This window comes from Streptomyces sp. Ag109_O5-10 (genome assembly GCF_900105755.1).
GTDB lineage: Bacteria > Actinomycetota > Actinomycetes > Streptomycetales > Streptomycetaceae > Streptomyces.
The window spans coordinates 1,297,812-1,413,154 of record NZ_FNTQ01000001.1 but is presented as its reverse complement, the minus strand read 5'-3'; the positions used below and the strand labels follow the sequence as shown (position 1 = coordinate 1,413,154).

Here is a 115,343-nt window from a genome sequence, read left to right as displayed (position 1 = left end):
CGGCACCGCCGGGATACGAGGTCCCGGTGTCGTACTGCCAGTTGGCGGTGTTGACGCCGGTACCGGCGGTGCCGTTGAAGTCGTCGAGGAAGACCTGGCTCCAGCCGGACGGGACGGAGGGGGCCGAGGCGCTGGCGGGCAGGGTGGCGGTCGTCGCGGCCGCTACCGCCAGGCCCATGGTGGCGAGCGCGGCGAGGAGGCCGCGCCGGAACGAGCGTCGCCGTCTGTGGTCCGCGGGGGGTATGCCGGAGGTTTCGCTCATGGGGGTGCCTCTCGGGTACGGAGGGGGTGCGCGGGTGTGGCTTCGAGAGCGCCGGAGTGGCTGAGACGTGGTTGAGAGCGCTCTCAAAGTGGGCCCAATGTGCTCTCCGCGCCTGCGGCCGTCAAGAGTTAAAACAAAGAATCTCCTTGTTTCACACGGGAGTTCACGCTGTGAAGTCAGCGACTCGCTAGTGCCGCGGCAGGCAACGTTTGCCCGTCAAGGAGCGGCGTCCGGTGCGTGCTCTCGGCGTGCCGGCCGGAAGTCCTCGTACTGGATGTACTTGGGCTTCCGTCCGGTGCGGCGAGAGTGCGTGCCGGGCGTCGTGACGGGGCGAACGTTGCCTGTTGCGGCACTAGACCGCGCTGCCGGCCTTCCAGTCCGCCCAGGACAGGTTCCAGCCGTTCAGGCCGTTGGAGGCCTCGACCGTCTTCTCGCCGGAGTTCTTGACGATCACCACGTCCCCGAGGATCGAGCTCTCGTAGAACTTGTAGCCGTCCACCGAGGAGTCGCTCGCCCCCTTGGCGTCGTGCAGGCCGACACAGCCGTGGCTGGTGTTCTCGTGGCCGAAGACCGAATTGGACGCCCAGTAGTTGCCGTGCACGAAGGTGCCGGAGGTGGTCAGGCGCTGGGCGTGCGGGACGTCTGAGATGTCGTACTCGTCGCCGAGGCCGACCGTGGAGGACTCCATTCGCGTCTGCTTGAACCGCTCACTGATCACCATGATCCCGGACCAGGTGGTGTGCTGGGAGTCGCCGCCGGAGACGGGGTAGGCGGCCAGGGTGGCGCCGTCCCGCTTCACGACCATCTGCTTGGCCGACAGGTCGACGGTGCTGATCTGCTCGCGGCCGATGTGGAAGGTGACGTCCTTCGACTGCACGCCGTAGACGCCGTCCGAGCCCGCCACGTCCTTCAGCCTCAGCCTCAGCGTGATCCTGGTGCCCTTCGCCCAGTACGTCTCCGGGCGGAAGTCGAGCCGTGTGTCGCTGAACCAGTGCCCGACGATCTCCACCTCCGGCTCGGCGGTCACGGTGATCGCCCTCTGCACCGCCGCCCGGTCCGCGACCGCGTGCGTGAAGCTGATCGACACCGGCATGCCGACCCCCGACGTGGAGCCGGCCTCCGGCGTGAAGTAGCCGACGAACGTCTCGCCGGGGGACCTGGTGGTGAAGGTGGCCACCGTCTCGTCGGACGCGCCCCGCGCCTTCGCCGTCACCGTGTACTTCGTGCCGGAGTACGGGTTCTTCGCCGACGTCCATTTCGTCCTCGCGTCGTCGAAGGTCCCCGGCAGCGTCGACCCGTCGTTGCCCGCGACGGTCACGGAGGCCAGCGTGCCGTCGGTCACCGTGACCTCGACCGGGGTCGTGAAGTCGGCCTTCCTGGTGCCGGAGACGGGCGTGACCGTGATCGTCGCCTTCTTGGCCGCGGACTTCCCGGAGGCCGTGGCGCCCTTGCCGTCGGTGGTGGCCGAGGCGTCCGCGGAGGAACTGCATCCGGCCAGCGCCGCCCCCGCGGGCACCGCGCCGAGAGCTGCGAGGATCCCGCGCCGGGACCATGTCCCCGGCTGCGGTCCGGACCCGTTCGATATGTGCTGGACGCCCACGACACGCCTTCCTGACCTGTCCACCTGTGTCAGGGCATCCTGCGTCGTCTGTATGGGTGGTTCCTTTGAATCACGGGGGTGCCCGCTGAGATTCCGATGAGGAGCGCAGAGGCCACCCCGCGCGGTCACGGTCAATCCGCGGCGGACCGGGGCGAGTCGGCCGGAACCCGGGTTGTCCCGGTCCGCCGGTCGTGAACAGAGTAGGAACGCCCGACCGGCGGCCTGAGTTTCCGGTGAGATCACCCTCCCGGCCTGGCTTCCCCACCTACCCGATCGGAAGAGTGAAGAAGCAGCAGGCCGACCCCGCCGGAGGTATTCCGTGACCGACGTCCGCAAGCGGCACACCGTGGCCGTCGTGGGAGCAGGCGCGGCGGGCACCCTCACCGCCGTCCAGCTCTGCGAGACGGCGCACCGCCGCCGGACTCCGCTCGACCTCGTCCTGATCGACCCGGCCCCGGAGGCGGGCCGCGGCACCGCCTACGCCACCCGCGACCCCCGGCACCGGCTCAACGTGCCCGCAGGCAACATGAGCGCCTACCCGGACGACCCCGGGCACTTCGTCCGCTGGCTCTGCCGGCACGGCGAACCCGCCGTCACCGGCGCCGACTTCGCCACCCGCTACCGCTTCGGCGCCTACCTCGCCGACACCCTCGGCCAAGCCGTCGTCCGCGCCCACGGCACGGTCGCCGTACGCCGGCTGCGCACCCTCGCGGAGAGCTGTACCGGCACCCCCGACGGCCGGGTGGAACTCCGCCTCGCCGACGGGGGACTCCTGGCAGCGGACAGCGTGGTCCTGGCCACCGGCCCCGCCGGAGCGGGCGCCGGCTGGGCCCCGCCCGCCCTGCGCACCTCGCCCCGCTTCGTCGGCACCCCGTGGGCACCGGAAGCCCTGGACCCGGTACGGGACAGCCCCGAGGACGTCCTCCTGGTGGGCACCGGCCTGACCGCCGTCGACCTCGCCCTCACCCTCGACCGCCCCGGCCGCACCGTGCACGCGCTCTCCCGCAACGGGCTGCTGCCCCAGCCGCACGCCCTCGGCCCGGCCGGCACCATGCCCGCCCCCGACGGCCTCGACGACACCTCGCTCGGCCGGCTCCGGCGCGCCGTCTACCGTCACGTGAGCCGCTCGGTGCGCACCCACGGCGACTGGCGCCCCGGCCTGGACAGCCTCCGCCCGCACACCGCCCGGCTGTGGCGCAGCCTCACCCCCGAGGAGCGCGAGGAGTTCCTGGCCCACGAGGGCGCCCTGTGGAACACCCACCGCCACCGCATGGCCCCCGCCACCGCCGAACACGTCTCCCGCGCCCGCACCGCGCGGCGCCTGCACGTCCACACCGGCACGGTGCTGCGCGCCACCGGGGCCGAAGACGGCTCCCTCACCGTCGAGTTGTCCAACGGGCAGATGCTGCGGGTCGGTTGGGTGGTCGACTGCACCGGGCCGGGCCGCCGCCTCGACACCCCTCTGTGGCAGGCCCTGTTCGCGGCCGGCCTGGCCGTCCCCGGCCCGCTGGGCATGGGCGCGGCCACCCAGGACGGACGGCTCGCCGCCGCCCGGGGCCGCGTCGCCGGGCCTCTGTTCACCCTCGGTGCCCCGCGCCGGGGCGAGATGTGGGAGACCACGGCGATCCCCGAGATCCGCGTCCAGGCGGCCGAGCTGGCCCAGCGGCTGCTGCCGCTCCCGGTCCGCCGGCCGGGCTCGCGGCGGCCGGTGGACGGTCAGGGGCTGCCGCTGTCCACGCACGCCGGGGCGGCCGCCGCCTACCGCAGCGGCCTGGACCGGGTCCTCAAGGTGCGCTCGGGCGCCGAGGACGCCTTCGCCCGCGCGGTCGCCCTCGACCCCGGATTCGCGCTCGGCCACGCGGCCCTCGCCCTGCTCGGCCACGAGTGCGCCGCCGCCGTCGACGTGCCGCGTGCCCTCGCCGACGCCCAGCGCAGCGCCCGCGAACGCGCGGACGAGCGCGAGCGGTCCTTCGTGGACGTGATCACTCGCCGGGTGACCGGTGACGACGGGGACGAGGCGCTCGTACGGCATCTGCGCGCGCACCGGGGCGACGCGCTGGCGCTCGCGGCGGCGGTGCCGACCATCGCGTTCTCCGGGGTCAGCGACCTCCAGGACGACGACGCCCTGCGGCTGCTCGACCTGACCTCGCCCGCGTACGACGGGCACTGGTTCCACACCTCGCTGCTGGCCTTCCTGCGTCAGGAGCAGGGGCGGCTGCACGAGGCGGGCGAGCTGGCCCACCGTGCGCTGGCCGCCGAGCCGGCCTCCGGGCACGCGGTGCACGCCCTGGCGCACGTCCACTACGAGTCCGGGGCGCACGAGGCGGGCCGGGACTGGCTGGACGGCTGGGTGACCGGGCGCGGCCGGGGGGCGGTGCACCGGGCGCACTTCTCCTGGCACATCGCCCTGCACGAACTCGCCCTCGACGACGCGGACGCCGTCCGCAGGCGGTGGTTCGCACAGCTCGCGCCGGGCCGGGTGGTGAGCGGGGTACGGGCCCTGGTCGACTCCGGATCGCTGCTGTGGCGGGCCCGGGTGAGCGACAGCTGGCAGGGCGACTTCCCGGTCGCGGGGGTGCTGGAGGCGGTGGAGCGCGACGTGCTGGAGCGCCCGCAGACCGCGTTCACCGCCCTGCACGCGGCCGTCGCCCTCACCGCCGCCGGGGACCTGGCCGCGCTGCGCCGGCTGCGCGATCACGCCGCCGGCGCCGACGCGGTGCAGCGCGAGGTGGTCGCCCCGCTGTGCGAGGCGTTCGCGGCGCTCGTCGAGGAACGTTTCCAGGAGGCGGCCCGGGGCCTCGACGCGCTGCTGCCGGTGCTGCGCCGGGTCGGCGGCAGCGCGGCCCAGCGTGAGGTGGTGGAGGAGACCCTGCTCTACGCCCTGGTGTCGGACGGGCGTTGCGAGGCGGCACGGCGGCTCCTGGACGCGCGCCTGGACCGCACCCACGCCCCGCGCGACCGGCGGCTGCGGGCGGGGCTGGCCTCCTGAGCGGCCGGGGCCCCCGGGGTGTCGGCCGCGCGGGGCGTGGGGCGTCGCCGCAGATCGGTGGCGACGCCCCGCGCCCCGCTCGGCGCCTCCTCAGCGCTCCGCGCCCTGTGTCTCCTGCAGCCGGGCCTCGACCGTGCGGGTGCCCTGGACGGCGTCGAGGGGCTCCGGGGTGCTCCGGGGCCGGTCGGCGAGCTTGAGCCACACCACCCCGACGATGACGACGCCCAGCCACAGGGCCTGGACCGCGGTGAGCGACTCGTCGAAGAAGACGGGGCTCAGCAGTGCCGCGCCGGCCGAGCCGATGCCGGCCCGGACGGCGTAGCCGATACCGACGTCGATGGTGCGCAGCGCGACGCTGAGGGCCCAGAGGGTCAGCAGGAGGAACACGACGGCGACCAGCGACCACGTCAGGCGGGTGAAACCGTGGCTGCCGTCGGCGGAGAGCGGGTAGCCGACCTCGAACCCTCCGGCGAGAAGGAGTACGAGCCAGGCACTGGCTGCGGAGCGGCCGGTGTTGCGCACGGGAGTGCGTCCTTTCACGGAAATGAGGGTCGGGCGACGGCGGGACTGCTCAGGCGCCACGGTGGGCGTCATCGACGCCCTCGAACAGGAACTCGGCTTCGCGGTCCTGACCGCCGACCAGGTCCTGTTCTGGCACGCCCTGCACCTGGCCGGAGCGGCCGGGGCGGCCCACGGGATCACCGGGTACGGCCGGCTGTCCGCCGCCGAGCCGCCGGGCGTGCCGCCCGACGGGCACGTGGCCCTGTTCGTCACCGACGAGGGGGACGCCCGCCGGGACCCGCTCGTCCGCCGGCGCGACGACGGCACCTCCGTGCACGGCATGGTCCTCTACCGGGGCGCCCCGCGCCGGGTGCCGAACGCGTCCCCTGCTTCCGGCGCTACGCCCACCCCCTGGAGGACGACATGCCCGCACCGCGTACGGGGGCACCCGAACCGGCACCCCATGTGACCGGGCTCCGCGCCCGTCAGTGATCATTTCGACGTCGTGGAGGGGGAACTCCGGGACCGGAATTCCCTCTCACGTACACGGCGACGGCGCCGGTCAGCCGACCAGGGTCGGCCGCTCACCGCGCAGTCGCGCCGGCACCGCCCACCACTGGTCCGGACGGTCCACGACCGGTGCGTCCGGGCCGGTGTCCAGGTAGCGGGCGAGGCGCAGCAGGTAGGCCGCGATGCCGGCCGCACCCTGCATCCACGACGTGCCCGGCGGCAGCAGCGGGGACTCGATGCGGTACTCCACGAAGCGCCAGCGGGCACCCGCCGCGTCCCTGACCGCCCGCTCCACGAGCGCGTCGCCCATCCGCACCGCGCCCTTCGCCAGAGCGTCCGCCCCCGGCGTCCCCGCACAGTCCTGCGCCGCGTCGAGGAGGACGTCCCCGACACCGGCCGTCCCGCAGCAGCGGCCGTCGTTGTCCCAGAACCCGGGGCGCAGCCGCTCCGGCAGCCCCGAGGCGAGGATCGAGGTCAGACAGCGCTGCCGCAGCTCCCCGACGGCATGCCCCGCCACCTCGTCGACGCCCGCGTGGGCGAGCGCGGTGAACAGGTGCGACGTGCCCGCCGGGCCGTGGCACCAGGTGTACGTGACCGGTTCCACCTCCCGCCTCGACGGCGGGATCGTGTGCGGCACGACGAAGCCGCCGTCCGCGAGCGAGCCCACCGACAGGACGTGGCGGGCCGCGTCCACGGCGGCCTCGACGAAGTCCTCGCGGTGCGCCGCCGCCCCCGCCACGGCCAGGGCGGCGCCCACCCCGGCGGCGCCGTGCGAGTAGTTCGGGGACCGGGACTCGCTGCCCGGCGAGATCCCCCAGTCCAGGCCCGCCGCCGTGCGGTCCGCCATCCGCAGCAGCGCCTCGCCACCGGTCGTCGCGATCCGCTCTGCGTACTCGCCGCCCGCCCAGACCGCCGTCATGACCACGCCCGCGACACCCATGATGACGTCGGTCAGGGGCGCGTCGGAGCCCGGTACGAACGCGGTGGTGGTCCGCCAGCCCCCCGGGGTGGCGAGCTCGTCGAGCCGCCGCAGCACGGTCGCCTCGCTGCCCGGCGCGAGGAGCCGCAGCGCCGTGGCGTGGCCCGCCAGGCCGAGGTAGAGCGAGGGTTCGGTCACCTCGGGCGCCCGCGCGGCCAGACGGTTCACGATCCCGGCGGCCAGGACCCGTTCCGGCCCGGTCAGCGGCCGGTACCGAGCGATCTCCGCCAGCACCGGGGCGAGTCCGGCGATCCCGGCGTACAGCGAGTCCCGGTCCTCGTCGGGCGCCGGGTCCGCGGTGTCCTCCTGTGACACCGTCTCCGGCAGCCACGGGCCCTCGTCCTCCCGCACCTGCCGCAGCACCCACGTCCAGGCGGCCTCGCCCAGCTCCCGGTACACCTCGCTCGTCGTCACCGGGACACGCTACACGGCCGGGCCCGCCGTCCGGTCCGGCTGCCAGCCCAGCGCCCGGGAGATCCCGCGGGCCGCCAGCCGCACCGCCGGGGCCAGCACCGGCACCTGGGCGGCCGCCTCGGGCACCACCACCGAGACGGCCGCGACCACCTGTCCCGTCGCCCCGCGCACCGGAGCCGCCACCGACAGCGCGTCGTCGGTGACCTGCCGGCTGCTCACCGCGGCACCCGTACGCCGGACCTCGGCCAGCGAGCGGCGCAACCGGTCCGGATCGGTGACCGTGTACGGCGTGAAGGACGTCAACGGGCCCGCGCAGTAGTCCTGCTGGAAGCCGGGCGTCTCGTGCGCGAGCAGGGCGAGCCCCACCCCGGTCGCGTGCAGCGGCCAGCGGGCGCCCACCCGGATGTGCACGCCGACCGCCGAACGCCCCGACAGCCACTCGATGTAGACGACGTCCGACCCGTCCCGCACCGCCAGCTGCACGTTCTCGTGCGTCGCCTCGTACAGGTCCTCCAGGTAGGGCAGCGCCACCTGCCGCAGCGCGAGGCCGCGCGGCGCCAGCGCGGCCAGTTCCCACAGCCGCAGCCCCACGTGGTAGAAGCCGTCCGTGTCCCGCTCCAGCGCGCCCCACGCGGTGAGCGCGCCGACCAGGCGGTGCGCGGTGGTGAGGGTGAGCCCGGCCCGGCGGCTGATGTCCGTCAGGCTGAGCGCCGGATGCCCGTGGTCGAAAGCGGCCAGCACCGCGAGCAGCCGGTCGGGCGCGGAGCGGGCGGCCGCGGTCACGGCCGGTCGGCGACGCGCAGCAGCAGCGCGTGCAGCGTGGCCCGCTCGGCGGGATCGAGCGGGCCCAGTAGCTCGTTCGTCACCCGCTGGCCGGCCTCGTCGGTGTCCCGCAGGAACGCCCGCCCGGCCCCGGTGAGCACCACGATCCGGCTGCGCCGGTCGTCGGGGGAGGGGCGCCGCTCGGCGAAGCCCAGCTTCTCCAGGTCGTCGACCAGGCCGACGATCGCGCTCGGGTCGTAGCCGAGCCGGGCGCTCAGCTCCCGCTGGAGGGAGCCCGCCGAGCCGGCGAGGAACCGCAGCACCGCGTAGTGGCGCAGCCTGAGACCCGACTCCTGGAGGAACGAGTTGAAGACCTGGCCCGAGCGCAGACCCAGGCGGTACAGCAGGTAGCCCGTGTCGGCGTGCAGCTCCCGCATCCACGGCTCGTCCGCGTCGATCGAGGTCGGGTTCTCGGCGTGCTGTCGGGTGATGGCGGTCTCCCTGGTCCGGGCCCCGGGCGGCGGGGCGGTCTGTCGCACAGATTCCAGCATGGGACACCCGTGGGTCGACAACAACTATTGACGACAACAATTATTGCTCTTAGCTTCGATCTCGGAAGCCGCAGGTGGCCGCGGGGCCGCCGTCGTCGTCTGTGAAGGGACCGACCGTGCCCACCATCGATCTCACCGGCAAGGCCGCCGTCGTCACCGGCAGCGGCCGGGGCCTCGGCCTCGCCTATGCCCACGCCCTCGCCGCCCACGGCGCCTCGGTGGTCGTCAACGACGTGGACGAGGCCGTCGCCGAGCAGGCCGTGAAGTCCATCGCCGAGGCCGGCGGCACCGCCGTCGCCGAGGTGGTCGCGGTCGGCACCGCCGAGGCCGCGGACCGCCTCGTCAACCGGGCGGTCCAGGAGTTCGGGCGCCTCGACGTCCTGGTCACCAACGCGGGCATCCTGCGCGACAAGGTGCTGTGGAAGATGACCGACGACGATTTCGACGCCGTCGTCACCACCCACCTCAGGGGCACCTTCACCTGCGCCCGCGCCGCCGCCGTCCGGATGCGCGAGCAGGGCGAGGGCGGCACCCTGGTCCTGGTCGGCTCCCCGGCGGGACAGCGCGGCAACTTCGGCCAGACCAACTACGCCGCCGCCAAGGCCGGCATCGCCGCCATGGCCCGCACCTGGTCGATGGAGCTGGGCCGGGCGGGCATCACCGTCAACGCGATCGTCCCGGTGGCCGCCACCGCCATGACCGAGACCATCCCCGCCTTCGCGCCGTACATCGAGGCCATGCGCAACGGCGAGCCGCTCCCGGGCTTCCTGCGCAAGGGCGAGGGCTTCGGCACCCCCGAGGACTGCGCGGCCCTCGTCCCCTTCCTGGCCTCGGACGCCGCCCGCCGGATCACCGGCCAGGCCATCGGCATCGGCGGCGACAAGGTGGCACTCTGGTCGCACCCGCAGGAGATCAGGGCGGCCTACGCCGACGGCGGCTGGACCCCGGACACCCTGGCCGACGCCTTCCCCACCTCGGTCGGCGCCGAACTCCAGACGGTCGGCATCCCGGCGCCCGAGCTCCCGGAGGCGTGATGGACATCGAGGCTCTCACCGCGATCGACGTGCACACGCACGCCGAGGTCTCCTCCCGGGGGCACTCCTCCCTCGACGACGACCTGCACGACGCCTCCGCCGCCTACTTCAAGGTCGAGGGCAAGCGGAAGCCGAGCATCGAGGAGACCGCCGCCTACTACCGGGAACGGAACATGGCCGCCGTGATCTTCACGGTGGACGCCGAGTCCGCCACCGGCACCCCTCCCGTCCCCAACGAGGAGGTCGCCGAGGCCGCGGCCGCCAACCCCGACGTTTTGATCCCCTTCGCCTCCGTCGACCCCTTCCGTGGCAGGGCGGGAGTGCGTCAGGCCCGCCGCCTGGTCGAGGAGTACGGGGTGAAGGGCTTCAAGTTCCACCCCAGCATCCAGGGCTTCTTCCCAAACGACCGCGCGGTGGCCTACGGCCTGTACGAGGTGATCGAGGAGACCGGCACCATCGCCCTCTTCCACACCGGCCAGACCGGGATCGGCGCCGGCGTCCCGGGCGGCGGCGGGATCCGGCTGAAGTACAGCAACCCGCTGCACGTGGACGACGTGGCCGCCGACTTCCCGCACCTGAAGATCATCCTGGCGCACCCGTCCTTCCCCTGGCAGGACGAGGCCCTCGCCGTCGCCACCCACAAGCCCGGCGTGCACATCGACCTCTCCGGCTGGTCGCCGAAGTACTTCCCGCCGCAGCTGGTGCAGTACGCCAACACGCTGCTCAAGGACAAGGTGCTGTTCGGCTCCGACTTCCCCGTCCTCACCCCCGACCGGTGGCTCGCCGACTTCGAGAAGCTGCCGATCAAGGACGAGGTCCGGCCGAAGATCCTCAAGGAGAACGCCGCCCGCCTGCTCGGGCTGACCACGTCGTAAGGGGCCGCAGATGCGCAACGAGGGACTGGGGTCGTGGCCCGCACGCCGGGCCCGCAAGACCCCGCACCGCACGGCACTGGTGTGCGGCGGGCGGCCGACCGACTACCGCACCCTGCACGCACGCACCACCCGCCTCGCCCACGCCCTGCGCGCCCGGGGCATCCGCCGCGGCGACCGCATCGCCTACCTCGGCCCCAACCACCCCGCCTACCTGGAGACCCTGTTCGCGGCCGGCGTGCTCGGCGCGGTGTTCGTCCCCCTCAACACCCGACTGGCCGCCCCCGAGATCGCTTACCAACTCGGCGACTCCGGCGCCAAGGCCCTCCTCCACGGCCCCTCGCACGCGGCTCTGGTCGCCGGCCTGCCCGGCACCACCGACGTCCGGACGTACGTGGAAGTGGGCCCGGAGTACGAGGAACTGCTGGCGGCGGCGGCCGACGACCCGATCGACGAACCGGTCGCCCCCGACGACACCTGCATCATCATGTACACCTCGGGGACGACCGGCCGCCCCAAGGGCGCGATGCTCACGCACGCCAACCTGACCTGGAACGCGTTCAACGTCCTGGTCGACATCGACCTGGTCGCCGATGAACGCGCCCTGGTGTCGGCCCCGCTGTTCCACACCGCGGGCCTCAACATGCTCGCCCTGCCGGTCCTCCTCAAGGGCGGCACCTGCGTCCTGGTGGAGTCCTTCGACCCGGATGCCACCTTCGACCTGATCGAACAGCACCGGATCACCTTCATGTTCGGGGTCCCGACCATGTTCGACCAGATGGCCCGCCATCCCCGCTGGCCGGACGCCGACCTGTCCTCCCTGCGCATCCTCATCTGCGGTGGCTCCCCGGTCCCGACCCCGCTGATCGCCGCCTACCAGGAACGGGGGCTGACCTTCCTGCAGGGCTACGGCATGACCGAGGCCGCACCCGGCGTCCTCTTCCTCGACGCCGAGCACGCGATCAGCAAGGCGGGCTCGGCCGGCGTGCCGCACTTCTTCAGCGACGTACGGGTCGTACGGCCCGACCTGACCCCGGTCGACGTCGGCGAGCCCGGCGAGGTCATGGTCCGCGGCCCCCATGTCATGCCCGGCTACTGGGGGCTGCCGGAGGAGACCGCGGCCTCCTTCGCCGACGGCTGGTTCCGCAGCGGGGACGCGGCCACGGTCGACGAGGACGGTTACGTCTTCGTCGTCGACCGGCTCAAGGACATGATCATCTCCGGGGGCGAGAACATCTACCCCGCCGAGATCGAGGACCTGCTCCTCGCCCACCCCGGCATCGCGGAGTGCGCGGTGATCGGCGTACCGGACGACACGTGGGGCGAGGTGCCGCGCGCGGTGGTCGTGCCCTGTGAGGGCACCGTCCTCGACCTCGACGAGGTGCTCGCCTCGCTGGCCGGGCGGCTCGCCAAGTACAAGCTCCCCAAATCGGTGGTGCTCGCCGACGAACTCCCGCGCACCGCCTCCGGAAAGCTCCTCAAGGCCCGCGTGCGCAAGCACTACGGCTCTCCCGACTCCCAGCCAAGGAACGCCACATGACCGTCACCGTCAACGGCCTCGCCGAACTGAAGAAGCTCGCGGGCAGCGACCTGGGCAGCAGCGACTGGATCGAGGTCACCCAGGACCGCATCGACACCTTCGCCGACGCCACCGGCGACCACCAGTGGATCCACGTCGACCCGGAGCGGGCGGCCGCCGGCCCCTTCGGCGCCCCGATCGCCCACGGCTACCTCACCCTGTCGCTGTTCATCCCCCTGTTCACCGAGCTGCTGGACGTCCGGGGCGTCACGACGAAGGTCAACTACGGCCTGAACAAGGTGCGTTTCCCGTCCCCGGTGAAGGCCGGCTCCCGCATCCGCCTGACCGCCCGCCTGACGGAGGTCGAGGACGTACCGGGCGGCGTGCAGATCGCCGTCGACGGGACGATCGAGATCGAGGGCGGCGCCAAGCCGGCCGCGGTGCTGCAGAGCCTGTCGCGGTTCTACGCCTGAAGGGGGTGCCCGCGCGGTTTCCCGGTGGGAGGGCCCCGGCGAACCCATCGGTCGGCAAAGGAGATTGGAGTGTGGCACGGTTTCCTCCTGACACCCCGTCCGACCCGGGCCTGTTCTCGTACTCGCCGCGGACCGAGCCGGCCCCGCGCCGGCCGGGGATCGCGGCACCCTGGGCGCGGGGCGCGCCCTCACGGGGTCAGTGGGTCATGAAGGAGGAGACGGGCAGGGCCCGGGAGACGATCCGGACGTCGCCGAGGCGGCCGTAGAGGATCTGGTCGATCCTGTCGGCGTACTCGTAGCCGCCGAGCAGCCAGGGCTTGCCGGACGAGGCGATGCCGACCGCGGCGGCGTGCGGGTTGCGGGCCACCGGGCAGCCCTGCACGTACATCGTGGTGTGTCTGCCGTCGTTGACGACGGCGACGTGCCACCAGATCTCCGGGTCGGTCTCGTCACCCCAGTTGGTGGCCAGCTGCTGCTGGTTGAGCGGGTGGACGGCCCACTGCGGGCCGGGGCCGTCGGAGAGGGAGAGCGTGGCGAGCGGCTCGTCCGGGTCGTCGGTGACGGTGCCGGCCGAGCCGTTGCGGCCGCTGCGGCCGACCAGCCCGGACCACGCGTTGTGCGAGGAGTTCCAGTCGGCGGGCAGCCGGTAGAACGCCTCGATGGTGTAACCGTCCCCGAAGGTCGCCGAGTTGATCGGTGCCCCGTCGACGGTGCGCAGGTAGGCGCCCTTCAGCGGCGACTTGAAGCCGGTGAACTCCAGGCTTCCGTGCCCTGGTTGGTCCGGGTGGTGGTCCGCCGACCAGCCGAGGGTGCCGCCGCCCACCGAGACCACGGTGAGGTCGTTGCCGTTGCCGGACAGGTCGCGGACCGTGCCGGAGACCGCCGAGTCGAACCGCCAGTAGGCGGCGGTGCCCCGGACCAGCAGTTGCGCGGCGGGCCGCGCCGGGCGGACCGGCACCGGGTCGAAGCCCTCGAAGCGGGCCGCGAAGTCGATGTCGACGGAGAAGCGGTCCTCGTCGCCGCTCAGCTCCATCTCCTGCCGCTCCAGCTCGTTCAGGCCCTTCTTGGCCCGGCCGAGGATCCACGGCGAAACCGTCTCCACGTCGATGACGTCGCGGTCCAGGTCGAAGTGGTAGAGGCGGATCATCGCCGCGCCGCCGAAGTAGCGATTCTGGTAGTTCGTCAGGTGCAGGTGCACGTCGTTGCCGGCCGCGTTCTTGCGTATCGCGCGGCGGGCCGGCCAGTAGTGGCCGTTGAGGGTGAGGAAGATCTGGTCGTGCTCGTCGATCAGCCGGTCCCACAGCTGCTGCCCGTACGACGACAGCTCGTCGTCGTCCACGACCAGTTCGTGGGTGGTGAGGATGACCGGCGCCTTCGGGTGCGCGGCGATGACGTCCTTCGCCCAGGCGTACCCCTTGGCCGACAGCCGCCAGTCCAGGGCCAGCACGAGCCACTCGCGTCCGGCCGCCCGGAACAGGTGGTAGGTGTGGTAGCCGTCCGCGGAGGACCCGCCGAAGGTCGGCTTGTCCTTGAAGCGCTGCGGGCCGAAGGCGTCCAGGTACGGCGTGGCGCCGCGCTGATCGTCCGTGGACGACCTGATGTCGTGGTTGCCGGCCAGCACGCTGTATCCGACCCCGTGCCGGTCGAGGATCTCGAACGCCTTGCCGATCGCGGCGAACTCCTCCGCCGCCCCGTTCTGGGTGAGGTCGCCGAGGTGGGACAGGAAGACGATGTTGTCGTCGGATTCGCCGCCGTGCTCGAGGAGGTAGCGCAGCGAGGCCTCGATGGGCGCCGGGTTGATGCTCGGCCCGTCGAACAGGTACTGGGTGTCGGGCATCACCGCGAGGGTGAAGCGCCGGCTCTCCGGGTCGGGCCGCCGGCCGGAACCGGAGGACGACGCCTCGGCGACGGCGGGCAGTGCGGCCCCGGCGGTGGCGGCGGCGCCGAGCAGCGCGGTGGCCCGCAGGAAGTTGCGGCGGCCGGCTCCGGCCTGCGCGGCCTCGCCCTGAGGGTGGTCATGCGAAGTACACACGTGTGCTCCGTGGGTAAGCGGAAGTGACGGCGAAGGGCGTGGGGGGCTCGGCAATTCGGGTCTCGGCAGTACGGGTCTCGGCAGTACGGGTCTCGGCCCCGTACGGATCTCAGAGGACGCGCAGGGTCCAGCTCCAGCGGTGGAGGCCCGGTGCGACGAGGTAGGAGGGGAAGGTGTCGGGGCCGCACGACGCCGTACCGAGGCCCCGGTGCGCGGCGTCGACGTGGACCACGCAGCCCGCCCGCGGCACGAGTTCGTCATGGTGCGCCACGGCGGTGAGGTCCTCGGCGCGGTAGCGGCTGACGGAGACCTGGCGGGGTTCGTCCAGCTCCACCGCGAGCCCGGTGGCGTCCGGCGCCGACAGCGTGAACCGCCGTACGCCGTGCCGGCCGCCGCTCTCCTGGGGCCGCAGATACGGGGTGAACAAGTCGTCCACGGGCAGCGAGTGGTGGCCGACCGGGGCTCCGGCGGCGCGGTCGGGGTACGACTCCCAGGGACCCTGACCGAACCACTCCAGCAGGTCGAGCCCGGCCACCGTCTCGAAGACCGAGCCGACCCGGGCCACGTCCGCGAACTCCTCGGGCAGCTCGGCCGACTCGTCCACCCGGATCCCGCCCGCGACCGGCGTGAACTCCTGCCGGTGCCGTACGACACCGACCGTGCCGGCGTACTCCGCGAGCACGGTCACCCGATCGCCGGCCCGGCGGACCGAGACCACCTTGCGCACCAGCCGGTCCAGGCCCCAGGCGCGCCAGCGCGGCGCCATCCCGCCCAGCTCGTCGTTGTCGGTGGGCGCCCGCCACAGCGACAGCGCCGGGGCGGCGGTCAGCAGCGGGTGCACCAGCAGCCCCTCGCCGTCCACCTCGACGGCGGGGCCCGCCGGCACCGGCGGCCCGAGCGGGTCCGCCGCCCGGAGCCGGATCTGCGGCGCGCAGACCTCCGTACCGGCCGGTGCCCACCCCTGGTCCTCGGCGACCGTCACCCGCAGCGTCAGCCAGGCCTCACCGCCGTCGGCCGGCACCTCGAACGGCAGCGGTACGGCCGCCGTCTCGCCGGGGCACAGCTCGGGCAGTTCGGCCGGGCCGGTCAGCGTACGGCCGTCGGCCAGCGCCAGTTCCCAGGTGCCGGTCAGCCAGTCGAGGCCACGGAAGTGCTGGTGGTTGGCGAGGACGATGCCCTCGTGCCGGAAGCACCGGATGCGCACCGGTGCCGCGATCTCCCGGTGCTCGTACATGGCGGGCTTGGGGGTGCGGTCGGGGAAGACGATCCCGTCCGCGACGAACGCCCCGTCGTGCACGGCCTCGCCGAAGTCGCCGCCGTACGCCCAGCGATGGCCGGGCGCGGCGACACCGCTGTCGTACAGTCCGGCGCCCGCGCGCCCGACCGGTCTTCCGTCGCTCACCCGCTGGAGAATTCCGTGGTCCCAGAACTCCCAGATGAACCCGCCCTGAAGCCCCGGAGTGGACTCGATGGCGGCCCAGTGGTCGGCCAGCGTGCCGTTGCTGTTGCCCATGGCGTGCGAGTACTCGCACTGGATCAGGGGCTTGGTCTGCTCCCCGGACAGGGCGTGGGCGACGCAGTCCTCCAGCGGCGCGTACATCGGGCAGGCGATGTCGGAGGCCACGTCCGGGTCGGCCCAGCCGCGCTTGGCGGCCCCCTCGTACTGGATCGGCCGGGTCGGGTCGTGCCGCCGCACCCAGCCGGCCGCGGCGTCGTGGTTGGCCCCGTAGTCGGACTCGTTGCCCAGCGACCAGATGATGACCGACGGGTGGTTCTTGTCGCGGAGCACCATCCGCGAGATCCGGTCCACGAAGGCGTTCAGGTAGCGCGGGTCGTCGGCGATCTCGTGGGCGTGGTCGTGGGACTCGACGTCCGCCTCGTCGACGACGTAGAAGCCGAGTTCGTCGGCGAGGTCGTAGAGGGCCGGGTCGTTCGGGTAGTGCGAGGTGCGGATCGCGTTGAACCCGAACCGCTTCAGCACCACCAGGTCGGCGCGCATGTCGTCGTACGACACCGTCCGCCCGGTGAGCGGGTGGAAGTCGTGCCGGTTGACACCCCTGATGAACACCCGCTCGCCGTTGACGAGCAGGTCCCGGCCGACGATCTCGACGTCCCGGAAGCCGACGCGGTGGTACGAGGTGTCGGCGACCGTGCCGTCGGCGCGGTGCAGCCGGACGGTCAGCCCGTACAGCTCGGGCTGCTCCGCGTTCCAGGTGCGCACGTCGGGCACGACGGCGTGGATGCGGGCCTCGCCGAGGAAGTCGGAGACCCGGTCGTCCTCGGTGTTGAGCCGGTCGAACTCGGCGTCCTGTGCGAGCGGTTCGCCGTCGAGGTCCCCGGTGACGTACCAGCCGGCGGGCAGTGCCCGGTCGCCGGCCGCGTTGCGCACCTGGCAGTCCACGCGCAGCTCGCCGCCCCGCCGCGCCCGCACGGTCACGTCCGCCAGATGGAAGGGGCCGGTCGTGTGGAGCAGCACCGAGCGGGTGATCCCGGCGTGCCACCAGTGGTCCTGGTCCTCGACGTGCGAGGCGTCGGACCATTTGACGACGGTGAGCCTGAGCACCGAACGCGTGCCGGGGCGGACGGCGTCGGTCAGGTCGAACTCGGCCGCCAGGTGCGAGTCCTTGGAGACGCCCACCGGCCGCCCGTCGACGTGCACGAGGAGCACGCTCTCGGCGGCGCCGACCTGGAGCACGATCCGGCGCCCGGCCCACTCGGCGGGCACGTCCAGCTCACGCTCGTAGACACCTGTCGGGTTGGCGGCGGGGGAGTCCGGCGGGAACGCGCGGAACGGCATGGTGACGTTCGTGTACTGCGGCAGGTCGCCGGTGTCCTGCACGGTCCAGGCGCCGGGGACGTGTGCCGTGGACCAGGAGCCGCCGACCGCCGCGTCCGGAGCCGGCAGCAACTGGAAGCGCCAGTCGCCGTCCAGGGGGAGCGCTCCGGTGCGCCGGTCGACGGCGTTCATGGGGAGCCGTCCCCAGGAGGTCACCTCGGGTGCCTCCCAGGGGCGGAGGGCGATCAGGGGATCGGCGGACCGGGGCCCGGGGATCGACGGACCGTTCATCGGCGGGTGGCTCACTTCTCTGGTGGCGTGGGTGAGGTGGCGGGCCGGGGCAGGACGCGTCCTGCCCAGCCCCAGGCGGGGTCGACGGGGATGCCGAGCCGGTCCAGGACGGTGGGGGCGATGTCGATGAGGCGGGGCGAGTCGAGCAGGGTGCCGCCGGGAGTGCCGGGCTCGGCGAGGATCACGAAGACCTCCCGTTCGGCACGGGTGTCGCCGCCGTGGCCGCCGGTGTCGAGGTGTCCGTGGTCGGTGGTGACCAGTACGGTCCACCGCTCGCCGGGGCGCCGGGCGTCGATCGCCGCCAGCAGCCGCCCGAGGTGGGTGTCCTGGGCGAGCAGGGCGTGGTCGTAGGCGGGGGAGAGCGGGCCGGTGGCGTGGCCGGCCTCGTCGGTGGCGCCGAAGTACACGAACAACAGGTCCGGGTCGTGCTCGGTGAGCCGGCGGACGGCGGTGCGGGCGACGAGCTCGTCCGCGGTCGCGTAGCCCTCGGTCTCGCCGTCGTGGAGCACCCGCCGGCCGATGGCGGGGCCCAGGGTGCCGCGGTGGACCAGCTCCGGCCAGGAGACCACGGCGGCGGTGCGCAGGCCGGGGCGGGCGGCGGCCGCGCGGGTGAGGAAGTCGGGGTGGCGGCCGTAGTCGGCGCCGCGGAAGTCGTTCCCGGTCACCCCGTGCCGGTCCGGCCACACCCCGGTCAGCACGCTCGACCAGCCGGGGCCGGAATCGGTGTAGGCCATGCTGGTCGTCGGCCCGTCCGCGGCCTGGCCGTCCGCCTCGCCGTACGGCAGCAGGCTGGTGCCGTGGGCGCCCGCGGCCATGAGGCCGTGCAGGACGGGCGCCTGGGCACCGGGCCGGGTCAGCCGGTCGTGGCGCAGCCCGTCCATGCCCACCACGAGCACCCTGCCGTCCCGGCCGATGTCCCTCACCGGATCCCTCCTCTGTCTCGCGGGCGCGCCTTGCGGGTGCCGCGCGGGCCGGGGCGGCCCGCGCGGGTCAGGTGCCCTGCACCGCGCCCTCGGTGGCGCCCGCGATGAAGCCGCGGGCGAAGACGGCGAAGACCAGCACCAGCGGCAGGGAGGCCATCAGCACCCCGGCCATGACCATGCTGTAGTCGGTGGTGTGGCCGACGTTGAGCTGGGCGAGCTCCACCTGGAGCGTCACGTGGTCGGGGTTGGTGAGCACGATGAGCGGCCAGACGTAGTCGTTCCAGGCGCCGACGAAGGCGTAGATGGCGAGGAAGGACAGCGCGGGCCTGATCATCGGCAGCGCGATGTTCCAGTACTGGCGGAAGAACCCGGCGCCGTCGATGCGGGCGGCGTCGAGGAGTTCGTCGGGCACGCCGTTCTCGATGTACTGGCGCAGCCAGAAGATGCCGAAGGCGTTGGCCAGGGCGGGCGGGATCAGCGCCTTGAGCATGCCGACCCAGCCGATGTTCGACATGAGGATGAACTGCGGCAGGATCGCCAGCTGCAGCGGCAGCATCATGAACAGCAGCAGCGTGCCGAAGAGCACCTTGCGGCCGGGGAAGTCGAACTTGGCGAAGGTGAAGGCCGCGAGCGAGTCGATGAACAGCACCAGGACGGTGGTGACGGTCGCGACGACGATCGTGTTGAGCATCGACCCGAAGAAGTCGATGGTGTTCAGCACGTGCCGGATGTTCTCCAGCAGGTGGGAGCCGAAGGTGAACTTCGGCGGGCTCTTGTAGATGTCCTGGGTGGTGTTGGTCGCCATGACGATCGTCCACAGGAACGGGAAGACCGAGATCAGGACGGCCGCCATGAGGACGATGTGCGCGGTCAGGCCCTTGGGGCGGCGCAGCCGCCGCGCGCGTGGGGCCGGCCGCGTCGGGTCGGCGGTCGGTTCGACGGTCGGGTCGGCGGTCGGGTCGGCTGTGGTCACGGCTTCCTCCCTCGTTGGGTGATGCGCCAGTTGACGGCGACGAGGACGATGATCAGCAGGAAGAAGGCCCACACGATGGCCGCGCCGTAGCCGTAGTCGTTGTTGAGGAAGGCCGACTGGTAGAAGTACAGCAGCGTGGTCAGACCGGCCTGTCCGGGGCCGCCGAGGTTCGCGTTCGCGGCGTTGCTGGCGAACAGGACCTGGGGTTCGCTGAAGCTCTGCAGGCCGTTGATGGTCGAGATGATGACGGTGAAGAGGATGATCGGCCGCATGATCGGAACGGTGATCTGGAAGAACGTGCGGACCGGGCCGGCCCCGTCGACCTTGGCCGCCTCGTAGATCGAGGCCGGGATCGCCTGGAGACCGGCCAGGTAGATGATCATGTTGTAGCCGGTCCACATCCAGGTCATCAGCAGCGAGATGACCACCTTGATCAGCCACGGGTTGCTCAGCCACGGGACCGGTGAGATGCCGACCGTGCCCAGGATCGCGTTGACCAGGCCGAAGTTGTTGCTGAACACCGCGCCGAAGAAGATCGCCACCGCGACGATCGAGGTGACGTTCGGCAGGTAGAGGGCGATCCGGTAGAAGCCCTTGAAGCGGCGCACCGAGTGCAGCAGCGTCGCCAGCACCAGGGCGCCCAGGAGGGTGGGCACGGTCGACAGCACCCAGATCACCAGGGTGTTGCGGATCGACAGCCAGAAGACCGGGTCCGACCACAGGAACCTGAACTGCTGCAGACCCACGAACTGCATGTCGCCGAGGCCGTCCCAGCGCTGGAAGGCCAGGTACAGCGAGTAGAAGACCGGGAAGAAGGAGAACGCGGCGAAGACCAGGTAGAAGGGCGAGATCGCGAGGTACTGACGCCAGTACGACAGCGGTCCGCGCCGCCGGGGCCGTGCGGTGGTGCCCGCGGGCGTGGCGCGCCGCGGGCGGAACCGGGCCGGGCCCGGCCCGCCGCGGTGCTCGGGCACCGCGGCGGGACCGGTGACCGGAGGTGACGTCACCTCAGTTCACCCCCTGCCGCCGGGCGATCTGCTTGGCCTGGCTGACCGCGTCGTTCCAGGCGTCGTCGGGCTTCTTGCCCTTGGCCTCGATGTTGGTCAGCTCCGTCAGGTACGGGGCCATGACGGCCGCGTCGGCCGGCGCCTCGTAGCTGTCCGGTATCGCCTTGGCGGCCGGCCCGAAGACCTCGATGATCTTCTGGCCGCCGAAGAAGGCGTCGGGGCCGGTCATGGCCGGCATGGCGTACGCGGCCGGGGCGGCCGGGAAGATCGCGGCGTCGGTGAAGCCGCGGCCGTCGTTCGTGGGGCTGAGGATCCAGCTGATGATCTTGAAGGCTTCCTCGGGGTTCCGGCACTGCCTGGGCAGCGCGAGGTAGGAGCCGCCCTGGTTGGCCGGTCCCACCGGGTTGGCGCAGACCCGCCACTTGCCCTTCGTCTGCGGTGCGGCCTGCTCGATGTCCAGCGCGTGCCATGCCGCGCCGAGTTCGGTGAGGAGGTTCTTGCCGACGGCGGCGTTCCAGCTGTTGTCGTTGATCTTGGCGTCGATGCCCAGGGTGTAGGGGCGGACGGCCGTGGTCCACGCGCTGCGGATGTGGTCCTGGTCGCCGATGAAGTGGTTGTTCTTGTCGATGAACCGCTGGGTGCCCTGGCCGACCGCGATGTTGAAGACGGAGCTGATGTTGTTGACCAGGAAGGTGCCCGGGTTCTTCTTCTGCAGTTCGGTGCCGAGCGCGAAGTAGTCGTCCCAGGTCTTGACCAGGTCGGCGACCTTGGCGGGGTCGGTGGCCACGCCGGCCTTGGCGAACAGGTCCTCGCGGTAGAAGAGCGCGGTGGGGCCGATGTCGATCGGGAAGCCGATCTGCTTGCCGTCGGTGGTCTGGGCGAGCTTAGTCTTCCAGCCCAGGTACTGCGAGGAGAGCTTCTTGAAGCCCAGGTCGTTCAGGTCGAGGAAGCGGGAGGCGTTGGGCAGGAAGGACGCCATGTCCTCGCCCTTGATGCCGGTGATGTCGGGCACGGAGGAGCCGCCCGCGGCGAGGGTGGTGGTGAGCTTCTGCTTGAAGTCGCCGCCGATGGAGGAGGCGGTCAGTCTGACCGTGCCGCTGAAGTGGGCCTTCGCCTCCGCGACCACCTTGTCGCTGAGCGCACCGCCCCAGTACCACAGGGTGAGGTTCTTGCCGTTCTTGGTACCGCCCGATCCGGAGCCGCCGCATGCGACGGTCAGGCCGGACGCGGCCGCGGTGAGTGCGGCGGCCTGGAGGAAGCCTCTACGTGAAAGGTCCACGGGTCACTCCTGTTGTTCCTGTTCGTGGTACTGAGGGGCGTTGGTGCTGTGGATCGGGGGGCTGTGGGGCGTCGAGCCGGGGCGTGGGCGGGTCAGAGGTGCCGGGCGGGCGGGGTGACCGGGGCGTGGTGCACCGGGGGGCCCGCGTCCGCCGGCAGCCGGTCGGCGAGGAAGCCGTAGGTCTTCTTCAGGTCGGGGTCGGTCAGCGAGCGCCACCAGCGGTCGACGCCGTACCAGCCGGGGGCCGCGAGGGCGCCGCCGTGGTGCTGTACGGAGAGGCCGGCCGCGAGGACGGCGAACCGCAGCCGCTCGGCCAGCGGCCAGCCGCCGAGGGAGGCCGCGACGAAGCTCGCCCCGAACACGTCCCCGGCGCCCGTGGCGTCCAGCACGTCGACGTCCAGGGCCGGGACCTCGGCGTACTCGCCGGTGGTCTGGTCGACGGCGACCGCGCCGTCCCCGCCCCGGGTGACGACCGCCACCGGCACCAGCTCCGCGAGCGTCCCGAGGGCCGCGACCGCGCTGTCGGTGCGGGTGTAGGCCATCGCCTCGGTCTCGTTCGGGAGGAAGGCGTGGCACAGGGTGAGCTGGTCGAGGAGGTCGCGGGACCACTCCTGGGTGGGGTCCCAGCCGACGTCGGCGTAGACGTGGGTGCCGTTCGCCGCCGCCTTGGCGATCCACGCGCTCGGCTCGGCCTCGATGTGCACGAGCGCGGTGCGCGCCTCGGGCGGGTCGCCCATCAGCGTGTCCTGCGAGTACGGGGGTTCCTGGCCGTGGGTGACGAGGGCCCGGTCGTGTCCGGCGGCGAGCGAGACGGTGACGGGGGTGGGCCAGCCGTCCGCGGTGCGGGAGAGCGAGAGGTCGATGTCCTCCTGGTCGCACAGGACGTCCCGGCAGTACTCGCCGTAGAAGTCGTCACCGAAGACCGTGGCCAGCGAGGTGCGCAGGCCGAAGCGGGACGCGGCCACCGCCAGGTTCGCGATGCCGCCGGGGCCGCAGCCCATGCCGGCCGTCCAGATCTCCTCGCCCGGTGTCGGCGGCTTGCCCAGCCCCGTGAGGACGAGGTCGTAGAAGAGCAGTCCGGTCAGCAGCACATCGGGCCTGTCGTCGTCCACGTGCGCAGCCTCTCGTCAAAACTCGTCATTTTCGATGACCGGAATCGTGCGCCGCTCGGAGAGATTGGTCAATACCCGAGCAGAACTGAGCATGGATTTGATTGAAGATGACGAGTAGTGTTCGCCGCGTGCTGGCAGAACGACGACACCAACTCATCCTGCGGGCCCTGCGCGCCGGGGGCCCCGCCTCTGTGACCGACCTCTCCGAGCAGCTGAGCGTGAGTCCGGCCACCATCCGGCGCGACCTGGTCAAGCTGGAGGAGGACGGGCTGCTCACCCGTGTCCACGGCGGCGCCGTCGTCGACGAGGGCGACCAGCCCTTCGCCGAGGTCGCCGAGGTGCGGGTGGCCGAGAAGGACGCGATAGCCACACGCGCGGCGGCGCTGGTCGAGGACGGCCAGTCGGTGCTGCTCGACATCGGCACCACCGCCTTCCGGCTCGCCCGCCACCTGCACGGCCGCCGCCTCACCGTCATCACCAGCAACCTGGTGGTCTACGAGGAGCTCGCCGACGACGAGGGCATCGAACTGGTGCTGCTCGGCGGCATGCTGCGCCGCGAGTACCGCTCCCTGGTCGGGTTCCTCACCGAGGACAACCTGCGCCAGCTGCACGCCGACTGGCTGTTCCTCGGCACCAGCGGGGTGCGGCCGGGCGGGCAGGTGATGGACACGACGGTCGTGGAGGTGCCGGTCAAGCGCGCCATGATCGCGGCGAGCGACAGAGTCGTGCTGCTCGCCGATGCCGCCAAGTTCCCGGGCACGGGCATGGCGAAGGTCTGCGGTCCCGGGGACCTGGACATGGTGGTGACCAACGCGCCGGTGGACCCGGCGACCCGAGCCGCCCTGGAGGAGGCCGGTGTCGAGGTGGTCCTGGCAGGAAAGGCTGAAGCGTGAAACTGACGATTCTGGGCGGCGGCGGGTTCCGCGTGCCGCTGGTGTACGGCGCACTGCTCACGGACCGGGCGGAGGGGCGGGTCACCGAGGTCGTGCTGCACGACCTCGACGCCGGCCGGCTCTCCGCGGTCGCCCGGGTCCTGGCCGAACAGGCGGCCGGCATCCCCGACGCCCCCGCCGTGACCGCCACGACCGATCTGGACGAGGCGCTCACCGGCGCCGACTTCGTCTTCTCGGCGATCCGGGTCGGCGGCCTGGAGGGCAGGGCGAACGACGAACGGGTGGCCCTCGCCGAGGGCGTCCTCGGCCAGGAGACGGTCGGTGCCGGCGGCATCGCCTACGGCCTGCGGACCGTGCCGGTCGCCGTCGACATCGCGCGCCGGGTCGCCCGGCTCGCCCCCGACGCCTGGGTCATCAACTTCACCAACCCCGCGGGCCTGGTCACCGAGGCCATGTCCCGGCACCTCGGCGACCGCGTCATCGGCATCTGCGACTCCCCGGTAGGGCTCGGCCGCCGGATCGCCCGGGTGCTCGGCGGGAACCCGAAGGAGGCCTGGATCGACTACGTCGGCCTCAACCACCTCGGCTGGGTCCGCGGCCTGCACATCGCGGGCCGCGACGAACTCCCGCGCCTGCTCGCCGACCCCGACCTGCTCGGCTCCTTCGAGGAGGGCAAGCTCTTCGGCGTCGACTGGCTCCAGTCCCTCGGCGCCATCCCCAACGAGTACCTGCACTACTACTACTTCAACCGCGAGGCCGTCCGCGCCTACCAGCAGGCCGAGCGGACCCGCGGCGCCTTCCTCCGCGACCAGCAGGCGCACTTCTACGAGGCGGTCGCCGAGCCGGGCGTGAAGGCCCTGGACGTCTGGGACCGTACCCGCGCCGAGCGCGAGGCCACCTACATGTCGGAGAACCGGGAGACGGCCGGCGCCGGCGAACGCGACGCCGACGACCTCTCCGGCGGCTACGAGAAGGTCGCCCTCGCCCTGATGCGGGCCATCGCCCGCGACGAGCGCACCACCCTGATCCTGAACGTCCGCAACCGCTCCACCCTCTCGGTCCTGGACGGCGAGGCCGTCATCGAGGTGCCCTGCCTGGTCGACGCCAACGGTGCCCACCCGGTCGCCGTCGCCCCGCTCCCCGACCACGCCACCGGTCTTGTCTGCGCGGTCAAGGCGGTCGAGCGCGAGGTGCTCGCCGCGGCCGGGTCCGGCTCCCGTACGACGGCCGTGAAGGCGTTCGCGCTGCACCCGCTGGTCGACTCCGTGAACGTCGCCCGCCGGCTGGTCGAGGGGTACACCGAGGTCCACCCGGGCCTCGCGTATCTTAGGTAGCCAGCCGCTCGGTAAGCGCTTTCCATCCTTCTTCTGGAGACTTCCATGCACGACGAACGCCGCCGGATCGAGGAGCGCGTAGAGCGCCTCCACAACCAGCGCATCAAGCCCGCGGTCTACGCGGCCACCGTCCCCTTCGAGGTGTCGGCCTGGCAGGCCCCCGGGGAGCCGGTGCCCTTCGAGGAGGCCGCGGCCGCCGTCTACGAGCCGTTCGCCATGGGCACCCCGTGGGGCCCGCCCTGGGGCACCACCTGGTTCCGGATGCGCGGCCGGGTGCCCGAGGAGTTCGCGGGCCGCCGTGTCGAGGCCGTCATCGACCTCGGTTTCGTGGGCGACTGGCCGGGCAACCAGGCCGAGGCCCTGGTCCACCTCGCCGACGGGACCCCGCTGAAGGCGGTCAACCCGCTCAACCAGTACGTGCGGATCGCCAACCCGGCGACCGGCGGCGAGGTGATCGACTACCTGGTCGAGGCGGCCTCCAACCCCGACATCCTCGCCAACGACTTCGCGGCCCCGACCCCGCTCGGCGACGTGCTGACCGCCGGCGACAAGCCGCTGTACACCTTCAAGCGCGCCGACATCGCCGTCCTCGACGAGGACGTCTGGCACCTCGACCTGGACGTCCAGGTGCTGAAGGAGCTGATGCTGGAGCTGGGCGAGCACGACCCGCGCCGGCACGAGATCGCGCACGCCCTCGACCACGCGATGGACCTGCTCGACCTGGACGACGTCTCCGGCTCGGCCGCCGCCGTCCGCGAGGCCCTCAAGCCCGCCCTCGCCAAGCCCGCGCACGCCAGCGCCCACCGCATCTCCGGCGTCGGCCACGCCCACATCGACTCGGCCTGGCTCTGGCCGATCCGCGAGACCAAGCGCAAGACCTCCCGCACCTTCTCCAACGTCACCTCCCTCGCCGAGGAGTACGAGGAGTTCGTCTTCGCCTGCTCGCAGGCCCAGCAGTACGAGTGGGTGCGCGACAACTACCCGCAGGTCTGGGCCCGGATCCAGGAGTCCGTGAAGAAGGGCCAGTGGGCGCCGGTCGGCGGCATGTGGGTGGAGTCCGACGGCAACCTGCCCGGCGGCGAGGCGGTCGCCCGCCAGTTCGTCCACGGCAAGCGGTTCTTCATGGAGCACTTCGGGGTCGAGACCAAGGGCGTGTGGCTGCCGGACTCCTTCGGCTACAACGCGGCCTACCCGCAGATCGCCAAGCTCGCCGGCAACGAGTGGTTCCTCACCCAGAAGATCTCCTGGAACCAGACCAACAAGTTCCCCCACCACACCTTCTGGTGGGAGGGCATCGACGGCACCCGGATCTTCACGCACTTCCCGCCCGTCGACACCTACAACGCCCGCTTCAGCGGCGAGGAGATGTCCCGCGCGGTCCGCAACTACGCCGAGAAGGGCGGCGCGACGCGCTCGCTGGCCCCGTTCGGCTGGGGTGACGGCGGCGGCGGCCCCACCCGCGAGATCATGGAGCGGGCCCGCCGACTGAAGGACCTGGAGGGCTCCCCGCGCGTCGAGGTCGAGCACCCGGACGCGTTCTTCGCCAAGGCCCGCGCCGAGTACGAGGACGCCCCGGTCTGGGTCGGCGAGCTCTACCTGGAGCTGCACCGCGCCACCTACACCTCCCAGGCCCGCACCAAGCAGGGCAACCGGCGCAGCGAGCACAAGCTCCGCGAGGCCGAGCTGTGGGCGACGACGGCCGCGCTGCACGCGCCCGGCTACGCCTACCCGCACGACAAGCTCGACCGGCTCTGGAAGACGGTCCTGCTCCACCAGTTCCACGACATCCTGCCCGGCTCCTCGATCGCCTGGGTGCACCGCGAGGCCGAGGCGGAGTACGCCCGGGTCGCCGCGGAGCTGGAGGCACTCACCACGGAGGCGGTCACCGCCCTGGGCGGCGGCACCGCTCGCGTCTTCAACACCAGCCCCTACGGCCGCGCAGAGGTCGTCCGGGACGCCGCGGGCACTCCGGTGTACGTCGAGGTCCCCGCGGGCGGCAGCGCGCCGCTCACGGCCGCCGCCGAGGCCCCGCGGCCGGTGACGGTCGACGGCCGGGTCCTCGACAACGGACTCGTCCGGGTGGAGATCGCCGAGGACGGCACCCTGTCGTCCGTCCTCGACCACCGCGCGCACCGCGAGGTCCTGGCCGGCCAGGGCAACCTGCTCCGCCTGCACACCGACCTCCCCAACTACTGGGACGCCTGGGACGTCGACAAGCACTACAAGAACCGCTACACGGACCTCCTGGAGCCGTCGGAGATCACCGTCGTCGACGCGGACCCGCTGCTCGGCTCGATCCGGATCACGCGCCCGTTCGGCAACGGCTCGACGATCACCCAGACGGTCACCGTCCGCGCCGGCAGCCCCCGGATCGACTTCGAGACGGACATCGACTGGCACGAGGCCGAGAAGTTCCTCAAGGCCGGCTTCCCGGTGGACATCCGTGCCGCGCACTCCTCCGCCGAGATCCAGTTCGGGCACGTCCAGCGGCCCACCCACACCAACACCAGCTGGGAGGCGGCCCGCTTCGAGGTCTCCGGCCACCGCTGGGTGCACATCGGGGAGCCCGGTTACGGCGTCGCCGTCATCAACGACTCGACGTACGGCCACGACGTCTCCCGCACAGTCCGCGAGGACGGCGGGACGACCACCACGGTCCGGCTCTCCCTGGTGCGCGCCCCGCGCGTCCCGGACCCGGGCGCCGACCAGGGCCGGCACCGCATCACCTACTCCCTGCTGCCCGGCGCCACCGTCGGGGACGCCGTCGCCGAGGGCTACGCCCTCAACCTCCCGCTGCGGGTGGCCGACGCGGCGGGCGAGCCGCGGCCGGTCGTCTCCGTGGACGGCGAGGGCGTCACCGTCGAGGCGGTCAAGCTCGCCGACGACGCCTCCGGCGATGTCGTGGTCCGCCTCTACGAGTCCCGCGGCGGCCGTGCCCAGGGCGTCCTGCGCACCGGCTTCCCGCTGGCCGGCGCCCAGGTGACCGACCTCCTCGAACGCCCCCTGGAGGACGCCGCCACCGACGGTGACAGTGTCTCCGTCGCGCTGCGCCCCTTCCAGATCCTCACCCTCCGGCTGCAGAGGAGCTGACCGGATGGCCATGCAACCCTGGTTCACCGACGCCAAACTGGGGATCTTCGTCCACTGGGGCATCTACGCCGTCGACGGGGTCCAGGAGTCCTGGTCCTTCTACGACGACATCGTGCCGCACGACCAGTACATGTCTCAGCTGCCCCGCTTCACCGGCGCCCGCTACGACCCGAAGGCGTGGGCGGACCTGTTCGCCCGCGCCGGCGCGAAGTACGCCGTGCTCACCAGCCGCCACCACGACGGCGTCGCCCTCTGGGACACGGCGTACGGCGACCTCAACCTCGGCAAGGACTACCTCGGCCCCTACGCGGAAGCCCTCCGCGAGAAGGGCCTCAAGGTCGGCCTCTACTACTCGCACTCCGACTGGAACCACCCCGACTACGCCTCCACGCGCAAGCCGGGCCGCCCGCCGGAACTGGAGGACAACCGGTATTCGGAGGTGGCGGCCGAGGACGAGGACCTGGCCGCCTGGGAACGCTTCATCGCCTACAGGGACGGCCAGATAACGGAGCTGGCCTCCCGGTTCCGGCCGGACCTGATGTGGTTCGACGGGGAGTGGGACCGCAGCGAGGAGCAGTGGCGGATCCCCGAACTCGCCGCGCTGATCCGGTCGTACGTCCCGCACGTCGTCTTCAACGCGCGGATGCTCGGCGAGGGCGACTACGCGACCCCCGAGCAGGGCGCCCCCGTCGTGCCGCCGGACGGGCCGTGGGAGCTGTGCCTGACGATCAACGATTCGTGGGGGTACCAGCACCACGACCACAACCACAAGTCGCTCGCCCAGCTGATCCGTTACTTCACCGAGACCATCGGGGGCGGCGGCAACCTGCTGCTCGACGTCGGCCCCATGGAGGACGGCACCATCCCCCAGCCGCAGGTCGAGCGCCTGGAGGGGCTGGGGGAGTGGATCCGCAGGCACGCGGAGGCGGTGTACGGGACCGGGCGCGGCCTGCCGGCCGGGCACCACTACGGCCCGAGCACCCTCTCCGCCGACCGGCGCACCCTCTACCTCACCCTGTTCGACGTCCCGCGCGCCGAGATCGGCGTCCGGGGCCTGGCGACGGCGGTCCGCAGGGTCACCGTCCTGGGCACCGGCACCGAGCTCGGCCACCGGGTGACCGGTGGGCTGCACGAGGCGGTCGGCGTGCTGTGGATCGACCCGCCGGCCGCGGCCGACCTCGACCCGTACGCCACCGTGCTCGCCGTCGAACTGGACGGGGAACTGGAGCTGTACCGCGGATCCGGACGGTTCTGACCCGACCGCAGGCCGGAAGCCGGCCTCACGGCGCAGGCGGTGAGCGTGCCGCGCAAGACCCCGGAAGCCATTCGGACGCAGCGCCGGAGGGGGTACCCGCGGCCCGTGCCGGTACCTCGGCGTTTCTCCGGTCCAGGCTCGCGGAGATGGCGAAGGCGTGGGGATGCCCGGTCCAGGGCAACCCCACGCCACCGCCTCCGGTGCTCAGCCGGTGAAGCCGGCCGTGATCGAGGTGAACTGCCAGTCGCTCTGGCTGATGCCGGAGCAGTTGCTCACCACGCCGCCGCCGGCACAGCCGCGGTCCCGGTTCGCCGCCCAGAAGGCGAGCCGGGCGATGTGGTGCGAGTTCCCCCAGTCGCGGATCTGCGTCCAGATCGCCGGGGTGGTGTTCTCCTGCTGGTCGGACAGCCCGTTCATGCCGGAGATCCCGATGTGCGCGTAGGCCGTCGCGTCGTCCCAGCCGAACGTGGACTTCAGCTTGGTCTTCAGCCCCTCGGCCGCGGCCACCGTGTTGCCGTACATGTCGGAGCCGCCGCCGAAGTCGAACGGCATGATCGTGAAGACGTCGATGTCGGCGCCGATCGACTGGGCCTGCTCGATGAGCCGGTTGCCGTAGTACGTCGGACCGGTGGTGGACGTCCCGAAGGTGACGATCGTCTTCAGGCCGGCGTTGTTGGCCTTGACCGTCTTGAGGGCGGTCAGGATCTTCGCCTGCACGGCCTCGTTCTCGAACTCGTCCGTGTTCTCGATGTCCATGTCGACGGACTTGAGACCGTAGGCGTTGATCACCTTCTGGATCGCCCCCGCCAGCGCACTCGCGGACGAGCAGTTGGCGCCGAGCTTGCTGCCCTGCCAGCCGCCGAACGACGGGGTGACGTCACCGCCGGCCGCGCGGATCTGGTTGATCGCGGTCTGGTCGGCGCCGCCGGTGAGCGCCCGGCTGCCGTCCCAGGCCGGGGTGCAGCCGCCCGAGTCGAGGACGAAGGCCATGGTGAAGTTCTTGATGCCGGTCGCGTTCATCACGGTCGTCGGGTTCGGCGGGTCGCCCCAGCCCTCGTACAGGTAGGGCGCGGCCTGCTTGAACCCGGTCCCGCCGCCGCTGCCCGCGCTCGTCGTCACGGAGACGGAGTTGGAGGCGGCCGACACGTTCCCGGCCGCGTCCCGCGCCTTGACCGTGAACGTGTACGCCGTACTGGCCGCAAGGCCGCTCACCGTGGCGGAGGTCCCGGAGACGCTCGTCGCCAGGGTCGACCCGCGGTAGACGTCGTACGCCGCCACCCCGACGTTGTCCGTCGCGGCCGACCACGACAGGGACACGCTCGACGAGGTCTTCCCGGTGGAGGTGAGGTTCGTGGGCGCGGTCGGCGCCTGGGTGTCGGAACTGCCGCCGGGCCCGTCGAGGCTGATGTCGTCGGCGTAGTACGTCCCCTGGGCGTACCACCCGTGGACGTAGATCTGGGCGCTGGTCTGCGAGGCCCCGGTGGTGAAGGACACCGTCAGCTGGCTGTACTGGGACGCCGAGGTCGTCCAGGTGGACGCCCCGCCGGTCACCCCGAGATAGACGTAAGAGCCGCGGACCCAGCCGCTGAGCGAGTACGTCGTGTTGGGCTGCACGGCGACGGTCTGCGTGCACTGGGCGTTGTCACTGGCGCTCGCGGCGCCCGCGAGCGCCTTCGAGCCGCCGTGCACGGGCGAGGACACGACGGAGCCGAGGTTCCCGGAGCAGGACCACGGCGACAGACTTCCCGACTCGAAGCCGGGGTTGGACAGCACGTTGGCCGCCTGCGCGGTACCGGGCAGCGCGATGGCCCCGGCGAGCGCGAGAGCGGTGGACCCGAGCAGGGCGAGTATCCGACGTCTGGAACGTCTGAGCGAGTTGCGCACGCGATCTCCCTGAGGGAATGGGGGTGTTCGGGAGTTGCACAAAGGTGCAAGGGGGTGCGCAACCAAGTTGGTATGGACCAATCCGCCTGTCAAGAAGACGGGCGTGAATTGGTCCATACCGGTGAGGTGACGTGCGTGGGGGTGGGGGGAACGGCGCGGGCAACCACGACGGCGCCGCACCCGCCCGACGATCTAGAGCGGCAAAGCCTCCGCCGCCTCCACCGACCCAACGGCGACAGGCGCGGGCACCGCCGCCTGCAGCACCACTTCCTCCGCCTCTTCCCGCTGCACGGGAACCGACGGGAGGACGGGCTTCGGTCCCGACACCACCGCGTAGTCCTGCCCCAGGAACGGCGGCTCGATCACCCCGGGGTCTTCGCCGAGCGCCAACTGCACAGCCGCCCAGGGCGCGTTGACCCCGCAGAGCGACAGCTGGTGCAGCCCGCCCGCCGGCCGCGTGTTGACGTCGAGCAGCACCGGCTGGTCGCCGTACATCCGGAACTGGATGTTGGACAGGTAGTGCAGCCCGAAGCCCTCGGCGATGATCCGCGCCGGCTTCAGCCACTGCTCGTCGAGGGTGAACCCGCGCCTGCGCCCCTTCTTGGTGCGGCCCACGGCCAGCCGGATCCGGTTGTCGGGCCCGGTGAGGCAGTCGACGGACACCTCCGGCTCCTCGAGGCGCGGCATCACCAGCCAGTCCACCGGCTGGTCCGCGTGGCGCAGCGCGTCCACGACCAGGTCGAGCTGGACGTACGGCCCGGGGAACCCGTTGAGGTGAACGAGCGAGAAGGGGGCGCGCGTGATCACCCGGAAACCCACGCCACCCGCACCGGCGGCCGGCTTGAAGCAAGCCTTGTGCCCGCCGGCCTCCAGCTCCTCCACCGCGGCGACCAGTTCGTCCGCCGTGCGGACCCGCGACCACGGCGGCACCGGGACGCCCACCGAGCTCACCGCCTCGTACGCGGTCGCCTTGTCCTCGAAGACGGCGGTCGCCTCCGGCGTCGGCGCCAGCAGGGCCGTACCGATCGCCTGGAAGTCGGCCCGGTGCGCCACGATCGCCGACTGGTGCAGCCGGGGCACGAAGACATCGATGCCACGGCGCTGGCACTGGTCCAGGGCGTACTCGACGTAGCCGGCCGGGGACAGGCCCTCCGGCTCCAGGTCGGCGGTGTCGGCGGCGGCCAGCACGGGGGAGTCGGCGTCACCGTGCGTCGCATGGATCTCGACCGCCCGGTCGCTGGGATTTCTCCGCAGCTGATCCATGAAGAACACGTTCTCCGCGTACGTGCGGTTGAGCCAGACGCGTACGCGAGAGCGCATTAAAGCCGCCTTTCGGGGTTTTCGGGCAGGGGTCAGCGGGCCCGCGCCCGGGCAGGGTGGTTGGAGGGTCACCAAACCGCCCTGGACGAAGGGAAGTTCGTGGCGGTGGTGTTGGGGGGATCATACGGCTTTCAAGGTGCCCCGCGTGCAACGCCAGTGTTACGGATTTCCCCGTACTGTCCACGCGCGTTTCCTGCACCGTCCACGCCGGTTTCCTCGACGGCCCCGACCGCCGCCCCGAGCCCGGCCCCGCGCCCGGCGGGGTGCCCTTGTTCCCGGCCCCCGAAGTGTGCTGTGGTGGGTGCCGACGACATGATCGGAAGGGGTACGGGGTGGAGTCCACGGCCGGTGCCGGGCAGCTCCTGGCCATCAGCGACCTGCACATCTCGTACCCGGAGAACCGCGAACTCGTCGAGAAGATGCGGCCGGAGTCGGACGAGGACTGGCTGATCGTGGCCGGTGACGTCGCGGAGACCGTCGCGGACATCCGCTGGGTGCTCGAGACCTTCGCCGGCCGCTTCCGCAAGGTGCTGTGGGCGCCCGGCAACCACGACCTGTGGACCCACCCCAAGGATCCGGTCACGCTGCGCGGGGTGGCCCGCTACGAGCACCTCGTCGGCCTCTGCCGGGAGCTGGGCGTGCTCACCCCCGAGGACCCGTACCCCGTCTGGGAGGGCCCCGGCGGCCCGGCCGTCGTGGCACCGCTCTTCCTGCTGTACGACTACTCCTTCCTGCCGGCCGGCTGTGCCACCAAGGAGGAGGGCCTCGCCTACGCGCACGGCACCGGCATCGTCTGCAACGACGAGTACCTGCTGCACCCCGACCCCTACCCGACCCGCGAGGACTGGTGCCGGGCCCGGGTCGAGGAGACCGAACGCCGGCTCGCCGAGCTGCCGGAGGACCTGCCGACCGTGCTGGCCGGCCACTATCCGCTCGACCGGCACCCCACCGACGTGCTCTGGTACCCGGAGTTCGCCATGTGGTGCGGCACCACCCGCACCGCCGACTGGCACCGCCGGTTCCGCGTCGCCACCATGGTCTACGGTCATCTGCACATCCCCCGGACCACCTGGCTCGACGGCGTCCGCTTCGAAGAGGTCTCCGTGGGTTACCCCCGCGAGTGGCGCAAGCGTTCCGGAGACCCGGGCCGGCTGCGCCGCATTCTGCCGATGGAGGTCGGAACCGGTGATCGAGGAGCTGCTCCCGGAGTCGGCGGTGGCCGTGGAGATGCTCGGTGACGAGGCGATCCGCGAGGCCCCGCTCTACCCCGAGGAGGCGGCGCTGGTCGCCCGGGCCGTGCCCAAGCGCCGCCGCGAGTTCGCCGCCGTGCGCGCCTGCGCCCGCGACGCCATGGAGAAGCTGGGAGTCCCGCCGCAGCCCGTCGTGAGCGGCGAGCGGGGCGCTCCGCGCTGGCCGGACGGGCTGGTCGGCAGCATGACCCACTGCGAGGGGTACTGCGCCGCCGCGCTGGTCCGCGCCACCGACCTGGCCTCCCTCGGCATCGACGCCGAACCGCACGCGGCGCTCCCCGAGGGCGTCGCCGAGGCCGTGCTGCTGCCGGCCGAGCGGCAGCGGCTCGCCGTGCTCGCGGCCGAGCGGCCCGGCGTGCACTGGGACCGGCTGCTGTTCAGCGCCAAGGAATCCGTCTACAAGGCGTGGTTCCCCCTCACCGGGAAGTGGCTGGACTTCACGGAGGCCGACATAGAGCTCGTCCCGGAGCCCGGTGAACGGCCGCACGGCACCCTGCGCGCCCGCCTCCTCGTCCCCGGCCCGGAGGTCGGCGGGCGGCGGCTCGAGGTGTTCGCCGGCCGCTGGAGCGTGGGGCACGGCGTGCTGACCTCGGCCGTGGTCGTGCCGCACCGTTCCTGAGGACCGAGCGGGAGCGCGTCCTGTCGCCAGGGCTCGTGCTCAGCTGAACGCCCCGGACGGTGGCGGGCGTTCAGGTCGACCGCGTGCGCTCCGCGTCCGGCGCCGACGGATCGTGTCCGTGGTCCGGGGGATGCGGGGCGGTTTCCCTCACGCGCCGGGGCACCCAGTCTGGCCTGGACGGTCCGAGGCCCGCATCCACCGCTCCGGTGTGGCCCTTGAGCCGGGTGGGGACGGAGACCCCCGAGGGGCCGGGCATGAGGGTCAACCATGCGACGCGGGAACGCTCGTTCCCCGCGCAGGAACGGGCCGGACCCTGCCGGGAGGTCCACTCGCGCGCGTAAGAACGCGCTCAGGCGTCGTCAGCCGCCACCTGCTCCCAACCCCTGACGCGCCGTCGGCTCAGGTGGGTGGGCACCAGTCGTGCAGCAGCCGGAAGAACGCCTCCTCGTTGCCCGCCAGTCCGGCACCGGCCAGGGCATCCTCGGCCTCGGCGAGCACGGCGGGTGGCACCACGAAGGGGCGGGGGGCGTCGGGCGGTCCGTCGAAGGCCGCGCGCACGGTGTGCAGCAGCCGCAGATAGGCCTTGACGGCGGCGCGTTCGCGGTCGGTCAGTACGGCGGTGTGCATCGGTCGGCTCTCCCCGTCGGTCGTCGTGGTCACGCGCCCGGACGGCGCGGGCACACCCGGAGTGCGGTGCGCACCCCCCAGCTTGCCGGTCACCACTGACAACGCCCCCGTGGTCGGCCTCGGTTCGCTCGCTTAGCCGAGGTGAAACCTCACCGAAACTCCCCGGGGAAAAGTCTTCCTACCCTGGAAGGAGACGCATCCGGCCGGGTCGCAGCGGGCCCGGGACAGCGGGGGAGGCCGACCGTGTCAGAAGCGGAGCCCAGCCGTCCGCAGCGCACCGCGCACCTGCGCCCGGTGGGTGACGGCGAACTGGAGACGCGTCACCGGGTCGTGCACGGCTACCGGCGCGCCTACCGCATCGCCGGCGACGGGCCCGCCCTGGTCCTCCTCCACGGCATCGGGGACTCCTCGGCGACCTGGGCACGGCTCATCCCCGTCCTCGCCCGCACCCACACCGTGATCGCCCCCGACCTGCTCGGCCACGGCGAGTCGGACAAACCGCGGGCCGACTACTCGGTCGCCGCCTACGCCAACGGGGTGCGGGACCTGCTGACCACCCTGGGCATCGAGTCCGCGACCCTCGTCGGGCACTCGCTCGGCGGGGGAGTCGCGATGCAGTTCGCCTACCAGTTCCCCGAGCGCACCGAGCGGCTCATCCTGGTCAGCGCGGGCGGGGTGGGACGCGAGGTCAACCCGGCGCTCCGGCTCGTCTCGCTCCCCGGCGCCCACCTGCTGCTGTCGGCGCTCCGGCTGCCCGGTATGCGCCTTCAAGTGGGCTTGGCCGTACGCCTGCTGAGGCTCCTGGACACCGACCTCGGCCAGGACGCCCCGGAACTGCTCACCCTGGTCGACGCGCTCCCCGACGAGACCTCCCGCAACGCCTTCGTCCGCACGCTGCGCGCGGTCGTCGACTGGCGCGGCCAGGTCGTCACCATGCTGGACCGCTGCTACCTCACCGAGGGGATGCCGACCATGCTCCTGTGGGGCGACCGCGACAGCGTGGTCCCGGTCCGGCACGCCCACCGCGCCCGCGAGGCGATGCCCGGCGCCCGGCTGGAGATCTTCGAGGGCGCCGGGCACTTCCCGTTCCACACCGACCCGGCCCGGTTCGTCGCCCTGGTCCGGGATTTCACCGCCACCACCGCCCCGGCGGACTGGAGCCGCGAGCACTGGCGCAGCCTGCTCCTCGACGGCCGCCCCGACCCCGGGTCCGGCCCGGCCGCGCAGCAAGACCTGCGCGAGGCCAGCGAGCGCAGCGCCACCTGAGTCCGCGCCGTGCCGGTCGTGGCCCCGGGATCCCCGCCGCCGTGACGGAACGGCGGGACGACGACCGGCCGTGCCCGGCACCCGTCCCGGGCGCGCGGACATGGTTCCGCCTCCGGGGGTGGGTCACTTCCCCAGGTAGCCCAGCGACGTCTCGATGCGCCCCGCCACGTCGTGCCGTCGCGCCGGCCCGCGCAGGGCCGAACCCGCCAGCCAGGTGCGGCACTTGCTGGCCAGCAGCAGCCCGAAGGTCTCCGCGTCCCGTTCCTCGGCCCGGTCGAAGCGGGTGCGGGCGACCACCCGCTGGACGGCGGCCTGGAGGGCGTCCCGGTCGGCCTCGGTGCCCGCGTCGGAGCCGCTGCCGGTGACCGCGCCGAGCAGCCGCGCGGCCACCCCAACCCCCTCCACGTCATGGCCGCAGTGCTCGGCGTGCATGTGCCACAGCTCGTGACCGAGGATCACCAACTGGTGGTCGGGAACGGTGCGTTCCTCGACGACGACCAGGTCGCGGTCGGCCAGGTCCAGCCACAGCCCGCTGGCCGTGCCGGGCGGGAAGACGGCCGTACGGAACTGGACGGGGCGGCCGCGGCGGCGGCCCAGCGCGTCGCACAGCGCCCGGTACAGCTCCTGCGGCGGCGCGGGCGTGGGCAGGGTGAGTCCCCCGACCAGCTCACCGCTCAGCCGGCGCATGTCCCTGCCGATGCCCACTTTCCTCCCTCGGGTCACGACTCTCGGCTCACGGCTCTCGGCTCACGACTCGGGCCGTTTGACGCTCTCCAGGAGCATGTCCAGCCATTCCGCGACCTTGTCCCGGTGCTGGTCGGTGGGCAGCTGGGCGGCCCGCCAGGCGATGCCGCGCACCCCGTGGTCCTGCAGCAGCCGCTCCAGCGGGTCCTCGGCCGCCTCGGCCGCGGCCCGCTCCCGGTCGGCGAGCTTCTGCAACAGCTCCTGCTCGACGCGCTGCAGGGCACCGGCGAGGGCCTCGGGGTCCTCGGCCGTGAGGAACCCCGCGTGCACACGGAAGAAGCGCTGGAGGGCGTCGCAGTGCTCCATGGTCGGCCGCCGGTCACCGTTGATGAGGGCGCCTGCCTGCTGCCGGGACATGCCGGCGCCGTCGGCGATCTCCTGCTGGGTGTGCCTGCGGCCGTTCGGCTTGAGCCGGGTGCGGCGCAGCAGGTCGAGGCGCTGCAGGAAGCGGGCCTGGACGTCGGGCTCGCCCGCCGGGCGGCCGGTCAGCAGGGCCCGGACGACGGGCTCGGGGACACCGCAGGCGTGCGAGAGCCGTCCGACGTGGAGGACCTCGGCGTGCGGGACGCCGAGCCGGTCGGCGAGCGCGGTGACGCGGGCGACGGCGGCCGGCAGCTGGGCGGTCGCCGTGGCGCCCGGATCCTCGTAGCCATCCGTCACCGACAGAACTCCTACGTCTCTCAGGGGAATCAGGGGCTTCTCACAAGCTCGCCGCAATCGTCCCGGCACCCGCACGACCCCCCGGAGATTAGCGGGTCATTCGAACTCACATCCAGGTCTCGCCACAACTGTGGCCAATTTCGGACGTCAACGGGCATGAAATGCCACGATAGTTGACATGACTCAGGGTGGGGCAGCAGGATCACATCGCCGCGAGAAGGCCGCATAGGCAAGAGGGGTGACCTCCCGATGGCATATCAGGCAGGTGGGCGGCGGCCGGCGCCGCGGCCCGTCCCCGAGAGCCTTGAGGCCCAGGCGTACCTCCAGGACTACGCGCTACTGCTGGACGCCGTTCCCTTCCCGTCGCTCGTGGTGGACCACCGCTGGGACGTGGTGCTCGCCAACGGCGCGTTCGAGACACTTTTCCGGGCGGTCGCCCCGCATCCCACCGCGATGCCCGGCGACAACTTCCTGCGTTTCGTCCTGTTCCACCCGGATGCCGGAACCATTCTCGGCGCCCACGAGGCGGGCTGGTGCCTGCCGCTGCTGGCCCAGTTCAAGACCACCCTGGAGCGGTACGGTCACGACCACGAACTCCAGGCGATCCGCCGGGAGATCGCGCAGGACCCCATCATGGAGGCCGCCTTCCGGCAGGGCCTGCCGCACTGGCTGCGCGCGGTCGGCGAGGACGGCGCACAGCTCGACGGAGCCGTCCGGCAGCTGTTGCACCCCGACCCGCTGCTGGGCGCCACCGAGTGCCGGGTCGTCGGCGAAATCCCCAAGACACTCCAGGACATGGGCTACGCGCGTTACACCCTGGTGCTGCGCGCCGTCCCCCGCCCCGTCGCCCCGCGCCGGTCCCGCCGGCCGGGCGGGCTCGGTGCCCATCTCACCGTCGTCCCGGCCCCCGAAGGCTGACCCGGCACCGTCGGCGTTCAGGTCGCCGACGGCGCCGGGCCGGACGCTGGCGAGGCCCCGCCTCGGCTCCGTCTCATCCGCTCGCCACCACCAGGACCAGCGGCACGCCCCGGCACGGCACCAGCCGCAGCCCGCCGAACGCGCCCGGCCGCCCGCTCTCCAGGACCGCCCCGAAGTCGGGCCCCCTGTCCAGCGAACCGGCCAGCTGGGCCGGGTCCGCCGAAGCCGCCACCCGGCCGCGGGCGTTGACCAGCCGCGCGGGACCGGGCAGCTCGCGCAGCAGCGGCAGCGCGGCGGTCTCGAAGTGCCGCAGGTACACGTCGGCCGCGGCCACGCCCAGGAACCGGCCGCCCACCTCCACCGGCGCGGACAGCGTGAGGCTGCACTCGTCCGAGCAGAGGTAGTCCACGTACGGCCCCGCCACCGCCCGCTGCCCGGTCTCCCGGGGCAGTGCGAACCAGTCCCAGTGCGTGTAGTCGGAGTAGGCCGAGGTGCGCGGGTCCAGGTCGAGCAGGAGCGGCCGTACGTCCCCGGAGGCGTCGCTCTGCCACCACTCCAGCCACGCCGGGACGTCGGCCAGCACCCCGGGCGCGGCCACGAACCCGACACCGGAGACCAGCTCCTGCCGGGCGAGCCGCAGATGAAGGCCGGGCCGCAGGGCGGCGAGGTCGGCGGTCACCGGCCGGCGGCCCTCGTCGGCCACCCGGGCCAGCAGCGCGGCCGTGTCGGCGCGGGTGGCCGCCACGGCGTCGAACACCGCCTCCAGGGCATGGCCGACCCGCGCGGCCACGTACTCCTCGGCGGCGTCGAGCGTGGCCGCCGCCGGACCGCAGGGGACGGTGGGGCGGCTCATGGTGCCCTCCGGCGGACGGGGGAGCGGGCCGCGGCGCCGCTACAGGGCCAGCCGCAGGGCGATCAGCCGTGCCGTCGAGTCCCGTACGCACCGCTCGGCCAGCTCCCTGGCCGATGTGTGCGCCCCATCCTGCACGGCCGAGATCACGGACCGGTGACGGTCCGCCACCTCTTCACGATATTCGTCGTCCCCGAGCACAAGGCAGAGCAGCGCCCCGATCTCCGTCTGCAGCGCGACCTGTTCGCGGGTGAGCCGGGCCGACTGGGCGGCGGCGGCCAGCTCCACGTGGAAGCGGACGTACACCCGGCTGCGCGCCGCCGCGTCCGGCGCCCCGCGCAACTCCTCGGTGGTCCGGCGCAGCTGGTCGAGGTCGTGGTCCTCGGTGCGCCGCGCGGCGAGGTCGGCGGCGGTGCCGGACAGGGCCGCCCAGTGGTCGCCGAGGTCGCGCAGCTCCTCGGGGCTCCAGCCGCGCAGCCGCGCCACGAGCCGCTCCCGGTCGGGCACTTCGGGGGAGGAGACGAAGCTGCCGCCGCCCCGGCCCCGGCGGGTGACCACCAGACCCTGCTGGCGCAGCGCCATCAGCGCCTCCCGCAGGGTCACCGTGGACACCCCGAGCTGTCCGGCCAGGTCGGTCTCGCCGGGCAGTTGCTCCCCGTCGGAGAGCAGGCCGAGCTCGATGGCGTCGCCGATCCGGCGGACCACGGCGGCGACCCGGGCTCCGCTGTCCACGGGGGCGAAGACGGCCTTTCGGGCGCCGCCCGCCGTTTGGTGCTGTCTCACGGCCCACCACCCTATGCGTTGACCCAACCTTTACCTCGGAAGGGACTTGAGCTGTGAACTATGGCTTCATATCTTTCCGATCACCAGATGCAACGCACGAGAACGGCAGAGAGGTTCCCGCCCATGGAGGCCAGCGCGATCCGGTTGCGGGATCTGCGGAAGTCGTTCGGCGAGACCAGCGCCGTCGCCGGGGTCGACCTGGAGATCCGGGACGGCGAGTTCTTCTCCATGCTCGGCCCCTCCGGCTCCGGCAAGACCACCGTGCTGCGCCTGATCGCCGGCTTCGAGACCCCCACCTCCGGCACCATCGAACTCGCCGGGCAGGACGTCACCCGCCGCGCCCCCTTCGAACGCGACGTGCACACCGTCTTCCAGGACTACGCCCTGTTCCCGCACATGAGCGTCGAGCAGAACGTCGCCTACTCCCTCAAGGTCCGCGGGGTCGCCAGGGCCGAACGCCTGGTCCGCGCCCGCAAGGCCCTCGCCGAGGTCCGCCTCGACGGCTACGGCACCCGCCGCCCCTCCCAGCTCTCCGGCGGCCAGCGCCAGCGCGTCGCCCTCGCCCGCGCCCTCGTCGGACGCCCCCGCGTCCTGCTCCTCGACGAGCCGCTCGGCGCCCTCGACCTGAAACTCCGCGAGCAGATGCAGATCGAACTCAAGGCCCTGCAGCGCGAGGTCGGCATCACCTTCGTCTTCGTCACCCACGACCAGGAGGAGGCCCTGACGATGAGCGACCGCGTCGCCGTCTTCCACGAGGGCCGCATCGAACAGGTCGGCACCCCCGCCGAGATCTACGAACGCCCCGAGACCCCGTTCGTCGCCTCTTTCGTCGGCACCTCCAACCTGCTCACCGGCGAGACCGCCCTGCGCGTGCTCGGCGAGCACGGCACGCACAGCGTCCGCCCGGAGAAGATCCGGGTCCTCGACGAGAACGCCGCCGACCCGGACACGGAAGGGCACGTCACCGCCCTCGGCACCGTCGCCGAAGTGGTCTACCTCGGCGACGCCACCCGCTTCCTCGTCGACCTGGACGGCGGCGGCCGGCTCACCGCGCTCCAGCAGAACCTCGACACCTCCGCCGAGGACGTCACCGCCTACCGCGGCACCCGCGTCCGGCTCCGCTGGCGGCGCCGGCACACCGTCCACGTCCCCGACCGCCCCGCCGTCCCGCACAGCGACTGACCCGCCGTCCCGCACAGCGACCGACCTGCCGTCCCCTCGCGTCCGGATCCGCCGTCCCTCACGTATGGAGTACGTCGTGCGCCTCACCCGCCCCCTCACCACGGCCGCCTGCGCCGCGCTGCTGCTGGCCGCCACCGCCTGCGGCTCCTCCGGCTCCGGCTCCTCGGCCGGCCTCAACCCGCCCGACCTCAAACCCCTCGCCAAGCTCGGCAAGTCCGAGGGCCAGGTCAACCTGATCGCCTGGGCCGGCTACGTCGAGGACGGCTCCGACGATCCCAAGGTGGACTGGGTCACCGACTTCGAGAAGCAGACCGGCTGCCAGGTCAACTCCAAGGTCGCCGCCAGCTCCGACGAGATGGTCAAGCTGATGAAGACCGGCCAGTACGACGCCGTCTCCGCCTCCGGCGACGCCTCCCTGCGCCTGATCGCCTCCGGCGACGCGGCCCCCGTCAACACCAAGCTCGTACCGAACTACAAGGACGTCTTCAGCGGCCTGAAGAACGGCGCCTGGAACTCCGTCAAGGGCCAGATGTACGGCATCCCGCACGGCCGCGGCGCCAACCTGCTGATGTACAACACCCAGAAGGTCAGCCCCGCGCCCACCTCCTGGTCCGCCGTCTTCGACGACGCCGGGAAGTACAAGGGCCACGTCACCGCCTACGACTCGCCGATCTACATCGCCGACGCGGCCCTGTACCTCAAGGCCACCAAACCCGAGTTGAAGATCAAGGACCCTTACGCGCTCGACCAGAAGCAGTTCGACGCGGCCGTCGCCCTGCTCAAGCAGCAGAACGCGGACATCGGCGAGTACTGGAGCGACTACCTGAAGGAGATCTCCGCCTTCAAGAGCGGCGACTCCGTCGTCGGCACCAGCTGGCAGGTCATCGCCAACCTGGCCGCCGACGAGGGCGCCAAGGTCAAGGCCTTCGTGCCCAAGGAGGGCTCCACCGGCTGGTCCGACACCTGGATGGTCTCCGCCAAGGCCAAGCACCCCAACTGCGCCTACCAGTGGCTGAACTGGATCGTCTCCCCGAAGGTCAACGCCGAGGTCGCCGAGTACTTCGGCGAGGCTCCCGCCAACGCCAAGGCCTGTGCCCTGACCAGCGACAAGAGCTTCTGCACCGTCTACCACGCGGCCGACGAGAGCTACTGGAAGAACATCGCCTTCTGGAACACGCCCATCGAGCAGTGCCTGGACGGCCGCACCGACGTCAAGTGCGTGCCGTACGCCAAGTGGGTGCAGGCCTGGACCGAGATCAAGGGCTGACCCATGGCCCTGCTCACCCGGACCGCGGGGGCGCTGCACCGGCGCCCCCGGCTCCGCCTCGCCCTGCTGCTGACCGCCCCGCTGCTGTGGCTGGCCGTCCTCTATCTCGGCTCACTGGCCGTGCTGTTCGTCTCCGCGTTCTGGACGACGGACTCCTTCACCTCCGAGGTCGTCAAGGTCTGGTCGACCGACAACTTCCACGAGCTGTTCACGACGCCGGTGTTCCGGCAGGTGATCCTGCGCAGCGTCGGCGTGGCCCTCGCGGTGACCGCCCTGTGCGCGGTGCTGGCCTTCCCGGTCGCCTTCTACACCGCTCGCATCGCCAGGCCGAGCCGGCGCCCGCTGCTCGTGGTCGGCATCCTCACGCCGCTGTGGGCGAGTTACCTGGTCAAGGTGTACGCCTGGCGGCTGATCCTGTCCGAGGGCGGGCTCGCCGACTGGCTGCTCAAGCCCTTCGGGCTGAGCGGGCCGGGCTTCGGACTGCCGGCCACCGTGCTCACCCTGACCTACCTGTGGCTGCCGTACATGATCCTGCCGATCCACACGGCGCTGGAGCAGCTGCCCGACAACCTCCTCGACGCGTCGGCCGACCTGGGCGCCCGAGCCGGGCGGACCTTCCGGTCGGTGGTGCTGCCGATGGTGCTGCCGTCCGTCGCCGCCGGATCGGTCTTCACCTTCTCGCTCAGCCTCGGCGACTACATCACCGTGCAGATCGTCGGCGGCAAGACCCAGCTCATCGGCAACCTCGTCTACGCCAACATCGAACTCAACCTGCCCATGGCCGCCGCCCTCGCCACCGTGCCCGTCGTCGTGATCGTGCTCTATCTGCTCGCGATGCGTCGTACGGGTGCGCTGAGCAGTCTGTAGAGGAGCCCGCCGTGCAACTCTCCCGTTCCGCGCGGATCGCCCTGCGCCTCGCCGCAGGGCTGGGCTTCGCCGTGATCTACGTGCCGTTGCTGCTGGTCCTCGTCAACTCCCTCAACCCCGACCGCAGCGCCGGCTGGCCCCCGCCCGGCCTGACCACCCGCTGGTGGTCGGCCGCCTGGCGCAGCTCCGGCGCCCGCGAGGCCCTGTGGACCTCGGTGAAGGCCGGGCTCGGCGCCACCGCGATCGCCCTGGTGCTCGGCACGCTGATCGCCTTCGCGGTCGCCCGGTACCGCTTCTTCGGCCGGGACGCGCTCTCCTTCGTGGTCGTGCTGCCGATCGCGCTGCCCGGCATCGTCACCGGCATCGCCCTCAACTCGGCCTTCAGCACGGTCCTGGAGCCGCTCGGCGTCGGGCTCGGCCTGTTCACCGTGGTCGTCGGACACGCCACCTTCTGCGTGGTGATCGTCTTCAACAACGTCGTCGCCCGGCTGCGCCGCACCTCCGGCAGCTACGAGGAGGCGGCAGCCGACCTGGGCGCCGACACCTTCCGCGCGTTCGTCGACGTCACCTTCCCGCTGGTGCGTTCGGCGCTGCTCGCGGGCGGCCTGCTCGCCTTCGCGCTCTCCTTCGACGAGATCGTGGTCACCACCTTCACCGCCGGTCCTGGCGTCCAGACCCTGCCCCTGTGGATCTTCGACAACATGACCCGCCCACAGCAGGCTCCGGTGGTGAACGTGGTGGCGGCGGTCCTCGTCCTGCTATCCGTCCTCCCGATCTACGTCGCGCAACGCCTTTCGGCGGACACGGCGACCGGCAGCCGGGTCTGAGAGGGTACTGAGCGAGACTTCTCCCTTTTCGTTCCTGACCGCCCGCGCCAAGGTGCTCCACCTGTGCGCGTACCGTGCACGGCGCGAGGCCGCGCGGCCTTCCGACCTCGGCGAGCGCGATGCCGGCCGAGCGGCGGACACCCTCGGCCAGAGGCACGAGCGCTGCCGGTCAGTGCCGGTCGCCGACGAGAGTGAGGGCGCGCGTCTCGGGGACTCCCAGCATCAGCAGGCTCGTGATCGTCGCCGCTCGGGCGCCGGGGGCCCCGCCCGACAGGTCGCTGTCCGCGATGGCGAACACGACGCCGTAGGCGACCTGGCTCAGGATGCCCGCCGGCAGGTGCCGTGCGAACACCTCGGTGTCCTGGCCCCGTCTCACCAGGTCGGCGAGGAGCTCGTCGACCGGCCCGAGCAGGCCGTGGATCGCCTCGCCGTACTCGCCACGGCGCAGCGCCAGCAGCACTCGGTACCGGTGCGCCACCGGCCAGAGGCGGGCGATGAATGCGACCCATGCCGCGTCCGCTTCCGTGCCGGAGGCGTCGACTTCGGTGAGCACGGCTGTCATCTCGGTGACGGCCCGTTCCGTGAGTGTGCGGATCAGGTCGAGGCGCGAGGGGAAGTGGTCGTAGACCGTGCGACGGACGACGCCCGCAGCGGAGGCGATGTCGCCCATTCCGGCGTCGGGGTTGTCTCCCAGCACATTGAGGGCGACGTCGAGGATGCGATCGCGCGTCTCCATCATCGAGCGCACGCGGGAGGACTCGGTGGGCACGGCACCAGTATTGCACACCGGTGTACAGTGAGATTGGCTGTACAGCAGTGTGCAGTGGAGATGTGTGCTGCGCTTCGAAGCCCAGGAGACGAGAAGAAGGCAATGACCGCACCGACGCCGCAGGCCGCGGCCCTCGTTCGCCCGTTCACCGTCTCGATCCCGGAATCGGAGATCGACGACGTCAAGCAGCGACTGGCCAGAACCCGATGGCCGGATCCGGAAACGGTGGGCGACTGGTCCCAAGGGGTTCGCGTGGAGAACGCCAGGTCTCTGGCCGAGTACTGGGAGCGCGGCTACGACTGGCGGCGCTTCGAGTCCGACCTCAATCGTTTCCCCCAGTTCCTGACCGAGATTGACGGGCTGGACATCCATTTCATCCATGTCAGGTCCAAGAACCCCCACGCGATGCCGCTGATACTCACGCATGGATGGCCGGGCTCGATCGTCGAGTTCCTGAAGCTGATCGGCCCGCTGACCGATCCGGTCGCGTTCGGAGGGGATGCCGCCGATTCGTTCGACGTCGTCGTCCCGTCGCTCCCCGGGTTCGGGTTCTCGCAGAAGCCCACGGAGACCGGCTGGACCGTGTCGCGCATCGCAAGCGCGTGGGCGGAGCTGATGAAGCGTCTCGGCTACACCAGATGGGCCGCGCAGGGCGGCGACTGGGGTGCCGTCGTCACCACCGCCCTCGGGGCCATGCAACCTGAGGGGCTTCTTGGAATTCATCTGAACACCCAGTACGCCTTTCCCGCACAGATACCCGGCACCTTGTCTCCCGAAGAGCGCTACGCCGTGGAGACCCTCGCCCTCTACACCGGCGACCTCGGTGGGTCCAACCACCTTCAGGGCACGAAACCGGAGACGGTCGGATTCGCCCTGGCGGACTCTCCCGCCGGCCAGGCGGCCTGGATCTACGAGAAGTTCCAGTCCAAGACCGACAACCACGGGCTCGCCGAGGACGCTCTCGGCATCGACGACATGCTCGACGCGATATCCCTCTACTGGTTCACCAACAGTGCGGCGTCGTCGGCCCGCATCTACTGGGAGAACAGGTCGCTCACTTTCGCCGGCCCGAAGGTGACGCTTCCGGTCGCGGTGACCGTCTTCCCGAAGGACATCCCACGCGTGCCACGCAGCTGGATCGAAGACACCTACAGCAACCTGATCCACTACGGCGAGGCCGACAAGGGCGGGCACTTCGCGGCCCTGGAGCAGCCCGAGATCCTTGTCAGCGAAATCCGCACCGGCCTGCGCACCCTTCGTTCCTGACACCACGTGCGAGTTCGGCGGACAATGAGCGAGTCAGTGGGTGCTTGAGCCAGTGGGTGCTTGAGCCGTGGTCGCCCAGCGCCGTGCGGACGTGCCCGCGTCCGCAGCGACGAGGGGGCGTCCGCCGGCGTGGACGTCCCCTGCCGCCGTGGCCTGAACGACCGGTGACCCTGTGCGGTCGGAGCGTCTAGAGCTGCGAAGCCCCTCCGTCGACAGGGAACTCCGTTCCCGTCGAGAAGGTCGCACCGAACGCCAGGTAGGCGACCGCGGCGGCCACTTCCCCGGACATCCCGAGCCGCTGCATGGGGATGGTGCTCCGGTAGGTGTCCTTCATCGCCTCGGCGACGTCGGCGGGCACGGAGCGGTCCAGGATGCCGGTGTCGATCGGGCCGGGGCTCACGGCATTGACACGCACCCTGCGCGGCAGCAACTCGCGGGCCAGGGTGCGTGTCAGCGACCGCAGGGCCGCCTTGCTCGCCGAGTAGACGCTGAGCGCGTCGAGGCCCAGGACGTTCACCACCGACGTGGTGAGGACCACGCCGCTTCCCTCGCGCAAAAGCGGCGCCAACGCCTGCACCGTGAAGTAGGGGCCCTTGGTGTTGATGGCGAACAGCGTGTCGTACATCTCCTCCGTCGTCGAGTCGAACGGCGCGGACGCGGTGACACCGGCGTTGACGAACAGCGCGTCCACCTCGCCGAAGCAGTCCCGGACCGTGCCGGCCAGCGCCTCGATGTCCTTCAGGTTCGCGGTGTCGCTGCGGACGGCGACCGCCTGGTCCCCCAACTGCTCCACCGCGGCGTCCAGGGTGGACCGGGTGCGGCCGGTGATCAGTACGCGCGCCCCGCCCTCCACGAACAACCGGGCCGTGGTCAGGCCGATCCCGCTGCTCCCACCCGTGATCACGATCTTCTTGCCTTCATAAGTGCTCATGCCGCCAACCCAAATGCCCGCCCGCACTGCCTGTCCAAGACCTGTTCCGTATGCCGCCATGCCCCGGGCGCATGACGACACGCGACGTACCCTGGGCGAATGGACGTCGATCTGCGGCTCGTGCGCTACTTCACGGTCGTGGCGGAGTACGGCAACTTCGGCCGGGCCGCCGCCAGGCTGCACCTGGCACAGCCGTCGCTGAGCCGTCAGATCCAGCGACTGGAGGCGGAGCTCGGAGTCCGGCTGTTCGACCGCTCGCCGCAGGGCAGCAGCCTCACCGAGGCCGGTCAGGCGTTCCTGCCCAGGGCCCGGACGCTGCTCCAGGAGGCCGAGCAGGCCGCTCGCACGGCCAGAGCAGCCGCCCGGCCCCGCACGCTCACCGTCGGTTACGTCGAAGGACTGGTCATCACCGCCTGTGTGCAGGAGCTGCGCCGCCGGCACCCGGAGGGCCAGGTCCGCACCCGGCACCTCGACTGGCGGGACACGCGCGCCCTCGCCGAGGGGCGGGTCGACGCCCTCGTCGCGTACCGGCCACTGCCCTTCCCCGTGGACGGCCTCCGGGTGACCGGGCTCCACGAGGAGTCGCGGGTTCTCGTCACGTCGGCCGGACATCGTCTGGCGAAGGAGAACGCTGTCAGCCCGCGGGCTCTGTCGGCCGAGGAACTGGTGGCCTGTGCCGGCACTCCGGTTGTCTGGAGCACGCCCAAGCCGGTCGGCGACCGCCCGGCACCACCCCCGCCCGCGATCGACGACAGCTTCGAGGACAAGCTGGAACTCATCGCCACCGGCCACTGCGTCGCGATCTTCCCTGCCGGCGACCGACGCGCCGCCGTGCGCGAGGACCTCGCCCTGGTGCCGGTCGTCGACATCGATCCCTGCGAGGTCGTACTCGTCACGCGCGCCGACGACCACAATCCGCTGCTCGGAACCCTGGAAGACGTTGCACGTGCACTCCTCGGTGCCGCCTCCCGGCGGGAGGGCGGCGAACTGCCGGTCAACTGAACCCCGTGGCCTCCAGGAGGTGTTCCACCTGGCTGTCACCGTGCCGCACGGTCAGGGGGCCGTCGGCCGCTCGCCGGGTGGCTCGAACTCCACCCGGTACGCGATCGCCGTGGCATGAGCGACGTGCCTCGGCCCACGCCGGAGTCCGGACCTCCCCGCTGCGGCAGGATGTGTGCCACTGCTCTCCACCCCATTACGCAAGAAGCTTGCGTTGCTTGCGCTACTCTTGCGTGCATGACGCGACGACTTGCGGAAGTAGCCAAGAAGGTCGGGGTCAGCGAGGCCACGGTCAGCCGGGTGCTCAACGGCAAGCCGGGGGTCTCCGAGGCGACCCGGCAGGCGGTGCTCTCGGCCCTCGACGTGCTCGGGTACGAGCGCCCCACCCAACTGCGCGGTGAACGCGCCCGGCTCGTCGGTCTGGTCCTGCCCGAGCTGCAGAACCCCATCTTCCCGGCGTTCGCCGAAGTGATCGGCGGCGCCCTGGCCCAGCTCGGCCTCACGCCCGTGCTGTGCACCCAGACCAAGGGCGGGGTCTCCGAGGCGGACTACGTGGAGCTGCTGCTGCAACAGCAGGTCTCCGGCGTGGTGTTCGCCGGCGGGCTCTACGCCCAGGCCGAGGCGCCGCACGACCACTACCGGCTGCTCGCCGACCGCAACATCCCGGTGGTACTGGTCAACGCGGCCATCGAGCACCTCGGCTTCCCGAGCGTGTCCTGCGACGACGCGGTGGCGGTGGAGCAGGCCTGGCGGCACCTCGCCTCCCTGGGGCACGAGCGCATCGGCCTGGTCCTCGGCCCCGGCGACCACGTCCCCTCGGCCCGCAAACTGGCCGCCGCGCGGGCGATCGGCGACGTGCCGGACGAGTTCGTGGCCCGCGCGATCTTCTCCATCGAGGGCGGTCACGCGGCCGCGTCCCGGCTCATCGACCGGGGCGTCACGGGCATCATCTGCGCCAGCGACCCCCTCGCCCTGGGCGCCGTGCGCGCGGCCCGCCGCAAGGGGCACGAGGTGCCCTCCCGGGTCTCGGTGGTCGGCTACGACGACTCGGCGTTCATGAACTGCACCGAGCCCCCGCTCACCACCGTCCGGCAGCCCATCGAGGCCATGGGCAGGGCGGCCGTCGAACTCCTGAACGCGCAGATCGGCGGGACGGTGGTGCCGGCGGAGGAGCTGCTGTTCGAGCCCGAGCTGGTCGTCAGGGGGTCGACCGCGCAAGCGCCGAAAGCCTGAGGCTCAACAGATCCCATCCTCTGTCGAATAATTACAGATTCTGCGTGACATCTTGCGCGGCGGTGCTGCCGGTGCTTGAGTGTGCGGCGCCCACCGATCCCGGTGCGGCGCCCAACTGCTCCTGTTCTGGGGGGTCCACCGATGTCCAGCACCGGGTTCCGCCGTGCTCTCGTCGCGTTCGGCGTCTGTTCCTCGCTCGCGCTCTCGGCCACGGCCTGCGGGTCGAGCAACGACGACGCGGGCAGCGGCAAGACGCGCATCACCGTCAACTGCGAGCCGCCGAAGAGCGCCAAGGTCGACCGGTCGTTCTTCGAGCAGGACGTCGCCGACTTCGAGAAGAAGAACCCGGACATCGACGTCGTCACGCACGACGCGTTCCCCTGCCAGGACCCGAAGACCTTCGACGCCAAGCTCGCCGGCGGCCAGATGGAGGACGTGTTCTACACGTACTTCACCGACGCCAAGCACGTCGTGGACATCAACCAGGCGGCCGACCTCACGCCGTACCTCAAGGAACTGAAGAGCTACGACACCATCCAGAAGCAGCTGCGGGACATCTACACCGTCGACGGCAAGGTCTACGGCATCCCGCGCACCGGCTACTCGATGGGTCTGATCTACAACCGCAAGCTCTTCCAGCAGGCCGGCCTCGACCCCGACAAGCCGCCGACGACCTGGGAAGAGGTCCGCGCGGACGCCAAGAAGATCGCCGCGCTCGGCAACGGCGTGGTCGGTTACGCCGACTACAGCGCGCAGAACCAGGGCGGCTGGCACTTCACGGCGGAGATGTACTCGCAGGGCGGCGACGTGGTGTCGGCCGACGGCAAGTCGGCGACCGTCGACACCCCCCAGGGGCACGCGGTCCTGCAGAACCTGCACGACATGCGGTGGACCGACAACTCGATGGGCAGCAAGCAGCTCCTCATCATCAACGACGTCCAGCAGATGATGGGTTCGGGCAAGCTCGGCATGTACCTCTCCGCGCCGGACAACATCCCGATCCTGGTGAAGGAGAAGGGCGGCAACTACAAGGACCTCGCCCTCGGCCCGATGCCCGGCGGCCAGGGCACCCTCATCGGCGGCGACGGCTACATGTTCAACAAGAAGGACACCCCCGCCCAGATCCGCGCCGGCCTCAAGTGGCTCGACTCCATGTTCCTCACCCCCGGTGACGGCTTCCTCGGCGACTACGCCCGCGCCAAGAAGAACAACGCGCCGGTCGGCCTGCCCGAGCCGCGCCTGTTCACCGGCGCCGCCGACGCCAAGGACCAGGCGGTCAAGAAGGCCAACGCCAACGTGCCGGTGGAGAACTACCAGGCGTTCCTGGACGGCAACCAGTCCCTGCAGATGAAGATCGAGCCGCCGGACGCCCAGCAGATCTACTCCGTCCTCGACGGCACCGTCTCCGCCGTCCTCACCAAGAAGGACGCCGACATCGACCAGCTCCTCAAGGACGCCAACGACAAGATCAACGGCATCCTGGCCCGAGGCTGACCGCGATGACCAAGACGGCCGAGCACCGACCCGCCCCGGCGGCGGTCGGTGCCCGACAGACCCCGGCGCCGCCCCCGGCAGGGGACCGGAGGCGGCGCCGGATCACCGACCAGGTCCGCGCCTACGGCTTCCTGCTCGGCGGACTGATCTGCTTCGCGCTGTTCTCCTGGTACCCGGCGATCCGCGCCGTGGTGATCTCCTTCCAGAAGTACACGCCGGGCTCGTCCGCCGAGTGGGTCGGCACCGCCAACTTCACCCGGGTCCTGCACGACCCGGAGTTCTCGGCGGCCTGGCGCAACACCGCCACCTTCACGCTGCTGGCCCTGCTGATCGGCTTCGCGATCCCGTTCGTCCTCGCCCTGGTGCTCAATGAACTGCGGCACGCCAAGGCGTTCTTCCGGGTCGTGGTCTACCTCCCGGTGATGATCCCGCCGGTGGTCAGCGCGCTGCTGTGGAAGTGGTTCTACGACCCAGGGGCCGGCCTCGCCAACGAGACGCTGCGCTTCCTGCACCTGCCCACCTCGAACTGGACCAACGGCACCGGCACCGCGCTGGTCTCCCTGGTGATCGTGGCCACCTGGGCCAACATGGGCGGCACCGTCCTGATCTACCTGGCCGCCCTCCAGTCCATCCCCGGCGAGCTCTACGAGGCCGCGGAACTGGACGGCGCGAACCTCCTGCAGCGCGTTCGGCACGTGACGATCCCGCAGACCCGCTTCGTCATCCTCATGCTGATGCTGCTTCAGATCATCGCCACCATGCAGGTGTTCACCGAGCCGTTCGTCATCACGGGCGGCGGCCCGGAGAACGCCACGGTCACCGTGCTCTACCTGATCTACAAGTACGCCTTCCTCTACAACGACTTCGGCGGCGCCTGCGCGCTCAGCGTGATGCTCCTGGTGCTGCTCGGCATCTTCTCCGCCGTGTACCTGCGGCTGACCCGGTCCGGGGAGGACGGATGAGCAGCGCCACCCGCACCCTGATCTCGCCGGCGACCCTGGCCCGTCCGCGCGGGAAGGCGGCCTACTGGACCGTCTTCACCGGTGTCGTCCTCCTCTTCGCGCTCGCCTTCCTGTTCCCCGTGTACTGGATGGTCACCGGCGCGATGAAGTCGCCGGACGAGATCGCCCAGACCCCGCCCACCGTCATCCCCAAGCACTGGCACCTGTCCGGCTACACCGACGCCTGGGACCTGATGCAGCTCCCGGAGCACCTGTGGAACACGGTGGTGCAGGCCGCCGGTGCCTGGGCCTTCCAGCTGGTGTTCTGCACGGCCGCCGCCTACGCCCTGTCGAAGCTGAAGCCGGCCTTCGGCAAGGTGATCCTCGGCGGCATCCTGGCCACCCTGATGGTGCCGGCCCAGGCCCTGGTCGTGCCCAAGTACCTGACCGTCGCCGACCTGCCGTTCATCCACACCAGCCTGCTGAACGACCCGCTCGGCATCTGGCTGCCGGCCGTCGCCAACGCCTTCAACCTCTATCTCCTCAAGCGGTTCTTCGACCAGCTGCCGCGCGACGTGCTGGAGGCCGCCGAGATCGACGGCGCCGGGAAGCTGCGCATCCTCTGGTCCGTGGTCCTGCCCATGTCCCGTCCGGTCCTCGGGGTCGTCTCGATCTTCGCCCTGGTGGCGGTCTGGCAGGACTTCCTGTGGCCGCTGATGGTCTTCTCCGACACGGACAAGCAGCCCATCAGCGTGGCCCTGGTCCAGCTGTCGCAGAACATCCAGCTCACCGTGCTCATCGCCGCGATGGTGATCGCCAGCATCCCGATGGTCGCGCTGTTCCTCGTCTTCCAGCGGCACATCATCGCCGGGATCAGCGCGGGCAGCACCAAGGGCTGACGGCCCTTCCTCCGACAGAAAGGTTCGCCCAGTGGGACAGCCCAGCCATGCCCCGAAGGACCAGGACTGGTGGCGTTCGGCCGTCATCTACCAGGTGTACGTCCGCAGCTTCGCCGACAGCGACGGAGACGGCACCGGCGACCTCGCGGGCGTCCGCGCGAAGCTGCCGTACCTCGCCGCACTCGGCGTGGACGCGCTGTGGTTCAGCCCCTGGTACCCGTCGCCCATGAAGGACGGCGGCTACGACGTCGCCGACTACCGGGCCATCGACCCGGCGTTCGGCACCCTCGCCGAGGCCGAGAAGCTCATTTCCGAGGCGCGGGAGCTGGGCATCCGGACGATCGTCGACATCGTCCCGAACCACGTCTCCGACCGGCACCCGTGGTTCCAGGCGGCGCTGGCCGCCGGGCCGGGCAGCCCGGAGCGCGAGCTGTTCCACTTCCGCCCCGGCCGCGGCCCGAACGGCGACCTGCCGCCCAACGACTGGCCGTCGCAGTTCGTCGGCTCCACCGAACCGGTCTGGACGCGGCTGCCCGACGGCGAGTGGTACCTCCACCTCTTCACCCCGGAACAGCCCGACCTCAACTGGGCCCACCCGGCGGTCCACCAGGAGCACGAGGACATCCTGCGCTTCTGGTTCGAGCGGGGCGTCGCGGGCGTCCGCATCGACTCGGCCGCGCTGCTCGCCAAGGACCCGGACCTGCCCGACCTGGCCTCGCAGCCGCACCCGCACCCCTTCGTCGACCGAGACGAGCTCCACGACATCTACCGTGCCTGGCGCGCGGTCGCCGACGTCTACGACGGGGTCTTCGTCGGCGAGGTCTGGCTCCCGGACGCCGAACGCTTCGCCCGCTACCTGCGCCCCGACGAACTCCACACCGCCTTCAACTTCTCCTTCCTGTCCTGCCCCTGGGACGCGGGCCGGCTGCGGACCTCGATCGACACCACCCTCGCCGAGCACGCACCGGTCGGCGCCCCCGCCACCTGGGTGCTGTGCAACCACGACGTGACCCGTACGGCCACCCGGTACGGCCGCGAGGACACCGCCTTCGACTTCGCGGCCAAGGCCTTCGGTGTCCCGACCGACCTGGAGCTGGGGACGCGCAGGGCCCGTGCGGCGGCGCTGCTCTCCCTGGCCCTGCCCGGCGCGGTCTACATCTACCAGGGCGAGGAGCTGGGGCTGCCCGAGGCCGACATCCCGGTCGACCGCATCCAGGACCCGATGTACTTCAGGTCCGGCGGCACCGACCCCGGCCGGGACGGCTGCCGGGTGCCGCTGCCCTGGGCGGCCGGGGCGCCGCACGCGGGCTTCGGCTCGGGGGAGGAGCCGTGGCTGCCGCAGCCGGCCGGCTGGGCGTCGTACGCGGTCGACCTGCAGCAGGACGACCCCGGCTCCATGCTGGCGCTGTACCGGCGCGCCGTCGCCCTGCGCCCGCGCTTCGGTGCGGGCCCGCTGACCTGGCTGCCCGCCCCCGAGGGCGTCCTCGCCTTCAGCCGCGCCGACGATGTGACCTGCGTGGTCAACCTGGGCGCGACCCCCGCCGAACTCCCGGCCCACTCCGAACTCCTGCTCAGCAGCGGCCCGCTGGACGACGCGGGCCGGCTGCCGCAGGACACGGCGGCCTGGCTGACGAACTGAGCCGCCGGTACCGCTCGCGCTGTCCCCGTCCCCCGCCCCGAAGGGATCAGCACGTGCAGCGCAGCATAACCGTCCATGTCAGGAGCATGTCAGCCGTAGCGGCGCCGTGGCGCTCGCCGCGGGCATGCTCGCTGCCCTCGCCCTCGCCCTCGCGCCCGCCGCCCACGCGGCCGCGGGGGCCGGCCTCCCCTTCACCTCGGTGGAGGTGTATCCGACCCCCTGACCGGGCCCTCCCCCCGGGGAACCCCGCGCTTCGCCGCCTGGATCTGCTCGTAGACGTGGGTCCGCAGCTCGGCGAAGCGCGGGGCGATCCGCGTGTGCAACTGGTCGCGCTCGTCCGGCAGATCGACCTTCAGCTGGTCCTGGACGACGGTGGGGGAGGCGGAGAGGACGACCACCCGCTGCCCAGATAGACCGCCTCGTCGATGTCGTGGGTGACGAACAGGATCGTGATCCCGCGTTCCCGCCACAGCCTTCGGACCAGGTCCTCCAGATCGGCCCGGGTCTGGGCGTCGACGGCGGCGAACGGCTCGTCCATGAGCAGCACCCGCGGTTCGTAGGCCAGGGCGCGCGCGATCGCCACCCGCTGCTGCATGCCGCCCGACAGCTGCCACAGACAGGCGCCGGCGGCGTCCGCGAGACCGACCGAGCCGAGCGCGTCGGCGACCAGCCCCCTGCGCCGCTCGCGCGGCAACCGCTTCTGCTTCAGCGGGAGTTCCATGTTCTGGGCGACCCGCATCCAGGGGAACAGGCTGCGGCCGTACTCCTGGAACACGAACGCCATCCCGGGCGGCGGGCCGGTCACCCTCCGCCCCTCCAGGAGGACCTCACCGCCGGTCGGGGAGAGCAGGCCACCCACGCACTTCAGCAAGGTGGTCTTGCCGCACCCCGACGGGCCCACGAGGCAGGCGAGTTCGCCCGCCGCGACGGTGAAGGTGAGGTCCCGCACCGCCTCGACGCGCGAGGCGGCCGTGTGCGTCGCCCAGGTGCCGGCCCGGCGGGTCATGGCGGCGGCCGTCGCGGTGGGCTCGCGCTTCCCGGCGCGCGGTACGGCGGTGGGCCGCGCGATGCCGGCCGGCGCGCCGGAAGCCGAACGAGCCGGACGTGCCGCGCCCGCCGGGGAGCACGTGCTGCTCGACGGCGACCCCGAGGACGGCGTGACGACACTGGCCGCCCCGGTCCGGGACCGGAGCGGCCGGGTGGTGGCCGGGGTGAGCCTCGCGGTGCACTCCGGGCGGATGTCCGCCACGGCGGCCGCCGCGACCTGCTGCCGGGGCTGCGGGTGGCCGTGGCGGCGATCGAGGCGGACCTGTGGATCACAGATCCAGCACCAGGCGCGCCCCCCGGCACCGCGACACGCAGATGAGCATGGTCTCCCCGGCCGCCCGTTCCTCCTCGGTGAGCACCGAGTCCCGGTGGTCCGGGTCGCCTTCGAGGACATCCGTCTCACACGTCCCGCAGGTGCCCTCGGTGCACGAGTAGAGCACCTCGACCCCGGCCGCGCGGACCGTGTCGAGCACGGAGACACCGGGCGCGACGGTGAGGGTACGTCCGCTCTGCGCGAGGACGACTTCGAACTCCCGCTCCCCGTCCGCCTCCCGGGCCTTCGGCTGGAACCGTTCGACCCGCAGCACGCCGGCCGGACAGCGCTCCTCCACCGCGTCCAGCAGGGGCCCCGGACCGCAGCAGTACACGAGGGTGCCGTCCGGGACGTCGTCGAGTACCGCGGCCAGGTCCAGCAGCCCGGCCTCGTCCTGCGGGACGACGGTGACGCGCTCGCCCCCGTACCGCGCCAACTCACCCGTGAACGCCATGGACCGCCGGGTCCGGCCGCCGTACAGCAGCGTCCACTCGGCGCCCGCGGCCTCGGCGGCGGCGAGCATGGGCAGGATCGGGGTGATGCCGATGCCGCCCGCGACGAACCGGTAGCGGGACGCGGGTTCGAGCCGGAAGTGGTTCCGCGGCCCGCGCACCCGAACCGTGTCGCCGACGCCCACCTGCTCGTGGACGTACGCGGATCCGCCCCGCCCGGCCGGCTCCCTCAGCACCGCGACCCGCCAGCCGGACCGGTCGCCGGGATCCCCGCAGAGCGAGAACTGCCGCTCAAACCCGGGTCCGAGCAGGACATCGACGTGCGCCCCTGGCTCCCAGCCGGGGAGTTGCTCGCCGAGGGGGTGCCGAAGGGACAGGGCGACCACACCGTCGGCGACCGTCTGCCTTTCGCTCACGACCAGTTCGGCTTCGTACAGGCTCATGCGGTGCGCTCCGGTGGCTGGTGGCCTTCGGGGTGGCCGAGCATCCACTCCCACATCTCGACCGGGTCCTGGGCGGTGTGCTCGGCGCCGCAGTGACAGGTGCCGTGCAGGACGTCGGTGCCCGGCAGCCAGTCGACGCGGTAGACCTCCCCGGTCGAACGGGTCTCACTCGCCGGTGCGGTCACAGGACCTTCTCCACGGGCTTGTCGCCCTGCTCCACCAGCCGGGCGAGGATACGGCGGGCGGCCAGGCCGCCGGTGTCGATGTTGATGCTCAGTTCCTGGTAGCCGGTCCGCTCCGAACCCAGCGTCCGCTGCAGGAGGTTGAGGGCGTCCACGTCCTGCATGACCACCGTGTGGTTGTTGCTCCGCAGGAACTCGGTGACCTCGGCGTCGTCGGTCGCCCAGTCCCGGGAGACCATCCAGAAGTCGTACACCTTGCCGTCCGAGGACGGGGTGATCGCGTAGGTGATCTCGGTGTGGAAGCCGTTCGGATCGCTGCCGTCCGCTTCAGGCACCACCCCGGCCGGCGCGATCCGGCTGTGCAGCAGATACAGGCACGGCGCGTGGTACTCGATGTCCTGCCAGCGCGTGATCCGGCCCTCGATGCCGGTGGAACGGGCGTAGAACGGCGGGCACTCGGCGTCGTCCATGTGCCGGCTGACCCGCACGATCCCGGCGCCCTCGTCGACCTCGGTGGTGATGGGCGTCTCGGCGACCTCGGGGGTGCCTATGTAGCCGCCGTGCAGATAGGTCTCGTGGGAGAGGTCGAGGAGGTTGTCGACGAGGAGACCGTAGTCGGCGTCGATGGGCTCCATGCCGCGCACGGTCAGCCAGCCGGGGGAGTCGAGGTGCCGGGCGCGCGGGACGGTGCCCGCGTCGGCGAGCGCCGGGTCGCCGACCCACACCCACACCAGCGAGTCCTGCTCGACCACCGGGTAGGAGGCGACCCGTGCGGTGCGCGGGATGCGTTTCTGCCCCGGCACGTACACGCAGGCGCCGGTCCGGTCGTAGGTGAACCCGTGGTATCCGCACACGATCCGGTCGCCGTCGAGCCCGCTCTCCGACAGCGGGTAACGACGGTGCACACAGCGGTCGCTGAGGGCGACGGGCGTGCCGTCCTCCTCCGCCCGGTAGAAGACGAGGGGTTCCCCGAGAATCGTCCGCCCGAGCAACTCGCGCCCGACCTCGTGACTGTAGGCGGCGACGTACCACTGGTTCCTGGCGAACGCGGTGATGTGCGGCATGGCTGCGGCTCCCGTCGATGGGTGGTGGCGTCATCGTCGATACCGGCCGCACGGGGGCGCAATACGGCTTCCGTGTCACGGAAGAGTGCTTGGATACTCCCTGGTGGGAGCGCTGATGCTAGGCACTGTGCCGCTGCGCGTCGGCAAGGGTGTCAGCAACCATGCCGTCTGCCCGCGGTTTCGGGCGTGTTCATCGGTGACCACCTGGTTGAGATATGTGTCCGCTTTCTCGCTTCTCCGGCACTTCTTTGGCGGCATGCGGCTGGTACAGCGGCAGATTCCGCATAACTGCAGATCAGGCTGGATCGCCGTCGTGGGGGCGGAGGTCGGGGGGCGAATCCGGGTCGAATTCGCCATCCAGTCGCCGTGTGCGGTGGATTCTTGCAGGTCGGCGGTATGGCTAGAGGGCGTGACGCATGGTTGCGTCAGCGGCTGTCGAGCCCGAGGGGGGTGACCGGTCCTTGGCCTGCAGGCGAAAGTCCACCGATGCGGGGCGAATATCGGCCGGAAGCGATGAATGCAACCATTTAGCGGCTCGAAGAATCCTGGCGGTCACCTGCTGGTGGTCGTCCCACACCACGTCCTTGGCAAAGCCCCGGACAAGTGTCAGCCGCAGGATCGCCCGGACAGGTCCTGGCGAGCCCCCTCGCGATGTGCACGGGTGGTGACGCGGATCACGGCCGCCGGCCGCCGTGTGGCATGACGTAGGTCACAGCTGCAGGTTTTGGCGCTCTCTGGTGTAAGAAACGGGCCGCCTCCCGCATTGCTTGGTGTGAGAGCCGAGACGGAGGGAGGGCGCGTGACACCTGTTGAGCGCTTTCGGGGTGTCTACGAGGAGTGCCATCCGCGTGTCCTCGCCTATGCCACGAGTCTGGTCGGACGTGAGGTGGGGGAGGACGTCACCAGTGAGACGTTCACGGTCGCCTGGCGGCGGATGGGCGACATGCCTCACCCGGCGCTGCCGTGGCTGCTCGGCGTGGCCCGCAACCTGGTGCGCGAACTGCGCGCCGCCGGGACGCGCACCAGTACCTCCTCGCGACCGAGGAGGCACAGCGCATCAGCAGCGGCGCCGAGGCCCACGTCGGTGACGTCGCGGCCGAGGTCACCGACCGGCACATCGCGCTGCAGGCGCTCGCGAGCCTGCCGGAGGTCGACCGGGAGCTGCTGACCCTGCTCGCCTGGCACGGCCTGAGCGCCAAGGAGGCCGCCCGGGTTCTGGGCTGCACCACCGCGACGCTGACCGTCCGCCTGTACCGGGCCCGCCGCCGTCTGGAGAAGGCCCTGGAGACGGCGCAGGCGTCGGGGACGGCGTCGGCCGCTTCCCCGGAGACCGCCCTTCCCACCACCCACCACCAAGGAGCCCCCGCGTGAAGGACACCACCAAGCGGTCCCAGCGGCCCGACGTCATCAAGGTGCTCGCGCAGGCGCGGCCCGACGACCTGAATCCGTCCTTGCTGGCGGACTCGGCGCGGCAGCGGCAGGATTTCGCGCGCATCGTCGCCGAGTCGACGGACATCCACGCGGCGAACCTCACCGAAGCGCGCCGCAGGAGCGGTTTCCGCCCGCTGGGGGCGGTGGCCCTGACCGCCGTGGCGGCATCCGCGGTGGTGATCGTGGGCGCGGTCGACCGGCAGGGGCCGGCCGACCGGCCGGCCGCCCAGGCGCGGTCGTCGGCTCCGTCACGGACGCCCGCCCCAGGGGCGGACATCCGTGTCGACGGCCACATCGAACTGCTCAGCGCGGCCACGCACGCGGAAGCGTCGCCCGCCGGGGGGACGTACTGGCAGACCACCACGCGGTCGCGGCACGTGGACGTCGCCGAGGCGAACGGGCGGCTCATCGCCGTGAGCAGAACAGGGACCGACCAGTGGTCGGTGGGCGTACGGCCCGGCACGAACAGCCTGATGGTCACCGGGGAGAACTCCGTGACCGAGCCCATGACAGCGGCGGACAGGGAACGCTGGAAGGCCGCCGGCTCACCCCGCACGGTCGTAGCCGAGATCGGGATCACCTCCGGGACGGCCAAGATCGCGTACACCGTCGGGCCCGGGCACCCGACGCTCATGCGGACGAGCGTCGACGACAAGATCTACGCCGTCGGCCCGAACAACGTCTCCTACCAGGACCTGCGTGCGCTGCCCTCCACCACCGCCGGGCTGCGCCGCCACCTGGAGACGCTGTACGCGCAGGACAGCGGGGCCGAGGGCGGTGCGGCGGGCCGCAGCGCCTGGATGCTGCGTCAGGCGGGCAACCTCATCACGATGCCCGTGAAGCCCGCTGTACGGGCGGCGGCCTACCGTGTGATGGCCGGCCTGCCCGGGGTCCGGGTGGTCGGGCACGTCACCGACCCACTGGGCCGCGAAGGCGTCGCGGTCGAGTTCCCCAAGGCCTACCCGACACCACTGGGGACCACCAGGGAGCGGCTGGTCGTCGACCCGTCCACCGGCTCGATGCTCAGTGACCAGACGCTGCTGCTCGAACCCTCCGCCCGGGCCGAGAAGGCAGGTCTCAAGGCCGGTACGACGGTCGGCGACGAGGCGACGACGCGGATGGGCTGGGGCGAGCAGCAGATCACCGTGCCGAAGAACGCCCGGAGCTGAGCCGGAACCGACCGAACAGCCCGACCGGGAGCACGCCGTGGGCAGACCGGCCCGCCCACGGCGCATCCCGCACCACGGCGCATCCCGCACCACCGACGCGCGCCCGGCCGCCTGTGTGACACGGCAGCCGGCCGGGGCACAGCCATGCCCCGGCCAACCCGTTGCCCCGCGACGAACGGCCTCGGTCTGGTCGTAGGCGGCCCGGAGCGCCGTCCGAACCGCGTTGAAGCCTGCCGGGCCATCCGGCTGCCGAACCGTCTCCGCGGTCGAGATTCTGCGACACGTTCTCCCATCCTCTTGAGGAAGCCCGCACTTATGTATCTGCCCAGAACTGCCCTCTCGGTGACCGCAGTGGCCATCGTCTCCACGCTGGGCATCACTGCGTATCAGCACATAACCGATGAAAGCCCTACCCTGAACTCCGGCAAGGCCTCAGTCGCCCACGGCGCCGCAGCCAAGCCGCCGGTGCCCACTCCCGCCACACCACGGGCGACGGTTCAGCCGCGACCGGAGTTCCCCGCCCAACTGCCCGGACTCGGCCCCAAGACCTCGGCCCAAGTCCCGCGGAACACGCGGCAGGTACTTCTCGTCACGGGAACGGGGAAGACCTCAGCGTCCGCGAAGGTCGTACTCTGGCAACGTGTCGACGGCGGGTGGCGTCCCGGGGCGGTGTGGGCCGCGCACAACGGCTACAAGGGCTGGACCGACGAACACTACGCGGGTGATCTGCACAGCCCCATAGGGGTGTTCGGTCTCACCGACGCCGGCGGCCGCCTCGCCGACCCCGGCAGCAAACTGCCGTATCACCAGTCGGGCGCCTTCTACACCAACGACGTCGGCCTGGAGGGCGAGTCACTCCACGGAGTCTTCGACTACGTCATCGCCATCAACTACAACCGCCTGCCCGGCACATCACCGATGGACGGCACCGAGCCCCTGGGCGAGAACCGGGGCGGGGGCATCTGGATCCACGTCGACCACGGCGGCCCCACACACGCCTGCGTCAGCATCTCCAAGGCCCACATGAAGCAACTGCTGCGCACGCTGGATCCCGTCGACCACCCTGTCGTGGTCATGGGTGACGCGGCCTCCCTCGCACGATGACGATCCCCAGGTCCACAGGAGCAATCGTGTCCTCCCTCTCCCGTCTCACCGTGATCACTCTCGTGGCAGCCGGGGCGTCGGTCCTCGGCGCTTGTGCGGGTCCGGACTCCGGTACCGCGCCCACAGCGCAGGGAACACCGCATTCCGGGCAGCGGGCCGCAACCGCCTTCCGGCTCACCACCGGCGCTGCCGACGGCGAGCAGCACGCGTCTTCCGGCAGCGCGGGCGACGTCGAAGTCGTCGGCGGGAAGATCTCGTCGGTCACCCTCACCACCGGCCAGGGACAACCCGTACGGGGAACCGTGACCGCCGACCACCGCCACTGGTCTCCCGATGCCGATCTCGCGCACGGCACCACGTACCGTCTGGTGGTGCGAGCCTCGGACGACGCGGGCCGTACCCGGACGAGACAGCTGTCCTTCACCACACTCGCGAAGGACCAGCGCCTGATCGGTGTGTTCACCCCCGAGGACGGATCGACCGTCGGTGTCGGCATGCCCGTGTCGGTGTCCTTCAACAGACCGGTCGCCGACAAGAAGGCCGTCGAACGCGGCATACGCGTCACCGACGACAGCGGTCAGCCCGTTGTCGGCCACTGGTTCGGCGACCAGCGCCTGGACCTGCGCCCGCAGACGTTCTGGAAGGCGCACACCCGCGTCACCCTGAGCCTGCACCTCAACGGCGTGAAGGGCGCCGCAGACGCATACGGCACCCAGGACAAGACCGTCCGTTTCACCATCGGCCGGCGGCAGGTCTCCACCGTCGACGCCGCCTCGCACACGATGCGCGTCGTCCGTGACGGCCGGACGGTCCGTACCGTCCCGATCACCTCCGGAGCGCCCGGCCGCACCACCTACAACGGGCAGATGGTGATATCCGAGAAGCTCAGATCCACGCGGATGGACGGCGCGACCGTGGGATACGCCGGAGAATACGACATACCGGATGTCCCGCATGCCATGCGCCTGTCCACCTCCGGCACCTTCATCCACGGCAACTACTGGGCCCCCGATTCCGTCTTCGGGCACTCCGACGTGAGTCACGGCTGCGTGGGCCTGAACGACGTCCGCGGCGGCGGCGACCCCACCCAGGACGCCGCCTGGTTCTACGACAACTCGCTCATCGGCGACGTGGTCGTCGTCGAGCACTCCCACGACCACACCATCGCTCCCGACAATGGCCTCAACGGCTGGAACATGTCATGGCGACAGTGGGAGGCCGGGTCGGCGCTCGGGTAGATCCCATCCCCGAACGAGCGCCCGCACACACCGGCCGGGGGCGTGTGTCAGGCCCCGGTCTCGTGGAACCATTCGCGCAGGCGTTGCAGAAGCCTCTCCGGCTGCTCCTCGGCCATCCAGTGGCCCGAATCCTCGACGGGCCTGACGGTGACGTGCTCGGCGACCTCCGAGAGCATTTTCTCGGCGATGGGCAGGAAGAAGCTGGCGGTCCCGCCGAGTCCGAGGACGGGCATCTTGAGCTTGCCCTTTTCCGCCAGGACGCGCCGGTTGTCTTCCGCGTCCTTCTCGAAGGCCCTGAACAGTTCGAGGCCCGCCCGCATGGCTCCCGGCTGGGTGTAGTCGGCGACGTAGCGTTCGGCATCGGCGCCGGATGACGCGCTTGACCAGCGGAAGCGCCGCCCGCAGCCGTTTGTTGTAGCCGGACTGCTGGGGCAGATACGGGAACATGTCGGCCAGGTGCCTGCGAGCGAAGCGTAGCCACCGGGCCTCGGAGCGGTGGCCCAGCAGGGCCTGGGCGACCGCCAGGCAGACCAGTTCGGAGTCGCTGAGCAACGGCGGGCGCCCCAACCACCGTATTCCTCCGATCTCGTCGTCGACCTTCACGTAGAGTGCGGTCAAGAGGGTCTCGAGGTCTGTCGTCACAAACAGATCAACGAGACCCTCGGTCTTTCCCCAGGCCCGACATAGGACTTACTCGTCGAGAGGTCATGGAGCCGGTGGGGGAGTCGAACCGGAGCAGCCGCGCAGGGCAACTCTCCGTACACCCGCAAGGCTCTCAGTCGGCCGAAGGCGCCGGCCCATCACGTGGGCGCGCGACACGTGGCTGCTGTAGTGCATTTCGACTTGGGTGCCCGCTCATAGCCAAGTGCAGACAACGTGTCTGCCTCTCTGGGGCTCCATGCGTGGGGCCGCGGGCTGTCAGGAGGCGGCAGTGCTGTCCGGCCCGCCCGCTCAGGGCGTTCCGGCGGGCGAGGTGCCGGTGGTGTGGCGGTGGAGGTTGGCCGTCAGCCGCCGGACGAGATCCTGGGTATGGGTGATCTCGGCGGGGGTGAGCCCGATGGCGTCGCCGATGACGGGCGGGATGCTCGCGATGTGCCGGTGCATGGCGCTGCCCTGCGGGGTGAGGGCGACTTCGACGACGCGTTCGTCGTCGGTGCGGCGTGTGCGGGCGAGCAGGCCGTTCGTCTCGAGGCGTTTGATCAGCGGGGTGACGGTGCCGTAGTCCAGCTGCAAGGTGGCGACCAGGTCTTTCACCGTCATGGCGCCGTGTTCCCCGAGGGCGACCAGGGTCAGGTACTGCGGGTAGGTCAGGCCGAGGGGGTCCAGGAGCGGCCGGTAGGCCCCGGTGATCGCGCGGGAAGCCGCGTACAGCGAGAAGCACAGATGGTCGTCCAGCAATGGCGGTGGGAGAACCGGCTCCGGCTGGGGCGTGTCCTGGTCGTCCCTCATGGTCCGTTCCTCTCACTTCGCGGTCGGTCGGCGTGTGCACGTGGAGGGCACCCGTACCACTCTCCCATCACCAGGCGAAGCAAAAGGATTGTGCACAACTAACTTGTGCACAATAGAAGTGTTCGCTAGGTTTCTCCGTGTCGGCAAGGACGGCAACGCCCGAAGCGGCCGGCCGACCGGAATCAGCGCATACCTGAAGGGGAATCGCCATGAAGCTCACGACCGCCCTCCGCCCCACCCGCAAGCGTGTCGCCGTCCTCGGCGCCGCCGCCGCAGCGGCGGCCCTGGCCCTGGCGGTCACCGCCCCTGCGGACGCCACCGGCGCACACCACACGCCGGACACGAAGCCCACGGTGGTCCTGGTCCACGGCGCGTTCGCCGACTCCTCCAGCTGGAACGGCGTCGTCAAGCGCCTCCAGCACGACGGCTACCGCGTGGTCGCCCCCGCCAACCCGCTGCGCGGCCTGGCGAGCGACGCCGACTACCTCAACAGCTACCTCAAGAGCGTCAAGGGCCCGATCGTGCTGGCCGGCCACTCCTACGGCGGCGCCGTGATCACCCAGGCCGCCGCCGGCAACCCCAACGTCAAGGCCCTCGTCTACATAGCGGCCTTCGCCCCCGACAAGGGCGAGAGCGCACTGGAGCTGTCCAACAAGTACCCCGGCAGCACCCTCGGCCCGACCCTCGACGCCGTGCCCTTCCCGCTCCCCGGCGGCGGCACCGGAACCGACCTCTACATCAAGGCCGACAAGTTCCACGACCAGTTCGCCGCCGACGTCCCCACCCCCGTCACCGACCTGATGGCCGCCACCCAGCGCCCCGTCGCCTCCTCCGCCCTGGAGGAAAAGGCCACCGAGACCGCCTGGAAGACCATCCCCTCCTGGGACCTGATCACCACTAACGACAAGAACATCCCGCCCGCCGCTCAGCGCTTCATGGCCAAGCGCGCCCACTCCCACACCACCGAGATCGCCGCGTCCCACGCTGTCTCGGTCTCGCGCCCCGGCACCGTCACCCGCGTCATCGAACAGGCTGCCCGCACCGCCACGCGCTGAACCGCCGCCCCGCATCCCCGGGAAGTCGGCCGCTGCACACAGACACCCTCGGGCCCCTCGTGACTCAGTCGTACCCCCGCACCGCAGAAGAAGGAGAACCACCGTGGCCAACTACACCGCTTCCGTGAACGTCACCGGCGAAGGTCGCAACGGCGGCCGCGTCCAGTCCGACGACGGCCTCCTGACCGCCACCCTCGCCCTGCCCAAGGAACTCGGTGGCGCCGGCGACGCCACCAACCCCGAGCAGCTGTTCGCCGCCGGCTGGGGCTCCTGCTTCCTCGGGGCTCTTCGCCTCGCCGCCACCCAGCGCAAGATCCGACTCACCAGCACCGCCATCGACACCAAGATCACCCTCGCTCACGGCGACGACGGCTTCAGTCTCGCTGCCGTCCTCGACCTCGAGATCGGCGGCGTCGACCAGGACACCGCCACCGACCTCGCCGAGGCCGCCCACCAGATCTGCCCCTACTCCAAGGCCACCCGCGGCAACATCCCCGTCACCATCAACGCCACCGCGGTCTGACCTCCTTCACGCACCGCCACCCACCACGGCCGCCGTCTCCTGCCGGAGACGGCGGCCGGGCCGTGTTCACAAGCAGACGCGGTGATTCAGGGCGACGTCTCTGCTCGGTGGGCACCGGACCGTGACCGGAGGATTCCCCGTCCGGCCCAGGACGGTCAATCAGTCGGCGCGCGCCCTCCGGGGCCGACGAGCGTCATCTGCAACGCCTGCCCATGCAACGCCTGCCCACCACTACTGCTGAGCGGCCTTCGGTTGATTTCGATCATCGGCAGCAGGGTCGCGGCGGCGGGAAGGTCGATCCGTCGCGGGGTGGGCCCGCTGGTGTGGGGGCGTCGGTGACGGTGGTGTCGGCGGGCGGGTTCACCGCGAACGTGCCATGCCGCGAGACGCCCGGCGCTGTGGCGCATGCCGAGTCGTGCGCCATGGGTTGACGCACTCACAGCTACTGCATACCTTGCCTTTTGCAGAATCTGAATGAAACGTTTCAAATGGGATTCGAACCGTCACTCATCCCTCTTGGCCTGCGCGTTCTTCGCTGAGCGCCGCTGACCTGAGAGCCGCCAAGGCAGCATTCGAACCTCGGAGTTTCAATGATCATTTCCGGCAGAAGACGTCCGCCCCGCAGACGCGGTTGGGCCGGTGCGACGTTCGCTCTGGGCCTTGCCCTCATCGTGGCCGCGCTCACCCAGCCCGTGGCCGTGTCCGCCGCGGAACACACCACTCAGACCAGGACGCCCCAGGTCACGACCGACTGGCGGCAGTACGTCCAGACCCCGAAGCACTCCGACGTCTGCCCGGTTTCCGTGGTCAGCACGACAGGGCCGGTCGAAGGCGCCCGGAACCTTCTGTGCGGCGGCACCGGCAGCACGACGCTGACCTACACCGCCGAGGGAGAAGCGCCCACCATCCTTCTCGACTACGGCCAGGAGACGGGCGGCCTACCCTACTTCACCGTCTCCGCCAAGTCCGGTTCCCCGACTCTGAAGGCCGCGTACAGCGAGGGCCGGGAGTACATGAGCCCGTCGGGTGACGGGGCGGCACCGTGGGCAGACGGCGACAGTTCACGGTTCGACACCTACCCGGTCTCCGGACCGGCCACGATCACCAACCGCTACGCGCAAGGAGGCGAGCGGTACGAGCAGATAACGCTCTCCGACCCAGGCCGCGTCACGCTCAGCAAGGTCGGAATCAAGTACATCGCCGACCGAACTCAGGCGAGCGGATACCAAGGTCACTTCCTGTCGAGTTCGGACGAGCTGAACAAGATCTGGTACGCCGGGGCCTACACCTTGCAGACCGATCTCGTCCCGGCCAACTCGCTTCCCGGGAGCTGGTCGATCCAGGACGGCGCGTTGAGTGCCGGCGGTTCGAGAGTGAACGACGGTGCCGGCGTCCTGAATCGCGGCTCGTCCTGGAGTGACTACACGGCGACTTTCCGGACCAGGATTCTCCACGACCAGGCCGGGTGGATGGCCCGCGCGCAGAACTCGCAGAACGGCTACCTGTTCATCCTCGATGACAGCACCGACACCGGCGGCGCCCCGAACACCCTGCAGGAACTCAGCGTCCACGACGGCGCCTACACAAGCATCGGCTCCGTGGCTCTGCCGTCGCCCTTGGCCGAGGGCACCTGGCACACGGTGGCCACCACGGTGTCCGGAACCGGCATCTCGATCCTGCTGGACGGCCAGCCGATCGATCATGTCGACACTTCGGCACTGCCCGCCGGCGCCGTGGCCTTTCCAAGCGGAACCATCGGCTTTCGTGAGTTCGGCGACGAGGAGGCGTCCTTCAAGGACCTCACTGTCGTCAGCGGCAACGGCAAGACGCTCTACAGCAATCCGCTGACCGCGTCCGCCTCCCTCCCCGACTTCACTCCGCCCGGATCCAACGCGGTGGCATCGGTTCTCGACGGCGCGCGGCGCGACCGCGCGATCTGGAGCGGTGACATCCTGGTGGAGGGCCTCACGGACTACTACTCCGTGAACAATCCGGAGTACATCAAACAGTCGCTGGACCTGCTGGGCAGCCGACAGCTCTCCAGTGGATTCGTACCCGGCGCTCTCCACCCGGCGAGCGTGGCGCACCTCGGCCCCCTCACCCCGGGCGAGACGGCCAGCTACTCCGCCACGTATTCCATGTACTTCGTTGCGGATCTGGCGAGTTACTACCTCCACACCGGCGACAAGGACTTCGTCACCAAGGAATGGCCCGTCGTCCAGCGTGAACTCGCGTGGAACGCGACCAGGCTGGACGGGAACGGCCTGCTCTCGACCCGCGCCGGTGTCGACGGTGCGGACTGGGACTTCTACGACACCGACAAGGGCGGCGAGGTCTCGGCCTACAACATCCTCTACTACAAGGCACTGCTGGACGGCGCGGCACTGGCCACAGCGGCCGGAGACACCTCACAAGCCGCTGCCTACCAGGCCGATGCCGGGGCGTTGCAGAAGCGGATCAACGAACGTCTCTACGACCCGACGAGCGGCCTCTACAAGATCAGCGACACCCAGTCCGGCGTCGCGCAGGACGCCAACGCTCTGGCGGTCCTGTACGGAGTTGCCCCGGCCGCGAAGCAGGCGGAGATCCTGTCCGAGCTCAAGTCTTCGCTGTGGAGCACCCCTTACGGACCGCATCCCTTCTCTTCCGACGCCGGCAACAAGGACCTGGTCAGTCCCTTCGTCAGCGGGTTCGAACTCCAGGCCCGTCTGGCGGCCGGGGATACCGCCAACGCACAAGAGCTCCTGCACGACGTGTGGGGTCACATGATCGCTCCCGGCCCGAACCAGACCGGGACCATGTGGGAGAACATCTCCGGCCAGGACGGCACACCGGGCCTCGGGTCGGGAGCGAGCTTGTCCCACGGTTGGTCCACGGCCCCGACGTCCGCACTGTCCGGCTACGTCCTGGGCGTTCGTCCGGACACGGCGGGCTACCGCACCTGGACGGTGCAGCCCCATCCCGGAGACCTCACCTGGACCCGGGGAAATGTTCCCACCCCGCACGGAGACCTCAGCGTCAACTGGACCGCGGACAAGGGCAAGAACCAGTTCAGCCTGACCGTCAACACCCCCGAGGGGACGAGCGGCACCATCGCCATCCCGGTCTCCGGCCGGACCGGAACCGTTGTGGTCAACGGTGACGTGGTCTGGCGCCACGGATCCTTCGCCGCTGCGGCGGGAGTCACCCAAGGGCAGTTCGAATCCGGCTATGTCCACCTGAAGGTGAAGGGCAACGGCACCTTCAAGGTGACCTCACACTAGGGCCACGCAGCCGGCGCCACCCAGCGACATGTCGAGCCCGGGGATGTGTGGAGCCTGGGAGCGTGTGACCTGCACCGGCTGACGGTGCAGGTCACAACTGGGCTTGATCTGCTGTGCCGGACGTTGGAGATCAGGGGTTCTGTCCCGGAGGGATGTCCGTCATGGAGAGCATGGGGAAGAAGAGGCCTCGGCCTCGCCGTTCGTTCACGCCGCGTGACGGGCGGACCGGCAGCGAACGCCAGGAGTTGGCCGCACAGCGGCGGGAGAACCGTCGGCTGCGGGAGGGCGTGGAGATTTTCAGGCGGGCCACGGTTTTCTTCGCGAAGGAGACCCGGTGACGGCGCACCCGTTCATCGAGGCGGGGAAGCGAGACGGTCACAATGCCAGGCGCGCGTGTGAACCGGGCCGGCGGGCGGGCAGGCGGACAGCCGGTCGGTCGGGAGGTTGCGGCGCGGAACTGGCGGACCTGTCCAGTGGCACGGTGCCCCATGGCGGCCGTGGGCCGAGACGCCTTCCTATCCGTTGTCCGGACCTGGCCGGTCGGTGCCGGCGGAGGGCGTGCCGGGTTTCGTGTGCAGGATCTCGCGGGCCTGTTCCGCCGCGCGGGCAAGGCTCTCGCTGACGAAGTCGAGGAAGCGGGCGACGTTCTCCAGGCGGTTGGCGGCCGGGGTGCCGGGGACGAGGACGTCGACGCCCTGCCGTGCGATCTCGACGACCCGGGCGTTGGCCCGGACGCTTGCCATCATCGACTGGTACCAGATGTCGTCGTCGACGATGTAGCGCTCACGGCGGCCTCCGCCCTGTTCCCGGCGGGCGAGGCTCTGGCTCTCCAGGAACGCGATCGCCTTGGAGACGGACGCGGGGCTGACCTCGAGGCGCTCGACGAGTTCGGATGCCGTGAGGCTGCCGGTGTCGGTGAGGGTGATGGAGGCCATCACCCGGGCCGGCATCGCGGTCATGCCCGAAGCCATCATGACGGCGGTCAGCGTCTCCTCGTACTCCCGCACGGCCTCGGGATCGCGCCCGTAGGCCGGCACGGGTGTCCCGGTCCCTCGGCGCGTGGTCTGCCTGCGCCGGTGTGCGCGGCGTTCGGTGGCGCGGTGGGCCAGGTCGGCGCGGTAGGCGGTGGGGCCGCCGTTGCGCATCACCTCACGGGTGACCGTCGAGGTCGGACGGTCGAGGCGGCGGGCGATCTCGGCGTAGGCGAGGTCGTCGGCCAGTCCCAGTGCGATCTGCTGGCGTTCCTGCTGGGTGAGCCTGCCTCCCGGCATCGCGGTCTCCTTCGTGCCCCTCGGTGGTCCCTGCCGTCCCCAGAGTAGCGTTCACTCTCAGTCCATTGCAATGGATGACATCTTCGTTGCGTTAACCTCAACGGTCAGTGCGACACTATCTCTCGATCTACCTGCATAAATAAAGAGTACGTGCAACCAATGCGTTGCTGAATTCCTGAACGCAACGTAGCTTTCGTTCATCGGAAACAGTGAGTCATGGGAGACAGTGATGCAGAAGTTCGCCCCCCCCCGCCCCGATCACCGCCGTCGTGGATATCCCCGCCGGACGCGTCCAGCTCTTCGCCGCGGACCGCGCCGACACCACTGTCGAGGTCCTGCCTGCCAACCCTGCCAAGAACCGCGACACCAAGGCGGTCGAGCAGACCACCGTCACCTACGCCGACGGCGTGCTGCGGATCACGACGTCGGCCCCCGGCAACCAGCTCTTCGGCGCCTCCGGCTCCCTTCAGGTGACCGTCCAGCTGCCCGCCGGCTCGCGCGTCGAGGGCAAGGCCGCCGGCGCGGAGCTGCGCGGCGTCGGGCGCCTGGGCGACGTCGCCTTCGAAGGCGCATACCGCGAGATCAAGATCGACGAGGCCGCGAGTGTCCGCCTCGTCGCGTCGGACGGCGATGTCGAGGTCGGCCGGCTGGGTGGCTCCGCGGAGATCAGCACCGCACGGGGCGACATCCGGATCAACGAAGCCGGTCGCGGCACGGTGGTCCTGCGCACCCAGGACGGCGACATCTCGGTCGCCGCGGCCGCCGGTGTCTCGGCCGCCCTGGACGCCGGTACCGACTACGGCCGCGTCAGCAACGCCCTCAAGAACGACGGCAGCACCGAGCTGGACATCCGCGCCACCACCTCCCGCGGCGACATCACCGCCCGAAGCCTCTGACGAAGCGGCACCGGAACCGCCCCGGCCGGGCCCGCCGCGAGCCATGTGCAGGGCCCGGCCCGTAGGAGTCGTACCCGACAGCGCACACGATCAGGGGGAACAACGACGTGACGAAGAACAGCACTTCCTCGAACGGCTCGGCGTGGACGGGCCTGGTGCCGGTCGACGACACGGCCCTGGCGGTCACCGACACCGGCGGTGCCGGCACCCCGGTGGTCTACCTCAACGGCCAGTTCGCCACGCAGGGGTACTGGCGGCGGGTCATCGCCGAACTGGGCACCGGGTGGCGGCACATCACCTACGACGAGCGGGCCCGCGGCACGAAGTCGAAGCGCTCGGCCGACTATTCCTTCGAGGCCGTCGTCCGGGACGTCGACGCCGTCCTCGCGGCCCGGGGTGTCGACCGGGCGCTGGTGGTGGGCTGGTCGTACGGCGCGTTCGTCGGGGCGCACTGGGCCCACCGGAACCCGGAGCGTTGCCTGGGTGCGGTCCTCGTCGACGGCGCACAGCCGTACGACTGGCTGGACGCGGCCATGGAGCAGCGGATCCGGACGATGTTCCGGCGGATGGGCTGGTTCCTGCCGCTGCTGCGTCCGACGGGCCTGACCCCTCGGATGACCCCCGCGCAGATGGCGGACTGCAACATCGAGCTGGGCAGGATCTCCCGGGAACGCGCACTGGGTCCCGTGCTGGACGGCATCACCGTTCCGGTGCGGTACGTGCTGGCCTCCGGGGCGTCCCTCGGAAGCAAGGGCGGCGAGCAGGAACGCATCCGCGCCGGCCTCGACGAGGTGTTCGGGCGAAACCCGAACCTCCGGCTCGGCGCGAAGGTCGCCAGCAACCACGACGCGATCCTGAAGAAGGACTTCACGGCCGTCGCCAGGGCCGTACGCGAGGTGGCCGCCCCCGATCGCGGGCAGCGCTGAAGACGACCGGCGGATGAGCTGTCTGAGCGCGCCCGCGGCCTCGGGGCGGGCCCGCACGGCTCTCCTCGGCTGTCGGGCGCGGCCGTGACGGTACTGCGGTCGCATCGGGGGTCCTGGCCGCGCGCAGGAGCCGGTAGTTCGCGGCAATCCGTCGGGAGGGACATGCCGGTGCGGCGGAGGCCGGGCCTGCGGTGTGCCGGTGCGCCGGCCGCCGGTGCCGGGATCACGCGCCGGGCGGCCTGCTTCCGGTCGAGGACGCGTGCTCGATGCCGTCCAGCAGCCGGTGCCGCCCGTGGGCGTAGGTGAAGTCGGGGACGGTGTGTGTCCCCTCCCGCAGGTCGCGGGCCAGGTTCGTGTACAGCGCCGCGACGTTCCGGGGCGGTCCGACGAGGCCCGGGGGAATGTCGGCGGAGTACTCGGCAGGTACCTCGATCGGCGATACCGACGTGTCGGTGCCGAAGCCGCCGTGCAGTGTGAGGTCCGCGACCTGGAGGTTCCCCCAGTCCGCCGTCAGCACCAGGTCCCCGTCGGTGCCGTTGATCTCCCAGCGGAAGTTCTCGCCGCGAGAAGTGCCGCCGCGGTAGAAGACGGACGCGGCAGCGCCGCTGTCCAGGGTGCCGATGACGGAGATCTGGTCTGCGGCGGTCACCGGGACGACGGCGTTGCCGTCGTCGGTCACCGTGACCTCCGTGCGGCCGAGGACGAGATTCGCCGACAGGTGGGCGAACTCCCCGAGGGTGACGTTCAGCGCGTCGATGGTGTGGAGTGCCGCGCCGGTCAGGGGAGTGGCGCCCTGGGTGCGGTCGTACCAGTACGCGTGGGCGCGGGTGGTCTGTCCGCCCCAGACCATGCCCGAGCCCACCAGAGTGGTGCCGAGGACGCGGCCGATCCGCCCGTCCTCGATCAGCTTGCGGGCGTAACGCAGTTCGGGGTGGTAACGACCCTGCAGCCCTACGGCGGTGCGCACACCGGCGGCCTCGGCGCGCAGGGTCAGCTCGGACGCCTCCGCCGTGTTCAGGGCGAGCGGCCACTCGGCGTAGACCGTCTTGCCGGCGTCGATCGCCGCGGAGATCAGCTCCCGGTGGTGCGGGACCTTGACGGCCACGACCACGACGTCGACGCCCGGGTGGGCGAGGAGGCCGGAGTGGTGGCCGAAGGCGGCTTCGACTTCGAACGCCCTGGCCGCCGCCCGGGCGGACTCCGGGCGGGAGGTGCTGATGGCGCGCAGTTCGAAGTCCGGATGCGCTTTGAGGGCGGGCACGTGGCTGAGGGAGGCCCAACCTGCCTGGCCGGCACCGATGATGCCGACACCGATGGGGTTCTTCATGTCATGGCTCCTATGAGGTCGTGGGGTCGCTTCTTCGGCGCGGCGGCCGGGGGAAGTCCAGGTGGGGACGGTGTCGTGCCGCGCGAAGCCGGGTGCCGAGGGCCGTACGGCGTACGGCGCGGTCGTGGGGGTGCGCGGGTCCGGACTCCGTGGCCGGAAAGGTCCGGTGCGGCAGAGTCAAGCTTATGTGGAACGAAGAGTCAAAAAATTCTTCGGAAATCCGAAGGTGGCGTGGGTCACGGACGGAAAATGGACCGATCGTTCCTGATAGGTGTAGGGTCCCGCCCATGGCGCGCGTCAGGGAGTTCGACACCGACAGGGCGGTGGAGGCGGCGATGAACGCCTTCCGCCGCAAGGGCTTCGAGGGCACGTCGGTGCAGGACCTGGTCGACGCGACCGGAGTGGGCCGCGGTTCGCTGTACGCGGCCTTCGGCAGCAAGGAGGGCCTCTACCTCGCGGCCATGGACCGCTACCGGGAGCGCCACGCGCTGCCCTTGGTGGAGGTGCTGCGTCAGGGTGCCCCGGGGCGCGAGCTGCTGCGAGAGGCCCTGGTCGCGGCGGTGGACGAGATCGCTCGGGACGGCAGCCGCCGGGCCTGCCTGATCGTCGGTGCCGCCATGGAGCGGATCGCGCACGACCCGCAGGTGGCCGCCCATGTGCGGTCGACGACGGAGTTGCTGGAGGACGCGCTGGCCGAGGTCGTCGCGGAGGCGCAGGCGGCCGGGCAGCTCTCCGGCAAGCGCGGCGCGCGTGATCTCGCCCGCTACCTGGTCGTGACCCTGCACGGTCTGCGGGTCATGGGTGCCATCGCCCCCGACCGGGACGCGCTGATGGCCGTCGTCGATGTCGCCCTGGATGCCCTCGACTGAACGCAGGAATGATCAGTCAAGAAAATTTGCGGTTTCCCGTGGATGCGCGCTTCGCACCGCCCCCGCCGAGCGCCCGGCCGCGATCACGGGAGACCTGCTGAGGCCGCCGATCCCGGAGGGGATCCTCCCCGCGGTCGGCGGCGGCGCCATGAGCGATGCCGTCCGCACTCACGGGGTGCGTGCTCTCGGCGGGACCGGTCGGCCTCCGTGGCGAGACCGCGGCCGGGCGAACTCAGTGCCGGTCGAGCCAGAGGACGATGCCGGTCACGCCGGTGAGCACCGCCGCGGCTCCGGCGCGGATCGCCGCCGCGCAGCGGGTGGCGGTGAACGTCGTGGCGTCGTACGTGGAGGACATGCCGAGGCCCTCGCCGCGGAAGGACGCGCCGGACCAGTCGACGGCGGTGACGTTGCCCGTGGGTTCGGCCAGTTCCGCCCCCACGACGAGGAACTGCTGTGAGAGGTGGTTCGGGGTGACCGTCGCGAGGGGGTCGACGAGGTCGTTGCCCACGCTGACGACGAGATCGGGGTGCAGGTCGAGCGCGTCGGTGATGCTCGGGATGAGGCGTGCGGGGTGGGTGGCGGTCACGGTGCGCAGGTCGACGTGCTCGTCCTCGGCCCAGTCCTCGACCGCCTTCACCAGCGTCTTGGTGGGGCGGTCGTCGCCCGTGGTGAGCAGGACGACGCGGTAGCCGTCGGGAGGGTGGACCCCGGTCCAGGAGCCGGGCCGTGGGGTGGCGGTCGCCTCCGGGGCGGGCGGGTCGGCGGGGTCGACGAATCCGGGGCCCGGGGCGCCGACGGCGGTGGGTTCCGGGTGCGGTCGTGACCAGTCGTCGCCGGAGGTGCATCCGGTCAACGGCAGAGCGAGCACGACGGCTGTGGTCAGCGCGGCGACGGCCCGAAGCGGGGGGTGCAAGGCGATCGTTCTCCGAGTGAGGGCGGGTGGTGCGCCCTCATCTTCATCTCCCGGCGTCCGCTGTCTCCACGCGGAAGGCGCCGTTGTCGAACTTGTTTTCGCACGGTTCGTCAAAGCGCCCGTTCCGGTTCATTCGAGGCTTGCACGGTTCACGGGCAACCTTGGAGGAACCACATGTCACATCGAGTCCGTCGCGCCCTCGTCGGGCTCACGGCAACGGTGATCGCCTTCCTGTGCGCAGGGCAGCGGTCCGCTCTTGCGCACGGGTTCACCTCGACCGTGTACGCCCACCTTGCCCCGTCCGAGGGAGGCCGACTGCGGACGACGCTGGAGTTGGAGTACGACCTGTTCGTCGTGTCCGCCGCCGACTCCGAGCACGACGAATCCCTCTTCCGTGAAGGAACGAGCGCCTTTGAGTCCGGTGACGCCGGCGAGCAGGCCGCGGCGCTGGAGGCCCACACGAGGTCGGCCGTGTCGTACGTGACCGAGCGCTTCTCGGTCACCGCCGCCGGCAAGGCCTGCACGCCTTCGCAGGCAGGGGGTTTCAGGACGGGGGAGCGGGAGGGCGTTCCGTACGTGACGCTCCCGCTCGACTGGGCCTGTCCCGGTGGGGCTGGTGAGCAGTCGGTGCGCAGCGAACTGTTTCCGGACGCCGAGGGCTACGTCAAGGGTGTCAAGACGATCGTCACCTACGGGATCGACGGTCGCTCCGGCAGCGCGGCCCTCGACGCCGTGCATCCGTCGTTCTCCCTCGCGCAGGCCTGGTACGAGCGGTTCTGGGAGTTCTTCCGACTGGGTGCCGAGCACCTGCTCACGGGGATCGACCACATCCTGTTCCTGCTCGCGCTCATCGCGGGTTCCCGGCGCCCGCGGGAGATCGTGCTCGCGGCCACGAGCTTCACCCTGGCGCACTCCGTGACGTTCATGCTGGCCGCACTGGGCCTGGTCGACGTGCCCCGGGAGATCGTGGAGCCGGTCATCGCGTTGTCCATCGCCGTGGTCGCCGGCTGGTACCTGTGGCGGATCTGCCGCCGAGGTGACCACGCGATGGACCTGGCGCCTGCGGGGCGGCGCCACTTCGACCTGGACCGGGCGGGCTGGATGCGGCTGGGCGTCGTGTTCTGCTTCGGGCTCGTGCACGGCCTGGGCTTCGCGGGCGCGTTGGGGATCGAGGCGGCGTGGTCGTGGACGCTGCTGTGGTCGCTGCTGGTGTTCAACACGGGTATCGAGGCGGTCCAGCTGGCGATCATCGCCGTGGTCTTCCCGCTCCTCCTCCGGCTGCGACGCCGTTCGCGCAGGGCCGGCCTGTGGGTCACAGGGGCGATATCTGTCGGTGTTTCCGTCATGGGCCTGGTGTGGTTTGTGCAACGGCTGTCCGGATTCTGAGATCCGCGCAGACCTTGCACCAAGGTCAACTGTCCCGTGACCTCACCTTTGCTTGCACTTTACTTTGCGACCCGAGTGTCAAGTTCTCCGTTCACGCACATCGCAAGTGGACCAGAGGAATAGAGAACGACACACATGAGATCGAGCAACTCCTCGCAGGCCTCGGGGCCTGCGCGGCGCCGTGTGGCCGTAGGCGCCACGGCGGCACTTCTCGGCTTGACCGTGGCCCTCGGCGGCACCCTGGCAACCCCCGCCGGTGCCGCAGACGGCGCCACGCTCAGCGGCATCGTCCTCGGTGTGGGCTCGAACGAGTCCCAGCGCACCGTGACTTGGTACTCCGCCACGGACACGGCCCAGAAGGTCCAGGTCGTCCCGACCGCACAGCTCGTCAACGGCGAGTTCCCGGCCGGCGCGGCCACCTTCGACGCCCTGGGCGCGGCGAACATCGCCTCCAGCGGCGGTTTCAACCGCCACGCGACGATCACCGGCCTGAAGGAGAACACGGCCTACTCCTACCGTGTGGGCAGCGAGGGCAACTGGTCCTCGGCATACTCCTTCAAGACGCAGGACTTCGAGGGCGACTACGACTTCCTGTTCTACGGCGACCCGCAGATCGGTTCGTCCGGCGACCTCGCCCAGGACCAGGCCGGCTGGCAGGACACGGTCGACGTCTCGCTGAAGGCCAACCCCGACGCCGAACTCCTGGTGTCGGGTGGCGACCAGGTCGAAAGCGCCAACAACGAGTCCCAGTGGAACGCCTTCCTCGCGCCCGACGGCCTGCGCCAGTACCCGTGGGCCGCCACCATCGGCAACCACGACGTGGGCGGCAAGGCCTACGAACAGCACTTCGCCACGCCGAACACCGACAACTCGGCGCTCTACTACAAGGACGGGGCGACGTCCACCACGTCCGGCGGTGACTACTGGTACATCTACAAGGATGTCCTGTTCATCGACCTCAACAGCAACAGCTACGACGAGGCGAAGGGCGGCGGCGACGCGGCCCACACCGCCTACGTCACCGACGTCATCAACAAGCACGGCAACGAGGCCAAGTGGAAGGTCCTCGTCTACCACCACGCGATCTACTCGCCGGCCAGCCACGCCAAGGACAGCGACAACAAGAAGCGGCGCGTCGACTTCCCGACAACGTTTTCCAAGCTCGGCGTCGACCTGGTGCTCCAGGGCCACGACCACAGCTATTCCCGTAGCTACCTGATCAAGAACGGCGAGAAGGCGAACCCGGCCGAGCAGCCCGGCGCCGCCGACGTCTACCCCGGTCCCGGCGGTGTCCTCTACGTGACGGGCAACTCGGCCTCGGGCTCGAAGTACTACGACATCACCACGCCGGACAACAGCGGGACGACCGGTGCGGGCAACGGTGCCGACCCGCTCAACCCGAAGAACTACTGGTACAACTCGGTCCAGAACCAGGAGCACGTCCGCTCCTACGTGAAGGTCCAGGTGCGGAACGACAAGCTCGTCGTCGAGAACCTCCGCAGCGGTACCTGCGCGGCCCCCAACTCGGATGCCGCGCCGTGCAACAACAGCCCCGCCGGCCAGCCCGTGGGCTCGGTCGTCGACAAGGTGACGGTGCACCCTTACCACGGTGACAAGCAGGACCTCCAGGTCAACGTTCCCAACCCGGCTCCCGGCGAGTTCGGCTGGACGATCGACGGCTACAACGGCCTGGTGGACCTCGGCACCGCCGTGGAGAAGAACGGCGACCACTTCGAGGCCGGCGGCAAGATCAATCCGATCCTGGTGTCGGACACCCGCCGTTCGCTCGCCCCGTGGTCGGTCTCGGCCAACGTGAGCGACTTCCGGGACGCCGACAAGACGTTCTCCGGTTCCTACCTCGGCTGGACGCCGTACGTCCTCGACGGCGGCGCGGGTGCCAAGGCCGGCGACCCCGTGGCCTCCGGCTACGACGGCAACGGCGCGGGTCTGTCCGTCTCGCGCGGCATCGGCTCGGCGGTCCAGGGCCACGCCCGTGGCACCGCCAAGCTCGGTGCCGACCTGGACCTGAAGATCCCGGACACCGTCACCAAGGGCGGTTACCGCGCCACCCTGACGATCACCGCTCTCAGCAGCTGATCGCACCGTTTCACCCGGCGGGGCGGGCACCGTCCGGTGCCCGCCCCGCCCCCGCGCCAGGAGAACCCCGAAATGCACGCACCCGTAAACCGTCGGAAGGCCACCGTCAGCGCGCTCGTCCGTGCTCTCGCCCTGGCCCTGCTCCTCGCCTACGCGATATCCGGCGTGGGCGTCGGACCCGCGCGCGCCGCGGACGGCGACGTCACCTGGACGGTCAGAACGGCCGCGAACGGGTACGGCGACGACCGGTCCAGCTACAGCTACAACGTGAACCCCGGCGGCCAGGTCAAGGACGCCATGGTCGTCGTCAACCGCAGCAAGACCCCGCTACGCCTGGCGCTCTACGCCGCCGACGGCTACACCACAGCCACGGGCCAGCTCGACCTGCTCACCAAGGACAAGAAGTCCGTCGGTATCGGCGCCTGGGTCCACGCCGACCGCAGCAGCGTCGTGATCAAGCCCGGCAAGTCCGCGCAGATACCCTTCATCGTCGCCGTACCGGCCAACGCGACGCCCGGCGACCACGTGGGAGGCATCCTCACCTCGCTGAAGCAGGCCGACGACGCCGCCGGCATCAACGTGGACCGCCGCCTCGGCATCCGGGTCAAGCTGCGGGTCAGCGGCGCACTCGAACCGAAGCTCGCGATCGAGAACCTGCAGGTCGACTACTCCGGCTCGCTCAATCCGATCGCCAAAGGCGACGCCATCGTCACCTACACCATCCACAACACCGGCAACGCCACCCTGTCGGCCCGCCAGACCGTCTCCGTCACGGGTCCGTTCGGCTGGCCGCGCACGAACGCCGACGACAGCACCGCCCTGCCGGAACTGCTCCCCGGTGAACGCCGGCAGGTGAAACTGCCCGTCCACGATGTCGCCCCCGCCGTGCACCTGGCCGCGACCGCGACCCTCACCCCCCTCCTCACCGATGCGGCGGGCTCGACCACCTCACTGGGCCCGGTCAAGGCCACGGCCCACGGCTGGGCCGTCCCGTGGACGCTCCTCGTATTCCTGGTCATGGTGATCGCGGCCGTCGTCGGCGGTCTTCTCCTCGCCCGCCGCGCCCGCGCGCGCCGGACGCAGCGTGAGGACGCTCGCGTGGCGAGCGCCGTCGAACAGGCACTCCGCGAGGACGGCACACGGAACGCACCGCCCGGGACGAGGGACTGACGACCAGCGCCGCGGCTCGGCAGGGCGGCCTCCGCCGGACGCGGGAGCTGCCACGAAGATGCCGTCAAGGCCGGGCGAAGTCCCGACAGTCACTGTGGGAACGCCTGCGCGGGTGCCGGCCGGGGGGAGCTTCACCGGAGGGACCGGGGACGCCGTGGCCTCGTGGTCCCTACGTCGCCGGGTGGCCCCCGTTCTCCGGCTGTTCGAGGTGGGTGGCGAGGACGGCGGCCTGGACGCGGCGCTGGACGCCGAGTTTGGCGAGGAGGCGGGAGATGTGGTTCTTGACGGTCTTCTCGGAGAGGTAGAGCTTCTTGCCGATCTCGCGGTTGGTGAGGCCGTCGCCGATGAGGGCGAGGATGTCGCGTTCGCGGGGGGAGAGGCCGGCCAGTTCGGGTGGCGTGGACGGGGTCTCGGCGGGGTCGGCGCGCAGGGAGCGCATGAGGCGGGCGGTGGTGGCGGGGTCGAGCATGGACTGGCCGGAGGCGACGGTGCGGACCGCGGAGACCAGGTCGGAGCCCTTGATCTGTTTGAGGACGTAGCCGGAGGCGCCGGCCATGATCGCGTCGAGGAGGGCTTCCTCGTCGTCGAAGGAGGTGAGCATGAGGCAGGCGAGGCCGGGCATCTTGTCGCGTAGTTCCCGGCAGACGGTGATGCCGTCGCCGTCGGGCAGGCGGACGTCGAGGACGGCGACGTGCGGGCGCAGGGCGGGGCCGCGGGCGAGGGCGTGCTGGACGGTGCCGGCGTCGCCGACGACCGTGATGTCGGGTTCCGCGTCGAGCAGGTCGGTGATGCCGCGCCGGACGACCTCGTGGTCGTCCAGCAGGAACACGCGGATCGGGTCCTGCTCCGAGAAGGTGCGCGGCTCTGCCATGTCGTCCCCTTGTCCCCGGCATCCCGGCCTGTCCTGGACGGCGGGCAGACCACGAGCCGTCCAGGAGGATCATCGTCCGCCGGGGCCGGTCGCACCAGGGCCGACCGGCCCCACTTGCCCCACCGGCGGTGCACGCCGGCAGTGGACGGTGTCAGACGCCCGCGCCGGCGCCGTACGGGGCGTAGAGGTCCAGCAGCCGTTTGCGGGCCGCGCGCAGGCGGTGCGCGAGCACCTGGCCCACCCACTGGCTGACCGCGTTGCCCAGGGCCGGATCCTCCCGGCACAGGGCCAGGACGGTCGCGGCGTCGAACTCGTAGGCGCGCACCGGCGTGGTGGCCTCGGCGCCCAGGTGCCACACGGGGGGTGCGAACAGCCAGGACCAGCCGACGAGCTCGTTGTGCCCGAGGCTCTCTATGACGGCCGCGCGGCGGCCCGGGACGTGCATGTCGAGTTCGACGCGGCCGGTACGGATGATCCAGAACCGGTCGGCGTGGCCACCCTCCTCGAAGAGCCGTGTGCCCTGCGGGAAGGTCACCTTCCGGGCGTGGCGCATCAGCTGCTGCTGCCGGTCGGCGGGCAGGACGCGCGGCATGCTGAGGGTCGACGGGGTGTTCATGGCCTGCCTCCCGGGGCGGGACGTCGGTACGGGCTGCCACTGCCAGCGTGCGGTGCCGGGGCCCGGCCCGCCATGGGCCGAGCGGACCCTCCGGCCCGGGACCTTCGGTACGGCCATGGTCCGGACGGCCGTTCCCCGCACTGCCGTACCCGCCTCCGTCTCACCCGTCCGGCTGTGCCGCCAGCCACGCGCGGTAGGCCGTCACCGCCGTCGGCAGCGTCGGGAAGATGCGGTCGTGGCCGACCGTGTCGGCGAGGCCGTACGCCTCCAGGCTCTCCAGCAGGTCCTGCTTCACCCGGGCGAGTGCGAAGACGACACCGCGCGCGGTCAGTTCGCGGCGCAGGGTGTCCACCGCGTCCAGGGCGGTGATGTCGACCTCCACGTTGGCCTCGGTGTTCAGGAGGAACCAGCGGACCGGCTTGGTCTGCTCGTCGACGGCGGCCAGGGCCCGGCGGTGGAAGTTCTCCGCGTTGGCGAAGAACAGGGGCGAGTCGTAGCGGTAGACCAGGAGACCGGGGATCGTGCGGGCGGTGGGGTAGTCGTCGACGTCGTGCATGCCGGCCACGCCGGGTACCAGGCCCTCGACCGCGTCGTGCGGGCGGGCCACCCGGGTCAGCAGCTCGGCCACCGACAGGCCGACGGCGACCAGCACGCCGTACAGGATGTCCAGGGCGAGGACCCCGGCCAGGCAGCCGAGCGCGAGAAGCAGTTCGCGGCGGCGGAAGGCGGCCAGTCGGCGGAAGCCGGCCAGGTCGGTCATGCGGGTCGCCGCGTAGACGACCAGGGCGCCGAGCACCGCCGCGGGCGTCCGGGTCAGGAGGGGACTGAGGAAGAGCAGGACCGCGAGCACGAGGGCGCCGGCGACCAGGGAGTGCGCCTGGCTGCGGGCGCCCGCCGAGGTGGCCAGGGCGGTGCGGCTGGCACTGCTGCTCACCGGGAAGCCGTGCACGACGCTCGCGCCGAGGTTGGCCGCGCCGAGCGCCAGGAACTCCTGGTCGGCGTCGAGCCCGGGACCCTCCTCGGGGCCGCGGCCGGCGAAGGCACGGGCGGTGAGGATGAAGTCCGTGTACGCCACCAGGAGGACGCCGAGCGCGGGGAGCACCAGGCCGGGCAGCTCGGCCGGGTCGGGCACGGCGAGATCGGGCAGACCCGCCGGGACGGTCCCGATGACCCTGATGCCGTAACGGTCGTCGAGGTCGAACGCCACCACGGCCGCCGTGCCCAGGACCACGGCCAGCAGCGGGCCGGGGAGCACCCGGAAGTACCGCCTGACGACGAGGAGGAAGAGCAGCGTCGTCGCGGAGAAGACCACGGTCGCCGCGTGGGCTTCGCCCAGGTGGGTGAAGAACGACCAGAGCTGGGGGAAGAACTCGGTCCCTGCGCCCGGTACCCCGGTGAGTTTGGGCAACTGGTCCACGACCATGATCAGGGCGACACCGGCCAGGTAGCCGATCAGGACCGGGCGGGAGAGCAGGTCCGCCAGGAACCCCAGGCGGACGGCCCGCGCGACCAGGCAGAGCAGGCCGACCGTGGCGGCGAGGCCAGCCGCCAGGACGGCGTACCGGCCGGGGTCGCCGGCGGCGAGCGGGGCGACCACGGTGGCCGTCATCAGAGCGGTCGTCGACTCCGGTCCGACCGACAGCAGCCGCGAGGAGCCGAACACCGTGTACAGGGCCGACGCGGGCAGGATCGCCCACAGACCGGCGACCGGGGGCAGCCCGGCCACCCCGGCGTACGCCATGACCTGCGGCACCAGGTAGGCGGCGACGGTCACCCCGGCCAGCAGGTCCCCCTTCAGCCAGGCGCGCCGGTAGCCGAACAGCGAGACGAGTCCGGGCACGAGCCGGTGCCACCCCGGGTGTCCGCCACTGCCGTGGGTCATGCGCCGCCTTCCGTCCGGTGATCCCGGAATCCGTGATCCGTCGGTACCTGTCCTCGGACACCGGTGTCCGGGGCAGCCCCGCTGCGGTCGGTTGGCCGGCCCGCCCGGCTCCGGGCATGGGCCGAGCGGCCCCGGTCCGGGACCAGTGGCCCCTGCCCGCCGGACCTCCCCAACCCGATGCTGAAACCGGATCCGCCGAAGGAGCCCCGCGCGGTCCCTCGGACCAGGAGACCAGGAGCCCACGAGCCCAGGAGGTGAAGGTCATGCTTCGCACCGCCACCGAGGCACCCGCCGGTCCGGCCGGGGCCGGCCCGGCGGTACCGTCCCGCGACCCGCTCGGTCAGAGGCCCGCCGCGTGGTCGGGGACGTAGGTCTGCAGATCCCTCGGCGGCCGCTCGTAGCCGGTCGACGGCGGCCGCTTCGGGAGTTCCAGCACCGGCGGCGGCACGTCGTGGTACGGCACGGTCGACAGCAGGTGGGCCATCATGTTCAGCCGGGCCCGGCGCTTGTCGTCGCTCTCCACGAGGTACCAGGGCGCGTCCGAGACGTCCGTGTGGACCAGCATCTCGTCCTTCGCCCGGGAGTACGCCTCCCAGTGGGTGATCGACTCCAGGTCCATCGGCGACAGCTTCCAGCGCCGCAGCGGATCCTCGAGGCGCTTGCGGAACCGGTCCTGCTGCTCGGTGTCGCTCACCGAGAACCAGTACTTGCGCAGCAGGATCCCGGACTCGACCAGCATCCGCTCGAAGATCGGGCAGTGCCGCAGGAAGAGCTGGTACTCCTCCTTCGTACAGAAACCCATGACGCGTTCGACGCCGGCCCGGTTGTACCAGGACCGGTCGAACAGCACGATCTCCCCGGCCGCCGGGAGATGCTCCACGTACCGCTGGAAGTACCACTGGGTGCGCTCGCGCTCGGTGGGCTTCGGCAGCGCCGCGATCCGGGCGATCCGCGGATTGAGGTGCTCTGTCACCCGTTTGATCGTCCCGCCTTTACCGGCCGCGTCCCGTCCCTCGAAGATCACTACAAGACGTGCACCCGTGGCCCGCACCCATTCCTGCAGTTTCACCAACTCGGTCTGCAACCGGAGCAGTTCCGCCTCGTACACCTTGCGCGGCAGCTCCGCCGCCTGCTTGCCGGCCATGCCGCCTCCACCGCCCGATGACCTACCCATGGAGTCATTCCGATGTCCAAGGTCGAACACCAGGCCGCCACCGTACTGTCCGACGACGAAGTGCGCACCCTGGACGCGCACTGGCGTGCCGCCAACTACCTGGCGGCGGGCCAGATCTATCTGATGTCCAACCCGCTGCTGACCGAGCCGCTGCGCCCCGAGCACATCAAGCCCCGGCTGCTCGGCCACTGGGGCACCTCGCCCGGCCTGAACCTCGTGTACACCCACCTCAACCGGGTGATCCGGGCCCGCGGCCTGGACGCGCTGTGCGTGTGGGGGCCGGGTCACGGGGGTCCGTCCGTGCTGGCCAACTCCTGGCTGGAGGGCAGCTACAGCGAGACCTACCCCGACGTGTCCCGTGACGCGGCGGGGATGGGCCTGCTGTTCCGTCAGTTCTCCTTCCCGGGCGGGGTGCCCAGCCACGTGGCCCCCGAGACGCCGGGCTCGATCCACGAGGGCGGCGAGCTCGGCTACTCCCTCTCCCACGCCTACGGCGCGGCGCTCGACAACCCGGACCTGCTGGTGGCCTGTGTGATCGGGGACGGCGAGGCGGAGACCGGGCCGCTGGCCGCCTCCTGGCATTCGAACAAGTTCCTCGACCCGGTCCGTGACGGCGCCGTCCTGCCGATCCTGCACCTGAACGGCTACAAGATCGCGAACCCGACCGTGCTGGCCCGCCTGCCCGAGTCCGAACTGGACGAACTGCTGCGCGGCTACGGCCACGAGCCGATCCACGTCACGGGCGACGACCCGCACGAGGTCCACCGGGCCATGGCGGCGGCGATGGACGACGCGCTGGACAGGATCGCCGTGATGCAGCGCTCGGCGCGTGAGGAGGGGATCAGCGAGCGCGTGCACTGGCCGGTGATCGTGCTGCGGACGCCGAAGGGCTGGACGGGGCCGGCCGAGGTGGACGGTGTCCCCGTCGAGGGCACCTGGCGGGCCCACCAGGTTCCGCTGGCCGGCGTCCGCGAGAACCCCGAGCACCTGCGGCAGCTGGAGGCGTGGCTGCGGTCCTACCGGCCCGAGGAGCTCTTCGGGCCCGACGGGCGGCCGGTCGCCGACGTGCTGGCCTGCGTCCCCGAGGGAGAGCGGCGTCTGGGCGCGTCGCCCCACGCCAACGGCGGGCTGCTCGTCCGCGACCTGCCCCTGGCCGACCTCGACGAGTTCGCCGTCCCCGTCGACAAGCCCGGTACGGCCCTGCACGAACCCACCCGGGTCCTCGGCGACCTGCTGGAGCAGGTCATGAAGGACACCGGGGCGCGCCGGGACTTCCGCCTGGTGGGCCCGGACGAGACCGCCTCCAACCGGCTCCAGGCCGTCTACGGCGCCAGTGGGAAGGCCTGGCAGGCCGAACTGCTGCCGGTGGACGAGCACCTGGACCGGCACGGCCGGGTGATGGAGATCCTCTCCGAACACACCTGCCAGGGCTGGCTGGAGGGCTATCTCCTCACCGGCCGGCACGGGCTGTTCTCCTGCTACGAGGCGTTCGTGCACATCGTCGACTCGATGGTCAACCAGCACATCAAGTGGCTCAAGACGTCCAGGCAGTTGTCCTGGCGGGCGCCCATCGCCTCCCTCAACTACCTGCTCACGTCCCATGTCTGGCGCCAGGACCACAACGGGTTCTCGCACCAGGACCCCGGGTTCGTCGACCACGTCCTCAACAAGAGCCCGGAGGTCGTCCGCGTCTACCTGCCGCCGGACGCCAACACCCTGCTCTCGGTGGCGGACCACGCGCTGCGCAGCCGGGACTACGTCAACGTGATCGTGGCCGGCAAGCAGCCCTGCTTCGACTGGCTCTCCATGGACGAGGCCCGCGTGCACTGCGCGCGCGGTGCCGGGATCTGGGAGTGGGCCGGAACCGGGGACGGCACCCGCGAGCCCGACGTGGTGCTGGCCTGCGCCGGTGACGTGCCCACCCAGGAGGTGCTCGCCGCCGCCCAGCTGCTGCGCCGGCAGCTGCCGCAGCTGGTCGTGCGGGTGGTGAACGTCGTCGACATGACGAGGCTGCTCCCGAAGGACGAGCACCCGCACGGGATGAGCGACTTCGAGTACGACGGCCTGTTCACCGCCGACAAGCCGGTGATCTTCGCCTACCACGGCTACCCCTGGCTGATCCACCGTCTCACCTACCGCCGCACCGGGCACCAGCACCTGCACGTGCGCGGTTACAAGGAGTCGGGGACCACCACCACGCCGTTCGACATGGTCGTCCGCAACGACCTGGACCGCTACCGGCTGGTCATGGACGTCATCGACCGGGTGCCCGGCCTCGCGGTCCGGGCCGCCGCCGTCCGCCAGCAGATGGCCGACGCCCGCACCCGCCACCGGGCCTGGATCCGCGAGCACGGCACCGACCTGCCCGAGGTCGCCGACTGGACCTGGAACGGCTGAACGGCACCGGCCCCGTCCCGGTCAGGCGACCGGGACGGAGGCGTCCCCGCCGGCGAGGGCCTCGGGGAGGCCGGGATACAGCTCGAACGCGTCACCCAGCCCCGTGCGGCGCAGCAGGCTGCGGAAGTCGTCGTCCGGCGTGACCAGGCGCAGTCTGCCGACGCGGTACCGGACCCGGTTGCGGGCCCGGCACAGGAGGCCGAGGCCGGAGCAGTCGATGAACGAGACGGGACCCAGGTCGAGCACCAGATCGGGCTCCGCACCGGACGTCAGGTCGTCCAGGGCCACGGAGAGGACCGGAACCGCCAGCAGGTCGAGGTCGCCGTGCAGGGTCACGACGGTGGGCCCCCCGTCGGTACGGGTCGTGCGGTACGTCGCGGACCTCGTGTGGTTGTCGGCCATGAGAAGAGCGAAGTCCAGCCGGCGGGTCGCGTGGAAGGGCCGTTCGGCCCCCTCGGCGCCCCGGACGGCCCGTCCTGAGGTATGCCGGACGGCCCGTCCCGAGGTATGCCGGAGGGCCCGTCTCCTGCGGTGCCGGGCGGTCCGTCCTGCGGCGCTCCGGCACGGAAGGGACCGTCCGGCGACCGGCGGGGGCCGACCGGCCCAAGCGGACCCCGCCGGGCCGGGACAGGCTGGAGCTGCAGAGCCACACCGACGGAGTCCCGGCGGCGTCGTACGCGGAGCCGCCGCCGTGCGAGAGGTGTCGTGGGAGAGCTGCCGTGAGAGAGCTGTCGTGCCAGAAGTAGGAGACGGGACGGCCGATGTACGCCAACGACGGATTCCGTGAACTCGACCGGGAGGAGTGCCTGCGGCTGCTCGGCGCGGTGCCGGTCGGCCGCATCGTCCACACGCGCGGGGCGCTGCCGGCCGTGCTGCCCGTCAACTTCCGCCTGGACCGGGACGGGGCGGTGGTCCTGCGCACGTCGGAGGCCTCGGAGCTGGTGCGGGCCGTCGACGGTTCGATCGTCGCCTTCGAGGCCGACGAGGTCGACGCCGTCGCGCAGGCCGGCTGGAGCGTCGTCGTGACCGGCCGTGCGGCCGTGGTCAGGGACCCCGGCGAACACGCGAGGCTCGTCCTGGACGGCCCGCGGTCCTGGGTTCCGTCACCGCGGGAGGTCTTCGTCCGCATCTTGCCGGAACTCGTCACCGGAAGGGAACTGACCGGCGGCCGCACCCGGTACGGTCTGGACCCCATCCCGTGACCCCCGCCGCGCTCGCGCGGTACTCCCCGTGGCCGAGGCGGCGCGGAGCGACACCGCGGGGGACCGGTGCCGCTCCTGAGCCCAGTCTCCTCCCGGCCCGTGCCCGGTGGCAGGTGCCGATGGCCATCCGTTCGGGACCGGTCGGCCCTTGCGCCCCGGGCGGCGCACCCGTTGCGGAGCCTCCCTTCCGGTGCTGTCCGCCGCGCCGCGCGGACGCCCGCCCGACTTGCCCGATCCGGATGTCCACGCCGGTCGGCTCGCATTACGGTGGGCGTTGACCGGGCCTGCCGGTGTGTGGGTGGACGGGGTCGGGAGGAGTGCGGTGGAGGGTGATGAGGCGGCCCGGGTGCGGTTGCCGCAGCTCAGGCTGGATGAGTTGCTGGGGGAGTTGCAGGCGCGGCTGGATGCGGCGCGTGGTACTCGGGATCGGGTGCACAGTCTGCTGGAGGCGGTGCTCTCGGTGGGCCGGGAGTTGGATCTGGAGCAGGTGCTGCGGAGCATCGTGGAGGCGGCGGCGGTGCTGGTGGATGCCGAGTACGGGGCGTTGGGTGTGATCGGGCCGGACGGCAGGCGGTTGTCGGCGTTTCACACGGTGGGGGTGAGTGAGGAGGAGATCGCCCGGATCGGTTCTTTTCCGGAGGGTCATGGGATTCTCGGTGAGTTGATCCGTGAGCCGGAGCCGTTGCGGCTGGCGAAGTTGTCCGGGCATCCGGCTTCGTATGGTTTCCCGCCGAATCATCCGCCGATGAACTCTTTCCTTGGGGTTCCGATCCGGGTGCGTGAGCAGGTTTTCGGCAATCTGTATCTGACGGAGAAGCGGGGTGGGGGTCAGTTCGACGAGGAGGATGTGTCGGTGACGTCGACGCTGGCGGTGGCGGCGGGGGTGGCGATCGACAATGCCCGGTTGTATGAGGAGTCGCGGCTGCGTGAGCGTTGGTTGCGGGCGAGTGCGGAGATCACGAACAGTCTGATGTCGGGTGGTCCGGGTGCTGGGGCTCTCGGGTTGATCGCCGAGCAGGCGAGGGAGATCACGGGTTCGGCGTTGGCCGCGGTCGCGGTCCCGGTGGCGGAGACGGACTCGCTCACGGTGGTGGTCGCGGTGGGTGTGGATGCGGAGGCGCATCGGGGGTTGGTGCTTTCGCCGGATCGGACGTTGATGGGGTTGGCGTTCGGGCGGGGTGCGTTGGTGACGAGTGTGGATGTGGTGCGTGACGAGCGGGTTTCGCCGGAGCCGGCGCGGTTTGCCGGGCTGGGGCCGGCGGTGGCCAGTCCGATCGGTACCGGTGAGGCGGGGGTGCGGGGTGTGGTGTTGCTGGCGCGTGAGGCGGGTGGGCCGTTGTTCACGGTGAAGGAGACCGAGCCGCTTGAGGTGTTCGCGGCGCAGGCGGCTTTGGCGATGGAGTTGGCGGAGCGGCGGCGGGACGCGGAGGAGATCGCGGTGCTGAAGGATCGTGATCGGATCGCGCGTGATCTGCATGATCTGGCGATTCAGCGGTTGTTCGCGACGGGGATGACGTTGCAGAGTGCGGGGCGTTTCATCGAGCATTCGGAGGCTGCGGAGCGGGTGTTGCGGGCGGTGGATGATCTGGACGAGACCATCAAGATCATCAGGTCGACGATTTTCGGGTTGCGGGCGCGGGAGGGTGGTGTGGGCAGTGGGTTGCGGGCGCGTGCGGTGCGGGTGGCCGGTGAGGCGGCTTCGGCGCTGGGGTTCGCGCCGAGCGTGCGGATGGAGGGGCTGCTGGACACGGATGTGTCCGGGGAGGTCGCTGACCATGCGGTGGCGGTTTTGTCCGAGGCGCTGACGAACGTGGCCCGGCATGCGCGCGCCGGCCGTGTGGAGGTGGTCGTGGAGACCGACGGGCGGGAGTTGGTGCTGACGGTGAGGGACGACGGGGTGGGTATCCCGCCGGGGGGCCGGCGCAGCGGGTTGCGGAACATGGCGGAACGCGCGGCGGAACTCGGCGGCCGGCTGGACTGGGACTGTCCCGGGGAGCCCGGGGGCGGGGGAACGACGCTGGTGTGGCGGGTGCCGGTCGTGAAGGAGCCGGGGCAGCCGTAGGCGGGCGGCCCCCCCGCCGCACCCCGCGACCGTCCGCCGACCCGGCCCGCGGTCCTGGTGCGCGGCGGCCGCCCATCTGTGCGGCGCCTTCCCGAAGCCCGGTGTCTCCTCCCGCGCGGGCCTGCGCGACGGCCTCACCGGCCGGACTCCGGACGGGCGGTACCGAGCGGCGCCGTGCTCCGTGGGGGTCACCGCGCGGCGGACGCCTCCTGGGCGATCTGCTCGAACCGGGCGCCCATCGCCTCGGACAGCGCCTGCGCGGCCGACAGCGGGCGCACCATCACCGTGAACTCGTCGATCTTCCCGTCCTCGTCGAAGTGCAGGAAATCGCAGCCCTGGAGCTGCTTGCCGGCGACCGTGGCCGTGAACACGAAGGCGTGGTCGCGGCCGTCCGGGTTCGCGATCTCCCGTACGTAGGTGAAGTCCTCGAACACCTGCGACACCGCGCGCAGGATCGCGGCCGTGACCGGCTTGCCCTGATACGGCTTGAAGGCGACCGGGCTGGTGAAGACGACGTCGTCGGCGAGCTGGGCGGCCACGGCGGCCATGTCGCCGTTCTCGACGGCCTTGCGGAAGGGGTGCACGGGGTGCGCGGAATGCATGGGTCCACCTCACCTAGTCAAAAAGTTGAGTAGGCGCATGCTAGCGTGCTCCCATGGCTCTGCGGAACGCGCTGATGGCCGCCCTCCTGGAGGGCGAGGCCTCCGGGTACGACCTCGCGAAGCAGTTCGACGCGACGGTCGCCAACTTCTGGACGGCGACGCCCCAGCAGCTCTACCGCGAACTGGAGCGCATGGAGGCGGACGGGCTGGTCGCCGCCCGCGTCGTCGAGCAGGAACGCAGGCCCAACAAGCGGCTGTTCTCGCTGACGGACGCCGGCCGCGAGGCGGTACGCGCCTACACCTCCGCACCCCCCGGGCGCCCCGCGGTGGTCCGCGACGAGCTGCTGGTCAAGGTGCAGTGCGCGGACGCCGGTGACATCGAGGCGGTCCGGACCGCCGTCGCCGGGCGCATGGAGTGGGCCGCCGCCAAACTCGCCCGCTACGAGCGGATCCGGCAGCGCCTGCTCGCCGGCCGCTCCGAGGAGGCGTACTTCGCCGAGGCCGAGCGCGTCGGCCCCTACCTCACCCTGCTGCGCGGGATGTCCTTCGAGCGGGAGAACCTCCAGTGGGGGGACCTGGCCCTGCGGAGGCTGGCGCAGCGGGCGGCTCGGCATACACAACAAAGTGAATAGGCGGCCCATGGGGTGCCCGCCTCGGCGGGCCCCCCGCAGCCGGGTCCGGATCAGCAGGTCGCGACCCCCGGCAGCCAGGCCGGGCCCTCGATGTAGATGTTCGTCATCCACGCGCCGTTGGTCAGCTTGGACCACGCGTCGTTGGTGTACCCCTCGGCGGTGACCTTCTCGGCGTGCGCCTGGCAGACCACGTTGACCGTCGTCGGCTGCGGGAAGTAGTCGACGACATCGGCGTTCACGTGCGGCTCGCTGTGCGTGCGCACGCCCGTGCTCCAGGTGAGGAACGCCGTGCTGCCCCCGCTCGGCGGCGGCGGGTTGTCGCCGCCGCAGTCCGGGATGCCGGGCAGCTCCGCCGGGCCCTTGAGGTAGATGTTGGTCATCCAGGACCCGTCGGCCAGCTTGGCCCAGATGTCGTTGGTGTAGCCCTCGGCGCTCACCTCCTCCGCGTGCTCCTGGCACTGGACGGAGACCTGCGTGGGGCCGGCGAAGGTGTCGACGACCGAGGCGTGCACGCTCGGCGTGGAGTGCGTGTGCACCCCCGTGCCCCAGGTCTGGAAGGTCGACCCGCCGTTCGCGGGCGGGGGAATCGGCGTGCCGGACGGGTTGACGCGGATCGCGCCCGCGTAGTCGCCGCCCGTGCGGACCGGCGTCACCCGGATGTGGGTGCCCGATTCGTACGCCTCGACCATCTGCCCCGCGCCCAGGTACATGGCGACATGGTGGATGTACCCGCTGCCCCAGAACATCAGGTCACCCGGCACCAGCGGGGCGGTGCCCTGGCCGGCCGAGAAGCGGGCCGCGGCCTGCGGGCTGTGGAACTGGTCGTCGGCGGTGCCGTCGAGAAGGTCGGAGCCGGTCGCCCGGTAGTACGCGTACCGCATCAGGCCCGAACAGTCGAAGCCCATGCGCTCGTCGTCGTGCAGGCTGTCCGGGTCGGAGCCGTCGTAGTAGCCGTACGTGGCACCGGGCGTGGCACCGTGCCCTCCGCCCCAGCTGTACCAGACGCCGACCTGGGAACAGGCCGCCTGGACGGCGGCCTGCGCGGTGGCCGAGGCGCCGGAGGCCAGCACCCCGCACGAGGTGTCCTGGGCCGCGGCCTGCGCGGTGACGGGCAGCAGCGGGGCCATGGCCAGGGCCGCGACCACCGTGAGCGTCCTGACGGACGTGATGAGGTTCAAGGTGTCCATCCTTCGTCGACGTGGAACCGGGTACGGGGGACCGGGCGGATCCACCGGGTGCCGCGCCCCACCCCCGTGAGGGCACGGCACCCGGAGCTCAGCCGGCCAGCGCCGCGCGCATCTTGGCCAGCGCCCGCATCCGGTTGCGCTGGACGGTGCCCCGATGGGCGCCGAGCCGTTCCCCGGCCGTGTCGTGGGTGAACCCCTCCAGGTCGACGAGGATCACCGCGGCCGCCTCCTTCGGCGAGAGCACGCTCAGCAGCGCGAGCGCCGTGGCCGAGGCCTCGTACGTGCCGAGTCCGCCGTCCCAGCCGGCCTCGGGCAGCCGGTCGGTGGCGCGTTCCCGGCGGGAAGGGTGCAGCCAGGAGTCGCGCAGCAGGTTCAGCGCGACCGTGCATGCGTAGGCGTACGGATGCTGCTGGGGCGTCAGGTTCCGGGCGCGGGCCCGCCGGGAGAGCCGCAGGTACGTCTCCTGGAGGAGGTCGTCGGCGTCGTACGGATTGCCGGTCAGGGCGAGCAGCCGTCTGCGCAGTCTGGGCATGTCGGCGGTGAAACGGGCGTCGAACTCGCCCGGGCTCATGGACTCCACGACGCCGTCCACGTCGTCGCGCGGGTCCTGCGTACACGTGCCGCCACGGATTTCCACGGTCGTCCCCCGTCGGTCGTCGGTGGTGAGAGAGGTGTCCGGTCCGCCGGTCAAGCGGGCCGGACGGGTGCGGCGGCGGGCCCGTAACGGGCGGCCGGTGCCCCGCTCAGCAGGGCCCAGTACCGGTCGCCGTAGGACCAGTGCCACCACTCGGTGGGGTAGTTGACGAAGCCGGCCGTGGTCAGCGCCCGGCTCATGGACGCGCGGTTCGCGCGCGCCTCGGCGTCCACGTTCGGTGCCCCGGTACGGCACGCGCCCGCGCTCTCCTCCGGGGTGGCGTTCACCTCCGTGCCCAGCGGCAGTTCGGTGCCGTCGGCGGTGCACAGGGTCAGGTCCACCGCCCCGCCGCTCACGTGCGGGGCCACCTCCGGCGGAGAGATGTAGGCGCTGGCCAGCTCGCGGATCCGGTCCGGACCGGCGTCGGGGTGGGCCGCGCGCAGGGCCGCCGCGTACTGCTCGAAATAGCGGCGCTGCAGGTCGGGTGGCCGGTACCCCTCGACCACCAGGAACCGGATCCCGGCGGGCAGCAGCGCCTGCGCCTGGAGCAGCCGGCGCAGCGCCCCGACGCGCAGGCGCGCGTAGCTGCCGTCGGGGTCGGCCTGCCGGAGGTCGATCCGCAGGCCGGGTGTCCCCCGCAGGTCCACCAGCGGTTCACCGCACTCCTGCTCGATGACCTCGGCGACCCGGGAGTCGGAGAGCGTGATGATGTCCGTCACGCAGGACAGCGTGCCCGGGGCCCCTGCAATTGCTCTGCAGCTTCCCTGCAAGCGCGTCACCAGCCCTTCCGCAGCAGGCCTTCGGCAGCCGCGGCCCGGCTACGGCGTCCCGCCTCCCGCGCGCTCCCCCGCCTCCCGCGCGCCCACCGACCGGAACACCTCCAGCGCCTCGGCCCGCGCCGCCCGCGCCCGTTCGGTCTCGCCGTCCGCGGACCACACCCCGGCCAGGTCCCACACCGTGCGGGCCCGCCACAGCGGCAGCCCCAACTCCGCCCAGAGTGCCGCCGCCACCTCCAGCGGCTCCCGGGCCGCGCCGGTGTCCCCGGCCGCCAGCCGCAGCTCCCCGAGCGTGCGCAGCACCAGCGCCTCGCCGAACCGGTCCTGGCGCTCCTGCGCGACGGCCAGGCAGCGCAGCAGCCGGCGCCCCGCCTCCGCCGGCCGGCCGGTGCGCAACTCCACCTTGGCCAGAGCCTGTTCGGTGTACATCACGCCGAAGGTGTCGTGCAGACCGGTGAAGATCCGCAGCGCGTCGAGGAAGAGCCGCTCGGCATCCGCGTACCGTCCCTCGGCCCGGTCGCACAGGGCCAGCGAGCGCAGGGTGAGCCCCTCGCCGTGCCGGTCGCCCGCCGCCCGGTACAGCTCGAGCGCCCCGGACAGTGCCGCCCGGGCCCGCGGGCCGCGCCCCTGCTCGCGGTGCACGTAGCCGATGCCGTACAGCACGCCCGCCCGGCCCCCGGCGTCGCCCGCGTCGCCGTACCGCTCCAGCGCGGCCTCCAGCAGCTCCAGCGCCTCGGCGTAGCGGGCCTGTTCGCGGCGGGCGGTGCCCATCCCGGCGAGCGCCACGGCCGCACCGTCCGGCAGCTTCTCCCCGAACAGCCGCAGCGCGTCCGCGAAATAGGCGTAGGAGTCCTCGAACCGGTCCTGTTCGTAGCGGAGCCGGCCGAGGCCGGTGAGGAGCCAGGCCTCGCCCTCCACGTCGCCGCCGCGCCGCACCGCAGCCATCGCCGCCGTGTGCGCGCGGGACCAGGCGTCGAACTGGTTGTACAGCGCGGCGGAACTCGCGATCAGCGCCCCGGCGAGGTCACGGGCGGTGCGGGCCATGCCGTGGTCGGCGCAGTGCGTCACGGCGGCCAGCAGCCCGGCCTGCTCGGCGGCGAACCAGGCCGCGGGCCGGGCCAGGACGGCCTCCTCGGTCACCGGGTCCAGCGGGCGGACGGCGGCCGGTTCGGGGAAGTGGCGGGTCGCGCCGCCGGGGCCGCGGGCGGCGGCCTTCCGGGCGAGGTCCAGCCAGCTCGCCGCCAGCCGCAGTACCGCGGCCGTGCGGTCCTCGGTGCTCTCCTCGACGAGGCAGCGCTCACGGGCGTGTTCACGGGCCAGGTCGTGGATGCGGTAGCGGGCGAGGCCGGTGCCGTCCACGCCGACCACGTCGATGAAGTGGCAGTCCACCAGCCGCTCGACGGCCTCCTCGGCCTCCTCCGTCCCTGTGTCCAGCAGGGGAGCGGCGATCCACGCCGCGAAGTCGGGCAGGTCCAGCAGGGCGAGGCGGCGCAGCGCCCGGCGTTCCGGTGGATCGAGGTCCGCGTAGCCGAGTTCCAGGCTGGCTCGTAACTCCAGGTCCCCGGCACTGAGTTCGTTGAGGCGGCGGCGCTCGTCGCGCAGCCGGCCGACGAGCCGGCCGGGTGCCCAGTGCGGGCGGGCGGCCAGGCGGGCACCGGCGATCCGCACCGCGAGCGGCAGCCGCCCGCACAGGGCGACGATCTCGGCGGCCTGCTCCGGCTCCGCCCAGGAACGCCCCGCACCGGCCACCCGGCGGAGCAGATCGAGGGCCTCGGCCTCGTCCGGGGCGGTGAGGTCCAGATGGGCGGCGCCCTCCAGCGCCACCAGCCGGCGGCGGCTGGTGATCAGCACCGCGGCACCCGGGCCGGGCGGCAGCAGGGGCCGCAGGTGCGCCTCCCCGGCCGCGTTGTCCAGGACGATCAGGGTCCGCCGGTGCCCGATGTGGGTGCGATACAGGCCGGTCAGCTCCTCGAGGCCGGAGGGCAGCGTGTCGGTGTCGACGCCCATCGCCCGCAGCAGCCGGGCCAGCGCGTCGGCGGGCTCCAGCGGGGTGGCGTCGGCGGCCCGCAGGTCCACGAAGAGGCGGCCGTCCGGGAAGAGGTCGGCGGTGCGGTGGCCGACGTGCACCGCGAGGGCCGTCTTGCCGATGCCGGAGCGCCCGGAGATCACCCCGATCGGCGGTGCGGTCCGGCCGGGGTCGCCGACGCCCCGCACCAGTCCGGTCGCCCACTCGACCTGCTCCGCCCGGCCCACGAAGTCGGCTATGTCGGGCGGGAGATGGGAGGGCGCGGGGCGGGGCCGCCCGCTCCGTGGAGCCGGGACCGGCCGGGTGGCCCGCCCGCCTCCCAGCACGCCGGTGTCATGGGTGAGGACGGCCTGGTGCACCGCCCGCAGCTCCGGTCCCGGGTCGATGCCCAGCTCGTCGCGGAGCAGCGACCGGCCCTCCTGGTAGATGCGCAGGGCGTCGGAGACCCGGCCGGTGCGGAACAGGGCGGTCATCAGCTGGCCGCGCGGCCGCTCCCGCAGCGGATGCGCGGCCACATGGGCGAGCAGCGGCGCGATGGCGCCGTCCGCGCGGTCCAGTTCCAGGGCCAGAGCGAAGGAGTCCTCCTGGGCCACCAGCCGCAGCTCGCCGAGCCGGGCCGCCTCGATCCGGGCGAACGACTGGCCGAGCCCCTCCAGGGCCTCCGGACCCCGCCACAGCCCCAGCGCCTCGGTGAGCACGTCCGCCGCTTCCTCGGTACGGCCCAGCGACCGCCCGGCCGCGAGGAGTTCCTCGAACCGGCGGGCGTCGACCCGGTCCGGGGCGAGGCCGGCGACATAGCCCGGGGGCCGGGTACGGACCAGCTCGGCGGTGCCGACCCGGGCCAGGGCCCGGCGCACGGCGGAGACGTGAGTGGCGACCAGGGCGCCCGCTGTGGCCGGCGCCTCCTCGTCCCAGACGAGGTCCACCAGGCGCTCGGTGGAGATCACCTCGCCGAGGTGGACGACGAGCGCGGCGAGGACGGCCAGCGGCCGGGAGCCGCCGAGCGGGGCCCGTCTGCCCCCTTCCCAGACCTCCACCGGACCGAGCAGACGTACTTCGAACATCGGTCCCCGATCGCCGCCCCGCGGATGCCGACAACGATATCGGCGGCCTCTGTCGGGGCAGGCCGACGGCCGGGCCGTCGTGTCCGGAACCGTTCCGTCCCACCGGCCGGGGGGAGCCGCCGCGACGCCCGGTGTGCCGAACCGGGACGGGCCCCGCCGGCGCTGCGGAAGCCGTACTCCCTTCCGCCCGCAGTTGGCTGGTTTCTGTGGGCGGGCACAGTGCTCCCTGTGCAGGGGACGGCCGGCGGCCCGCCCACGTATGACCGGGCGACGGAATCAGAGGCGAAATCCGCGGCGCCGGTGGCTCCTTGCGGCCGCATGTCATACGAACAACCCGCCGGCGGGGTCTGCGGCCCGTGCGCACCGAGCCGTCCGCCGCACGCCCAGGAAGCAGTCCCGCGAAGCGCACCGCCTTCCGCCGAAGGTCCGGGCGACTGAGCGCCGGTGCCGCCGTGGCGGTGCTCGCCCTCACCGGCTGGGGTGACGAAGAGCGCCTGCGCCGCGGGACTCTTCATCGGCTGAGGCCGGCCGTCCGGCCGCGGCCACCGCCCCGCGGCCGCGGCCGGGTCCGTCTCCTTACCGATCGCCTACCTCACGTACAGCCGAGTTTCACATCCGCGCCACCGGACCCTTCCCTGACGTTCGATGCCCTTGGAACACTCGCACCCGCGCACAATCCGCCCTGTTCCGGCAAACCCGTGCGTCAGTATGAGAGGTCGCTCACCCATGCCCGAAGTAAACCGGCGCAGATTCCTCCAACTCGCGGGCGCCACCACGGCGTTCACGGCGCTGTCCAGCAGCGTCGAGCGCGCCGTCGCGCTGCCCGCGAACCACCGCACCGGATCGATCGAGGACGTCGAGCACATCGTCGTCCTGATGCAGGAGAACCGGTCGTTCGACCACTACTTCGGCACCCTCAGAGGCGTCCGCGGCTTCGGAGACCCCCGCCCGGTCACCCAGAACAACAAGTCCGTATGGAAGCAGTCGAACGGCACGAAGGACATCCTGCCCTTCCACCCGGACGCCGACGACCTGGGCCTCGCCTTCATCCAGGACCTCCCGCACGGCTGGAACGACACGCACACCGCGGTCAACGGCGGTAAGTACGACAAGTGGGTGCCGGCCAAGGGCACCACGACGATGGCGTACCTGAACCGCGACGACATACCGTTCCACTACGCGCTCGCCGACGCCTTCACCATCTGCGACGCCTACCACTGCTCGTTCATGGGCTCCACCGACCCGAACCGCTACTACATGTGGACGGGTTACACGGGCAACGACGGCCAGGGCGGCGGCCCGGTCCTCGGCAACGACGAGGCCGGCTACAGCTGGACCACGTACCCGGAGCGCCTGGAGAAGGCCGGTGTCTCCTGGAAGATCTACCAGGACGTCGGCGACGGCCTGGACGCGGCCGGCGGGTGGGGCTGGATCCAGGACGCCTACCGCGGCAACTACGGCGACAACTCGCTGCTCTACTTCAAGCAGTACCAGAACGCCCAGCCCGGCGACCCGCTGTACGACAAGGCCCGCACCGGCACCGACGCCACCAAGGGCGAGGGCTTCTTCGACCGGCTGAAGGCCGACGTCAAGGCCGGCGAGCTGCCGCAGATCTCCTGGGTCGTCGCCCCCGAGGCCTTCACCGAGCACCCCAACTGGCCAGCGAACTACGGCGCCTGGTACGTCTCCCAGGTCCTCGACGCGCTCACCGCCGACCCCGCGGTGTGGGCGAAGACGGCCGTGTTCATCACGTACGACGAGAACGACGGCTTCTTCGACCACATCGTCCCGCCGTTCCCGCCCTCCTCGGCCGCGCAGGGCAAGTCCACGGTCGATCCGGCCCTGGACCTCTTCGCGGGCAACGCGAGCCACCCCGCCGGCGCCTACGGCCTCGGCCAGCGCGTGCCGATGCTCGTCGTCTCCCCGTGGAGCAAGGGCGGCTTCGTCTGCTCCGAGACACTCGACCACACCTCGATCATCCGGTTCATGGAGGCCCGCTTCGGCGTCCACGAGCCCAACATCTCGCCCTGGCGGCGTGCCGTCACCGGCGACCTGACCGCGGCGTTCGACTTCTCCCGCAAGGACACCAAGCCGGTCGCGCTGCCCGCCACGGACGGCTACCGGCCGCCGGACGGCAACCGCCACCCCGACTACGTGCCCACCCCGCCGGCCAACCCTGCGCTGCCGAAGCAGGAGCGCGGCTCCCGGCCCACCCGGCCGCTGAAGTACGCCCCGCTGGTGGACGGCGCGCTGGACGCGGCGACCGGCAGGTTCACGCTCACCTTCGCGTCGGGCGCGCAGGCCGGTGCCGCCTTCCTGGTGACCTCCGACAACCGCTCCGACGGTCCCTGGAGCTACACCACGGAGGCCGGCAAGTCCGTCTCCGACACCTGGAACTCGGCGTACTCGGGCGGCTCGTACGACCTGACCGTGCACGGCCCGAACGGCTTCCTGCGCGGCTTCCGGGGCCCCGGCAAGGTGGCGGGACCCGAGGTCACCGCGCGGCCGCACGGCGACGACATCGAGCTGACCTTCACCAACAGGGGCGGCGGCACGGTGAAGCTGGCGGTGGCCGACGGGTACGGCGGCCGGGGGCGGACGTTCACGGTGCGGGCCGGGGCGGTCGTGACGCACATCGTGCACCTCAACCACAGCGAGCGGTGGTACGACCTGACGGTCACGTCCGAGTCCGACGCGAGCTATGTGCGGCGGTTCGCCGGGCATGTCGAGAACGGGGAGCCGGGGGTCAGCGACCCGGCGATCATCACGGTGTGAGCGTGCGCCCGAGGGGCGTGGGGGACTGCCGTGCGGCGGCCGCGGGTGGTTCGTGGCCGGTCGCGCGGTTCCCTGCGCCCCTTCGGGGGGCGCGTCGCCCCTTCAGCGGCGCGGGGAACCGCGCGACCGGCCCCCACCCAGCCGCACAAGGCCGACGAGGCTTGCCCCGGCACTAGAGAGACGTGAGTTTCCTCGGTTCCGGTGATTGCCGGGGGAGCAGGGTCGGGTCCAGGGCCAGGACTGCTGCGACGGGGTGTTCGTCGTCCGGTTCGACGACCGGTGCCGGTGTCACGCGGGTCAGGAGCACCACGCCCCAGGAGGCGAGGCCCGCGCCCGTCAGCGCGAGCAGGACGCCCCAGACGCCGTCCTGGAGGCCCTGGCCCAGCAGGGCCAGGCCGATGACCGCCGCGGCCACCGGGTTCGACAGGGTGACGACCGCGAGCGGGGCGCCGAGGCCGCCGCGGTAGGCCGTCTGGGAGAGCAGCAGGCCGCCCACCGCGAACGCGGCGACCAGCAGGGCGACCACGATCACCTCGGCACTCAGGGCCGGACCCGGGCGGTCCGTCGCCGCCACCGTCACCGTCTGGGTGAGAGCCGAGGCGACGCCCGAGGCGAAGCCGGACGCGGTTGCGTGCCGCAGGCCCGGGCGGGCGCCGGGGCGGGACAGGACGCCGATCAGGGCGGCCGTCGTACCGGCGACGGCGAGGGCCTCGGTGAGGCTCAGCACCTGGTGGGGTGCGGGCCCTGAGGCCGTGATCAGGAGGGCGCCGAGGCCCAGCAGGGTCAGGGCGGTGCCCCGCCACTCGGTGGCGGTGACCCGGCGGCCGGCCGCCCGGGCGCCCATCGGCACCGCCGCCACGAGGGTGAGTGCACCCAGTGGTTGTACGAGGGTCAGCGGGCCGTACTTCAGGGCGACGACGTGCAGCAGGGCGGCGCCGGCGTTCAGGCCCACCGCCGCCCACCAGGCACCGGAGCCGAGCAGCCGCAGCAGGCCGGTGCCGGCGGTCTTCGCGGCGAGGCGCTCCTGGGCCACGGCGGCGGCCGCGTAGGCGACGGCCGAGACCAGGGAGAGGGCGACGGCGACCAGGGCCGCGGCGCTCATCGGCCGGCCCCCACCAGTACGGGCTCCTCGGAGACGAGGCGCCGGTTGCCGCGCCCGGCTGTCGTGGCCGTGCGGTGCGGCGGGTGGATCAGGGCGAGGGCGGCGCCGAGCATCGCGGTGGCGATGATCGCGTCCAGCCAGTAGTGGTTCGCGGTGCCGACGATCACGAGGAGGGTGATCGCCGGGTGCAGCAGCCACAGCCAGCGCCACCGGGAGCGGGTGGCGACGATCAGGCCGATCGCGACCATCAGGGCCCAGCCGAAGTGCAGCGAGGGCATCGCCGCGAACTGGTTGGAGAGGTGGTCGCTGCTCGGCGGGCCGTACACCGAGGGGCCGTAGATCCGGGCGGTGTCTATCAGGCCGCTCGCGGCCAGCATCCGGGGCGGGGCCAGCGGGAAGGTGAAGGGCAGTACCAGGGCGGCCGCGGTCACCACGGCGAGGACCCGGCGGGCCCACACGTAGTGCGCGGGGCGCTTCAGGTAGAGCCAGACCAGGAAGGCCAGCGTGGCCGGGAAATGAATGGTGGCGTAGTAGGTGTTGGCCAGATGGACGGGGGTGTCGCCGTGCAGCAGTGCGGACTGCACGTCGACCTCCGAGGGCAGGTGCAGTGTCCGTTCCAGGTCCCAGATCCGGTGGGCGTTGTGCAGGGCCTCGGCGGTATGGCCGGTGGCCAGCTGCCGCCCGGACTTGTAGACGAGGAAGAGCCCCGCGACGAGCAGGAACTCACGGACGAGCGGCGGCCGGGCTATCGCGCCCGGCTCCGCTGCTGCCGGCTCGGACTGGGATCTCATCCCAGGCCCCCTCACTGACGGTGGTGCTGTGCGAGTCCCGGACGGTGGCCCGAACTCTTCGATACGGAAGCGTACCGATACGCCACTGTACCGATACGGTCGAGTACCGGTACAGTGGCGTATCGATAGACGTAGGCCACACTGGTTGTAGGTTTCCGCGCCGGCCGAACGGCGGGCGGGGCGGAAGCGATCCACACGTGATGAACGAGTGAGGAGCAGGGCACATGACGTCGCAGGCCGCGGACGGACCGGACATGGTCGCTGCCTCGCGCCGCTCCAAGATCACGCCGGAGCGTGAGCGGGAGTTCTTCGACGCCGTGCTCGAACAGATCCGCGAGTGCGGCTACGACTCCGTCTCCATGGAGGGCGTCGCCGCGAGCACCCGCTGCAGCAAGTCGACGCTCTACCGGCAGTGGAAGACCAAGCCGCAGTTCGTCGCGGCCGCGCTGCGGGCCAGCCGTGAGGTGCGCTTCGCCGGCGTCGACACCGGGTCACTCGCCCAGGACCTGCGCGAGGTCGCGCGGGCCGCGGGCGACTGGTCGCGCAAGGACACCAGGCTGCTCTCCGCGCTGGGGCACGCCGTGCACTCGGACGAGGCGCTGGCGCAGGCGCTGCGCGAGGCGCTCGTGGAACCCGAGATCGCGGCGCTCCAGCAGATCCTGCGCCGCGGGGTCGAGCGGGGCGAGGTGCCCCAGGGGCATCCCGCGCTGGACTACGTGCCCGCCATGATGTTCGGCGTGCTGCGGGTGCGGCCCGTGCTCACCGGCGAGTACGCCGACGCCGACTATCTCGTCCGTTTCGTGGAGGCCGTCGCGCTGCCCGCACTCGGACTGACCTAGGACCCAGGCCGCCGTCCACGGGATGACTGGACGGCGACCTGCTCGCGCCGCACCGTGGGGACGGGGGCGGCGCGCACCCCCCGGCCGGGTGGGGTGCCCCTTTGAGCGGAGGGGCGCTCCACCCGGCCGACTGCTGTTCCGGGGCGGGAGGGTCAGACGTTCGAACCGTTGCCGCTGCCCGAGGACACCTTGATGCCGGTGGTGATCGTGTCGATGATCGACTCCTTCTGTCCGACGTCGACGCCGAACCGGACCACCACGATCTGCTGGGCGTTCGCGGGCGACGGGAAGGCCAGCGACTCGACGTAGCCGTCGGCGCCCTTGCTGGTGATCGCCTTCCAGCGGACCAGGTACCCCTTCTGCCCGGCCACCGTGACCGCCTTGGAGGCCAGCACCTCGTGCGAGGTGATCGCGCCGTAGGTCTTGCCGCCGTACGACTCCTTGGCGTTGGCCGCGATGTCCGCCTTGGCGACCTCCTCGGCGGTGTCCCCCTTGGTGCCCAGCACCACCGCGGGCGCCGAGTAGGCACCGCCGGCGGTGCAGGTCTGCGAGGTGTCGCCCGGGCACTTGTAGGAGTCGTCGGAGCTGACATTGGCGCCGTATTCGATGGACTGCCCGGTCCAGCCGTCCGGCACCGGGATGCTGATGGCGTTGATCGAGTCCGACACCGTGCCGCCGCCCTTGACCTTCGGCGCCTCGGACTGGCCCGGCGACGGCGAGGCGCCCCCGTCGGCGCCGCCGGACCCCGACCCGCCGCCCGACCCGCCGAACGGGAAGCCCTGGCCGCCGTTCTGCCCCTCGGGGCCGCCCTGGCCGAACCCGCCCTGACCGCCCGGGCCCTGCTGCGAGGCCTGCCGGCCGTCGCCGCTGCCGTTGCCGGTCAGCGCCCACGCGGCGACCCCGATCGCGGCGAGGACCGCCACGGCGACGCCGACCGCGATGCCGGTACGCAGCCCACGCCTGACGGGGGCGGGCGGCTGCGCCGGGTACCCCGGATAGCCCGGGTACGCGGGGTAGCCCTCGCCGGCCGGATACGCCGGGTAGGCCGGCTGCGCCCCGTCGGCCGGCGGCTGCGGCGGGGGACCCCAGCCGGCGGCCGACCCGGCGGGCCGGGTCTGCTCCGTCCAGGCCTTGCCGTCCCACCAGCGTTCGGTGGCCGGACCGTCACTTGTCTGCCCGGGATCGGGATACCACCCGGGGGGAGTCACCTGCGTCATGCTCCTACCGTATGAGGCGTCGGTGAAAGTCGGATGAGAGGATCCGGCGATGTTCGGACGAGGCGGATCGGCACACCCCGGTCGAGCGGATCCGCACCTCTCGTTCGAGCGGACCGGCACAGCTCATTCGAGCTGCAGTCGGACCGGTGGCGCCGGTGCCGGCGGCGGCAGACGCAGGCCGTTCCGTCCCGGGGTGAGCGAGCCCAGGACGCTCGGGTGGCGGGCGCCGGTGGCGGCCGGGGCCGTTCCGGCGAGGCCGTGTGCGGTGAGGAAGCCGAGGACCGCGAAGGCGTACGCCTCCTTCGCCGCCGCGGGCAGCCCGAGTTCGTCCGAGACGCGCACCGGGATCTCCGGGAGCAGGCCGCGCAGCGTCCGCATCAGCACCGGGTTGCGGGTGCCGCCGCCCGACGCGACCACCTCCGTCGCCGCCACGCCGCGCACCGCGTCCGCCACCGTCCGGGCGGTCAGGTGGGTGAGGGTCGCCAGCGCGTCCTCGGCCGACAGGCCCTCGGGCGCCCGCCAGTACCCGGCGTGGAACAGCTCCTTGCCGGTCGTCTTCGGCGCGGGCAGCGCGTAGTACGGCTCCGTCAGCAGCTCTTCGAGCAGCGGCCCGTGCGGACGGCCGCGCGCCGCCAGCGCCCCGTCCACGTCGTACGCCAGCCGGCCGCCGGTGAACTCCCGGACCGCCGCGTCCAGCAGCGCGCATCCGGGCCCGGTGTCGAAGGCCGTGCCGTCGGGCGCCGTGAGGTTGGCGATCCCGCCCAGGTTCAGCGCCACCGGCGTCCCCGGCCGTCCGCGCAGCCACAGCAGGTCGACCAGGCTGACCAGCGGAGCACCCTGCCCCCCGGCCGCCACGTCCCGCGACCGCAGGTCGGCGACGACCGGCAGCCCCGTCGCCTCCGCGATCCACGCCGGCTGCCCGAGCTGCAACGTGCCGTGCACCCGGCCGCCGTCCACCCAGTGGTAGACCGTCTGCCCGTGCGAGGACACCAACTCGGCACGCCCGCCGCACAGTTCACGATCGGCCCGGACCGCGGCCGCCGCGAACGCCTGCCCGATCCGGGTGTCGAGCAGACACACCCGCGCCAGCGGCACGGCGGCCGGCGGCAGCGCCCCAGCGAGCGCCTCCCGCAGCTCCTCGTCGTACGGCGTGCTCACCATCCCCAGCGGCTTCAGCAGCAACGTGCCGTCCAGCAGCCGCAGCTCGGCCGCAGCCGCGTCCACCGCGTCGTACGACGTCCCGGACATCAGGCCGATCACCAGCATGGTCCCAACCCGCCTCTCAACCCGCCTTCGTGCGCCGCGGTCCGAGCAGCGCGAGCACGCTGACCGCGCAGGTCGCCGCCGCGTAGTAGCCGGGAACGTCGAGGTTCCCGGTCCGCCCCACCGCCTCCGTGATGATGAGGCCCGCACAGCCCGAGAACACGGCATTGGACAAGGCGTAGGCGAGTCCCAGGCCCGTGCAGCGGGCCCGGGCCGGGAACATCTCGGCCAGCAGCGCGGGCCCCGGCCCCGCCATCAGCCCCACCACCGCGCCCGCTCCGCACAGCGCCGCGCCCTTCACGGCGGCCGGGGTCCCCGGGTCCCGGAGGAGGTGGAGCAGGGGCAGCGCCAGCAGCACCACGAGCCCGGCGCCCGCCAGCATCACCGGCCGCCGCCCCACCCGGTCGCTGAACAGCCCCGCCGGCAGGATCGCCGCAGCGAACCCCAGGTTCGCCACCACGGTCGCCAGCAGCGCCGTGCGGAAGCCGGTGTGCAGGGCCGCCTGGAGGTACGAAGGCAGCACCACCAGGAAGGTGTATCCGGCGGCCGACCAGCCCATCACCCGGGCGACGGCCCGCCCGACCGCCCCGACCGGCACCGGCACGGCACGGGCCGCCTCCACGGCCGGCTCGCGGAACTCCGGCGTCTCGTCGAGACCGATCCGCAGCCACAGCGCCAGCGCGCCCAGCGGCAGCGCCAGCAGGAACGGCAACCGCCACCCCCAGGAGCCGAACTGATCGGCCGTCAGTACCACGGACAGGCCTACCGCCATACCCGCCCCGCCCAGCAGCCCCAGCGCCACGGTGAACGACTGCCACGCCCCGTACAGCCCCCGCCGTCCCGGCGGCGCGAACTCGGTCAGCATCGCCACCGCCCCACCGAACTCCCCGCCTGCCGAGAGCCCCTGAACGACCCTCAGGAACGTCAGCAGCCACGGCGCGAGCGCACCGGCCCGCGCGTACGTCGGCAGCACGCCGATCAGCGCCGTCGCGCCCGTCATCAGCGCCACCACCAGGATCAGCACCGGCCGCCGGCCCAGCCGGTCCGCCAGCCGGCCGAACAGGGCGGCCCCCAGCGGACGGAAGAAGAACGCCAGCCCGAACGAGGCGTAGGTGCGCACCAGCCCTTCGGCCGCGCTGCCGCCCGCCGGGGTGAAGAACCGCTCGGCGACGACGGTCGCGACATAGCCGTAGACACCGAACTCGTACCACTCGATGAAGTTCCCCACCGAGCCCGCCGCCAGCGCCCGGAGGGGCCGGTTCCGCTCGCGCACTGCACGGTCTTCGAAAGTCAGCCTCATGTTCCTGCCCGTTGACGGTCCGTTCGCTGCACAGCGGCAGGTCGGGGCCGTACCGCGTCGTCGGGCCGCACCCGCTTTCACCCGTCGCGGCCACAGCTGCCCGGACCCGCCTCCGGACAGCCAACAGGACGGCTACGCTCGTGGTCTGTACGTCGTTCGGGCGACTTGGGGAGGTAGCAGGATGACGGAGGAGCAGGCCCCGGGAGGCGCCCCGGCTCCCCTCTGGGAGCGCGAGGAGGAGATCGCCGCCGTCACCGAGGCCCTCGATGTCCTGTGCGCCGACCGTTCCACCGCCGGCAACCTGCTGGTGATCCGCGGCGAGGCCGGGCTCGGCAAGACCGCGCTGCTGGCCGAGACCCGCCGCATCGCCGAACGCCGCGGCTGCACCGTCTGGTCCACCCGTGGCGTGGAGACGCTGCGCAGCGTCCCCTTCCACGTGGTACGGCAGCTCCTCCAGCCCGCCCTGGTCTCCCTGCTGCCCGAGGAGGCCCGGGAGTACCTGGGCGACTGGTACGAGATCGCCGGCCCCGCCCTCGGCATCACCGACCCAGGAGACCGCCAGGCCGACCCGCAGGGCGTCTGCGACGGCCTGGTCGCCGCCGTCCGCCGGCTCGCCAAACGCGACTGGCCACTGGTCCTGCTGATCGACGACGCGCACTGGGCCGACCAGGAGACGCTGGCCTGGCTGGCCGCCTTCGTCGAACGCCTCGACGACCTGTCCGTCCTGGTCCTGGTGGCCCGGCGGCCCGGCGAGGTCAGCGGTGACAGCGCCCGCCACCTCGACGCCGTGGCCGCCGCGGCGGGCCGCCCCGTGCGCACCGTCAGCGCCCTCACCCCGGACGCCACCGCCGGCCTCACCCGCGCCACCCTCGGCGAGCACGCCGACGCCCCCTTCTGCCGCGAGGTCTGGGCCGTCACCGGCGGCAACCCCTACGAGACCGTGGAACTCCTCGCCAAGGTCCAGGACAGCGAGCTCGAACCCGTCGAGGCCCAGGCCGGCGAACTGCGCGCCCTCAACCGGTCGGCCAGGGGCGGCGGACTCGTCACCCGCCTCGAAGGCCTCGGTGTCGACGCCACCCGGTTCGCCTGGGCCGCCGCCATCCTCGGCACCGGCATCTCCGTCGACCTCGTCGCCCAGCTCGCCAGCATGGCCGTGGACGACGCCGAGCGCTGCGCCGAACTCCTGCGCACCGCCCGTATCCTCACCGCGCCCGACCCGGCCGGCTCCCGGCCCCGCACCGGTGACCTGGAGTTCGTCCACCCGCTGATCGCCACCGCCGTCTACAACTCCATCCCGCCCGCGATGTGCACCGCCATGCACGGCATCGCCGCCCAGATCGTCCTGGACGACGGCCGCGGCATCGCCGAGGCCTCCCGCCACCTGCTGAAGGTGCACCCGGACGACGACGAGGAACTCGTCGAGCAGCTGCGGGACGCGGCCAAGGAACACCTCGCCGTCGGCGCCCCGGACGCGGCCCGCCGCTGCCTCGAACGAGCCCTGCGCGAACCGCCGCTCCCCGAGGTCCACGCGCGCGTGCTCTACGAGCTGGGCTGCGCGACCCTGCTCACCAACCCCGCCGTCACCATCGGCCATCTGCGGAGCGCTCTCGGCATGCCCGGCCTCTCCGGTCCCGAACGCGTCGACGCCGTCTTCCGGCTCTCCCAGGCCCTCCTGCACAACGACCAGCTGGAGGAGGCCGTCCGCACGGTCGAGGCGGAGGCCGCCCGGCACGAAGAAGGGCCCGCCAGACTCCGGCTCCAGGCCGTCCAGTTCATGTGGGAGGGCATCGCCGGCGAGGCCGTCTCCGCACGCCGCTCCGAACGGCTCGCCGACCTCGCAGCCACCTGCACAGGACGCGACAACTCCGAGCGCGCCCTGCTGATGCTGCGCGGCTTCGACCTGCTGATACAGGGCGAGAGCGCCGAGGAGGTCGTCGAGCTGTGCGACCGTTCCCTCGTCAACGGCCGGCTCGCGCCCGGGCTCGGCTGGACCGACACCGAGTGGGGCATCGAACTCCTGCTGATGCTCGCCAACTCCTACGTCTACACCGACCGGCTCGACCGCGCGGAGAGCCTGTACAACGAGGCCCTGCGCGCCTACGAGTCCTCCGGCTGGAGCGGCGGCCACCTCGCCCTCGCCCATGCCTACGTCGGCCTCGGCCACCGCAGGCGCGGGCGGCTCCGGGACGCGGAGACCTCGCTGCGGGAGTCCCTGCGGATCGCCGAACGGGTCGGCCGCGGGCTGCCCCTGTACTGGACCGCCACCTGCAACCTCGTCGACACGCTGCTCGCCCGCGGCCACGTCCAGCAGGCCTGGGAGACCGCCGAACAGTACGGCTTCGCGCCCCCGTATCCCTCCACCATCGTCATGCCGGACCCGAGGTCGGTGCGCGGCCGGCTGCTGCTCGCCGTCGGGCGCACGGAGGAGGCCGTGAACGAACTGGAGGCGGCGGAGAAGGCGGCCGCCGCGCGCGGTCACTTCAACCCGGTGGTCGTGCCGTGGGCGCTCGACCTCGCCCGGGCCCTCGCGAACGAGGACCCGGCGCGGGCGGCGCGCCTGGCGAGCGACGCGCGGCGGCAGGCCGAGCGGTTCGGCACGGACACGGCGATCGGCGAGGCGCTGCGGTGCGCTGCCGCGCTGGAGACCGGACAGCGGCAGGTACGGCTGGCCTCGCAGGCCGTTGCCTATCTGGAGGCGTCGCCCTGCCAGTACGAGCACGCGGCGGCACGGGTGGAGTACGGGATCGCCGCGCGGTCGGTGGCCGAGTTGAACCGGGGGCTGGCGCTGGCTCGATCCTGTGGGGCGGACGGGTTGGCCGCTCAGGCTCGGGAGGTGCTGGACACGGGTCGGGGGCTGCGGTGAGAGGTGTGGCCCCGGAAAGGAACGGGCGCTACAGCGCCAGCAGTTGATCAGTCACCGCTGACAGGCGTTTCTGTACTTCTCGGGCGTACGTCGCCTCGTGGGCCCTGGCCGGGCGCGTGCCGTCGAAGTAGGCGCCCGTGCCCAGGTCCTGAGTCGCCAGGGCCAGGACGCCCGGGGCGCCGTCCGCCACCGTGCTCCAGGGCGCCACTCCGCCCTCCCGCACCATCGCGGTGTCCATGAAGGTCGCCGGATGCAGGACGTTCACCGCGACGCCCGTGTCCGCCAGCTCCTCCGCCAGGGCGAAGGTGTGGGCCGCCAGGGCGAACTTGGACCGGCAGTACGCCGCGAAACCCTGGTAGCCGCGGGTGAATTCGGGGTCGTCGAAGTCCAGTAGCTCCTGGCCCGCCGAGCCGACGTTCACGATCCGGGCCGGGGTGTTCGCGCGCAGGACGGGGAGGAGGGCGCGGGTGAGGGCCACCGGGGCCAGGTAGTTGACGGCGAGACGCAGTTCGTGGCCGTCGGCGCTCAGCTCGCGGCCCGAGCCGGGCGTGCCGGCACCGACGCCCGCGTTGTTGATCAGCACGTCCAGGTCGGGGTGCGCGTCGGCGACCCGCGCGCCCAGCTCGCGGACCTGCGCCAGAGAGGCTAGGTCCGCGACGAACGCCTCGGCCTCGCCCTCGGTGCGCAGTTCCGCGACAAGCCGCTCGGTACGGCCGGGATCGCGGCCGTGCGCGAGGACGACATGGCCCGAGCGGACCAGCTCGAAGGCGACGTAGCGGCCGAGTCCGGAGGTGGCACCCGTGATCAGGATGGTCGACATGTCCTCACCGTAGGCACAGCACCCGTTCCTGTGCCTGTCCCCGGCAGTGTCACCCTTCCTCTTCCGCCAGCACCCGCTGGGCCGTCGCGAACGCCGAGTTGGCCGCCGGGACCCCGCAGTACACGGCGGTCTGCAGCAGCACCGCGCCGATCTCCTCCGGGGTCAGACCGTTGCGCCGGGCCGCCCGCACGTGCATGGCCAGCTCGTCGTAGTGGCCGTGGGCGACCAGCGCGGTGAGCGTGATCATGCTGCGTTCGCGGCGGGAGAGCGTGGGGTCGGTCCAGATCTCGCCCCACGCGTAGCGCGAGATGAAGTCCTGGAAGCGGGCCGTGAAGGGGGTCTGCCTGGACTGGGCGCCGTCCACGTGGGCGTCGCCCAGCACCTCGCGGCGCACCGCCATGCCGCGCCTGGCGCCCCCGTCGAGGTGGGAGCGGAGCGCGGTCAGGACGGCCTCGGGGCACTGCGCGGGCGCCAGATGAGCTGCGCCCGGCAGCTCGACCAGCGTGGCCGCGGAGACCGCGTCCGCGATCTCCCGCAGGTGCGGCGGCGGGGTAGCGGCGTCCTGACGGCCGGCGATCAGCAGGGTGCGCACGGCGATGTCGCCGAGCCGGTCCCGCAGGTCGAAGGCGGCCAGCGCGTCGCAGCAGGCGGCGTACGCCTCCGGGTCGGCCGTCCGCTGGTCCTCGACCAGCCGGGGCACGGTGAAGCCGGGGGTGAACCAGCGGCCGGGGGCGTTCTCCGCCAGCCACGCGACGCCCTCCCGGCGCACCCGTCCGGCCCGCTCCTCCCAGGACCTGGAGCCGCCGAAGTGGGCCGAGGAGCAGATCACCGCCAGGTTCTCCAGCCGGTCCGGGTGGTGGACGGCCAGGTGCAGCCCGACGGCACCGCCCAGCGACACCCCCGCGTACGCGAACCGCCCGACGCCGAGCGAGTCGGCCAGCGCGAGCACCAGGTCGGCGAGGTCGCCCACGGTCGCCCCCGCCTTGATCAGGCCGGGCGCCGAACCGCCGTGGCCCGGCAGATCCCAGCGCACCACCCGGTGAGCGGTGGACAGTTCGGGCGCCACGGCGTCCCACAGGGCGTACGAGGTGCCGAGCGAGGGGCCGAGGAGCAGCGGGGGAGCCGAGGCCGGGCCCTCGACGCGGTGGTTGAGGAGAGTCTCGGTCAACGTCGCTCCAGAGCACGGTCGGTGAGCACACCGGCGGACCCGGTGTAGTGGGCGGGATCGGTCAGGTCGTCGAGGTCGACGTCCGTCAAGTCCGGTTCCTCGGCCAGGAGTTCGCGCAGTGTCCGGTGCTCGCTGTGGGTACGGCCGGCGAGTTCGGTGAGCAGCTCCTTGGCGCGGGCCCGGCCGAGCACGGGGGCCAGTTCGGCGGAGAGCCGCTCCGAGACGATCAGCCCGCCGGTGAGGCCGAGGTTCCGGCGCATCGCCTCCGGGTGCACCCGCAGGCCCTCCGCCAGCTCCGCCGCGTCCCGCGCCGCGCCTCCGACGGTCCGCAGCAGGTCTCGCAGCGGCTCCCACTCGGCGTGCCAGGCACCGGCCGGCCGCTCGTCCTCCGCTGCCATCGAGCCGTACAGGACGGCCGCCAGCTGCGGGGCCCGCCGCGCGGCCGCCGCGATCAGCGTCGACCGCACGGGGTTGGCCTTGTGCGGCATCGCCGAGGAACCGCCCCCGCTGCCCTCGGAGACCTCGCCGATCTCGGTACGGGACAGGATCAGCACGTCCGCGGCGATCTTCCCCAGCGCCCCGGCCGTGAAGGCGAGGCACCCGGCGAGGTCGGCGACCGGCGTGCGCAGGGTGTGCCACGGCAACAGGGGGGCAGCAAGGCCCAGTTCACGGGCGTACGCGGCCGGCAGCTCCTCGGCGTGCGCCGCGCCGTACGCCCGGAAGGCGGCCAGCGTGCCCGCCGCTCCGCCCAGTTGGGCGGGCAGCGTCTCCCGGACCCGGGTCACGCGGTCCCGGGCGTCGAGGACCAGCGAACGCCAGCCGGCCGCCTTCAGCCCGAACGTCGTCGGTACGGCGTGCTGGGTGAGCGTCCGGCCCGGCATCGGCGTGTCGCGGTGCTCGGCGGCCGACCGGGCCAGGGCCAGTGCGGTCCGGTCGAGGTCGGCGAGCACGAGGTCCAGGGTGCGGGCGGCGACCAGCATGGCCGCCGTGTCCATGATGTCCTGGCTGGTCGCTCCCCGGTGCACGTACGGCCCGTACTCGGCGCCGGCCGCCTTCGTCAGGTCGGCGACCAGGGGGATCACCGGGTTGCCGCCGGCGCGGGCCCGCTCCGCGAGGGTGTCGACGTCGTATCGGCCGGGGTCGGCCGCCTCGGTCACGGCCGTCGCGGCCCCGGCCGGGACCAGGCCCAGAGCGGCCTGGGCGCGGGCGAGGGCCGCCTCCGCGTCGAGCAGCGCCCGCAGAAAGGCGCCGTCGCCCGTCGCGGCCGCGGCGGCCGAACCGGACCACCCGGGACCGAGCAGCCCGGCGTCACCGCCGCCGTGATCCACTGAACTCACTGGAACTCCAGGAAGACCGTCTCGCCCTCGCCCTGAAGGCGGATGTCGAAACGGTAGGCCCCCCGGCCCTCGTCGGCGGCGATCAGCGTGTCGCGTCGCTCGCCCACCCGGGTGAGCAGCGGGTCGGCGGCGAGCGCCGCGTCGTCGCCCGGCAGGTAGATCCGGGTGTACAGGTGCACCAGCAGTCCGCGCGCGAACACGCACACGCTGAGGTAGGGCGCGCTGCCGCCGCGGGCGCCGGGCCGCAGCGTCCGCGCGTACCAGTGGCCGTTGGTGTCCGTCTGGATCCGGCCCCAGCCGGTGAACTCCACGCCGTTGCGGCCGAGGTAGCCACCGGTCGCCGGGTCGCGGCGGATCGAACCGTCGGTCGTGGACACGTTCCCGTCCGGGTCGGCGCCCCACAGCTCGACAAGCGCGTCGGGCAGCGGGGTGCCCTCCCCGTCGTAGACGTACCCGTGGACCGTGACTGTGTCCGGGTGCCCGAGGGGTGCGATCTCCTCACCGCCGCGGAACGGCAGCGCGTAGCCGTAGAACGGGCCGACCGTGTGCGACGGGGTGGGCAGCACGTTCCCCGGGCTGCTCGTGTCGATCTTCGTCATGGCAGGTCAGCGTCCTTCTTCGATCCAGGTGGCGTGCGGCCCGTCCAGCACGATGTCCCAGTGGTAGCCCATCGAGAACTCGGGCACGGACAGGCTGTGGTCGTACGTCGCGACCAGGCGCCCGCGGGCCGAGTCGTCCGTCACCGACTGGATGATCGGGTCGTACGGGAACAGCGGGTCGCTCGGGAAGTACATCTGCGTCACCAGCCGCTGCGTGAACGCCGTGCCGAACATCGAGAAGTGGATGTGGGCCGGGCGCCACGCGTTGAGGTGGTTGCGCCAGGGGTAGGGGCCCGGCTGGATCGTGGTGAAGTGGTAGCCGCCGTCGGCGTCGGTGATCGTACGGCCGACACCCGTGAAGTTCGGGTCCAGCGGGGCGTCGTGCTGCTCGCGCTGGTGGGCGTAGCGGCCCGCCGAGTTGGCCTGCCAGATCTCGATCAGCTGCCCCCGCACCGGCCGGCCGTCCCGGTCCAGGAGCCGTCCGGAGACGGTGATCCGCTCACCGACGGGCTCCCCGCTGTGCTGCCGGGTCAGGTCGTTGTCTATCCCGGTGATGTCCCGCTCCCCGAACGCGGGGGAGCACAGCTCCACCAGTTCGGGGTCCTTGGCCGTGTCGATCCCGACCAGCGGCTGCTTCGGGTGCCGCAGCACGGAGGACCGGTAGGGGGCGTAGTCCCGGCGCGGGTGATGCTCGACTGGAGCGCCTTCGGCGACACCCTTCTCGTAGTCGGCGTGTCTGGCGGCGATTTCGAGGTCGATGTCGGCCTGCGTGAGTGTCATGGAAGTCCTAGGGGCGGGCGCCCCCGTCAGGGGCGCGGGGAACTGCGCGACCAGCCACAACGCACCCGCAGGTGCCCTGGGACCTATCGCTCGAGAACGAGCGCGAGCCCTTGCCCGACGCCGATGCACAGGCTCGCGACGCCGGTGCCGGAGCCGCGGCGCGCGAGCTGGTGCGCGACCGTACCGGCGAGCCGGGCGCCGGAGGCGCCGAGCGGGTGACCGAGCGCGATCGCCCCGCCCTGCGGGTTGAGGATCGCCGGGTCGAACTCGGGCCATTCGGCGAGGCAGCCGAGGACCTGCGCGGCGAAGGCCTCGTTGAGTTCGAGGACGTCGAGGTCGGCGAAGGTCTTGCCCGCCTTGCCCAGCGCCCGCGTCACCGCCTCGACGGGGGCGAGGCCGAAGTAGTCGGGGTCGATCCCGGACACCCCGGTCGTGCTGACGCGGGCCAGTGGTTCCCGCCCGAGCGTCTTCAGCCCCTCCTCGTCGGTCAGCAGCAGCGCGGCCGCACCGTCGTTGAGGGGGGAGGAGTTGGCCGCGGTCACGGTGCCGCCCTCCGTACGGAAGGACGGCTTGAGCTTGGCCATCGCGGCGAGGGAGGTATCGGGCCGTACGCTCTCGTCGGCGGTGAAGGGGACCGGGTCGCCCTTGCGCTGCGGGACGGGGACGGGCGTCAGCTCGGCATCGAACAGGCCCTGTTCCTGGGCGGCGGCGGCCTTCCGGTGGGAGGCGAGGGCGAACTCGTCCTGCTGCTCGCGACTGATCTTGTGCTTGTCGGCGATGCGCTCGGCCGACTCGCCCAGCGGAATGGTCCACTGCGGCGGCATCTTCGGGTTGACCATGCGCCAGCCGAGCGTGGTCGAGTACAGCTCCGCGTGTCCGGCGGGGAAGGGCCGGTCGTTCTTGGGCAGCACGTACGGAGCCCGGGTCATCGACTCGACGCCGCCGGCCACGGCGATGGAGGCGTCGCCGACGGCGATGGCGCGGGCGGCCTGGATGACCGCTTCGAGTCCGGAGCCGCACAGCCGGTTGACGGTGACGCCCGGCACGGACGTGGGCAGGCCGGCGAGGAGGGCGGCCATCCGGCCGACGTCGCGGTTCTCCTCGCCCGCG

General features: G+C 71.7%; 96 protein-coding genes and 2 pseudogenes (2 of these 98 cut by a window edge). 46 read left to right on the top strand and 52 right to left on the bottom strand.

What is annotated here, in order from left to right; translation table 11 throughout:
• Together BLW82_RS06590 and BLW82_RS06585 are read right to left on the bottom strand one after the other, a co-directional pair.
• On the bottom strand, window positions 1–262 hold the 5' end (the start) of the coding sequence (locus BLW82_RS06590) for a glycoside hydrolase family 16 protein (protein WP_093497918.1). It extends 1,148 nt beyond the left edge of the window; 262 of the gene's 1,410 nt are visible here — the first part of the coding sequence; it begins with the start codon at window positions 260–262; its stop codon lies off the left edge, out of view.
• A 352-nt stretch (window positions 263–614) separates the two neighbouring features.
• Window positions 615–1,862, bottom strand: a complete 1,248-nt coding sequence (locus BLW82_RS06585; protein WP_093497917.1) for a L,D-transpeptidase — start codon at window positions 1,860–1,862, stop codon at window positions 615–617.
• Between the two features lie 319 nt (window positions 1,863–2,181).
• Between BLW82_RS06585 and BLW82_RS06580 the strand changes: the two genes are divergently transcribed.
• Window positions 2,182–4,851, top strand: a complete 2,670-nt coding sequence (locus BLW82_RS06580; protein ID WP_256215671.1) for an FAD/NAD(P)-binding protein — start codon at window positions 2,182–2,184, stop codon at window positions 4,849–4,851.
• 90 nt (window positions 4,852–4,941) lie between these two features.
• Here BLW82_RS06580 and BLW82_RS06575 read toward each other — a convergent pair whose 3' ends face one another.
• Window positions 4,942–5,373, bottom strand: a complete 432-nt coding sequence (locus BLW82_RS06575; protein WP_093497916.1) for a DMT family transporter — start codon at window positions 5,371–5,373, stop codon at window positions 4,942–4,944.
• Between the two features lie 22 nt (window positions 5,374–5,395).
• On the opposite strand from BLW82_RS06575, the gene BLW82_RS06570 reads away from it, so the two are divergent.
• Entirely contained in the window at window positions 5,396–5,821 is a 426-nt protein-coding gene (locus BLW82_RS06570) for a DUF6253 family protein (protein WP_143063645.1), read from the top strand.
• A gap of 93 nt (window positions 5,822–5,914) precedes the next feature.
• Here BLW82_RS06570 and BLW82_RS06565 read toward each other — a convergent pair whose 3' ends face one another.
• Genes BLW82_RS06565 through BLW82_RS06555 form a run of 3 tightly spaced genes read right to left on the bottom strand, consistent with a single transcriptional unit; the run spans window position 5,915 to window position 8,568 of the window.
• Window positions 5,915–7,255, bottom strand: coding sequence for a lanthionine synthetase LanC family protein (locus BLW82_RS06565; RefSeq protein ID WP_256215670.1), 1,341 nt, complete (start codon window positions 7,253–7,255; stop codon window positions 5,915–5,917).
• 9 nt (window positions 7,256–7,264) lie between these two features.
• Entirely contained in the window at window positions 7,265–8,038 is a 774-nt protein-coding gene (locus tag BLW82_RS06560) for an IclR family transcriptional regulator (RefSeq protein ID WP_093497914.1), read from the bottom strand.
• Window positions 8,035–8,568, bottom strand: a complete 534-nt coding sequence (locus tag BLW82_RS06555) for a MarR family winged helix-turn-helix transcriptional regulator (RefSeq protein WP_093497913.1) — start codon at window positions 8,566–8,568, stop codon at window positions 8,035–8,037. Before BLW82_RS06555 ends, BLW82_RS06560 begins: the two co-directional genes overlap by 4 nt.
• A 116-nt stretch (window positions 8,569–8,684) precedes the next feature.
• Here BLW82_RS06555 and BLW82_RS06550 point away from each other — a divergent pair, with 116 nt between their 5' ends.
• The 4 genes from BLW82_RS06550 to BLW82_RS06535 are packed head-to-tail and all read left to right on the top strand — an operon-like array spanning window position 8,685 to window position 12,466.
• Window positions 8,685–9,602 (top strand): SDR family NAD(P)-dependent oxidoreductase, encoded by a 918-nt coding sequence (locus BLW82_RS06550; protein WP_093507891.1) that lies wholly within the window; start codon window positions 8,685–8,687, stop codon window positions 9,600–9,602.
• Complete coding sequence (locus tag BLW82_RS06545; protein WP_093497912.1) at window positions 9,602–10,477, top strand: amidohydrolase family protein; 876 nt, start codon at window positions 9,602–9,604, stop codon at window positions 10,475–10,477. Before BLW82_RS06550 ends, BLW82_RS06545 begins: the two co-directional genes overlap by 1 nt.
• Before the next feature lie 10 nt (window positions 10,478–10,487).
• On the top strand, window positions 10,488–12,014 hold the full coding sequence (gene menE, locus BLW82_RS06540) for an o-succinylbenzoate--CoA ligase (RefSeq protein WP_093497911.1): 1,527 nt from the start codon (window positions 10,488–10,490) through the stop codon (window positions 12,012–12,014).
• Window positions 12,011–12,466 carry a MaoC family dehydratase gene (locus BLW82_RS06535; RefSeq protein ID WP_093497910.1) on the top strand — a complete coding sequence of 152 codons (456 nt, stop codon included), beginning with the start codon at window positions 12,011–12,013 and terminating at the stop codon, window positions 12,464–12,466. The genes menE and BLW82_RS06535 overlap by 4 nt, the downstream gene beginning before the upstream one ends.
• A gap of 196 nt (window positions 12,467–12,662) precedes the next feature.
• On the opposite strand, the gene BLW82_RS06530 is transcribed toward BLW82_RS06535, so the two are convergent.
• The 7 genes from BLW82_RS06530 to BLW82_RS06500 form a co-directional block, all read right to left on the bottom strand.
• Window positions 12,663–14,498 (bottom strand): LamG-like jellyroll fold domain-containing protein, encoded by a 1,836-nt coding sequence (locus BLW82_RS06530; protein ID WP_093497909.1) that lies wholly within the window; start codon window positions 14,496–14,498, stop codon window positions 12,663–12,665.
• Window positions 14,499–14,607: 109 nt separating this feature from the next.
• Complete coding sequence (locus BLW82_RS06525) at window positions 14,608–17,565, bottom strand: glycoside hydrolase family 2 TIM barrel-domain containing protein (protein ID WP_093497908.1); 2,958 nt, start codon at window positions 17,563–17,565, stop codon at window positions 14,608–14,610.
• A gap of 11 nt (window positions 17,566–17,576) precedes the next feature.
• Window positions 17,577–18,488, bottom strand: a complete 912-nt coding sequence (locus BLW82_RS06520) for an alkaline phosphatase family protein (RefSeq protein WP_371131308.1) — start codon at window positions 18,486–18,488, stop codon at window positions 17,577–17,579.
• Between the two features lie 67 nt (window positions 18,489–18,555).
• The gene (locus tag BLW82_RS06515) at window positions 18,556–19,341 is read right to left on the bottom strand and encodes a carbohydrate ABC transporter permease (protein WP_256216188.1); all 786 of its coding nucleotides are present in this window, start codon (window positions 19,339–19,341) and stop codon (window positions 18,556–18,558) included.
• Window positions 19,342–19,457: 116 nt separating this feature from the next.
• Window positions 19,458–20,435 (bottom strand): carbohydrate ABC transporter permease, encoded by a 978-nt coding sequence (locus tag BLW82_RS06510; protein ID WP_177233267.1) that lies wholly within the window; start codon window positions 20,433–20,435, stop codon window positions 19,458–19,460.
• A 34-nt stretch (window positions 20,436–20,469) separates the two neighbouring features.
• Entirely contained in the window at window positions 20,470–21,747 is a 1,278-nt protein-coding gene (locus BLW82_RS06505; protein WP_093497907.1) for an ABC transporter substrate-binding protein, read from the bottom strand.
• A 92-nt stretch (window positions 21,748–21,839) separates the two neighbouring features.
• Window positions 21,840–22,859 carry a carbohydrate kinase family protein gene (locus BLW82_RS06500; RefSeq protein ID WP_093497906.1) on the bottom strand — a complete coding sequence of 340 codons (1,020 nt, stop codon included), beginning with the start codon at window positions 22,857–22,859 and terminating at the stop codon, window positions 21,840–21,842.
• A 128-nt stretch (window positions 22,860–22,987) separates the two neighbouring features.
• On the opposite strand from BLW82_RS06500, the gene BLW82_RS06495 reads away from it, so the two are divergent.
• Genes BLW82_RS06495 through BLW82_RS06480 form a run of 4 tightly spaced genes read left to right on the top strand, consistent with a single transcriptional unit; the run spans window position 22,988 to window position 29,431 of the window.
• Entirely contained in the window at window positions 22,988–23,752 is a 765-nt protein-coding gene (locus BLW82_RS06495) for a DeoR/GlpR family DNA-binding transcription regulator (protein WP_093497905.1), read from the top strand.
• The gene (locus BLW82_RS06490) at window positions 23,749–25,086 is read left to right on the top strand and encodes a 6-phospho-beta-glucosidase (protein WP_093497904.1); all 1,338 of its coding nucleotides are present in this window, start codon (window positions 23,749–23,751) and stop codon (window positions 25,084–25,086) included. Before BLW82_RS06495 ends, BLW82_RS06490 begins: the two co-directional genes overlap by 4 nt.
• 45 nt (window positions 25,087–25,131) lie before the next feature.
• Window positions 25,132–28,176 carry an alpha-mannosidase gene (locus tag BLW82_RS06485; RefSeq protein ID WP_093497903.1) on the top strand — a complete coding sequence of 1,015 codons (3,045 nt, stop codon included), beginning with the start codon at window positions 25,132–25,134 and terminating at the stop codon, window positions 28,174–28,176.
• A gap of 4 nt (window positions 28,177–28,180) precedes the next feature.
• The gene (locus BLW82_RS06480; protein WP_093497902.1) at window positions 28,181–29,431 is read left to right on the top strand and encodes an alpha-L-fucosidase; all 1,251 of its coding nucleotides are present in this window, start codon (window positions 28,181–28,183) and stop codon (window positions 29,429–29,431) included.
• 204 nt (window positions 29,432–29,635) lie between these two features.
• On the opposite strand, the gene BLW82_RS06475 is transcribed toward BLW82_RS06480, so the two are convergent.
• Together BLW82_RS06475 and BLW82_RS06470 are read right to left on the bottom strand one after the other, a co-directional pair.
• Window positions 29,636–31,315 carry a carbohydrate binding domain-containing protein gene (locus BLW82_RS06475; protein WP_093497901.1) on the bottom strand — a complete coding sequence of 560 codons (1,680 nt, stop codon included), beginning with the start codon at window positions 31,313–31,315 and terminating at the stop codon, window positions 29,636–29,638.
• A 192-nt stretch (window positions 31,316–31,507) separates the two neighbouring features.
• Window positions 31,508–32,635: an ATP-grasp domain-containing protein gene (locus tag BLW82_RS06470; RefSeq protein WP_093497900.1), complete on the bottom strand. Its 1,128-nt coding sequence runs from the start codon at window positions 32,633–32,635 to the stop codon at window positions 31,508–31,510.
• A 332-nt stretch (window positions 32,636–32,967) separates the two neighbouring features.
• On the opposite strand from BLW82_RS06470, the gene BLW82_RS06465 reads away from it, so the two are divergent.
• Both BLW82_RS06465 and BLW82_RS06460 read left to right on the top strand, forming a co-directional pair.
• Window positions 32,968–33,873, top strand: coding sequence for a metallophosphoesterase family protein (locus BLW82_RS06465; protein WP_093497899.1), 906 nt, complete (start codon window positions 32,968–32,970; stop codon window positions 33,871–33,873).
• Complete coding sequence (locus BLW82_RS06460) at window positions 33,821–34,504, top strand: 4'-phosphopantetheinyl transferase family protein (protein ID WP_093497898.1); 684 nt, start codon at window positions 33,821–33,823, stop codon at window positions 34,502–34,504. The genes BLW82_RS06465 and BLW82_RS06460 overlap by 53 nt, the downstream gene beginning before the upstream one ends.
• Window positions 34,505–34,903: 399 nt before the next feature.
• Here the strand turns inward: BLW82_RS06460 and BLW82_RS06450 are convergent, their stop codons facing one another.
• The gene (locus BLW82_RS06450) at window positions 34,904–35,131 is read right to left on the bottom strand and encodes a hypothetical protein (protein WP_093497897.1); all 228 of its coding nucleotides are present in this window, start codon (window positions 35,129–35,131) and stop codon (window positions 34,904–34,906) included.
• 243 nt (window positions 35,132–35,374) lie between these two features.
• Between BLW82_RS06450 and BLW82_RS06445 the strand changes: the two genes are divergently transcribed.
• The gene (locus tag BLW82_RS06445) at window positions 35,375–36,397 is read left to right on the top strand and encodes an alpha/beta fold hydrolase (protein WP_093497896.1); all 1,023 of its coding nucleotides are present in this window, start codon (window positions 35,375–35,377) and stop codon (window positions 36,395–36,397) included.
• A 123-nt stretch (window positions 36,398–36,520) separates the two neighbouring features.
• Here BLW82_RS06445 and BLW82_RS06440 read toward each other — a convergent pair whose 3' ends face one another.
• Together BLW82_RS06440 and BLW82_RS06435 are read right to left on the bottom strand one after the other, a co-directional pair.
• A complete protein-coding gene (locus BLW82_RS06440) occupies window positions 36,521–37,084 on the bottom strand; it encodes a toxin-antitoxin system, toxin component (RefSeq protein ID WP_093507887.1) in 564 nt (187 codons plus the stop codon).
• Between the two features lie 60 nt (window positions 37,085–37,144).
• Window positions 37,145–37,801, bottom strand: a complete 657-nt coding sequence (locus BLW82_RS06435) for a helix-turn-helix domain-containing protein (protein ID WP_093497895.1) — start codon at window positions 37,799–37,801, stop codon at window positions 37,145–37,147.
• Window positions 37,802–38,050: 249 nt separating this feature from the next.
• Between BLW82_RS06435 and BLW82_RS06430 the strand changes: the two genes are divergently transcribed.
• Window positions 38,051–38,719: an MmyB family transcriptional regulator gene (locus BLW82_RS06430; RefSeq protein WP_177232857.1), complete on the top strand. Its 669-nt coding sequence runs from the start codon at window positions 38,051–38,053 to the stop codon at window positions 38,717–38,719.
• A 73-nt stretch (window positions 38,720–38,792) separates the two neighbouring features.
• On the opposite strand, the gene BLW82_RS06425 is transcribed toward BLW82_RS06430, so the two are convergent.
• On the bottom strand, window positions 38,793–39,572 hold the full coding sequence (locus BLW82_RS06425) for a cache domain-containing protein (protein ID WP_093497893.1): 780 nt from the start codon (window positions 39,570–39,572) through the stop codon (window positions 38,793–38,795).
• A 39-nt stretch (window positions 39,573–39,611) separates the two neighbouring features.
• On the bottom strand, window positions 39,612–40,352 hold the full coding sequence (locus BLW82_RS06420; RefSeq protein WP_093497892.1) for a FadR/GntR family transcriptional regulator: 741 nt from the start codon (window positions 40,350–40,352) through the stop codon (window positions 39,612–39,614).
• 123 nt (window positions 40,353–40,475) lie between these two features.
• On the opposite strand from BLW82_RS06420, the gene BLW82_RS06415 reads away from it, so the two are divergent.
• The 4 genes from BLW82_RS06415 to BLW82_RS06400 all read left to right on the top strand — a co-directional run bounded on the left by BLW82_RS06415 (window position 40,476) and on the right by BLW82_RS06400 (window position 44,495).
• Complete coding sequence (locus BLW82_RS06415) at window positions 40,476–41,534, top strand: ABC transporter ATP-binding protein (protein WP_093497891.1); 1,059 nt, start codon at window positions 40,476–40,478, stop codon at window positions 41,532–41,534.
• Between the two features lie 76 nt (window positions 41,535–41,610).
• Window positions 41,611–42,801 carry an ABC transporter substrate-binding protein gene (locus BLW82_RS06410; RefSeq protein ID WP_093507886.1) on the top strand — a complete coding sequence of 397 codons (1,191 nt, stop codon included), beginning with the start codon at window positions 41,611–41,613 and terminating at the stop codon, window positions 42,799–42,801.
• A gap of 3 nt (window positions 42,802–42,804) precedes the next feature.
• A complete protein-coding gene (locus BLW82_RS06405) occupies window positions 42,805–43,668 on the top strand; it encodes an ABC transporter permease (RefSeq protein ID WP_093497890.1) in 864 nt (287 codons plus the stop codon).
• 11 nt (window positions 43,669–43,679) lie between these two features.
• On the top strand, window positions 43,680–44,495 hold the full coding sequence (locus tag BLW82_RS06400; RefSeq protein WP_093497889.1) for an ABC transporter permease: 816 nt from the start codon (window positions 43,680–43,682) through the stop codon (window positions 44,493–44,495).
• A gap of 169 nt (window positions 44,496–44,664) precedes the next feature.
• Here the strand turns inward: BLW82_RS06400 and BLW82_RS06395 are convergent, their stop codons facing one another.
• A complete protein-coding gene (locus tag BLW82_RS06395; protein ID WP_093497888.1) occupies window positions 44,665–45,264 on the bottom strand; it encodes a TetR/AcrR family transcriptional regulator in 600 nt (199 codons plus the stop codon).
• Window positions 45,265–45,297: 33 nt separating this feature from the next.
• On the opposite strand from BLW82_RS06395, the gene BLW82_RS06390 reads away from it, so the two are divergent.
• Entirely contained in the window at window positions 45,298–46,530 is a 1,233-nt protein-coding gene (locus tag BLW82_RS06390; protein ID WP_256215667.1) for an epoxide hydrolase family protein, read from the top strand.
• Between the two features lie 187 nt (window positions 46,531–46,717).
• Here the strand turns inward: BLW82_RS06390 and BLW82_RS06385 are convergent, their stop codons facing one another.
• Window positions 46,718–47,461, bottom strand: coding sequence for an SDR family oxidoreductase (locus BLW82_RS06385; RefSeq protein ID WP_093497886.1), 744 nt, complete (start codon window positions 47,459–47,461; stop codon window positions 46,718–46,720).
• 99 nt (window positions 47,462–47,560) lie between these two features.
• Here BLW82_RS06385 and BLW82_RS06380 point away from each other — a divergent pair, with 99 nt between their 5' ends.
• From BLW82_RS06380 to BLW82_RS06355, 6 genes are all read left to right on the top strand, one after another.
• A complete protein-coding gene (locus tag BLW82_RS06380; protein WP_093497885.1) occupies window positions 47,561–48,463 on the top strand; it encodes a LysR family transcriptional regulator in 903 nt (300 codons plus the stop codon).
• Between the two features lie 234 nt (window positions 48,464–48,697).
• Window positions 48,698–49,693 carry a LacI family DNA-binding transcriptional regulator gene (locus tag BLW82_RS06375; RefSeq protein ID WP_093497884.1) on the top strand — a complete coding sequence of 332 codons (996 nt, stop codon included), beginning with the start codon at window positions 48,698–48,700 and terminating at the stop codon, window positions 49,691–49,693.
• 141 nt (window positions 49,694–49,834) lie between these two features.
• Complete coding sequence (locus BLW82_RS06370; protein WP_093497883.1) at window positions 49,835–51,187, top strand: ABC transporter substrate-binding protein; 1,353 nt, start codon at window positions 49,835–49,837, stop codon at window positions 51,185–51,187.
• A 5-nt stretch (window positions 51,188–51,192) separates the two neighbouring features.
• Complete coding sequence (locus BLW82_RS06365) at window positions 51,193–52,149, top strand: carbohydrate ABC transporter permease (protein ID WP_093497882.1); 957 nt, start codon at window positions 51,193–51,195, stop codon at window positions 52,147–52,149.
• Window positions 52,146–53,027, top strand: a complete 882-nt coding sequence (locus tag BLW82_RS06360; protein ID WP_093497881.1) for a carbohydrate ABC transporter permease — start codon at window positions 52,146–52,148, stop codon at window positions 53,025–53,027. The genes BLW82_RS06365 and BLW82_RS06360 overlap by 4 nt, the downstream gene beginning before the upstream one ends.
• Before the next feature lie 31 nt (window positions 53,028–53,058).
• On the top strand, window positions 53,059–54,666 hold the full coding sequence (locus tag BLW82_RS06355; protein WP_093497880.1) for a glycoside hydrolase family 13 protein: 1,608 nt from the start codon (window positions 53,059–53,061) through the stop codon (window positions 54,664–54,666).
• Between the two features lie 191 nt (window positions 54,667–54,857).
• Here BLW82_RS06355 and BLW82_RS06350 read toward each other — a convergent pair.
• The 4 genes and pseudogenes from BLW82_RS06350 to BLW82_RS06335 form a co-directional block, all read right to left on the bottom strand.
• A pseudogene (locus BLW82_RS06350) lies at window positions 54,858–55,672 on the bottom strand (ABC transporter ATP-binding protein).
• A gap of 310 nt (window positions 55,673–55,982) precedes the next feature.
• Window positions 55,983–56,921 (bottom strand): PDR/VanB family oxidoreductase, encoded by a 939-nt coding sequence (locus BLW82_RS06345; RefSeq protein WP_093497879.1) that lies wholly within the window; start codon window positions 56,919–56,921, stop codon window positions 55,983–55,985.
• A complete protein-coding gene (locus BLW82_RS06340; RefSeq protein ID WP_093497878.1) occupies window positions 56,918–57,106 on the bottom strand; it encodes a hypothetical protein in 189 nt (62 codons plus the stop codon). The genes BLW82_RS06345 and BLW82_RS06340 overlap by 4 nt, the downstream gene beginning before the upstream one ends.
• Window positions 57,103–58,167: an aromatic ring-hydroxylating oxygenase subunit alpha gene (locus BLW82_RS06335; protein WP_093497877.1), complete on the bottom strand. Its 1,065-nt coding sequence runs from the start codon at window positions 58,165–58,167 to the stop codon at window positions 57,103–57,105. Before BLW82_RS06335 ends, BLW82_RS06340 begins: the two co-directional genes overlap by 4 nt.
• A gap of 772 nt (window positions 58,168–58,939) precedes the next feature.
• Here BLW82_RS06335 and BLW82_RS46220 point away from each other — a divergent pair.
• From BLW82_RS46220 to BLW82_RS06315, 5 genes and pseudogenes are all read left to right on the top strand, one after another.
• Window positions 58,940–59,113: pseudogene (locus tag BLW82_RS46220) on the top strand (hypothetical protein); the annotation flags it as partial.
• A gap of 17 nt (window positions 59,114–59,130) precedes the next feature.
• A complete protein-coding gene (locus BLW82_RS06330) occupies window positions 59,131–59,538 on the top strand; it encodes an RNA polymerase sigma factor (protein ID WP_256215666.1) in 408 nt (135 codons plus the stop codon).
• Window positions 59,535–60,767: a CU044_5270 family protein gene (locus BLW82_RS06325; protein WP_093497876.1), complete on the top strand. Its 1,233-nt coding sequence runs from the start codon at window positions 59,535–59,537 to the stop codon at window positions 60,765–60,767. Before BLW82_RS06330 ends, BLW82_RS06325 begins: the two co-directional genes overlap by 4 nt.
• Before the next feature lie 315 nt (window positions 60,768–61,082).
• Window positions 61,083–61,871, top strand: a complete 789-nt coding sequence (locus tag BLW82_RS06320) for a L,D-transpeptidase family protein (RefSeq protein ID WP_093497875.1) — start codon at window positions 61,083–61,085, stop codon at window positions 61,869–61,871.
• Window positions 61,872–61,897: 26 nt separating this feature from the next.
• Complete coding sequence (locus BLW82_RS06315) at window positions 61,898–63,109, top strand: L,D-transpeptidase (protein ID WP_177232855.1); 1,212 nt, start codon at window positions 61,898–61,900, stop codon at window positions 63,107–63,109.
• A gap of 47 nt (window positions 63,110–63,156) precedes the next feature.
• On the opposite strand, the gene BLW82_RS44275 is transcribed toward BLW82_RS06315, so the two are convergent.
• Together BLW82_RS44275 and BLW82_RS06305 are read right to left on the bottom strand one after the other, a co-directional pair.
• Window positions 63,157–63,429 (bottom strand): alpha/beta fold hydrolase, encoded by a 273-nt coding sequence (locus BLW82_RS44275; protein WP_177232854.1) that lies wholly within the window; start codon window positions 63,427–63,429, stop codon window positions 63,157–63,159.
• A 631-nt stretch (window positions 63,430–64,060) separates the two neighbouring features.
• The gene (locus tag BLW82_RS06305) at window positions 64,061–64,558 is read right to left on the bottom strand and encodes a MarR family winged helix-turn-helix transcriptional regulator (RefSeq protein WP_093497873.1); all 498 of its coding nucleotides are present in this window, start codon (window positions 64,556–64,558) and stop codon (window positions 64,061–64,063) included.
• Between the two features lie 209 nt (window positions 64,559–64,767).
• Between BLW82_RS06305 and BLW82_RS06300 the strand changes: the two genes are divergently transcribed.
• The 3 genes from BLW82_RS06300 (at window position 64,768) to BLW82_RS06290 (ending at window position 69,399) form a co-directional block, all read left to right on the top strand.
• On the top strand, window positions 64,768–65,613 hold the full coding sequence (locus BLW82_RS06300; protein WP_093497872.1) for an alpha/beta fold hydrolase: 846 nt from the start codon (window positions 64,768–64,770) through the stop codon (window positions 65,611–65,613).
• A 103-nt stretch (window positions 65,614–65,716) separates the two neighbouring features.
• Window positions 65,717–66,136, top strand: a complete 420-nt coding sequence (locus BLW82_RS06295) for an organic hydroperoxide resistance protein (RefSeq protein ID WP_093497871.1) — start codon at window positions 65,717–65,719, stop codon at window positions 66,134–66,136.
• A gap of 671 nt (window positions 66,137–66,807) precedes the next feature.
• Complete coding sequence (locus BLW82_RS06290; RefSeq protein WP_177232853.1) at window positions 66,808–69,399, top strand: alpha-L-rhamnosidase-related protein; 2,592 nt, start codon at window positions 66,808–66,810, stop codon at window positions 69,397–69,399.
• Window positions 69,400–69,914: 515 nt separating this feature from the next.
• Here BLW82_RS06290 and BLW82_RS06280 read toward each other — a convergent pair.
• On the bottom strand, window positions 69,915–70,670 hold the full coding sequence (locus BLW82_RS06280) for a GbsR/MarR family transcriptional regulator (protein ID WP_093497868.1): 756 nt from the start codon (window positions 70,668–70,670) through the stop codon (window positions 69,915–69,917).
• A 269-nt stretch (window positions 70,671–70,939) separates the two neighbouring features.
• On the opposite strand from BLW82_RS06280, the gene BLW82_RS06275 reads away from it, so the two are divergent.
• Together BLW82_RS06275 and BLW82_RS06270 are read left to right on the top strand one after the other, a co-directional pair.
• Window positions 70,940–71,566: a DUF4097 family beta strand repeat-containing protein gene (locus tag BLW82_RS06275; protein WP_256215665.1), complete on the top strand. Its 627-nt coding sequence runs from the start codon at window positions 70,940–70,942 to the stop codon at window positions 71,564–71,566.
• A 107-nt stretch (window positions 71,567–71,673) separates the two neighbouring features.
• Entirely contained in the window at window positions 71,674–72,492 is an 819-nt protein-coding gene (locus tag BLW82_RS06270; protein WP_093497866.1) for an alpha/beta fold hydrolase, read from the top strand.
• Between the two features lie 223 nt (window positions 72,493–72,715).
• On the opposite strand, the gene BLW82_RS06265 is transcribed toward BLW82_RS06270, so the two are convergent.
• Complete coding sequence (locus tag BLW82_RS06265) at window positions 72,716–73,819, bottom strand: Gfo/Idh/MocA family protein (RefSeq protein ID WP_093497865.1); 1,104 nt, start codon at window positions 73,817–73,819, stop codon at window positions 72,716–72,718.
• Between the two features lie 287 nt (window positions 73,820–74,106).
• Between BLW82_RS06265 and BLW82_RS06260 the strand changes: the two genes are divergently transcribed.
• Window positions 74,107–74,688, top strand: coding sequence for a TetR/AcrR family transcriptional regulator (locus tag BLW82_RS06260; RefSeq protein WP_093497864.1), 582 nt, complete (start codon window positions 74,107–74,109; stop codon window positions 74,686–74,688).
• Between the two features lie 232 nt (window positions 74,689–74,920).
• On the opposite strand, the gene BLW82_RS06255 is transcribed toward BLW82_RS06260, so the two are convergent.
• Window positions 74,921–75,601, bottom strand: coding sequence for a type 1 periplasmic-binding domain-containing protein (locus BLW82_RS06255; protein ID WP_093497863.1), 681 nt, complete (start codon window positions 75,599–75,601; stop codon window positions 74,921–74,923).
• 174 nt (window positions 75,602–75,775) lie between these two features.
• Between BLW82_RS06255 and BLW82_RS06250 the strand changes: the two genes are divergently transcribed.
• The 3 genes from BLW82_RS06250 (at window position 75,776) to BLW82_RS06240 (ending at window position 80,254) form a co-directional block, all read left to right on the top strand.
• Window positions 75,776–76,987, top strand: coding sequence for a HupE/UreJ family protein (locus tag BLW82_RS06250; protein ID WP_093497862.1), 1,212 nt, complete (start codon window positions 75,776–75,778; stop codon window positions 76,985–76,987).
• A gap of 135 nt (window positions 76,988–77,122) precedes the next feature.
• Window positions 77,123–79,084, top strand: coding sequence for a purple acid phosphatase family protein (locus BLW82_RS06245; protein WP_093497861.1), 1,962 nt, complete (start codon window positions 77,123–77,125; stop codon window positions 79,082–79,084).
• A gap of 72 nt (window positions 79,085–79,156) precedes the next feature.
• On the top strand, window positions 79,157–80,254 hold the full coding sequence (locus tag BLW82_RS06240; RefSeq protein ID WP_093497860.1) for a COG1470 family protein: 1,098 nt from the start codon (window positions 79,157–79,159) through the stop codon (window positions 80,252–80,254).
• A gap of 169 nt (window positions 80,255–80,423) precedes the next feature.
• Here BLW82_RS06240 and BLW82_RS06235 read toward each other — a convergent pair whose 3' ends face one another.
• From BLW82_RS06235 to ppk2, 4 genes are all read right to left on the bottom strand, one after another.
• Window positions 80,424–81,125: a response regulator gene (locus BLW82_RS06235; protein ID WP_093497859.1), complete on the bottom strand. Its 702-nt coding sequence runs from the start codon at window positions 81,123–81,125 to the stop codon at window positions 80,424–80,426.
• A gap of 151 nt (window positions 81,126–81,276) precedes the next feature.
• The gene (locus tag BLW82_RS06230) at window positions 81,277–81,741 is read right to left on the bottom strand and encodes a Crp/Fnr family transcriptional regulator (RefSeq protein ID WP_093497858.1); all 465 of its coding nucleotides are present in this window, start codon (window positions 81,739–81,741) and stop codon (window positions 81,277–81,279) included.
• 160 nt (window positions 81,742–81,901) lie between these two features.
• Window positions 81,902–83,623 carry a SulP family inorganic anion transporter gene (locus BLW82_RS06225; protein ID WP_093497857.1) on the bottom strand — a complete coding sequence of 574 codons (1,722 nt, stop codon included), beginning with the start codon at window positions 83,621–83,623 and terminating at the stop codon, window positions 81,902–81,904.
• 340 nt (window positions 83,624–83,963) lie between these two features.
• Window positions 83,964–84,767, bottom strand: coding sequence for a polyphosphate kinase 2 (gene ppk2 / locus BLW82_RS06220; protein WP_093497856.1), 804 nt, complete (start codon window positions 84,765–84,767; stop codon window positions 83,964–83,966).
• A gap of 42 nt (window positions 84,768–84,809) precedes the next feature.
• Here ppk2 and BLW82_RS06215 point away from each other — a divergent pair, with 42 nt between their 5' ends.
• A complete protein-coding gene (locus tag BLW82_RS06215; RefSeq protein ID WP_093497855.1) occupies window positions 84,810–87,194 on the top strand; it encodes a phosphoketolase family protein in 2,385 nt (794 codons plus the stop codon).
• Window positions 87,195–87,215: 21 nt separating this feature from the next.
• Here the strand turns inward: BLW82_RS06215 and BLW82_RS06210 are convergent, their stop codons facing one another.
• Complete coding sequence (locus BLW82_RS06210) at window positions 87,216–87,596, bottom strand: STAS domain-containing protein (RefSeq protein ID WP_093497854.1); 381 nt, start codon at window positions 87,594–87,596, stop codon at window positions 87,216–87,218.
• Window positions 87,597–87,955: 359 nt separating this feature from the next.
• Between BLW82_RS06210 and BLW82_RS06205 the strand changes: the two genes are divergently transcribed.
• Both BLW82_RS06205 and BLW82_RS06200 read left to right on the top strand, forming a co-directional pair.
• The gene (locus BLW82_RS06205; RefSeq protein ID WP_093497853.1) at window positions 87,956–88,396 is read left to right on the top strand and encodes a pyridoxamine 5'-phosphate oxidase family protein; all 441 of its coding nucleotides are present in this window, start codon (window positions 87,956–87,958) and stop codon (window positions 88,394–88,396) included.
• Window positions 88,397–88,718: 322 nt separating this feature from the next.
• Window positions 88,719–90,458, top strand: a complete 1,740-nt coding sequence (locus BLW82_RS06200; protein ID WP_093497852.1) for a GAF domain-containing sensor histidine kinase — start codon at window positions 88,719–88,721, stop codon at window positions 90,456–90,458.
• Window positions 90,459–90,646: 188 nt separating this feature from the next.
• Here BLW82_RS06200 and BLW82_RS06195 read toward each other — a convergent pair whose 3' ends face one another.
• Entirely contained in the window at window positions 90,647–91,042 is a 396-nt protein-coding gene (locus BLW82_RS06195; RefSeq protein WP_093507885.1) for a nuclear transport factor 2 family protein, read from the bottom strand.
• A gap of 71 nt (window positions 91,043–91,113) precedes the next feature.
• Between BLW82_RS06195 and BLW82_RS06190 the strand changes: the two genes are divergently transcribed.
• Window positions 91,114–91,692, top strand: coding sequence for a PadR family transcriptional regulator (locus BLW82_RS06190; protein ID WP_093497851.1), 579 nt, complete (start codon window positions 91,114–91,116; stop codon window positions 91,690–91,692).
• Between the two features lie 50 nt (window positions 91,693–91,742).
• Here BLW82_RS06190 and BLW82_RS06185 read toward each other — a convergent pair whose 3' ends face one another.
• The 4 genes from BLW82_RS06185 to BLW82_RS06170 form a co-directional block, all read right to left on the bottom strand.
• Window positions 91,743–92,819 (bottom strand): C40 family peptidase, encoded by a 1,077-nt coding sequence (locus BLW82_RS06185; RefSeq protein ID WP_256216187.1) that lies wholly within the window; start codon window positions 92,817–92,819, stop codon window positions 91,743–91,745.
• 148 nt (window positions 92,820–92,967) lie between these two features.
• Window positions 92,968–93,450: an RNA polymerase sigma factor gene (locus BLW82_RS06180; protein ID WP_093507884.1), complete on the bottom strand. Its 483-nt coding sequence runs from the start codon at window positions 93,448–93,450 to the stop codon at window positions 92,968–92,970.
• A 116-nt stretch (window positions 93,451–93,566) separates the two neighbouring features.
• The gene (locus tag BLW82_RS06175; RefSeq protein WP_093497849.1) at window positions 93,567–94,232 is read right to left on the bottom strand and encodes a M15 family metallopeptidase; all 666 of its coding nucleotides are present in this window, start codon (window positions 94,230–94,232) and stop codon (window positions 93,567–93,569) included.
• Window positions 94,233–94,331: 99 nt separating this feature from the next.
• A complete protein-coding gene (locus BLW82_RS06170) occupies window positions 94,332–97,379 on the bottom strand; it encodes an AfsR/SARP family transcriptional regulator (RefSeq protein ID WP_093497848.1) in 3,048 nt (1,015 codons plus the stop codon).
• Window positions 97,380–98,105: 726 nt separating this feature from the next.
• Between BLW82_RS06170 and BLW82_RS06165 the strand changes: the two genes are divergently transcribed.
• Complete coding sequence (locus tag BLW82_RS06165) at window positions 98,106–100,154, top strand: phosphocholine-specific phospholipase C (protein ID WP_093497847.1); 2,049 nt, start codon at window positions 98,106–98,108, stop codon at window positions 100,152–100,154.
• A gap of 172 nt (window positions 100,155–100,326) precedes the next feature.
• Here BLW82_RS06165 and BLW82_RS06160 read toward each other — a convergent pair whose 3' ends face one another.
• Window positions 100,327–101,256 carry a DMT family protein gene (locus BLW82_RS06160; protein ID WP_093497846.1) on the bottom strand — a complete coding sequence of 310 codons (930 nt, stop codon included), beginning with the start codon at window positions 101,254–101,256 and terminating at the stop codon, window positions 100,327–100,329.
• Window positions 101,253–102,047 (bottom strand): phosphatase PAP2 family protein, encoded by a 795-nt coding sequence (locus BLW82_RS06155; RefSeq protein ID WP_093497845.1) that lies wholly within the window; start codon window positions 102,045–102,047, stop codon window positions 101,253–101,255. The genes BLW82_RS06160 and BLW82_RS06155 overlap by 4 nt, the downstream gene beginning before the upstream one ends.
• A gap of 224 nt (window positions 102,048–102,271) precedes the next feature.
• Between BLW82_RS06155 and BLW82_RS06150 the strand changes: the two genes are divergently transcribed.
• Window positions 102,272–102,886: a TetR/AcrR family transcriptional regulator gene (locus BLW82_RS06150; RefSeq protein WP_093497844.1), complete on the top strand. Its 615-nt coding sequence runs from the start codon at window positions 102,272–102,274 to the stop codon at window positions 102,884–102,886.
• A 152-nt stretch (window positions 102,887–103,038) separates the two neighbouring features.
• Here BLW82_RS06150 and BLW82_RS06145 read toward each other — a convergent pair whose 3' ends face one another.
• The 3 genes from BLW82_RS06145 to BLW82_RS06135 form a co-directional block, all read right to left on the bottom strand.
• Window positions 103,039–104,103, bottom strand: a complete 1,065-nt coding sequence (locus BLW82_RS06145) for a DUF2510 domain-containing protein (RefSeq protein WP_093497843.1) — start codon at window positions 104,101–104,103, stop codon at window positions 103,039–103,041.
• Between the two features lie 123 nt (window positions 104,104–104,226).
• On the bottom strand, window positions 104,227–105,369 hold the full coding sequence (locus BLW82_RS06140; RefSeq protein WP_093497842.1) for an anhydro-N-acetylmuramic acid kinase: 1,143 nt from the start codon (window positions 105,367–105,369) through the stop codon (window positions 104,227–104,229).
• Window positions 105,370–105,385: 16 nt separating this feature from the next.
• Window positions 105,386–106,666, bottom strand: a complete 1,281-nt coding sequence (locus BLW82_RS06135; protein ID WP_093497841.1) for an MFS transporter — start codon at window positions 106,664–106,666, stop codon at window positions 105,386–105,388.
• Between the two features lie 181 nt (window positions 106,667–106,847).
• Here BLW82_RS06135 and BLW82_RS06130 point away from each other — a divergent pair, with 181 nt between their 5' ends.
• The gene (locus tag BLW82_RS06130) at window positions 106,848–109,529 is read left to right on the top strand and encodes an ATP-binding protein (protein WP_093497840.1); all 2,682 of its coding nucleotides are present in this window, start codon (window positions 106,848–106,850) and stop codon (window positions 109,527–109,529) included.
• Between the two features lie 28 nt (window positions 109,530–109,557).
• Here the strand turns inward: BLW82_RS06130 and BLW82_RS06125 are convergent, their stop codons facing one another.
• The 6 genes from BLW82_RS06125 to BLW82_RS06100 form a co-directional block, all read right to left on the bottom strand.
• Window positions 109,558–110,349 carry an SDR family NAD(P)-dependent oxidoreductase gene (locus tag BLW82_RS06125; protein ID WP_093497839.1) on the bottom strand — a complete coding sequence of 264 codons (792 nt, stop codon included), beginning with the start codon at window positions 110,347–110,349 and terminating at the stop codon, window positions 109,558–109,560.
• A 49-nt stretch (window positions 110,350–110,398) separates the two neighbouring features.
• Window positions 110,399–111,517, bottom strand: a complete 1,119-nt coding sequence (pcaD, locus tag BLW82_RS06120; RefSeq protein WP_093497838.1) for a bifunctional 3-oxoadipate enol-lactonase/4-carboxymuconolactone decarboxylase PcaDC — start codon at window positions 111,515–111,517, stop codon at window positions 110,399–110,401.
• Entirely contained in the window at window positions 111,514–112,854 is a 1,341-nt protein-coding gene (pcaB, locus tag BLW82_RS06115) for a 3-carboxy-cis,cis-muconate cycloisomerase (protein WP_093497837.1), read from the bottom strand. The genes pcaD and pcaB overlap by 4 nt, the downstream gene beginning before the upstream one ends.
• Entirely contained in the window at window positions 112,851–113,453 is a 603-nt protein-coding gene (gene pcaG / locus BLW82_RS06110) for a protocatechuate 3,4-dioxygenase subunit alpha (protein ID WP_093497836.1), read from the bottom strand. Before pcaG ends, pcaB begins: the two co-directional genes overlap by 4 nt.
• Window positions 113,454–113,459: 6 nt before the next feature.
• The gene (gene pcaH / locus BLW82_RS06105; protein ID WP_093497835.1) at window positions 113,460–114,233 is read right to left on the bottom strand and encodes a protocatechuate 3,4-dioxygenase subunit beta; all 774 of its coding nucleotides are present in this window, start codon (window positions 114,231–114,233) and stop codon (window positions 113,460–113,462) included.
• An 83-nt stretch (window positions 114,234–114,316) separates the two neighbouring features.
• Window positions 114,317–115,343: the 3' portion of a thiolase family protein gene (locus BLW82_RS06100; RefSeq protein ID WP_093497834.1), read on the bottom strand. 176 nt of this gene lie beyond the right edge of the window; 1,027 of the gene's 1,203 nt are visible here — the last part of the coding sequence; the start codon falls outside the window, past its right edge; it ends in the stop codon at window positions 114,317–114,319.

What these genes read in the sequence shown, in the direction of transcription:
- BLW82_RS06160 (WP_093497846.1), bottom strand. Translation starts at nt 101,256, where the DNA reads ATGAGCGCCGCGGCCCTGGTCGCCGTCGCCCTCTCCCTGGTCTCGGCC.
- BLW82_RS06470 (WP_093497900.1), bottom strand. Translation starts at nt 32,635, where the DNA reads ATGCGCTCTCGCGTACGCGTCTGGCTCAACCGCACGTACGCGGAGAAC.
- BLW82_RS06185 (WP_256216187.1), bottom strand. Translation starts at nt 92,819, where the DNA reads ATGGCCCCGCTGCTGCCCGTCACCGCGCAGGCCGCGGCCCAGGACACC.
- BLW82_RS06150 (WP_093497844.1), top strand. Translation starts at nt 102,272, where the DNA reads ATGACGTCGCAGGCCGCGGACGGACCGGACATGGTCGCTGCCTCGCGC.
- BLW82_RS06415 (WP_093497891.1), top strand. Translation starts at nt 40,476, where the DNA reads ATGGAGGCCAGCGCGATCCGGTTGCGGGATCTGCGGAAGTCGTTCGGC.
- BLW82_RS06570 (WP_143063645.1), top strand. Translation starts at nt 5,396, where the DNA reads ATGAGGGTCGGGCGACGGCGGGACTGCTCAGGCGCCACGGTGGGCGTC.
- BLW82_RS06440 (WP_093507887.1), bottom strand. Translation starts at nt 37,084, where the DNA reads ATGCGCCGGCTGAGCGGTGAGCTGGTCGGGGGACTCACCCTGCCCACG.
- BLW82_RS06190 (WP_093497851.1), top strand. Translation starts at nt 91,114, where the DNA reads ATGGCTCTGCGGAACGCGCTGATGGCCGCCCTCCTGGAGGGCGAGGCC.
- BLW82_RS06300 (WP_093497872.1), top strand. Translation starts at nt 64,768, where the DNA reads ATGAAGCTCACGACCGCCCTCCGCCCCACCCGCAAGCGTGTCGCCGTC.
- BLW82_RS06525 (WP_093497908.1), bottom strand. Translation starts at nt 17,565, where the DNA reads ATGAACGGTCCGTCGATCCCCGGGCCCCGGTCCGCCGATCCCCTGATC.
- BLW82_RS06155 (WP_093497845.1), bottom strand. Translation starts at nt 102,047, where the DNA reads ATGAGATCCCAGTCCGAGCCGGCAGCAGCGGAGCCGGGCGCGATAGCC.
- BLW82_RS06305 (WP_093497873.1), bottom strand. Translation starts at nt 64,558, where the DNA reads ATGAGGGACGACCAGGACACGCCCCAGCCGGAGCCGGTTCTCCCACCG.
- BLW82_RS06405 (WP_093497890.1), top strand. Translation starts at nt 42,805, where the DNA reads ATGGCCCTGCTCACCCGGACCGCGGGGGCGCTGCACCGGCGCCCCCGG.
- BLW82_RS06205 (WP_093497853.1), top strand. Translation starts at nt 87,956, where the DNA reads ATGTACGCCAACGACGGATTCCGTGAACTCGACCGGGAGGAGTGCCTG.
- BLW82_RS06260 (WP_093497864.1), top strand. Translation starts at nt 74,107, where the DNA reads ATGGCGCGCGTCAGGGAGTTCGACACCGACAGGGCGGTGGAGGCGGCG.
- BLW82_RS06215 (WP_093497855.1), top strand. Translation starts at nt 84,810, where the DNA reads ATGTCCAAGGTCGAACACCAGGCCGCCACCGTACTGTCCGACGACGAA.
- BLW82_RS06485 (WP_093497903.1), top strand. Translation starts at nt 25,132, where the DNA reads ATGCACGACGAACGCCGCCGGATCGAGGAGCGCGTAGAGCGCCTCCAC.
- menE (WP_093497911.1), top strand. Translation starts at nt 10,488, where the DNA reads ATGCGCAACGAGGGACTGGGGTCGTGGCCCGCACGCCGGGCCCGCAAG.
- BLW82_RS06375 (WP_093497884.1), top strand. Translation starts at nt 48,698, where the DNA reads ATGACGCGACGACTTGCGGAAGTAGCCAAGAAGGTCGGGGTCAGCGAG.
- BLW82_RS06240 (WP_093497860.1), top strand. Translation starts at nt 79,157, where the DNA reads ATGCACGCACCCGTAAACCGTCGGAAGGCCACCGTCAGCGCGCTCGTC.
- BLW82_RS06545 (WP_093497912.1), top strand. Translation starts at nt 9,602, where the DNA reads ATGGACATCGAGGCTCTCACCGCGATCGACGTGCACACGCACGCCGAG.
- BLW82_RS06450 (WP_093497897.1), bottom strand. Translation starts at nt 35,131, where the DNA reads ATGCACACCGCCGTACTGACCGACCGCGAACGCGCCGCCGTCAAGGCC.
- BLW82_RS06430 (WP_177232857.1), top strand. Translation starts at nt 38,051, where the DNA reads ATGGCATATCAGGCAGGTGGGCGGCGGCCGGCGCCGCGGCCCGTCCCC.
- BLW82_RS06385 (WP_093497886.1), bottom strand. Translation starts at nt 47,461, where the DNA reads ATGAGCACTTATGAAGGCAAGAAGATCGTGATCACGGGTGGGAGCAGC.
- BLW82_RS06125 (WP_093497839.1), bottom strand. Translation starts at nt 110,349, where the DNA reads ATGTCGACCATCCTGATCACGGGTGCCACCTCCGGACTCGGCCGCTAC.
- BLW82_RS44275 (WP_177232854.1), bottom strand. Translation starts at nt 63,429, where the DNA reads ATGCGGGCGGGCCTCGAACTGTTCAGGGCCTTCGAGAAGGACGCGGAA.
- ppk2 (WP_093497856.1), bottom strand. Translation starts at nt 84,767, where the DNA reads ATGGCCGGCAAGCAGGCGGCGGAGCTGCCGCGCAAGGTGTACGAGGCG.
- BLW82_RS06360 (WP_093497881.1), top strand. Translation starts at nt 52,146, where the DNA reads ATGAGCAGCGCCACCCGCACCCTGATCTCGCCGGCGACCCTGGCCCGT.
- BLW82_RS06535 (WP_093497910.1), top strand. Translation starts at nt 12,011, where the DNA reads ATGACCGTCACCGTCAACGGCCTCGCCGAACTGAAGAAGCTCGCGGGC.
- BLW82_RS06165 (WP_093497847.1), top strand. Translation starts at nt 98,106, where the DNA reads ATGCCCGAAGTAAACCGGCGCAGATTCCTCCAACTCGCGGGCGCCACC.
- BLW82_RS06170 (WP_093497848.1), bottom strand. Translation starts at nt 97,379, where the DNA reads ATGTTCGAAGTACGTCTGCTCGGTCCGGTGGAGGTCTGGGAAGGGGGC.
- BLW82_RS06555 (WP_093497913.1), bottom strand. Translation starts at nt 8,568, where the DNA reads ATGCTGGAATCTGTGCGACAGACCGCCCCGCCGCCCGGGGCCCGGACC.
- BLW82_RS06480 (WP_093497902.1), top strand. Translation starts at nt 28,181, where the DNA reads ATGGCCATGCAACCCTGGTTCACCGACGCCAAACTGGGGATCTTCGTC.
- BLW82_RS06370 (WP_093497883.1), top strand. Translation starts at nt 49,835, where the DNA reads ATGTCCAGCACCGGGTTCCGCCGTGCTCTCGTCGCGTTCGGCGTCTGT.
- BLW82_RS06345 (WP_093497879.1), bottom strand. Translation starts at nt 56,921, where the DNA reads ATGAGCCTGTACGAAGCCGAACTGGTCGTGAGCGAAAGGCAGACGGTC.
- BLW82_RS06265 (WP_093497865.1), bottom strand. Translation starts at nt 73,819, where the DNA reads ATGAAGAACCCCATCGGTGTCGGCATCATCGGTGCCGGCCAGGCAGGT.
- BLW82_RS06365 (WP_093497882.1), top strand. Translation starts at nt 51,193, where the DNA reads ATGACCAAGACGGCCGAGCACCGACCCGCCCCGGCGGCGGTCGGTGCC.
- BLW82_RS06280 (WP_093497868.1), bottom strand. Translation starts at nt 70,670, where the DNA reads ATGCCGGGAGGCAGGCTCACCCAGCAGGAACGCCAGCAGATCGCACTG.
- BLW82_RS06250 (WP_093497862.1), top strand. Translation starts at nt 75,776, where the DNA reads ATGTCACATCGAGTCCGTCGCGCCCTCGTCGGGCTCACGGCAACGGTG.
- BLW82_RS06425 (WP_093497893.1), bottom strand. Translation starts at nt 39,572, where the DNA reads ATGAGCCGCCCCACCGTCCCCTGCGGTCCGGCGGCGGCCACGCTCGAC.
- BLW82_RS06515 (WP_256216188.1), bottom strand. Translation starts at nt 19,341, where the DNA reads ATGGCGGCCGTCCTGATCTCGGTCTTCCCGTTCCTGTGGACGATCGTC.
- pcaH (WP_093497835.1), bottom strand. Translation starts at nt 114,233, where the DNA reads ATGACACTCACGCAGGCCGACATCGACCTCGAAATCGCCGCCAGACAC.
- BLW82_RS06380 (WP_093497885.1), top strand. Translation starts at nt 47,561, where the DNA reads ATGGACGTCGATCTGCGGCTCGTGCGCTACTTCACGGTCGTGGCGGAG.
- BLW82_RS06140 (WP_093497842.1), bottom strand. Translation starts at nt 105,369, where the DNA reads ATGCTGGTGATCGGCCTGATGTCCGGGACGTCGTACGACGCGGTGGAC.
- BLW82_RS06235 (WP_093497859.1), bottom strand. Translation starts at nt 81,125, where the DNA reads ATGGCAGAGCCGCGCACCTTCTCGGAGCAGGACCCGATCCGCGTGTTC.
- BLW82_RS06180 (WP_093507884.1), bottom strand. Translation starts at nt 93,450, where the DNA reads ATGAGCCCGGGCGAGTTCGACGCCCGTTTCACCGCCGACATGCCCAGA.
- BLW82_RS06145 (WP_093497843.1), bottom strand. Translation starts at nt 104,103, where the DNA reads ATGACGCAGGTGACTCCCCCCGGGTGGTATCCCGATCCCGGGCAGACA.
- BLW82_RS06245 (WP_093497861.1), top strand. Translation starts at nt 77,123, where the DNA reads ATGAGATCGAGCAACTCCTCGCAGGCCTCGGGGCCTGCGCGGCGCCGT.
- BLW82_RS06320 (WP_093497875.1), top strand. Translation starts at nt 61,083, where the DNA reads ATGTATCTGCCCAGAACTGCCCTCTCGGTGACCGCAGTGGCCATCGTC.
- BLW82_RS06210 (WP_093497854.1), bottom strand. Translation starts at nt 87,596, where the DNA reads ATGGCCGACAACCACACGAGGTCCGCGACGTACCGCACGACCCGTACC.
- pcaG (WP_093497836.1), bottom strand. Translation starts at nt 113,453, where the DNA reads ATGACGAAGATCGACACGAGCAGCCCGGGGAACGTGCTGCCCACCCCG.
- BLW82_RS06135 (WP_093497841.1), bottom strand. Translation starts at nt 106,666, where the DNA reads ATGAGGCTGACTTTCGAAGACCGTGCAGTGCGCGAGCGGAACCGGCCC.
- BLW82_RS06225 (WP_093497857.1), bottom strand. Translation starts at nt 83,623, where the DNA reads ATGACCCACGGCAGTGGCGGACACCCGGGGTGGCACCGGCTCGTGCCC.
- BLW82_RS06335 (WP_093497877.1), bottom strand. Translation starts at nt 58,167, where the DNA reads ATGCCGCACATCACCGCGTTCGCCAGGAACCAGTGGTACGTCGCCGCC.
- BLW82_RS06130 (WP_093497840.1), top strand. Translation starts at nt 106,848, where the DNA reads ATGACGGAGGAGCAGGCCCCGGGAGGCGCCCCGGCTCCCCTCTGGGAG.
- BLW82_RS06230 (WP_093497858.1), bottom strand. Translation starts at nt 81,741, where the DNA reads ATGAACACCCCGTCGACCCTCAGCATGCCGCGCGTCCTGCCCGCCGAC.